This window comes from Escherichia sp. HH26CH (genome assembly GCF_009820205.1).
Classification (GTDB): Bacteria; Pseudomonadota; Gammaproteobacteria; order Enterobacterales; family Enterobacteriaceae; genus Escherichia; species Escherichia coli_F.
In genome coordinates this window covers 57,672-173,014 of the sequence record NZ_VNXM01000025.1, presented here as the reverse complement: position 1 = coordinate 173,014, position 115,343 = coordinate 57,672, and the positions used below count along the sequence as shown (strand labels likewise).

Genomic DNA, 115,343 nt, shown 5'->3' with positions numbered 1-115,343 from the left:
GGACCTTCTAGTTTTGCCGCAGCAACCGCCGCCGCCAGCGCCAGTGAAATCGGTTCAGTACATCCCAGCGCCGGTTTTACTTCCTCCTGAACGGCGAGGATGTAACGCTGCCATAACGGATTTAAAGTCGAATCAAACATAATAAAAACCTTAAAATTTCAGGTAAATCAAGAAAATGCCAGGAACGGAGATACACAAAGCAACAAACCAGTGACGATAATCAGGTACAGAGACATCCCTTTGTATTTGTGCAATGCCGGTACTTTGTAAACCAGCCACGCCGGGATCAGGCACCCTACCATGCCGAAAATCGGGCTACAGATAGAGGTGAAGCTCAACACCGGTGCGTTCAGTACGATGGCGCTCCAGGCCAGCAAAATGGCGAAAATCATGATGCCGCGCTGAACGAGATTTTCGTTAATCTTCTCGGCAGGCATCTTGCGACGCAGGATGTTCATTACGATCCCTTGCGTTGCTTCGCGAAAGCCTAAATAGACGCCAAAAAACGCGGTCATTACTGCAAAGATATTGAGAATGACGCTGACCACTTTCACCCACGCTGCGCCGTCACCGCTAATAAACTGCGCCGCAATTGCCAGCGCGGAAATATTCTGCTCGTAGGCTTTTACCGCTTCGTCATGTCCCATCGCCAGCGTGAACGACACGGCGTAGAAAAAGACGGTGACAAACAAAATGCCAAACGCGATATTCATTGCCCGCAATGCTTTATGCCGCGCCACTTCAATTGATTTTTCCCGCGAGCGATAAGAGATCACCATCGGGCTTAACGTCTGGATAAACAGAATCGACGTCAGGGTAAACGGCAGAGTAATAATGGCGTTTTTCACCAGTAGCCCCAGAGGCGGTAGCGAACCGACGTTATACAGATGCCACATTCCCACCATCGACACGCCCAGCGCCGCGACCACCAGCAGCTTGGTCAGCACCATCCCCGTCGAAATTTTGAATAACAATTTCTCGCCGCGTGAGGAGATCGCCACCAGAATGCAAATCAGTACCAGACCATAAAAGGGACTGTCTGACAGCAACCCTTCCGTCACGCCGAAGGTATGCAGGTAGGAAGCACTATCGTTGGTGATGGCGGTGGAATAGACGAACATCCAGATCACCAGCATCACGAAATAGAGCGCACCTAACAGGATGCCCCAGTTTTTACCTAAATAACCGCTGATGACGCTGGGGTAATCTTTACACTCTGGTGATTCTGCCAGCGTATTAATAAACAACCGCTGAAACAGATACATTGCCGGGTAACCAATCACCGATGAGAGCAAAAATACCCACAATCCCATCAAACCGACCTGCACCGGGAGAAAAACAATCCCTGCGCCAATCGCCATCCCGATACTCATAATCACCCAGCCGGTGTCAGTACTGTCGAATTTGATCGCTTCTCGCCACTCGCTCTCACTCATTCCAGCACGACCTGCCGGGGTCGAAGCGTCTGCAATGACGCCTTTATTCGATGCAATTTCCATAATTTCTCGCTCAATATTTTGTAGGGCTTATTATTTTTTTCCGAGCCGCATCAAGGCGATATGCGGTCTACATTTTTGCAGGCGAGTTATTAGAATAAGGAAATGATACGCGCGAGGTCAGAGAAAATCTTCACAATCAAGACTTTGAAATAACGGAGATGGATAAGAATTTTCTACTAAATTAACCGCAAGAGAATATTCATTCTCTATTTGCGGCAGATCACAAAAAAAAGGTGCACATTTGTGCACCCAAGGATGAAAGCTGACAGCAATGTCAGCCGCAGACCACTTTAATGGCCAGTCCTCCGCGTGATGTTTCGCGGTATTTATCGTTCATATCTTTGCCGGTTTCATACATCGTCTCGATAACTTTATCGAGTGAAACACGCGGTGCCGAGGTGCGGCGCATCGCCATCCGCGCAGCGTTTACTGCTTTCACGGCATTAATGGCATTACGTTCAATACATGGGATTTGCACCTGTCCGGCAACCGGATCGCAGGTCAGACCAAGGTTATGCTCCATCGCAATTTCCGCCGCATTGCATACCTGCGCCGGACTGCCGCCCAGTAGTTCAGTTAACCCTGCCGCCGCCATTGAACAGGCCACGCCAATTTCCCCCTGACAGCCGACTTCCGCGCCAGAAATGGAAGCGTTCATTTTATACAGCGCGCCAATAGCCCCCGCTGCCAGTAGATAGCGGGCAATTGACCGCTCATTTACTGGGCGACGGAACTTATCATAATAAGCCAGCACAGCCGGAATAATGCCGCACGCCCCATTGGTCGGCGCTGTTACTACGCGCCCACCGGCTGCGTTTTCTTCACTCACTGCCAGCGCGTACATGTTGATCCAGTCGATGACGTTCATCGGATCGTTAGAGATGTTATCGCTGGAAACCAGCTGGCGACGCAACGCAACGGCACGACGAGGCACATTAAGCGGTCCTGGCAGCACGCCTTCGGTATTCATCCCGCGTTCAATGCCGTCGTGCATCACTTGCCAGATACGGGCAAACCCGGCATCAATTTCCGCTTTGCTGCGCAGCGCCAGCTCGTTGTGCATCATTAGGCCAGAAATAGACAGGCCGTTGTAATCACACATTTTCAGCAGTTCACCTGCTGAGTGAAAATCGTAAGGTACGAGGGTTTCGACATCGTGCGACAGACCGAAGTGTTCTTCTTCAACGATAAATCCGCCACCGACTGAGTAGTAAGTTTTGCTTAATAGCTCTTTCTGCCCATTCCAGGCAGTAATCCGCATCCCGTTCTCATGACGAGGCAACATTTCAGGATGGAAAACAATGTTCTTTGCTACAGGAAAATCAACAACATGTGCCCCAGAAGCCACCGGCAACCGCCCGCTGCGCGTCACTAACTCAATAAATGCAGGGATCTCATCAATAACAACATCCTGCGGACTGTTTCCTGCTAGTCCCATGATGATGGCGACATCCGTGGCATGGCCTTTGCCCGTCAGTGACAACGACCCGTACAGATCGACCACAATATGGCTCGTCGCGGTTAATAAGCCGCTACTTTCCAGCCGATCAATAAAACTTTTTCCGGCATTCATTGGCCCCACGGTATGCGAACTGGAGGGACCAATCCCAATTTTGAAAATATCGAATGCACTAATCATATCCACACCCTCGGATTGCCGTTCAGTGAAGTGGAGCGGAACGACCTTACGACCGTCCCGCTCACGAGGCTTTACGCACTACGTACTGCGATGGCTTCAATTTCCAGCTTCACATCTTTCGGCAAACGCGCGACCTGCACACAGCTCCGGGTCGGATAGGTCGCCTGATGCTCATCGAAGAACTGCTTATAGACTTCGTTGATGGTGGCAAAATCATTCAGATCGGTGATAAACACGGTCATCTTGATGATATCGCCCACGCTCAGCCCGGCAGCAACCACGATCGCTTTGACGTTTTCGAGGCTTAAACGCGCCTGATCTTGCACATCAGCCGGGATCTCACCGGTCTGTGGGCAAACCGGTATTTGCCCGGAGGTGAAGACCATGCTGCCTAAATCAACGCCCTGAACATAAGGGCCGATTGCGCCTGGGGCACGTTGCGTTTCGATAATCTTTTTCATACATCCTCCGGCGTCAGAGCGCCTGGGTAAAGGTACGTGAAATAACATCCTGTTGCTGTTCACGGGTCAGTGCGTTGAAGCGCACGGCGTAGCCAGAGACACGGATTGTCAGGTTAGGATATTTTTCCGGGTGCTCGATGGCATCCAGCAGCATTTCCCGATTCATTACGTTGACGTTGAGGTGTTGACCGCCTTCGACATCCGCTTCGTGGTGGAAATACCCATCCAGCAGGCCGACAAGGTTGGTTTTACGTACTGGATCTTCTTTGCCCAGCGCCGCAGGAACGATTGAGAAGGTGTACGAGATCCCATCTTTGGCGTAGGTGAACGGCAGTTTCGCCACCGACGTCAATGAGGCCACGGCACCTTTGCGGTCACGACCATGCATCGGGTTAGCGCCCGGCGCGAACGGTGTTCCGGCGCGACGACCGTCCGGCGTATTACCGGTTTTCTGGCCGTACACCACGTTAGAAGTGATAGTCAGAATCGACTGGGTAGGGACGGCGTTGCGATAGGTTGGCAGCGCTTTAATTTTCTTCATAAAGCGTTCAACCAGGTCGCAGGCAATGCTGTCTACGCGCTCGTCGTTGTTGCCGTACTGCGGATATTCACCGTCGATTTCAAAGTCCACCGCCAGGCCGTTTTCGTCACGGATTGGTTTCACGCGGGCATATTTGATGGCAGACAGGGAGTCCGTCGCCACCGACAGGCCCGCGATGCCGCATGCCATAGTGCGATAGACATCACGATCGTGCAGCGCCATCAGCGAAGCTTCGTAGCTGTACTTGTCGTGCATGTAGTGAATGATATTCAGCGCGCTGATGTACTGCACCGCCAGCCAGTCCATGAAGTGATCGAGGCTGTCCATCACTTTGTCGTAATCCAGCACGTCGTCCATCAGCGGTGCTGTTTTCGGCCCGACCTGAATCTTCAGCTTCTCGTCCACCCCGCCGTTAATTGCGTAGAGCAGCGTTTTCGCCAGGTTAGCGCGTGCACCAAAGAACTGCATTTGCTTACCAATCACCATTGGGCTGACGCAGCAGGCAATCGCGTAATCGTCGCTGTTGAAGTCAGTACGCATCAGATCGTCATTTTCATACTGCAAGGAAGAGGTGACGATCGACACCTGCGCGGCATATTTTTTGAAGGCAATCGGTAATTCTTCCGACCAAAGAATGGTCAGGTTAGGCTCCGGTGCCGGCCCCATAGTGTGCAGGGTGTGCAAATAGCGGAAGGAGTTTTTAGTCACCAGCGTACGACCGTCCAGCCCCATCCCGCCGATCACTTCCGTCGCCCAGATTGGGTCGCCGGAGAACAGCGAATCAAATTCCGGCGTACGCAAGAAGCGCACCATACGGATCTTCATAATGAAGTGATCGATCAGTTCCTGTGCCTGCTGCTCATTGAGTACGCCTGCTTTAAAGTCGCGTTCAATGTAGATATCGAGGAACGATGCCGTGCGCCCCAGCGACATCGCGCCGCCGTTCTGTGATTTCACTGCCGCCAGATAAGCGAAGTAGAGCCACTGCACCGCTTCCTGCGCATTCTGCGCCGGGCGAGAGATATCAAAGCCATATTTCGCCGCCATTTCCTGAATCTGCAACAGCGCATGACGATGCTCTGCCAGCTCCTCACGCAGACGGATGGTGGCTTCCAGATCCTCGCCTTTTTCCAGACGAGACTGGAGATCGGCAAATTGCAGTTCGCGTTCACGCACCAGATAACGAATGCCATACAGCGCTACGCGGCGATAGTCACCGATAATGCGCCCACGTCCATAACCATCTGGTAAACCGGTCAGTACGCCAGATTTACGGCAGCGCAGCATATCCGGTGAGTAAACATCAAATACGCCCTGGTTATGGGTTTTACGCAGATCGGTAAACAGATATTCAAATTCACTGTCCATTTCTCGGCCATAGGCGTGGAATGAACTTTTAATCATATTAATGCCACCGAACGGGTGTAGCGCACGTTTCAACGGCGCATCCGTTTGCAGGCCAACAATTTTTTCCAGCGGCTGGTTAATATATCCCGCATCATGAGCGGTAATTGTGGTGGCAATATTGGTATCGAAATCAACCGGCGCGTGGGTTGCATTTTCGATACGGATGCCTTCCATTACTTTTTCCCACAATTCCGTGGTGGCAGGCGTCGCTTCGGCGAGGAAAGATTCATCGCCTTCATACGGTGTATAGTTATGTTGAATAAAATCGCGGACATTAATTTCGTTTTTCCAGTCCGTACCTTTAAAGCCAAGCCATGCGTCGGCGTACAGCTTATCGCTGGTATCAATATCTACCTTCATGAAAAATAATCTCTCTACAATACTTCAACTAAATTATGCAAATTCTGCGGGCGCGTTAACTTTGCCTAAATGAATGGCATCCAAAGCAATCATTTTTTCTTCGTTAGTCGGAATAACGGCACAAATGACACGCGCATTTTCACTGGAAACAATTCGCTCTCCAAAAGAGTTAGATCGATTATTCATTTCTGTATCAATCACTACGCCTAATACAGCCAAATGTTCCATGACCAGACGACGAATTAAACTTGAATTCTCTCCTATTCCGCCGGTGAATATAATTCCATCCAGGCGACGTAATGAAGCTGCGTGTCCGGCAATATGACGGGCAATTCGGTGAACAAAGGTTTTAATTGCCAGTTGCGCGCGTTCGTGACCTTCATGCCAGGCTTTTTCCAGAACACGTAAATCCGAAGAAAGACCGGAAATACCTAATAATCCCGACTCTTTATTCACTACGCGTTCCAGGTCACCCAGGCTCTGGTTGGTTTGGCTGGCGACCCAGGACATCGCACCAAAGTCGACATCGCCACTGCGGGTACCCATCATCAAGCCTTCCAGCGGCGTCATTCCCATTGAAGTATCAACACTCTGACCGTTGCAAACCGCGCAGATTGACGCGCCATTGCCAAGATGCGCCACAACCAGGCCGGAGTCATCTTCCGCCAGATTCAGCAGCGAATGTGCGCGCTGGGAAACATAGCGGTGCGACGTGCCGTGGAAACCATAACGGCGTACACCTAACTCTTCATAATATTTCCACGGCAGGCCGTATAAATAAGCTTCCGGAGCCATCGTCTGGTGGAAACTGGTATCAAATACCGCCACCTGAGTTACGCCCGGAAATAATTGCTGCGCCGATTCAATACCACTTAAATTGGCGTAATTATGCAGGGGTGCCAGTGGAGAAACGCGACGGATATTATCAATGACTTCATCGGTAATAATGGCGGACTCGGTAAAAATACTGCCGCCGTGAGCGATGCGGTGGCCAATTAAGGCCACGCTGTCATTTAAATTCCGTTTTTCCAGTTCAAATGCAATTGCCTTCAATGCACCTTCGTAGCTGTGGTGAGCCAGCGGTGCTGGCTCTCCCCCATTTACGGATAAGAATGCATTTTCCGAGTTAATACCGTCGGCAATACCTGACATTAATACTTCACAGTCGCTGGCATCGAGTACGGAAAACTTAATCGAAGACGAACCACAGTTAATAACCAAAACAACCGGAAATTCATTCATCTCTTTTCTCATCCTGAGTTACGGATTAAAACAGTTTGTATACGATGTTCAGGATGGTCAGCAGACCAATCACGGTAACAAACACGTTATCCAGACGACCACGGTATTTCGCCAGAGACGGCGCTTTACGGATGGCATACATCGGCAACAGGCACAGCAGGGATGCGATAATCGGTGCGCCCATGGCTTCAATCAGGTCGAGGATGTTCGGGTTGGCGTAGGCAACAACCCAGGTGGAGCCCATGATGAAGATCATGCTAAGAGTATTCAGTTTACCCAGCGACACTTTGGTTTTGTCACCTTTATAACCGAACTTCAGAATCAGACCATTCAAGCCTTCCAGCGTCCCCAGATAGTGACCGAAGAAAGATTTGAAGATAGCCACGAGTGCGATGATGGAAGCCGCATATTCCAGTGTAATCGCGAACGTTGTTTTGGTACCGGTCATGGACGCAAAGTGGTTAGCCAGATAAGAAAGCACTGGAATATTCTGCGCTTTGGCTTCCGCCATGTTGGCCGGAGACAGAGTAAACAGGCAGCTAAAGGCAAAGAACATCACCACTGCAACCATCAGCATGCTGGCACGAGAAATGATTTGGGAACATTTACGTTCGGTGAAGTCGCGACCGAAGTCTTTCTCATACTCTTCACGTTTAGAAACCACGAAGGAAGAGACGATTGGCGAGAAGTTAAAGGAGAAAACCATGATGGAAATCCCCAGCCAGACAGTGATCAGGATACCGTCATGACCGGTTAACGACAGCGAACCGAGGTCAACCTGGTCGATAACTGCAGAGTTCCAGTAAGGGATCAGCGACAAAGAAATCAGCACCAGGCTGGCGATAAACGGCCATACCAGGTAGCTCATCACTTTAACCATCAGATCCTTACCAAACCAGATGACGAAAGCCATCAGCAGCAACAGGAACAGCGCCACAAAGCCGCGATTCAGCGGTGCAAAGCCGAGCTGGTTTTCCCAGAACGTCATAAAGGTATTGGTAATAGTAACGCCATAAATCCACAGCAGTGGGCAAATCGCGAAGAAGTACAGGAACGTGATAACCACGCCGCCAGTTTTACCAAAATGCTCTTCCACCGTTTCCGTAATGTTGCCGGAAGGGTTAGAGCCAGAAAGACACAGACGCGCCAGCGCCCGGTGGCAATAAAACGCGATGGGGTATGCCAATACCAACATCAGAAGAATCGGGATCAGTCCGCCAAAACCTGCGCGGATAGGGAAGAACAGCACCCCGGCGCCGATTGCCGTACCAAACAAGCCTAACGTCCATGTGGTATCTGATTTACGCCAGGACGATTGTTTTGTCTGGCTGGATACAATGCTATCTGAAGTACTCATATCCTATCCTCAACGAATTAATTAAGCGTCAACGAAACCGGTGATTTGAGAGACGCGAGAAAGATCGATATTGCCGCCGGAAATAATACTGACGGTTTTTCTGTTTTGAATATATTGGTCTAATTTACCGCTTAATAATGCAGCACATGCCAGAGCGCCTGCGCCTTCGGTGACGACTTTATTGCGCTGAATTAAGGCAATCATACTGTTTCTGATTTCGTCTTCGCTGACCAGCACGATGTCATCGACTAATTCACGAACGATTTCGTAAGTTAAATTACCCGGGCGGGAGACATCACAACCATCCGCCAGGGTGCCGGTAGTTCGGTGCGTGGTTATTTCTCCGGAGTGGAAAGAAGCCGCCATGCCGTGAACGTTTTCAGACTGTACGCCAATAACACGAATGGTCGGGTTAATAGATTTAATTGCCACCGCAATACCAGCAATTAAACCGCCACCACCAATTGGCACAATCACGTTATCGACATCATAGAGATCTTCCATAATTTCCAGACCAATCGTTCCCTGGCCAGCAATCACTTTCGGATCATCGTAAGGTGGGATAAAAATACGGCCTTCCATTTCGACAATTTCGCTCACTTTAGCGATAGTGTCGTTGAAGTTATCACCATGCAGAACGACTTCTGCGGAGTAGTCGCACGTTGCCGCTACTTTGGATTTTGGCGCACCTTTTGGCATCACCACTTTACCGTCGATACCCAGCATCGCGCAGGAGAGGGAAACCCCTTGCGCATGGTTGCCCGCAGAACAGGCCACCACGCCTTTGCGTTTTTCCACATCGGTCAGTGAACTTAATTTATTAAATGCGCCACGAATTTTAAATGAACCCGTACGCTGCATATTTTCAAACTTCAGGAATATTTCACCTTTGCAACGTTCACTAAAATAGTTGGAGCGAGGCATGCCTGTTTTATAAATTCGCCCAGCCAGTCGTTGTTTCGCTTCAATAATGTCATCAATAGCAACCGGCAGATCGTATGTAATATGCATTATAAAACCTCTTCGCCTGAATTAAATATGTAGGTAACCGTAACCGACACCTGCAAGACAGACAGGTGGATTATTTATGTTTAAATAAAAACAAATAACTAACCAACTTCTATTAATTGCCTTCGTCTACACCCATTATAAGATGAATACTCTTTGGCTAATTCCACCAAAACCGATGCTGCTTTTTTAATACGATAATTTTTCGACCATACCGCGGCATATTGTGCCACAGGTAATGTTTCTTCAACCGGAATAGTAATAAATTGATTAGAACCAAAAGGTGACGTCATATCACAAGGAATTACAGTTAAGAAATCAGCATTGAGAACAAGATTATAAATTGTCACGACTGAGTCGGTTTTAACGATGTTTTCAATACTGATGCCATTTCTTTGTAACGTAGTAAGCAGTTCGCTGTAGTACCCCATATTAGTTTGTGGCAACACCCACTGTTCGTTCTTCAACGACTCCAGCGTGGTGGTGCCGGTGCATGTTCGGGACTTACTGGCTACCAGCACAAACTCGGACTCGAACAGCGGCTCAACATGTAAATCCTGAAGCTTCATTTCTGCACTTAACGTACCAATCGCAAAATCCAGTCGACCGTCGCGGATTGCCGGTAAGAACGAAGACAGTTGCGCTTCATACATAGAAACCTGCGCTTTCGGGAACACCTCTTTGAACTTGTTGATCATCCCTGACATAAAAGTAAAACCAATCAATGAAGGAAAACCAAATGAGACTTCCACCACCGCCTCAGAAGACATACCGCTTATCTCATTAACCATATTTTTCATTTCACGGGTAATGGATTCGGAACGGGAGAGTAACAATTGACCGGCAGGTGTTAATGTTACACCGGTATTTTTCCGCACCACTAATTCCACACCAAAATAATCTTCAATATCGTTAATGATTTTACTGACGGCCGGTTGAGTTAACCCTAATTCTTTTGCAGCCGAGCCGATAGAGCCACTTCTAATGACTTCCTGAAAGACTACCAGATGCTGCGTTTTCGGAAGAAGAATAGTGCTCATAACTACCTACGTTAATAACCTCATTGACGGCATGAAGTGTATCAAAATGAAATGAACAGGATATGTGCGACCACTCACAAATTAACTTTCAATACTTTTCTGGATATCACTGTATCAATTAAATGCTTTTATATATCAATAAGTTAAAGTATATAAATCAGCATAAACCCTGATTTTTGTCAAAAAAAATGACAGGGATAACCATATTTTATGGCGATAACATCATTCGTTATGTGGTTAATAAAAAAAAGCAGCTGCGACCATATTTCAAGCAATTAGCGGATAATTACCAGGCAAATTTTGAGTTAAATTTTATGAGCAAGTTATCAAATTTTATTATAAATAAATCATTTTCAGCGATAAATAATGCGGCACGTCACATTTTTTCTCGCTATTTGTTGGAGGGAAAACATTTATTTTATCAATGTTTTAAAATTTCGAATACAGATATTGATCATCTCGAACAATTGATTAACATCAACTTTCACCCTTCTTACAGGACGTCATTTTGTGAATGCAATCGTTTCCCCTCGTTTCTACTGTCACCATAGTTACTAAATAGCATTTTGTGTTGATGATCACAAAACGAATAATTGATGTTCATCGCTATACGATCAGAATAAGAGAACAAGGAGGATTTTCGTTGTGCTTTACATCGTTGTAGACCACAGAATTTTGCTTCGTTGACTGTAATGCCGGGTAATTGAGCGTTTTTTGATAGTTGTGAGCGAACCGTGCAAGGAAAATAAGCATTGATTATTGTTTGTCATGATGACAAGGCAGGCATCAATGAAAGGTTATTCGGTTTCACATTTTTTACCCCCTTCGATACCACCAATGTACGAAACTGTTAACACTTATAATAGAAACATTGATTATTGGAAGGTAAAAATAAAATTTGCCGAGATTATATCGACAAATGACGTTAATGAAATTTACAGCATAAGCAATGAATTGCGGAGAATATTATCTGCAATTACTGCATTGAATGTCTATAAAGGTGATGTTTCTTCTGTAATGATCCGAATCCAACCGGAAAATAGAAGTCCATTCATCATAGATATTTCTACAGGAGTAAATGATGATTATATAATACAAACTTTAGATGTAGGCACATTTTCACCTTTTGGCGAAAAATGTACTTGTTCAGCCATCAATAGAAAAGATCTGGAGTGTATCAAGGAGACAATTTTTAAGTTTTGCGCAAAGTTCACGCAAAAAGAAGTTATCTTAACGGAATTTAATCATTTTAATAAAACTGACAATGTTTCAGATTGTTGGCAAATTCTCTTTTTTTCACCAGATCATTTTAATCATGATTCTCATTGATTATTTAAAAAGGATAAAATAATGTTCCCGGTTTCATCAATAGGTAATGACTTAGGTAATAATTTAGTATGTATAAAAATGAATGACCTTCCTGAAAACCCCATAATAAATGACCTCAAAGCACTAGCACCAGGTGTAGTAAAACTAATACAGACTTCTAAACAAATGGTCACGTTAATCAGCGCGTTGCAACCTGGTGGGACATGTATTATCGATGGTGATTTCCAACAAGAATTAGCATACTTAAAAAATGTAATACTTTATAATGACTCGTCTCTTCGCATAGACTTTTTAGGTTATAATGCCCAAATAACGCAACGATCAGACAATACTTGCGAACTTATAATTTGTGAACCGTTAAATAACAAAAAAATTTCAACAGACATCATGAACATAAATTGTTCATTAAAGGAAATTTATAATGAAATCAGAAGACTAAATGTAATCTTTAGCTCTGGAGCAGGCGACGTAATAGATTTATCCTATCTGGACTTGCATAACGTCGATTTAACTGGTTATGATTTTTCAAATAAACATATGGCTTACGCGACTTTAGATCCCTTTACATTGTTTGCAACAAAGTTTACTAAAACCAATATGTACAATATAAATTTTATGCGTTCGACACACAATGGTACTATCTCATGGAATTCTTTATTAAAAATCACCCCAGCGTTAACAAGTATCAGCGATGATTATTCCAGAGAAAAAATCAACTTTGTCGAAAGTTGTTTAAATGAGCTTGGAGATTTAACCGAAGATCAATTAAAAATCATGAGATATGCGATTATAAAATCCATACCAACAGCAAATATAACAGACAAATTAGAAAAAGAATTAACAAAAAGCATATATAAAAATTCCTCAAAAATTAATAATTATTTGAGCAAAGTTAAATTACCAGAGATGAAAAACTTCTCATTAGAAAAAGCATATGATTATATCGACAAAATTATTGAAGAATATGATTGCGTCAAAAAAAATGATTACCAAACCGATCCAGAAATTAATTATACTGTCGATTACAACCTAGATTACACTAACTCAAACGACTTGCTTTCAGATAATAGCCTGGAGGAAGAGAGATATTCTGTTGACAATTCCTTTTCAGACGATGAATTTAGCTTCAACGAGTGTCGTTTTATTAGCAAAGAATATACGTATGATTACGATCTTTTAAATGAAATATAAATGTAATGATTTCTTGCAAAGTCTATTATTAATAGCTTAGATATTCGTTCATCTTTCCGTCTGCACCAAAAGTAAAAGCTTGCCGAAGCAGGTTCGAGACTGATGATAAACACAAAATTGCCTGAGGCGCTACGCTTATCAGGCCTACATTGCCTCTGTGCAATATATTGAATTTTCGTTGTTTTGTAGGCCAGATAAGACGTTCATCTTTCCGACCACCCTCCTCAAAAGCAAAAACCCGCCAGTTTACGCTGGCGGGTTTTCGTTAAAATAGGTGAAACTGACCGATAAGCCGGGTTCTGTCGTGGACAGTCATTCATCTAGGCCAGCAATCGCTCACTGGCTCAAGCAGCCTACCCGGGTTCAGTACGGGCCGTACCTTATGAACCCCTATTTGGCCTTGCTCCGGGTGGAGTTTACCGTGCCACGGACTGTTACCAGCCGCGCGGTGCGCTCTTACCGCACCCTTTCACCCTTACCTGATCCCGCTTGCACGGGCCATCGGCGGTTTGCTCTCTGTTGCACTGGTCGTGGGTTTCCCCCCCAGGCGTTACCTGGCACCCTGCCCTATGGAGCCCGGACTTTCCTCCCCTCCGCCCGTCTCCCCCGAAGAGGACGACGACGAAGCGGCGACTGTCTGGTCAGCTTCGGCGCGCAGTATAGAGGGTTTGCGCGCCCTTGTCACCCCGCGTTGCGCATTCCAATCGCCAGTGTCGCGGCGATATTACGTGAAGCACGGTAAATATTGTCATAAGCCCCGCGGAATGCTTCGTCCAACGTACCAATACTGGTCAATACGCTGAAGACCGCATCAATGCCATGCTGATGTACAACGCCAACATCATTGGTCAGGCTACCCGCAATGCCAATCACCGGTTTATGGTACTTTTTCGCCACGTTTGCGACGCCAATCGGAACCTTGCCGTGTATACTCTGGCTGTCAATACGCCCTTCACCGGTGATCACCAGCGTACAATCGTGAATATGTTCCTCCAGATTCAGCGCCGTCGTGACGATTTCAATACCACTTTTCAGTTCCGCACCAAGAAACGCCATCAGCGCCGCGCCCATACCGCCCGCAGCTCCTGCGCCGGGGACATCTTTCACATCAACATGCAGCGCTTTTTTAATGACATCGGCATAGTGAGAGAGGTTATTGTCCAGCTCGACAATCATCGCTTCACTGGCTCCCTTTTGTGGGCCAAAGATGCGCGATGCGCCGTTATCGCCCACCAGCGGATTGGTGACATCGCAGGCAACGCGAATCGTACAATTCTTTAAGCGTGGATCGAGGCCCGATATATCAATGGTATTCAGGGTATTAAGACTACCGCCGCCAAAACCAATTTCATTGCCGTTGGCATCGCATAATTTCGCCCCCAGCGCCTGCACCATGCCTGCGCCGCCGTCGTTGGTGGCGCTGCCGCCAATGCCGATAATAATGTTTGTCGCGCCGCTCTCCAGCGCCTGCAGGATTAACTCGCCAGTACCGCGTGAAGTGGTCACAAGTGGATCGCGTTTTTCCGCAGGTACCAGTTCCAGCCCACTGGCCGCCGCCATTTCGATAAACGCGGTTTTGCCATCGCCGGAGATCCCCCAACTGGCATTCACTTTCTCGCCCAGCGGCCCTGTAACCCAGGCGTGACGTTCAGCCCCCTGGGTGGCTGCAATCATGGCTTCCACCGTTCCTTCACCACCGTCGGCAACCGGAACGGAAACATACTGTGCATCAGGAAAAATTTCCCGAAATCCTTTTTCTATCGCCTGCGCAACCTCGCTGGCAGATAAACTTTCTTTATAAGAGTCTGGGGCGATTACGATTTTCATACCTATGCCTGTTACCACATGACGCCGGAGGGCGTTTCTCTTATTCGGCCTGGATTCCAGGCCCGGATTGCAATACGCCATCCGGGCACGACGTCATTAGCGAGTAACTTCGACTTTCGCCAGTTTTTCGTAGTAGCACGCCAGGGCGCTATGATCCGCCGTTCCTAAACCATCGGCACGCAGTGCCTGCATCATCTCCATAACCGCAGCTGTGAGCGGCAGTTGCGCGCCGACGCCGTGGGAAGTATCCAGCGCATTTGCCAGATCCTTAATATGCAGATCAATACGGAAGCCCGGCTTGAAGTTGCGGTCCATCACCATCGGCGCTTTGGCATCCAGCACGGTACTGCCCGCCAGTCCACCGCGAATTGCCTGATACACCAGATCCGGGTTAACGCCCGCTTTGGTTGCCAGCGTTAACGCTTCTGACATCGCGGCAATATTCAGCGCCACAATGACCTGATTTGCCAGTTTGGTGACGTTACCTGCACCGATTTCCCCGGTATGCACCACGGAACCCGCCATCGCTTTCATCAAATCATAGTATTTGTCGAAAATAGCCTTGTCGCCGCCCACCATCACTGACAGCGTACCGTCGATGGCTTTCGGTTCACCGCCGCTCACCGGGGCGTCCAGCATATCAATGCCTTTCGCTTTCAGCGCTTCGCTTATTTCACGGCTTGCCAGCGGTGCAATAGAACTCATATCGATCAATACCGTACCTGGCTTCGCGCCTTCAATAATGCCATTCTCACCCAGCGCCACCTCTTTCACATGAGGGGAGTTTGGCAGCATGGTTATGATGACGTCGCACTGTTCAGCGATCGCTTTAGCCGTAGAAGCTGTTTCTGCACCTGCAGCAATCACGTCAGCAATAGCTTCTGGGTTACGGTCAGCAACCACCAGCGAGTAACCTGCTTTCAGAAGGTTTTTACTCATTGGTTTACCCATAATCCCCAGGCCAATAAAACCAACTTTCATAGTCATATCAATCATCTCTCTTGTTGCGGTGGTGGTTATTTTTTAAAGGTATCAGCCAGTTTCTGAGTGGCAGAGCGGAAGACGCCGAGATCGCTGCCGACAGCCACAAACGTCGCGCCCCATTCCAGATAACGACGCGCATCGGCTTCGACCGGCGCGAGGATACCGCTGGGTTTGCCGTGCGCACTGGCACGGTTAAAAATATGCTGGATTGCTTTTTGTACATCCGGGTGCGAGGCATTGCCGAGATGGCCTAATGCCGCAGCCAGATCGCTGGGGCCGACGAAGATACCGTCTACACCTTCGGTAGCGGCAATGGCATCGACGTTATCTACGCCCTGCTGACTTTCTATCTGGACCAGAATGGTGATGTTCTTGTTCGACTGAGCGAAATAATCCGCCACGGTGCCAAACATATTGGCGCGGTGAGAAACGGAGACGCCGCGAATGCCTTCCGGTGGGTAACGGGTTGATGCCACCGCCTGCTCTGCTTCCTCTTTTGTTTCTACAAAAGGAATCAGGAAGTTATAGAAACCGATATCCAGAAGACGCTTTATAATTACCGGCTCGTTGGTCGGCACTCGCACTACTGGCGCGCTGGCGCTGCCTTTCAGGGCCATTAACTGCGGAATAAACGTGGAGATATCGTTTGGCGCATGTTCGCCATCCAGCACCAGCCAGTCAAACCCAGCCAAACCAAGAACTTCAGTGCTAATCGGGTTAGAGAGTGCTGACCAGCAACCAATTTGTACCTGTTTCGCAGCCAGTGCGGCTTTGAATTTATTCGGGAAAACATCGTTATTCATCGCTTATACCTTTGCTTATTTCTGCAATTCCATACGTTTAATGTCGCCAACTACGAAGAGGTAGCAGACCATCGCCATCAGCGCTGAACATCCCACAAAAACCAGTGCTGCATTGAAGGAGTGCAGTTCACTTACCAGGTAGCCAATCACCAGTGGAGTGACAATGGAGGCAACATTTCCAAAGACGTTAAAGACGCCGCCGCAGAGGCCAACAATCTCTTTCGGCGCGGTGTCAGAAATCACCGGCCAGCCCAGAGCACCAAATCCTTTGCCAAAAAAAGCCAGCGCCATCAGCGTGACCACCAGCGTGGTGTTGTTGGTGTAGTTACATAAGATGATGGTGGAAGCCAGCAACATTCCCAGCACAATCGGTAGCTTACGTGCCAGGGTCAGGGATAAACCGCGTTTGATCAGATAATCCGAGAAGACACCTCCCAGCACGCCGCCCGCAAAACCACACAGTGCCGGAATCGAGGCGACCAGACCCACTTTCAGAATCGACATGCCTTTTTCCTGCACCAGATAAATCGGGAACCAGGTGAGGAAGAACCAGGTGATGGTGTTGATAAAATATTGTCCGAAAAATACGCCCAACATCATGCGGTTAGAGAGCAATTGCTTGATGTAATGCAGTTTGGGACCGCTTGCTGCCGCGCTGCCCGGCTTTTTGTGGTCCATATCGACCACCGCGCCATTTTCAGATATAAACTTCAGCTCTTCCGCAGACATACGTGGGTGATCTGTCGGGTTATGAATCAACTTGATCCACAGCGCCGTCAGCACAAAACCAATCACCCCCATAACGGTAAAGACGTGCTCCCATCCCCAGGCGAAAGTCAGCCAGCCAAGCAGAGGCGAAAAGAGCGCCAGCGAGAAATATTGCGCCGAGTTAAAGATGGCGGAGGCAGTACCACGTTCTTTCGTCGGGAACCAGGCGGCGACAATACGGGCGTTCGCCGGGAATGATGGCGCTTCCGAGAAGCCGAGCATAAAGCGCATAAAGAACATGGAGATCCCTGCCCAGGCCAGCGGGAACATATCAACAAAGCCTTGCAGGAAGGTGAATAGCGACCAGAAAAAGAGGCTGTAGGTGTAAACTTTTTTCGAGCCAAACTTATCAAGCAGCCAGCCGCCGGGGATTTGCATCAGCAAGTAGGCCCAGCCAAAAGCAGAAAAGATGTAACCCATCGAAACCGCACTTAACTGCAACTCTTTTGCCACTTCGGTACCAGCAATAGACAGCGTTGCACGATCGGCGTAGTTAACGGCGGTAACAATAAAAATAATCAGTAATATTAAATAGCGGGTATGCACGCCTTTCTTTTTTACGTCAACGGTGTCCAGAATCATTTTATTTACCTCGGGTACTTATGCTGATTTTTATTATTATGGGGAAGGTGTTATTTATGAGTTTTATTTATGCCGTTACGACAATGAACTCAGGAATTAGTATAAGCAGCGAGAGAATAATAATCATTGTGCAAATGCTAATTTAATTATTACTATTTAAATATTATTTTGAGCATATGCACATAAGGTTGCGCGCTAAAGCACAGATTTGCGCTTTACCCTGCCGGGCGGCACTGCAATCCCTGAAATGATTGACATTGATCACATTTCTGCGTTTAAACTCCTGACATTCTTATTTCACCCAATGAAGTCATTTATTTTTAAATGAGACCAGGTCCTCATTTTAATAACCCCTGGCTGGAGAATATTGCACAATGGCCAACATCGAAATCAGACAAGAAACGCCAACTGCGTTTTATATAAAAGTTCACGACACAGATAATGTGGCAATTATTGTTAATGATAATGGCCTGAAAGCAGGAACGCGTTTTCCGGATGGGCTGGAATTAATTGAACATATTCCCCAGGGGCATAAAGTCGCATTGCTGGACATTCCGGCTAATGGTGAAATTATTCGTTATGGTGAAGTGATTGGTTACGCCGTGCGCGCAATCCCACGCGGAAGCTGGATCGACGAATCAATGGTTGTACTACCGGAAGCGCCGCCGTTACACACGCTGCCACTGGCAACCAAAGTCCCGGAACCCTTACCGCCGCTGGAAGGATACACCTTTGAGGGCTATCGTAATGCCGATGGCAGCGTGGGCACCAAAAACCTGCTCGGCATCACCACCAGCGTCCACTGTGTGGCAGGCGTGGTGGACTATGTAGTAAAAATCATTGAACGCGATCTGCTACCGAAATACCCGAACGTCGATGGCGTGGTGGGGCTGAATCATTTGTACGGTTGTGGCGTGGCGATTAACGCACCGGCGGCAGTTGTGCCTATTCGTACCATTCACAATATTTCGCTGAACCCTAACTTTGGCGGCGAAGTAATGGTGATTGGTCTGGGTTGTGAAAAGTTGCAACCTGAACGCCTGCTGACTGGAACGGATGATGTGCAAGCTATTCCAGTAGAAAGCGCCAGCATTGTCAGTTTGCAGGATGAAAAGCATGTCGGTTTTCAGTCCATGGTCGAGGATATTTTGCAGGTCGCCGAACGCCATCTACAAAAACTGAATCAACGTCAGCGAGAAACCTGTCCGGCTTCAGAACTGGTTGTCGGCATGCAGTGCGGCGGCAGCGATGCGTTTTCTGGCGTAACGGCAAACCCGGCGGTTGGGTATGCGTCTGATCTACTGGTGCGCTGCGGCGCAACGGTGATGTTTTCAGAAGTCACAGAAGTGCGTGACGCGATCCATCTGCTGACGCCGCGCGCAGTGAACGAAGAGGTCGGCAAACGGCTGCTGGAGGAGATGGAGTGGTACGATAACTATCTCAATATGGGAAAAACCGACCGCAGCGCCAACCCTTCTCCGGGCAACAAGAAAGGCGGTCTGGCAAACGTGGTGGAGAAAGCGCTCGGCTCCATTGCTAAATCGGGTAAAAGCGCAATTGTTGAAGTGCTATCGCCCGGTCAACGCCCGACTAAACGCGGATTAATTTACGCCGCGACGCCAGCCAGCGATTTTGTCTGTGGCACGCAACAGGTGGCTTCGGGTATCACCGTGCAAGTGTTTACGACCGGCCGTGGTACGCCGTACGGCCTGATGGCGGTACCCGTCATTAAAATGGCAACCCGCACCGAACTGGCAAACCGTTGGTTTGACTTAATGGATATTAATGCGGGCACCATCGCTACCGGCGAAGAAACTATTGAAGAGGTGAGCTGGAAATTGTTCCATTTTATTCTCGACGTCGCCAGCGGGAAGAAGAAAACCTTCTCAGATCAATGGGGACTGCATAACCAGCTGGCGGTGTTTAACCCGGCACCGGTGACCTGATTTCTTTTGGAACGTCCCTCGCAAAACATGGCCTTAGTGCCATGTTTTTATTGTTTAAAGTCCACACATCCATTAATAATGCATTTGCATTACCTTAGTTCAAGCTTATAATTTGAGCAGAAAACAGGCTGTAAAAGGACAGTAAATAATGCCCGCTAATGCTCGCTCTAACGCTGTACTGACCACTGAATCAAAGGTCACGATACGCGGACAAACAACTATCCCCGCGCCAGTGCGTGAGGCCTTAAAACTGAAGCCAGGCCTGGACAGCATTCATTACGAAATTCTGCCTGGTGGGCAAGTATTTATGTGCCGACTGGGAGATGAACAGGAGGATCATACTATGAATGCATTTTTGCGTTTTCTGGATGCAGATATCCAGAACAACCCGCAAAAAACTCGTCCATTCGACATTCAACAAGGAAAGAAACTTGTCGCTGGCATGGACGTCAACATTGACGATGAGATTGGCGACGACGAATAATGGATTTTCCACAAAGGGTTAATGGTTGGGCGCTATATGCTCATCCCTGTTTTCAGGAAACCTACGATGCTTTAGTTGCCGAAGTCGAGGCATTAAAGGGAAAAGATCCTGAAAATTATCAGAGAAAAGCTGCCACAAAGTTATTGGCGGTGGTCCATAAAGTGATTGAGGAGCATATCACGGTCAATCCATCATCACCGGCATTCCGTCATGGCAAGTCGTTAGGCTCTGGGAAAAATAAAGACTGGTCACGGGTAAAATTTGGTGCTGGTCGCTATCGTCTCTTCTTTCGTTACAGTGAAAAAGAGAAAGTCATCATTCTGGGATGGATGAACGATGAAAACACGCTGCGCACCTACGGTAAAAAAACAGATGCCTATACCGTATTCAGTAAAATGTTAAAAAGAGGACATCCTCCTGCCGACTGGGAAAGCCTCACCCAAGAGACAGAAGAAAACCATTGATGGTGTTCACAATGCCCGCCGAACACATTGGTGTTGACCAGCGGGCACCCTTTCTCACTCCCCGACCAGAATCACTTCAACCCCAGCCTTTCGCAGTCCTTCCAGACTATCCGCAGGAATGCCTTCATCAACAATGATCATGTCGATACGTTGAGTATCAATGATCTTATGTAAACTGGAACGATTGAACTTACTGGAATCGGTGACCACGATGATCCGTTCCGCAACTTCGCACATCCGACGGTTTAAACGGGCTTCATCTTCATTATGCGTGCTGACGCCGCGCTCCAGATCAATAGCATCTACGCCAAGAAACAGCATATCGAAGTGGTAATTTTGTAGCGATTGTTCAGCCTGATCGCCGTAAAATGATTGCGACTGACGCCGCAGATGCCCGCCGGTCATAAGAAGTTCAACGCCTTCTGCTTCCAGCAGTGCATTGGCTACGTTCATACCATTGGTCATCGCAATTACGTCGGTGTGCTTGCGCATCAGACGAGCAATCTCAAACGTGGTGGTCCCGGAATCGAGGATCACCCGATGACCTGGCTGAATCAACTCAACGGCAGCTTTCGCAACGCTGCGTTTCATCGCAGTGTTCAGCGCGCTTTTATCTTCCACTGATGGCTCGACTGACGGCGTAGTGCTATCGCAGATCAACGCGCCGCCATAGGCCCGCACAGCGATCCCCTGCTTTTCCAGAAACGCCAGATCGTTGCGAATCGTCACAGTAGATACGCCATACAATGCCGACAGATCGTTAACCTGCACACTCCCTTGCTGTCGCAGGCGCTGAATGATTTGTTCTCGTCGCTCGCTGGTGCCTGTCACTCGCTTCTCGCCTGAAGCGTCGGTATTACTCATAGTAAGTCCTTTCGTAAAACTTTCGTTTCATTTCGTTTTGTCTATTAACGCCTTTCTATTGAGCAAATGCAAGCCCACCTTGCCCATTGACGCAAGCTACTCTCGTTTCAGTGGCTTTCATTATGTTTCTTTTGTGAATCAGATCAGAAAACTATTATCTTTCGTTTTATTTTTATCTCACCATGACGCAGTATCAACTGAAACAAAACGAAAGATTAATATCGCAGCAATCTGAACTGGAGAGGAAAGTGAAACATCTGACAGAAATGGTGAGGCAGCACAAAGAGGGCAAAACAAATGGGATTTATGCCGTTTGTTCCGCACACCCGCTGGTGCTGGAAGCTGCAATCCGCTACGCCAGTGCAAACCAAACGCCGTTACTGATTGAAGCAACCTCCAATCAGGTGGACCAGTTCGGTGGTTATACCGGAATGACACCCGCCGATTTTCGCGGCTTTGTTTGTCAGCTCGCCGACTCATTGAATTTCCCACAAGACGCGTTGATTCTGGGTGGCGATCATCTGGGGCCAAACCGCTGGCAAAACCTGCCTGCAGCTCAGGCGATGGCAAATGCCGATGATTTGATTAAAAGCTACGTGGCGGCAGGATTCAAAAAAATTCACCTTGATTGCAGCATGTCCTGTCAGGACGATCCGGTTCCCTTAACCGATGACATCGTGGCTGAACGCGCCGCCCGACTGGCTAAAGTCGCGGAAGAAACCTGCCGTGAACACTTTGGCGAAGCCGATCTGGTGTATGTCATTGGTACCGAAGTGCCGGTACCTGGCGGCGCGCATGAAACCTTAAGCGAGCTGGCGGTCACTACGCCGGATGCCGCCCGCGCCACGCTGGAAGCCCATCGTCACGCCTTTGAAAAGCAAGGTCTGAATGCCATCTGGCCACGCATCATTGCTCTGGTGGTACAACCCGGCGTCGAATTCGATCACACCAACGTTATTGATTATCAGCCAGCTAAAGCGACCGCCTTAAGCCAGATGGTCGAAAACTACGAAACGCTGATTTTCGAAGCGCACTCTACCGATTACCAAACGCCGCAATCGCTGCGCCAGCTGGTGATTGACCACTTTGCCATTCTGAAAGTTGGCCCAGCGCTGACCTTCGCCCTGCGTGAAGCACTGTTTTCACTGGCAGCGATTGAAGAAGAACTGGTGCCAGCGAAAGCCTGTTCCGGTCTGCGTCAGGTACTGGAAAACGTGATGCTCGACCGCCCGGAATACTGGCAAAGCCACTACCACGGTGACGGCAACGCACGTCGCCTGGCGCGTGGTTATAGCTACTCGGATCGCGTGCGCTACTACTGGCCGGACAGCCAGATTGATGACGCTTTCGCCCATCTGGTTCGTAACCTGGCGGATGCACCGATTCCGCTACCGCTCATCAGTCAGTACCTGCCGCTGCAATACGTGAAAGTTCGCTCCGGCGAGCTGCAGCCAACGCCACGGGAACTCATTATCAACCATATTCAGGACATCCTGGCGCAGTACCACACAGCCTGTGAAGGCCAATAAGCAAAACAAAGAGGAACACGCTATGCCAAATATTGTTTTAAGCCGGATTGATGAACGCTTGATTCACGGTCAGGTCGGCGTTCAGTGGGTCGGATTTGCGGGGGCAAATCTGGTGCTGGTAGCCAATGATGAGGTTGCCGAAGATCCGGTACAACAAAACCTGATGGAAATGGTACTGGCAGAAGGGATCGCAGTACGTTTCTGGACGCTGCAAAAAGTGATCGACAACATCCACCGCGCCGCCGATCGGCAGAAAATTCTGCTGGTTTGTAAAACACCTGCCGATTTCCTGACGCTGGTTAAAGGTGGGGTCCCGGTGAGTCGCATTAACGTTGGCAACATGCACTATGCCAATGGCAAGCAGCAAATTGCCAAAACGGTTTCTGTGGATGCGAGCGATATCGCGGCATTTAACGACCTGAAAGCCGCTGGGGTGGAATGCTTCGTTCAGGGCGTTCCGACAGAACCTGCTGTGGACCTCTTTAAATTACTTTGAGGGATTCATTATGGAAATCAGTCTGTTGCAGGCATTTGCGTTGGGCATTATCGCCTTTATCGCTGGCCTGGATATGTTTAACGGCTTGACCCATATGCACCGCCCGGTGGTCCTCGGCCCGTTAGTTGGGTTGGTGCTTGGCGATCTGCATACCGGTATTTTAACCGGCGGTACGCTGGAACTGGTGTGGATGGGGCTGGCACCGCTGGCGGGCGCACAGCCGCCTAACGTGATTATCGGAACTATCGTCGGCACGGCGTTTGCCATTACTACTGGCGTGAAACCGGATGTCGCGGTCGGTGTCGCCGTACCTTTCGCTGTCGCAGTACAGATGGGGATTACCTTCCTGTTCTCGGTGATGTCTGGCGTGATGTCCCGCTGCGACCGGATGGCGGAGAACGCCGATACTCGCGGCATTGAACGCGTGAACTATCTGGCATTGCTGGCACTCGGCACGTTCTATTTTCTCTGCGCTTTCCTGCCTATCTACTTCGGCGCGGAACATGCAAAAACCATCATTGATGTCCTGCCGCAACGGTTAATCGACGGCCTTGGCGTCGCGGGTGGCATCATGCCAGCAATCGGTTTTGCCGTACTGCTGAAAATCATGATGAAAAACGTCTACATCCCCTACTTCATCCTGGGCTTTGTTGCCGCAGCCTGGCTCAAGTTACCGGTGCTGGCTATTGCTGCCGCCGCGCTGGCGATGGCGCTGATCGACTTGCTGCGTAAATCTCCTGAACCGACTCAACCTGCGGCACAGAAAGAGGAATTTGAAGATGGCATCTAATCAAACTACCCTGCCGAACGTCAGTGAAAACGAAGAAACACTGCTGACAGGCGTCAATGAAAACGTGTATGAAGATCAGAGCATTGGCGCGGAGCTAACAAAAAAAGATATCAACCGCGTCGCCTGGCGTTCCATGCTGTTACAAGCTTCTTTTAACTACGAGCGTATGCAGGCTTCCGGCTGGTTGTACGGTCTGCTGCCTGCTCTGAAAAAGATCCACACTAATAAACGCGACCTGGCGCGCGCCATGAAGGGACATATGGGTTTCTTCAATACCCATCCATTTCTGGTGACGTTTGTTATTGGCATTATCCTCGCGATGGAGCGTTCTAAGCAGGACGTTAACAGTATTCAGAGCACCAAAATTGCCGTCGGTGCGCCGCTCGGCGGGATTGGCGATGCCATGTTCTGGCTAACGTTACTGCCGATTTGTGGCGGGATTGGTGCCAGTCTGGCATTGCAAGGCTCTATTCTTGGCGCAGTCGTGTTTATTGTGCTGTTCAACGTGGTACACCTGGGGCTGCGTTTTGGTCTGGCGCATTATGCTTACCGCATGGGCGTGGCGGCGATCCCACTCATTAAAGCGAATACCAAAAAAGTCGGCCATGCAGCGTCTATCGTTGGGATGACGGTGATCGGCGCGCTGGTGGCAACCTATGTTCGTTTAAGCACCACGCTGGAAATCACGGCGGGCGACGCAGTGGTTAAGCTGCAGGCTGACGTTATCGACAAACTGATGCCTGCCTTCTTACCGCTGGTCTACACCCTGACCATGTTCTGGCTGGTACGCCGCGGCTGGAGTCCGCTGCGCCTGATTGCGGTTACCGTGGTTCTTGGCATCGTCGGTAAATTCTGTCATTTCCTTTAAATACAATGAGGTATTATATGTTAAGTATTATTTTGACAGGGCATGGCGGATTTGCCAGCGGCATGGAAAAAGCAATGAAGCAAATCCTCGGCGAGCAATCGCAGTTTATCGCCATCGATTTTCCGGAAACCTCAAGCACCGCGCTGCTTACATCGCAGCTTGAAGAGGCCATCGCCCAACTGGATTGTGAAGACGGCATTGTTTTTCTGACAGATTTGCTGGGCGGCACACCGTTTCGCGTGGCTTCAACGCTGGCGATACAAAAACCGGGCTATGAAGTGATCACCGGCACCAATTTGCAACTGTTACTGGAAATGGTGCTGGAGCGAGAAGGGTTAAGCGGTGAAGAGTTCCGTGTGCAGGCGCTGGAGTGTGGACACCGTGGGCTGACCAGTCTGGTGGATGAATTAGGCCGCTGCCATGAAGAATGTCCGGTCGAGGAAGGAATATGACACACGTTCTGCGCGCCAGAAGACTGCTGACTGAGGAGGGCTGGCTTGATGATCATCAGTTGCATATTGCTGACGGTGTAATCGCAGCAATCGAACCGATTCCAGTGGGCGTGGCTGAACGCGATGCGGAACTGCTCTGCCCCGCTTATATCGATACCCATGTACACGGTGGTGCGGGCGTTGATGTTATGGATGACGCGCCGGATGTGCTCGACAAGCTGGCAATGCACAAGGCACGGGAAGGTGTCGGCAGTTGGTTGCCGACTACCGTAACCGCGCCGCTTAATACCATTCATGCGGCGCTGGAACGTATTGCTCTACGCTGCCAGCGCGGTGGACCTGGTGCGCAAGTGCTGGGGAGTTATCTCGAAGGACCGTACTTCACGCCGCAGAATAAAGGCGCACATCCGCCGGAGCTGTTTCGCGAGCTGGAAATTGCCGAGCTGGATCAATTGATTGCTGTTTCACGGCATACCTTGCGCGTGGTGGCGCTGGCACCGGAAAAAACGGGCGCGTTACAAGCCATTCGTCATCTTAAACAGCAGAACGTGCGGGTAATGCTGGGACATAGCGCAGCAACCTGGCAACAAACCCGCGCCGCATTTGATGCTGGCGCAGACGGCCTGGTGCATTGCTATAACGGGATGACAGGATTACATCACCGCGAACCGGGAATGGTTGGCGCGGGTTTAACGGACAAGCGCGCCTGGCTGGAATTGATAGCCGATGGGCATCATGTTCATCCGGCGGCGATGTCGCTGTGTTGTTGCTGCGCGAAAGAGAGGATAGTTCTGATCACCGACGCGATGCAGGCAGCCGGGATGCCGGATGGTCACTATACGTTATGTGGTGAAGAAGTGCAGATGCGCGGTGGCGTTGTCCGTACCGCGTCCGGTGGGCTGGCGGGCAGTACGCTGTCTGTCGATGCGGCAGTGCGCAACATGGTCGAGTTGACGGGCGTAACGCCTGCGGAAGCCATCCATATGGCATCGCTGCATCCGGCGCGAATGCTGGGTGTTGATGGTGTTCTGGGATCACTTAAACCGGGCAAACGCGCCAGCGTCGTTGCGCTGAATAGCGGACTGCATGTGCAACAAATCTGGATTCAGGGTCAATTAGCTTCGTTTTGATGGTTTGCTCCTTTATTGGGCCTTCACTTCCCCGTAAGGCCTTTCTTTTTCTTTCGTTTTAATCTGTGCAGTGGTGTCGAATGCGACGCTGGCGCGTCTTATCCGCTCTACGGTACGCCGCTTCCAGCAATCGGTACACATAGCGACGTCATCACGCAATCCTTTAATCTTCCCTTGTCTTTTCTTTCAACGATCACAAATTTCGTTTTATTTCTTTTTTCTCCATTGAACTTTCGATTTCTTTTCTATAGATTTTAATCAACGAAACGAATCACCAAGTGAAATGAAACGAAAGGCAAGCGAAACCTGCAATGCCGGAAGTCAAGTTCATCAGACTAAGGATTGAGTTATGCCAGAAAATTACACCCCAGCGGCCGCCACCACCGGCACATGGACTGAAGAAGAGATCCGCCATCAGCCTCGCGCATGGATCCGTTCACTCACCAACATCGACGCGTTACGTACAGCTCTCAATAACTTCCTTGAACCGTTACTGCGCAAAGAGAATCTGCGGATCATTCTGACCGGAGCCGGAACCTCGGCATTTATCGGTGACATCATCGCGCCGTGGCTTGCCAGCCATACCGGCAAAAACGTCAGCGCCGTACCGACCACCGATCTGGTCACCAATCCAATGGAATACCTGAACCCAGCGCATCCACTGCTGTTGATCTCCTTCGGTCGATCTGGCAACAGCCCGGAAAGCGTCGCCGCCGTGGAACTGGCGAATCAGTTTGTACCGGAATGCTATCACCTGCCGATCACCTGCAACGAAGCGGGCGCTCTTTACCAAAACGCGATCAACAGCGACAACGCGTTTGCCCTGCTGATGCCCGCAGAAACGCACGATCGCGGCTTTGCGATGACAAGCAGCATTACCACTATGATGGCCAGCTGCCTCGCGGTTTTCGCACCTGAGACAATCAATAGCCAGACCTTCCGCGACGTAGCGGATCGTTGCCAGGCGATCCTGACCTCACTGGGCGATTTCAGCGAAGGTGTGTTTGGTTACGCACCGTGGAAACGGATCGTTTATCTCGGCAGCGGTGGCTTACAGGGCGCAGCACGCGAGTCGGCGCTGAAAGTACTGGAACTGACGGCGGGTAAACTGGCGGCCTTTTATGATTCCCCGACCGGATTCCGTCATGGGCCTAAATCACTGGTCGATGACGAAACGCTGGTGGTGGTGTTTGTCTCCAGCCACCCCTATACGCGTCAGTATGATCTTGATCTGCTGGCAGAACTCCGCCGTGACAACCAGGCAATGCGCGTAATCGCCATCGCCGCGGAAGGCAACGACGTTATTACCGCCGGTCCACATATCATCCTGCCGCCGTCACGTCACTTTATCGACGTTGAGCAGGCATTTTGCTTCCTGATGTACGCCCAGACGTTTGCACTGATGCAGTCGCTGCACATGGGCAATACGCCGGATACCCCATCAGCCAGCGGCACCGTTAACCGTGTGGTGCAAGGCGTAATCATTCATCCGTGGCAGGCATAAGAGGATCGCATTATGAGCATTATCTCCACCAAATATCTGTTACAGGACGCCCAGGCCAATGGCTACGCGGTGCCTGCTTTTAACATTCATAACGCCGAGACGATCCAGGCGATCCTCGAAGTGTGCAGTGAAATGCGATCGCCGGTGATCCTCGCCGGGACGCCGGGGACCTTTAAACATATCGCGCTGGAAGAGATCTACGCCCTGTGTAGTGCCTATTCCACAACCTACAACATGCCACTGGCGCTGCATCTCGACCACCACGAATCGCTGGATGATATTCGCCGTAAAGTCCACGCAGGCGTGCGCAGTGCGATGATCGACGGCAGCCACTTCCCGTTTGACGAGAACGTGAAGCTGGTGAAATCGGTTGTCGACTTCTGCCACTCACAGGATTGCAGCGTGGAAGCAGAACTGGGCCGCCTGGGCGGTGTTGAAGATGACATGAGCGTTGACGCCGAAAGTGCATTCCTGACCGATCCACAAGAAGCTAAACGCTTTGTCGAACTGACTGGCGTCGACAGCCTGGCGGTAGCGATTGGTACGGCGCACGGCTTATACAGCAAAACGCCGAAGATTGATTTCCAGCGGCTGGCGGAAATTCGTGAAGTGGTGGATGTTCCTCTGGTGCTGCATGGTGCCAGCGATGTCCCGGATGAATTTGTCCGTCGCACTATTGAACTTGGCGTCACAAAAGTGAACGTTGCCACAGAATTAAAAATAGCCTTCGCTGGCGCGGTTAAAGCCTGGTTTGCGGAAAATCCGCAGGGTAATGATCCTCGTTATTATATGCGCGTCGGTATGGATGCGATGAAAGAAGTTGTCAGAAATAAAATTAATGTCTGTGGTTCAGCAAATCGAATTTCAGCATAATCATTAGTTTTTTATGATTTATCCCAATGTACTTCCCGATTAATATCGGGGAGTGCCTTAATGGTAAAGGAGATAACTAAACCTTAATAAATACATCAGTAAAATATCGCAACAATAATATATTTAAAAAAATTATATTATTCAACTTTATGGTGAGGATTACACAATGAGCAGTCCAAATATTCTCTTAACCCGTATTGATAACCGTCTGGTTCACGGTCAGGTTGGTGTGACCTGGACATCTACCATCGGTGCAAATCTGCTGGTAGTCGTGGATGATGTTGTCGCTAACGATGATATTCAACAAAAATTAATGGGTATTACCGCGGAAACCTACGGCTTTGGCATTCGTTTCTTTACTATCGAAAAAACCATTAACGTCATCGGCAAAGCTGCACCGCATCAGAAAATCTTCTTGATTTGCCGTACGCCGCAAACGGTACGTAAATTGATAGAAGGTGGCATTGACCTGAAAGATGTCAACGTCGGCAATATGCATTTCTCGGAAGGTAAAAAGCAAATCAGCAGTAAAGTTTATATCGACGATCAAGATCTCGCGGACTTACGCTTTATTAAACAACGCGGTGTGAATATTTTTATTCAGGACGTCCCCGGCGATCAAAAAGAACAAATCCCTGACTAAATTCAAAAATCGCCTTAATACTGGTTTGAGGTAATAAAAATGCATGAAATAACCCTAATTCAGGGATTATCCCTGGCGGCGTTAGTTTTCGTTCTGGGGATTGATTTTTGGCTGGAAGCCTTATTTTTATTCCGCCCGATAATCGTTTGTACCCTTACAGGTGCTATTCTCGGTGATATTCAGACTGGCTTAATTACCGGTGGCCTAACAGAACTGGCTTTCGCCGGATTAACCCCCGCAGGTGGTGTACAGCCGCCCAACCCAATTATGGCGGGTCTGATGACTACCGTCATTGCGTGGTCTACTGGCGTCGATGCCAAAACGGCAATTGGCCTTGGTCTGCCGTTTAGTTTGTTAATGCAGTACGTCATTCTGTTCTTCTATTCCGCTTTCTCATTATTCATGACCAAAGCTGATAATTGTGCGAAAGAGGCGGATACAGCAGCGTTTTCCCGACTTAACTGGACAACGATGCTCATCGTCGCTTCAGCGTATGCGGTGATTGCTTTCCTTTGTACTTACCTGGCACAGGGGGCGATGCAGGCGCTGGTGAAAGCGATGCCCGCCTGGCTGACCCACGGCTTTGAAGTGGCTGGCGGTATTCTGCCTGCCGTTGGTTTTGGCTTGCTGCTGCGCGTAATGTTCAAAGCGCAATATATCCCTTACCTGATCGCCGGTTTCCTGTTTGTTTGCTACATCCAGGTCAGCAACCTGTTGCCGGTTGCCGTACTGGGCGCAGGCTTTGCGGTGTATGAGTTTTTCAATGCGAAATCCCGGCAGCAAGCGCAACCGCAGCCCGTTGCCAGTAAAAATGAAGAAGAGGACTACAGCAATGGGATCTGAAATCAGTAAAAAAGATATCACCCGTCTGGGCTTTCGTTCGTCACTCCTGCAAGCGAGCTTTAACTACGAAAGGATGCAGGCGGGCGGTTTTACCTGGGCGATGTTGCCGCTCCTGAAAAAGATTTATAAGGACGACAAACCGGGCCTAAGCGCGGCGATGAAAGATAACCTCGAATTTATTAATACTCACCCGAATCTGGTCGGATTCCTGATGGGGTTATTAATTTCGATGGAAGAAAAAGGAGAAAACCGCGACACCATTAAAGGCCTTAAAGTGGCGCTTTTTGGCCCAATCGCCGGGATTGGCGATGCGATTTTCTGGTTTACCTTATTGCCGATTATGGCGGGGATTTGCTCATCGTTTGCCAGTCAGGGAAACCTGCTGGGGCCGATTCTATTTTTCGCCGTTTACCTGCTTATCTTTTTCCTGCGCGTCGGCTGGACCCACGTCGGTTATTCAGTCGGCGTGAAGGCGATCGATAAAGTGCGAGAGAACTCGCAGATGATTGCTCGTTCGGCAACCATACTCGGGATCACGGTAATCGGCGGGCTGATCGCTTCGTATGTGCATATTAACGTGGTGACATCGTTTGCCATCGACAGTACCCACAGCGTCGCGCTGCAGCAGGATTTCTTCGATAAAGTCTTCCCGAACATTTTACCGATGGCCTACACCCTGTTGATGTATTACTTCCTGCGGGTGAAAAAAGCGCATCCGGTGCTGTTAATCGGCGTGACTTTTGTGCTCTCTATTGTTTGTTCCGCATTCGGCATTTTGTAAATGGAACGAGGCACTGCGTCTGGTGGTGCCTCTTTACTAAAGGAATTTCATCCTGTGCAAACCCTTCAACAAGTTGAAAACTATACGGCGTTAAGTGAACGTGCCAGCGAATATTTATTGGCCGTGATCCGTAGCAAACCGGATGCTGTGATTTGCCTGGCGACCGGAGCCACGCCATTACTGACGTATCATTATCTGGTAGAAAAAATCCACCAGCAGCAGGTTGATGTCAGCCAGCTCACCTTCGTGAAGCTCGACGAATGGGTGGATCTGCCATTAACGATGCCTGGCACCTGCGAAACTTTCCTTCAACAGCATATCGTGCAGCCGCTGGGGCTACGTGAAGACCAGCTCATCAGCTTTCGCTCCGAAGAGATAAATGAGACAGAGTGCGAACGGGTAACGAACCTGATTGCGCGCAAAGGCGGTCTGGATTTATGCGTTCTCGGATTGGGGAAAAACGGTCATCTTGGGCTGAACGAACCGGGAGAAAGCCTGCAACCGGCCTGCCATATCAGTCAACTTGATGCCAGAACACAGCAACATGAGATGTTAAAAACCGCGGGTCGCCCCGTGACTCGTGGGATCACCTTAGGCCTGAAGGATATTCTCAATACCCGCGAAGTTTTGCTACTGATAACTGGCGAAGGAAAGCAGGATGCGACAGAACGTTTTCTCACGGCTAAAGTCTCTACCGCTATCCCGGCTTCGTTTTTATGGCTGCATAACTATTTCACATGCATGATTGATGAGATGTGTCGTCGTTAAATCGCCCGGTGTAGGCGTTGCAGCTCTATTCTTGCTGCGACGCCTGTAATCACTCCCCCTGCTGTTCCAGCGCATACTTATACAGCGCGTTTTTTTTCACGCCGTGAATCTCTGCCGCCAGCGCCGCCGCTTTCTTCAGCGGAAGCTCAGCCTGTAACAACGCCAGCGTGCGCAGGGCATCGGCGGGTAAGTCTTCTTCCTGCGCTTTATGGCCTTCAACAATCAGCACCATTTCGCCTTTGCGACGGTTTTCATCTTCTTTTACCCACGCCAGCAGCTCGCCAACGGGCGCGCCGTGAATGGTTTCCCAGGTTTTGGTGAGCTCACGCGCCAGCACCACGTAACGGGACTCACCCAGCACAGCAACGATATCTTCCAGGCTATCTAACAGACGGTGGGTGGATTCATAAAAAATCAGCGTACGCGGCTCCGCTTCAATGGCTTTTAGCGCATCACGACGGCCTTTTGATTTGGCAGGCAGGAAACCTTCATAACAAAAACGATCGGATGGTAAACCCGCAGCACTTAATGCAGTGATAGCAGCACACGGCCCCGGTAGTGGCACCACGCGAATCCCCGCTTCTCGGCAGGTACGCACCAGATGATAGCCGGGATCGTTAATCAGTGGCGTTCCAGCATCGGACACCAGCGCAATGTTTTGCCCTTCCTGCAGCTTCGCCAGTAACGTTTCGGCTTTCTGTTGTTCGTTATGGTCGTGCAGCGCAAACAACCGGGCATTAATCCCAAAATGTTGCAGCAATAAACCGGTGTGACGAGTATCCTCGGCGGCAATCAGATCAACGGCCTGTAATACCTCTAACGCACGCTGGGTGATATCCGCCAGATTGCCGATTGGCGTCGGTACAATGTAAAGCTGGCCCTGAGAATTATCCGCCGATTGGTGTTGTTTCATTGTGTCGTCCGTATTGCCGATTTAATATTGAGCATTGCGTAAAAAAAATATCACTGGATACATTATGGTACCCTCAACATTTTCTCGTTTGAAAGCCGCGCGTTGTCTGCCTGTTGTTCTGGCAGCCCTGATTTTCGCCGGTTGTGGCACCCATACTCCCGATCAGTCCACTGCCTATATGCAGGGCACGGCGCAGGCTGATTCTGCCTTTTATCTTCAGCAGATGCAGCAAAGCGCTGATGATACCAGGATCAACTGGCAATTACTCGCCATTCGTGCACTGGTGAAAGAAGGTAAAACCGGGCAGGCGGTGGAGCTGTTTAACCAACTGCCGCAGGAACTGGACGATTACCAGCGTCGCGAGAAAACTCTTCTGGCAGTAGAAATTAAGCTGGCGCAGAAAGATTTTGCTGGCGCACAAACCCTGCTGGCGAAAATCACACCTGCCGATTTAGATCAAAACCAGCAGGCGCGTTACTGGCAGGCAAAAATCGATGCCAGTCAGGGGCGTCCTTCCATTGATTTACTGCGCGCCTTAATTGCTCAGGAACCCCTGCTCGGCGCGAAAGAAAAGCAACAGAATATTGATGCTACATGGCAGGCACTCTCCTCCATGACTCAGGACCAGGCGAATACGCTGGTGATCAACGCCGACGAAAATATTCTGCAAGGCTGGCTTGATCTGCAGCGCGTCTGGTTTGATAACCGTAACGATCCCGACATGATGAAAGCTGGGATCGCCGACTGGCAGAAACGTTATCCGAACAACCCGGGCGCGAAAATGCTGCCTACGCAGTTGGTAAACGTAAAAGCATTTAAACCAGCGTCAACCAACAAAATAGCCCTGTTATTGCCGTTGAATGGTCAGGCCGCAGTATTTGGCCGCACTATTCAGCAAGGCTTTGAAGCGGCGAAAAATATCGGCACTCAGCCAGTGGCGGCACAGGCAACTGCCGCACCAATCGCAGACGTTGCAGAACAACCCCAGCAGCAAACTGTTGACGGCGTTGCCAGCCCGGCACAAGCCTCGGTTAGCGATCTGACAGGCGAAGAAACCGCGGCTCAACCAGTGCCTGTAAGCGCCCCGGCGGCAAGCACTGCGGCGGTAAGCGCCCCCGCGAATCCATCCGCAGAGCTGAAAATTTATGATACCTCATCACAACCGCTTAGCCAGATCCTCAACCAGGTTCAGCAGGATGGCGCGAGTATTGTGGTCGGTCCGTTGCTGAAAAATAACGTTGAAGAGTTACTGAAAAGCAACACCCCGCTGAACGTGCTGGCACTGAACCAGCCGGAAAATATCGAAAACCGCGTCAATATTTGTTACTTCGCACTTTCACCGGAAGACGAAGCGCGCGATGCAGCGCGTCATATTCGTGACCAGGGTAAACAAGCGCCACTGGTGCTGATCCCTCGCAGTTCGCTGGGCGATCGCGTAGCCAATGCGTTTGCGCAAGAGTGGCAGAAGCTGGGCGGCGGCACCGTTCTGCAACAAAAATTTGGTTCCACCAGCGAATTACGCGCGGGAGTTAACGGTGGTTCTGGTATCGCTTTAACCGGTAGCCCGATTACTCCCAGAGCGACAACCGACTCAGGCATAACGACCAACAATCCAACGCTGCAAACCACGCCAACCGATGACCAGTTCACCAATAATGGCGGCCGTGTCGATGCGGTGTACATTGTGGCAACGCCGGGCGAAATCGCTTTTATCAAACCGATGATCGCCATGCGTAACGGTAGCCAGAGCGGTGCAACGCTGTACGCCAGTTCCCGCAGCGCACAAGGCACCGCGGGTCCGGATTTCCGTCTGGAAATGGAAGGTTTGCAATATAGCGAAATCCCGATGCTGGCAGGCGGTAATCTGCCATTAATGCAGCAGGCGCTCAGTGCGGTGAATAACGATTATTCGCTGGCTCGCATGTATGCGATGGGCGTTGATGCCTGGTCGTTGGCAAATCATTTCTCACAGATGCGCCAGGTTCAGGGTTTCGAAATCAACGGTAATACCGGAAGTCTGACGGCTAACCCGGATTGCGTAATTAACAGGAAGTTATCATGGCTACAGTACCAACAAGGTCAGGTAGTCCCCGCCAGTTAACCACTAAACAGACCGGCGATGCGTGGGAAGCACAAGCGCGTCGCTGGCTGGAGAGCAAAGGACTGCGGTTTGTCGCCGCTAACGTGAACGAGCGTGGCGGCGAGATCGATCTGATAATGCGTGAAGGCAGGACCACCGTTTTTGTCGAGGTGCGTTACCGCCGCTCAGCCCTTTACGGTGGTGCGACAGCCAGTGTGACCCGAAGCAAACAACACAAATTATTACAGACTGCCCGCTTGTGGCTCGCGCGTCATAATGGGAGTTTTGATACTGTGGATTGCCGGTTCGATGTGGTAGCCTTCACCGGGAATGAAGTTGAGTGGATTAAGGATGCCTTTAATGACCACTCATAATTAAGGTTTAAGGATTAGCGTGCAAGAACGAATTAAAGCTTGCTTCACTGAAAGCATTCAAACTCAAATTGCGGCAGCAGAGGCGCTTCCGGATGCCATCTCCCGTGCAGCCATGACGCTGGTTCAGTCTCTGCTCAATGGCAACAAAATCCTCTGTTGTGGTAATGGAACTTCCGCTGCCAACGCACAGCATTTTGCTGCCAGCATGATCAACCGATTCGAAACGGAGCGGCCCAGCTTACCTGCCATTGCACTAAATACTGATAATGTTGTCTTAACGGCGATTGCCAACGATCGCTTACATGATGAAGTGTATGCAAAACAGGTGCGGGCGCTGGGGCATGCGGGAGATGTGTTGTTAGCCATTTCCACCCGTGGCAACAGCCGCGATATCGTAAAAGCAGTAGAAGCTGCTGTTACGCGTGATATGACCATTGTGGCATTGACTGGCTATGACGGCGGTGAACTTGCAGGGTTGTTAGGGCCACAGGATGTGGAGATCCGCATTCCTTCGCATCGTAGTGCTCGCATTCAGGAAATGCATATGCTGACGGTAAATTGCTTGTGCGATCTGATCGATAACACGCTTTTCCCTCACCAGGATGTTTAAGGAGAATACATGAAGGCATTATCGCCAATCGCAGTCCTTATTTCCGCACTGCTGTTGCAAGGTTGCGTTGCTGCCGCCGTAGTGGGCACCGCGGCTGTGGGTACAAAAGCCGCAACTGACCCACGCAGTGTCGGCACCCAGGTGGATGATGGAACCCTGGAAGTGCGCGTGAACAGCGCATTGTCGAAAGACGAACAAATCAAGAAAGAAGCACGCATTAATGTCACGGCCTATCAGGGCAAAGTGCTGCTGGTTGGGCAGTCACCAAATGCTGAACTTTCGGCTCGCGCCAAACAGATTGCTATGGGCGTAGACGGTGCCAACGAAGTGTATAACGAGATTCGTCAGGGCCAGCCGATTGGTCTGGGCGAAGCGTCTAACGATACGTGGATCACCACCAAAGTGCGTTCGCAGCTCTTAACCAGCGACCTGGTGAAATCGTCCAACGTGAAAGTGACCACCGAAAACGGTGAAGTGTTCCTGATGGGGCTGGTGACTGAACGTGAAGCGAAAGCGGCGGCAGATATTGCCAGTCGGGTGAGCGGCGTAAAACGTGTAACCACAGCGTTTACGTTTATTAAATAGCAGCACCTTGTAATGCCTGATGCGACGCTTGCCGCGTCTTATCAGGCCTACACGACACAAACCGTAGGTCGAATAAGGCGCCTGCGCCGCATCCGACTGCCGTTGCCTGATGCGACGCTTGCCGCGTCTTATCAGGCCTACAACGATGCAAACCGTAGGTCGGATAAGGCGTTTACGCCGCATCCGACATGTTTTCCCTCAAATCAGAACAACAGCGCCAGCCCGCCGACAATCACACCAGACACCGCCACCATCGCACCCGTCAGCCATAAGGCTTTCGCCGGGAACGCTTTACGCAACATTATCAGCGACGGCAAACTTACAGCAGGAAGCGTCATCAACAATGCCAGCGCCGGAGCGGTTCCCATACCTGCCAGCATCATCGTTTGTACAATCGGAATTTCTGCTGCCGTGGGAATGACAAACAAGCATCCCGCTACCGCCATCGCAATCACCCACATCAGGCTGTTATCGACAGCACCATCGGCATGGGGGAATAACCAGACGCGAGCGGCACCCAACGCCAGTACGGCAAGGATATATACCGGGATCGTACTCCAGAAAAGCGTCCATAGCGCCCTGCCCCAGCGGCTAAAAAATCCGCCCTGCACTTCCGGCATGTCAATTTCGACCGGAGCCTGCGTTTGCGGTGTTTCACGCACCCATTTTTGCACCAGCGTCGCAATCAGCAACACCATCACCAGCCCCGCCACCAGACGAATCGCCGCAAAGCCCCAGCCGAGGACAAAACCCATAAACACCAGCGTCGCCGGATTTAACAGCGGATTGCCCATCCAGAATGCCAGCGCCCCGCCCATCGACACCTGTTGACGACGCATCCCCGCCGCGACCGGTGCCGCACAGCAAGTACACATCATGCCCGGCAGCGAAAACAGCGTTCCCAGCAGCGTGCCGCGAAAGCGCGATTGCCCAAGCGTGCGTAGCAGCCAGTCACGAGGGATCAGCACCTGAATCAACGACCCGAGGATCACTCCCAGCACCGCCGCTTTCCATACCGCGAGGAAATAGACCATCGCGTAATCCAACGCCGCCTGCCACGGATTAGCATCCGCCTGTGAGAGTATTGATTTACCGATGTTGTGAGTTTCGGCGGCGGTAAACGCTTTGCCGTAGTAAGGTTGCCATTTCACATACCAGAGACCAGCAATGACAACGAGAAAGAAAAGCGCGGGTTTCCACCACTGAATGGGCGTTGCCGCCTGAGATGAAGACTGACCAGTCATAGCATTCCCCAGGAATAAATTATGATAATTAAGCGCGTGAATATTACGCTCACTATCAATTCTTGGGAATAATTATTCAGCTCTTTTGCGTAATTCTGAAGAGCTTAAAATAGTCACACCTTCATGCTCAGGCCGCATCGCCTCTGCCAGCATGACCCGCGCCACGTCTCGCGCATCAATGGATTTCCAGTTACCCGGTAGCAGACGAAACAACGGTGCAAAAAGCGTTTCGTTCATCCGCTGCTTGCTGCGATCGCCCAGCAACATCGACGGACGGGCAATGGTCAGTTTCGGCCAGTTCTGGGCGATTAACGCTTCTTCCATCTCCCCTTTGACGCGGTTATAGAAAAACGGCGAGTGGGGATTGGCCCCCATAGCACTGACTACCAGCATATGCTGAGCACCCAGTCGCCGTCCGGTTAATGCGGTATCCACAACCAGCGTGTAATCGGCATGAATAAACGCTTCTTTGCTCCCCGCTTCCCGCCGCGTGGTGCCGAGACAACAAAACACAATGTCGATGGGATCGGTGACCTGTGCCAGCGCGTCGGTCAGTTGCGGATCATGGGGATTAAACACCCCCGGCATATCTCCCAACGGACGTCGCGTCGGTGCAGCAATAGCGTTAACTTTCGGTTCGTTAATCAACATCCGCAGCAGGTGACCGCCCACCAGCCCCGTTGCGCCTGTAATCAGTACCTGACTCATCTTCGCTCCTTTACAGAATTGTCTGCCTTGCGCTCCCCGGCTCATGCACCAGGCTTAATAGACCATGAGGTAATTATCCCCGATTGTGAGAAATTCGCCTCATCCAATGCAACAACGCGGAGGAAGCATGAGTAAGAAAATTGCCGTTTTAATCACTGATGAATTTGAGGATTCAGAATTTACTTCACCCGCAGACGAGTTCCGTAAAGCCGGACACGAAGTGATTACCATTGAAAAACAAGCGGGTAAAACGGTGAAAGGGAAAAAAGGAGAAGCCAGCGTGACCATCGATAAATCCATCGATGAAGTGACGCCAGCCGAGTTTGATGCCCTGCTGCTACCGGGCGGCCATTCACCGGATTATCTGCGTGGCGACAACCGTTTTGTCACCTTTACCCGTGATTTTGTGAATAGCGGCAAACCGGTGTTTGCCATTTGCCACGGTCCGCAGCTGCTGATCAGCGCCGATGTGATTCGGGGACGCAAACTGACCGCGGTTAAACCGATTGTGATTGATGTTAAAAACGCGGGCGCGGAATTTTACGATCAGGAAGTCGTGGTCGATAAAGATCAGCTGGTTACCAGTCGGACACCGGACGATTTGCCCGCGTTTAACCGCGAGGCGTTACGCCTGCTCGGTGCCTGAGCTACGTAGCCAAATCATTTTTTTACCAAAGCCCAGCGTGTTGTCAGTGAATTTGATTTCATCAAGCCGGATTTCCCACACCGGCGCCGACAGCATTCTGGCAACCGGAAAGCGACGATTATACGCCTTACGCGCAAGGTCGCTTTCCTCACCTTCCAGTCTGCGGATCTCACCTTTAAACTGCACGCCGCGAATTAACGCTACCGTTTTCGGCTGACCGTTTACCGTTCCAGCAACTGCCGCCTGCGGCCCACTCATCTGCGCGTGACGCGTTTTTTCCTCCGTCAAAATGTAGAAGGCAACTTTCTGTGCATCAAAAAGATAAAAGGCATTGGCGCACCACAATTCCCCTTCCTGCTGCACACACCAGGTGACAACATGTTGTTTTGCCAGCCAACGGCTGATGGCGGTGAGTGTTTCCATAGCTGTTCTCTTTTATACTGTGGGCCTGACCTTAACATGTGACGCAGACGATGACACCCTGGTTTCTTTACTTGATCCGTACCGCCGACAATAAGCTTTATACCGGGATCACCACGGATGTCGAACGCCGCTATCAGCAACATCAAAGCGGCAAAGGCGCAAAAGCACTGCGTGGGAAAGGTGAACTGACGCTGGCATTTTCCGCGCCAGTGGGCGACCGTTCGCTGGCACTACGGGCGGAATATCGCGTTAAACAACTGACCAAACGGCAAAAAGAACGTCTGGTAGCGGAAGGCGCAGGGTTTGCAGAACTGTTGAGCAGCCTGCAAACCCCAAAGATTAAAAGCGATTGAAGTGCTCGTGATACTCAACCAGACCGGTTACGCCGTTCAGCGCGTCATCCGCTAAACGATGTACCTGGAAGGCGCTTTCAGTGCCCGGCCAGCGACAACGCAGATCGTGATGCGCCGCCAGCTCAAAGCCGAAACGACTGTACAGCGCCGGATCGCCCAGCGTCACCACTGCGGCATAGCCGAACTCATTAAGCGAATCGAGTCCTTCATAGACCAGTTGGCGTGCCAGCCCCTGTCCACGGTATTTTTCATCTACCGCCAGCGGTGCCATGCCGACCCATTGCAGGTCTTCGCCCTGCACATCAACCGGACTAAATGCCACATAGCCAATGACCTGACCTTCGTCATCTGTCGCCACCAGCCCCAGCGTCAGAAAGCCATCTTCACGCAGATCGTGAACCAGCTTCGCTTCCGCATCGCTTTCGAATGAACGACGCAGCAGGGCATCAATACCCGGCGCATCAATGGGAATTTCTACTCGAATTAGCATGGTTCACCTACCGATGTCTGTTTGGTTTCAGGCGCGGTTTTCATTCCCGCCTCAACAAAATCCGCCAGTTGCAGCAGCATCATGCGTAAGGCTTTCGGCATTTGCTCCAGTTCAATGGCGTCCATCAGGTTTTTCACATATAACCCCAGCTCCGTATCGCCTTCAATCACCAGCCGACGCTGGAAGAAGAGCGTGTCCGGATCCTGTTTACGCGCCGCAATCATCAGCAGATCGCTGGCGTCGGCACTAAAACTCACATCAGCTTGCGCGTTCTGGCTAACGACCAGTTTGCCATTCACCACCGAGGTAAACCATTGCAGGTCAATATCACGCACATGAATACTTAACCAGCGCCCTTCAAGAAACTCCAGCTCGCCATCATCCAGCGCCTGGCGGAATTGCCAGCTTAAGACCTGCTCAAGAACCTGGCGTTTTAGCGCAAATGGCGTCAGTTTTACCGGTACACTCAACAGAGATGGCCCCAAATGCACAATACGGGAACGCAGTTTATCCAACACGAGTTTTACTCCCTGTTTCAACAATCATCCTATTTTGCCATATCAGAAAAATAACATAGCGGTATAAATCAACAATTCCATATGAAATTGCTGCTACCACCAATACAACTTTAACTGCCTTAAATCAAAAATTGTCGCTGCAAGGTTAACTAAAATCCCAGTTCGTTAACATTTTTGCGTTTTGATAGCGCACCCTTCAGGAAAAATTATGGAGCTGCTCTGCCCTGCCGGAAATCTCCCGGCGCTTAAGGCGGCCATCGAAAACGGCGCAGATGCTGTTTATATCGGGCTAAAAGATGATACCAATGCCCGTCACTTCGCCGGCCTTAACTTTACCGAGAAAAAATTGCAGGAAGCGGTGAGTTTTGTCCATCAACATCGCCGCAAACTTCACATCGCGATTAACACTTTTGCGCATCCGGACGGTTACGCCCGCTGGCAGCGCGCCGTGGATATGGCGGCGCAGTTGGGTGCCGATGCGCTGATCCTCGCCGACCTCGCCATGCTGGAGTACGCCGCCCAGCGATACCCGCATATTGAACGTCATGTGTCAGTGCAGGCTTCAGCAACCAATGAAGAGGCGATTCACTTTTATCATCGCCATTTTGACGTTGCCCGCGTGGTGCTGCCGCGCGTGTTGTCGATTCATCAGGTGAAACAACTGGCGCGGGTCACGCCTGTACCGCTGGAAGTGTTCGCTTTCGGCAGTCTGTGCATTATGTCGGAAGGTCGTTGCTATCTGTCGTCGTATCTGACGGGTGAGTCGCCCAACACCGTGGGGGCATGTTCTCCGGCCCGTTTCGTGCGCTGGCAGCAAACGCCACAGGGGCTGGAATCCCGCCTGAACGAAGTGCTGATCGACCGTTATCAGGACGGCGAAAACGCAGGTTATCCGACGCTGTGTAAAGGGCGTTATCTGGTGGACGGCGAGCGCTATCATGCGCTGGAAGAACCAACCAGTCTCAATACCCTTGAGCTACTGCCAGAGTTAATGGCGGCGAATATCGCTTCGGTGAAAATTGAAGGCCGCCAGCGTAGCCCTGCGTATGTCAGCCAGGTAGCGAAAGTCTGGCGTCAGGCTATCGACCGTTGTAAGGCCGATCCGCAAAACTTCGTGCCGCAAAGCGCGTGGATGGAGACGCTCGGGTCGATGTCCGAAGGCACACAAACCACTCTTGGCGCGTATCACCGTAAATGGCAGTGAGAAAAGTAATGAAATATTCCTTAGGGCCGGTGCTGTGGTACTGGCCAAAAGAGACGCTGGAAGATTTTTATCAGCAGGCCGCCGCCAGCAGCGCCGACGTGATTTATCTCGGTGAAGCGGTCTGTAGCAAACGCCGGGCAACCAAAGTTGGCGACTGGCTGGAGATGGCAAAATCGCTCGCCGGAAGTGGCAAGCAGATTGTGCTCTCCACGCTGGCGCTGGTGCAGGCATCCTCCGAACTGGGCGAACTGAAACGCTATGTTGAGAACGGTGAGTTTCTGATTGAAGCCAGCGATCTCGGCGTGGTGAATATGTGCGCTGAGCGCAAACTGCCGTTCGTCGCCGGACACGCGCTGAACTGCTACAACGCGGTGACGCTGAAAATATTGCTCAAACAGGGCATGATGCGCTGGTGTATGCCGGTGGAACTTTCCCGCGACTGGCTGGTGAATCTGCTTAATCAGTGCGATGAGCTGGGCATTCGCAACCAGTTTGAAGTGGAAGTCTTGAGCTACGGTCATCTGCCGCTGGCCTACTCCGCCCGCTGCTTTACCGCGCGTTCGGAAGACCGCCCGAAAGATGAGTGTGAAACCTGCTGCATTAAGTATCCGAACGGGCGCAACGTGCTGTCGCAGGAAAACCAACAAGTGTTTGTGCTCAATGGCATTCAGACCATGAGCGGCTACGTGTACAACCTCGGTAACGAGCTGGCATCCATGCAGGGGCTGGTTGATGTGGTCCGCCTGTCACCGCAGGGTACTGACACTTTCGCTATGCTCGACGCCTTCCGCGCTAATGAAAATGGTGCTGCACCACTCCCGTTGACGGCAAACAGCGACTGTAACGGCTACTGGAGACGGCTGGCTGGGCTGGAACTGCAAGCCTAAGCAAATAGCTCACTTTGTTAACAACTTTAACTACTCTTTAATGCAGTATTAAAGATTAATCGGTAACAAAGTGAGCTGTTATGACTGATAAAACCATTGCGTTTTCGCTACTCGATCTGGCCCCCATCCCCGAAGGTTCTTCAGCGCGAGAAGCGTTCTCCCACTCTCTCGACCTCGCCCGTCTGGCTGAAAAGCGCGGCTATCATCGCTACTGGCTGGCGGAACACCACAATATGACTGGCATTGCCAGTGCTGCAACATCAGTATTGATTGGCTATCTGGCGGCAAATACCACCACGCTGCATCTGGGGTCTGGCGGCGTGATGTTACCAAACCACTCACCGTTGGTGATTGCCGAACAGTTCGGTACGCTCAATACGCTCTATCCGGGGCGAATCGATTTGGGGCTGGGTCGTGCGCCAGGTAGTGACCAACGGACAATGATGGCACTACGTCGCCATATGAGCGGCGATATTGATAATTTCCCCCGCGATGTCGCGGAGCTGGTGGACTGGTTTGACGCCCGTGATCCCAATCCGCATGTGCGCCCTGTACCGGGCTATGGCGAGAAAATCCCCGTGTGGTTATTAGGCTCCAGCCTTTACAGTGCACAACTGGCGGCGCAGCTTGGTCTGCCGTTCGCGTTTGCCTCACACTTCGCACCGGATATGCTATTCCAGGCGCTGCATCTTTATCGCAGCAACTTCAAACCGTCGGCACGACCGGAAAAACCGTATGCGATGGTGTGCATCAATATTATCGCCGCCGACAGCAACCGCGACGCTGAATTTCTGTTTACCTCAATGCAGCAAGCCTTTGTGAAGCTGCGCCGCGGTCATACCGGGCAACTGCCGCCACCGATTCAAAATATGGATCAGTTCTGGTCACCGTCTGAGCAGTATGGCGTGCAGCAGGCACTGAGTATGTCGCTGGTGGGTGATAAAGCGAAAGTGCGTCATGGTTTGCAGTCGATCCTGCGCGAAACCGACGCGGATGAGATTATGGTTAACGGGCAGATTTTCGATCACCAGGCGCGCCTGCATTCGTTTGAGCTGGCGATGGATGTTAAGGAAGAGTTACTGGGATAGTGTGTTTTAACGTGGGAAGCCTTATCCGAGCTGGCAACGCTGTCCTACGTAGACCTGATAAGCGAAGCACATCAGGCATTGTGTAGGCAGCAGAAATGTCGGATAAGGCACCGCTAATTACTGATACACCGGCAGCAAATTAAAGCTCGATAAAATATGCACCAGTGCGTTGCCAACACCAAACACCAGAATCAGTGTAATCATCGGCTTGCCGCCCCAGACACGGAATTTCGGGCTGCCAAAGCGTTTACGCGATGCGCGGGCCAGCAGCGCCGGAACGATTGCCGCCCAGATGGTAGCCGCTAAGCCAGCATAACCAATGGCGTACAGGAATCCGTTCGGGAACAGCAGGCCACCCACGACAGGCGGTGCAAAGGTCAGCAATGCCGTTTTGAAGCGGCCCAGGGCAGAGTCGTCAAAACCAAACAGATCTGCCAGATAGTCAAACAAACCCAGCGTTACGCCGAGGAACGAACTCGCTACCGCAAAGTTTGAGAACACGACCAGCAGAAGGTCCAGGCTACGGCTGTTCAATACACCGCTTAATGCCTGTACCAGCACATCAATATTACCGCCCTTCTCGGCGATGCCGATAAACTCCGGACGAGGGATGTTGCCCATCGTCGCCAGCAACCAGATGGTATACAGCGCCAGCGCCATCAGCGTACCGTAGACCAGGCATTTCACGATAGTTTTCGGATCTTTGCCGTAATACTTCATCAGGCTCGGCACGTTACCGTGATATCCAAATGAGGCCAGACAGAACGGCAGGGTCATCAACAGATACGGTGCATAAGACGCATTGCTTTCCGCGACGTTAAACAATGTCGCAGGCTGCACATGCCCCAGCAAACTGCCGAAAGTGAGGAAGAAGGTAATAACTTTCGCCCCCAGCACAATCGCCGTCATCCGGCTGACGGCTTTGGTGCTCAACCACACCACAAACGCCACCAGTAGCGCAAAACCAAAACCTGCAGCTCGTGCCGGAACATTCAGCGACATCTCCGCGAAGGTGTGATGCAGAATCGAACCGCTGGCAGAAATATAGGCATAGGTCAGGATATAGAGCACAAAGGCAATGGAAATGCCGTTGACCACGTTCCAGCCTTTGCCCAGCAAGTCTTTGGTGATGGTGTCAAAACTCGAACCGATTCGATAATTCAGGTTAGCTTCCAGAATCATCAAGCCGGAATGCAGCATACAGAACCAAGTAAAGATCAGCGCCGCCATTGACCAGAAGAACCACGCCCCGGACATGACCACAGGCAGAGAAAACATCCCTGCGCCAATAATGGTGCCGCCGATAATCACCACGCCGCCAAGCAGCGACGGTGACGTTTGGGTGGTGGTTAGTGTTGCCATGAGGGCTTCTCTCCAGTGAAAAATAGTGCGACTGCGTTGTTATGCATTGCACTGTACCAGTACACGAGTACAAAAGACAGAAAAAAAGCCCCGATGGTTAAAATCGGGGCTGTATATATTATTTTACAGATTGTGTTCGCTGTTCAGCGTTGATTACGCATCACCACCGAAACGACGACGACCAGTAGAGTCATCACGACGCGGTGCGCGACCTTCACGACGTTCGCCGCTAAAACGACGACCATCACCACGACCACCTTCACGGCGCTCACCGCTGAAGTTACGACCGCCTTCACGACGTTCGCCACCGAAACCACGACCACCACCACGACGCTCACCACCAGTATGCGGCTGTGCATCGCCCAGCAACTGCATGTTCATCGGCTTGTTGAGAATGCGAGTACGCGTAAAGTGTTGCAGCACTTCACCCGGCATACCTTTCGGCAGTTCGATGGTGGAGTGAGAAGCAAACAGCTTGATGTTACCGATGTAACGGCTGCTGATGTCACCTTCGTTAGCAATCGCGCCAACGATATGACGAACTTCAACACCATCATCGCGGCCCACTTCAATACGGTACAGCTGCATATCGCCAACATCACGACGTTCACGACGCGGACGATCTTCACGGTCGCCACGTGGGCCACGGTCGTTACGATCGCGCGGACCACGGTCATCACGGTCACGGAATTCACGTTTCGGACGCATCGGCGCATCTGGCGGAACAATCAGAGTACGTTCACCCTGTGCCATTTTCAGCAGTGCGGCTGCCAGAGTTTCGAGATCCAGCTCTTCACCTTCTGCAGTCGGCTGAATTTTGCTCAGCAGTGCACGGTATTGATCCAGATCGCTGCTTTCCAGCTGCTGCTGTACTTTAGCGGCGAATTTTTCCAGACGGCGTTTGCCCAGCAGCTCTGCGTTCGGCAGTTCTACTTCCGGAATGGTCAGCTTCATAGTGCGTTCAATGTTGCGCAGCAGACGACGCTCGCGGTTCTCAACGAACAGCAGCGCACGACCAGCACGCCCCGCACGGCCGGTACGACCAATACGGTGAACGTAAGACTCAGAATCCATCGGGATATCGTAGTTAACTACCAGGCTGATACGCTCAACGTCCAGGCCACGGGCCGCAACGTCGGTCGCAATCAGGATATCCAGACGACCATCTTTCAGGCGTTCCAGCGTCTGCTCACGCAGCGCCTGGTTCATGTCACCGTTCAGTGCAGCGCTGTTGTAGCCGTTACGCTCAAGAGCTTCTGCCACTTCCAAAGTCGCGTTTTTGGTACGAACGAAGATAATCGCCGCATCAAAATCTTCCGCTTCCAGGAAACGTACCAGTGCTTCGTTTTTACGCATCCCCCACACAGTCCAGTAGCTCTGGCTGATGTCAGGACGGGTAGTCACGCTGGACTGAATGCGCACTTCCTGCGGCTCTTTCATAAAGCGGCGGGTAATACGACGAATCGCTTCCGGCATAGTTGCAGAGAACAGAGCGGTCTGATGACCTTCCGGGATCTGCGCCATAATGGTTTCAACGTCTTCGATGAAGCCCATGCGCAGCATTTCGTCAGCTTCATCCAGAACCAGACCGCTCAGTTTAGAGAGGTCCAGAGTGCCACGTTTCAGGTGGTCCAGCAGACGGCCAGGAGTACCGACAACGATCTGCGGCCCCTGACGCAGGGCGCGTAATTGCACGTCATAACGCTGGCCGCCGTACAGGGCAACCACGTTTACGCCGCGCATGTGTTTAGAGAAATCCGTCATTGCCTCAGCAACCTGTACCGCCAGTTCGCGGGTCGGTGCCAGCACCAGAATCTGTGGTGCTTTCAGCTCAGGATCAAGATTTTGCAGCAGAGGTAAAGAGAATGCTGCCGTTTTTCCGCTCCCCGTCTGGGCCATACCCAGAACGTCGCGGCCATTCAGCAGATGTGGAATACACTCTGCCTGAATTGGAGATGGTTTTTCGTAACCCAGATCGTTAAGGGCTTCAAGGATAGGAGCCTTCAGGCCCAGATCTGCAAAAGTGGTTTCGAATTCAGCCATGTAGTACGTGTGCCTCAAAATTAATGGCGGCCAGTCTACATAACTCATCATGAAATTGATCAGCAATTTTCATTGAAAAGTGTGAACCGGCTCAAAGTAGGTGTATTAACGAACAACAACGCCCTCACCCGTTAAGGTGATGGCAATCAAAAAAGATTACGGGCTGATGTGTACGTCAGCTATTGCTGGTCCGATTCTGCCAGGTCATCTTGGTCCTGGCCCAGGAGCGATAATTCCAACAATGCGTATCGGTGCTCAACAAAGTTATGAACGTTGTTGGCAACCGCCAGTTTGAACAGTGCCGTGGCGCTGTCCAAATCCCCCAGACTTAGGTAGTACTTACCTAAATAGAAGTTGGTTTCACTGAGATGCTCAGCGAGCGAGGTGTTATCCGTTGCGTCCGCCTTGAGCCTTTCCATTAACGTTTGTTCGCTAATGTTGCCCAGGTAGAACTCGACAATGTTCCATCCCCACTGCTCCTTATCCGATTTTTCGAAGTGCTGTTTTAACACTTCTTTAGCCTGCTTCTCATCGAGCTTCTGCTCGGCGAGATAAAGCCACAAACTACGGAAAGGATCATTGGGATCGTCTTGATAAAACGCCAGCAGATCATCTTGCGCTAACTTGTCACGACCGCCGTAATATAATGCGATCCCGCGATTCAAGTGCGCGTAGTTGTAAGTTGGATCAAGCTCAAGTACAGAATCAAACGCTTCATAGGCAGCATCAAAATTGCCTGCCTGCGTTAAATATATGCCTAAGTAATTGAATACTTCAGGCATATCCGGTCGGATTGCCAGCGCTTGCGAAAAATCGTTACGCGCTAATGCCCTCAGACCGAGACTATCATACAACACTCCGCGCTCATATAAAAGCTGTGCGCGTTCGTCATCGGTTAAAGCCCGACTGGCAAGGATTTGTTCCATACGTGCCAGAATCACTTCCTGCTGCAAAGTCGGTTGCAATGGTACCGCGAGGACTTCACTTTTACGCCAGGAAGTATTACTGCATCCTGCAAGCGTAAGTGCTGTCGCAACGAAACACCAGCGCAAAAAAGGCTTCATTTCCCACTCCCGAAGACCACGGTTGAATGAACGTCCTGTTCCCGGTTGCTAACAAGGCGTCCTGCCCGGTTAAAAGCCCCCCGCCGCAGCGGAGGGCAAATGGCAACCTTACTCGCCCTGTTCAGCAGCCGGAGCTTCCGGTGCTGCAGCAGGTTGAGACTGCTCAGTCGCTTCTTTAATGCTCAGACGGATACGGCCCTGGCGATCAACTTCCAGAACTTTCACCGGTACTTCCTGACCCATCTGCAGGTAGTCGGTCACTTTCTCAACACGCTTGTCGGCGATTTGAGAGATGTGGACCAGACCTTCTTTACCGCCGCCGATGGCAACAAATGCGCCAAAGTCAACGATACGAGTCACTTTACCATTGTAGACGCGGCCTACTTCGATTTCTGCAGTGATCTCTTCGATACGACGAATAGCATTTTTCGCCTTCTCGCCGTCGGTCGCTGCGATCTTCACAGTACCGTCATCTTCAATTTCGATGGTAGTGCCAGTTTCTTCGGTCAGGGCACGGATAACAGAACCGCCTTTACCGATAACGTCTTTGATCTTGTCCGGATTGATCTTGATGGTATGGATACGCGGTGCAAACTCAGAGATATCGCCACGCGGCGCGTTGATCGCCTGCTCCATGACGCCCAGGATGTGCAGACGCGCACCTTTAGCTTGATTCAGCGCAACCTGCATGATCTCTTTGGTGATACCTTCAATTTTGATATCCATCTGCAATGCAGAGATACCGTCGCGGGAACCCGCAACTTTGAAGTCCATATCGCCCAGGTGATCTTCGTCGCCCAAAATGTCAGACAGTACAACGTAGTTGTCGCCTTCTTTCACCAGCCCCATTGCGATACCCGCAACAGCAGCTTTGATTGGCACACCTGCGTCCATCAGCGCCAGAGACGCACCGCACACGGAAGCCATAGAAGAAGAACCGTTGGATTCGGTGATTTCAGACACTACACGTACGGTGTACGGGAATTTGTCCATATCCGGCATTACTGCCAGCACGCCGCGCTTCGCCAGACGACCGTGACCAATTTCACGACGCTTCGGAGAACCGACCATGCCGGTTTCACCTACGGAATACGGAGGGAAGTTGTAGTGGAACAGGAAGGTGTCAGTACGTTCGCCCATCAGTTCATCAAGAACCTGCGCGTCACGTGCAGTACCCAGCGTTGCGGTAACCAGCGCCTGCGTTTCACCACGGGTGAACAACGCAGAACCGTGAGTACGCGGCAGCACGCCAGTACGCACATCCAGACCACGGATCATATCTTTTTCACGACCGTCGATACGCGGTTCGCCTGCCAGTACGCGGCTACGAACAACATTTTTCTCGATAGCGTGCAGAATTTCACCCAGTTCGTTTTCGTCCAGGGTTTCGTCTTCAGCAAGCAGCGTCGCGATGGTTTCAGATTTGATGACATCAACCTGCGCATAACGCTCTTGTTTGTCGGTGATGCGATAAGCATCGCTCAGACGAGCTTCAGCCAGCGCAGCAACGCGCGCGTTCAGCGCTTCGTTTACCGGCTCCGGCTGCCAATCCCAACGCGGTTTACCGGCTTCTTTCACCAATTCATTGATGTTCTGAATAACAACCTGCTGTTGTTCATGACCGAACACCACTGCGCCCAGCATCTGGTCTTCGCTCAGCAGTTCAGCTTCAGATTCAACCATCAGCACGGCAGCTTCTGTACCGGCAACAACCAGGTCCAGTTTGCTCTCTTTCAGCTCGTCCTGAGTCGGGTTCAGTACGTACTGGTCATTGATGTAACCTACGCGGGCAGCACCAATCGGACCATTGAACGGAATACCAGACAGAGACAGCGCCGCAGAAGCACCAATCATCGCGACGATATCCGGGTTAACCTGCGGGTTAACAGAAACCACGGTGGCGATAACCTGAACTTCGTTGACGAAACCTTCCGGAAACAGAGGGCGAATCGGGCGGTCAATCAGACGCGCGATCAGCGTTTCGCCTTCGCTTGGGCGGCCTTCACGACGGAAGAAGCTACCCGGGATACGACCAGCAGCGTAGGTACGCTCCTGATAGTTAACGGTCAGCGGGAAGAAGTCCTGACCTGGTTTGGCTTTTTTCTGACCGACAACGGTAACGAATACCGCGGTGTCATCCATGCTAACCATAACAGCGGCAGTGGCTTGACGCGCCATCATGCCGGTTTCCAGAGTCACGGTGTGTTGGCCGTACTGGAATTTACGAACGATCGGATTAAGCAATGTAATATCCTTTCTCTTTCTTAGACAGCACCTTACGGCACTGGTGTTAATACCCGATCTTCTGCGCATCCTCGCGACTAATGACAACCCTAACCCAGCCCAATGTGGGTAAAGCCTCTCATTAGCCGCGCGAACCTCTGCAACGGAAGATCATTCATAGCAACAATACATTAGTTTCCAGTGAATTGCTGCCGTCAGTTTGAAAAAAGGGGCCACTCAGGCCCCTTTTCTGAAACTCGCAAGAATTAGCGACGCAGACCCAGGCGCTCGATGAGCTGGGTGTAACGTGCTACGTCTTTACGTTTCAGGTAGTCGAGCAGTTTACGACGCTGAGAAACCATGCGCAGCAGACCACGACGGCTGTGGTGATCTTTTTTGTGCTCTGCAAAGTGGCCCTGCAGGTGGTTGATCTGTGCAGTCAGCAGTGCTACCTGAACTTCGGTAGAACCGGTGTCGTTTGCGTCACGACCAAACTCAGAAACGATTTTAGCTGTTGCTTCAGTACTTAGAGACATTTTAAAACTCCAAAGTATATAGAATGAAAGGACGCCGATCTCTAATTCAGCGATCCCAGTGTACGTTACGCAAAGTGTTAAACAATTTACGCGACGTTAAGCGGCAGTATTCTACTCGTAGCGACTTGTTATCGCAAGACGGTTAACATTACGCCGGGTATTCAACCACCAGGCGACGAGGCGCAACGCGGCCTTCATCGTCAATTTCGCCCATACCGATAAACTTGCCGTTCTCACCTTCTGTAACGCGAACCAGTCCTTCCAGCGGCGCACCGGATGTACGAACCGGGTTACCATTTTTGAAGTAAACAGAAGACGTTAACGGAAGATTCACCACCGGATAGTCCGAAGCTGGACTGTCCATTGGCATCAGTAATGGATCAAGTAACTCCGCTGCCGGAATATCCTGCTGCTCGGCTTGCTCAACCAGTTCACGCAGATGTTCCAGAGTCACCATCCGTTCAACCGGATATTTACTTACAGCCAGGCGACGCAGGTAAATAACATGCGCGCCACAGCCGAGTTTTTCGCCGAGATCGTCAATGATAGTGCGGATATAGGTGCCTTTTGAGCAGTGAATTTCCAGCTCCAGTTCATTGCCTTCGTGGCGAATAAACAGCAATTCATAAACGGTAATCGGGCGTGCTTCACGAGGGACTTCAATTCCCTGACGCGCATATTCGTACAGTTTTTTGCCCTGGTATTTCAGTGCTGAATACATCGAAGGGATCTGTTCGATATCACCACGGAAAGTATCCAGTGCCGCCGCCAGTTGCTCTGCACTAAAGGTTACCGGACGTTCTTCAACGATTTGTCCGTCAGCGTCAGAAGTATCAGTACGCTGTCCAAGACGCGCAATCACCCGATAGCGTTTGTCGGAGTCCAGCAGATACTGGGAAAACTTCGTCGCTTCTCCGAGGCAAATCGGCAACATGCCGGTCGCCAGCGGGTCCAGCGCACCGGTATGCCCGGCACGATTAGCGTTATAAATCCGTTTCACTTTTTGCAGTGCATCGTTGCTGGACATACCCTGCGGTTTATCCAGCAACAAAACGCCGTTAATGTCGCGACCGCGACGACGAGGACGACTCATTAGTCCTCCTTGCTGTCGTCCGGATTAACACGACGTTCTTCGTCATGTTTGACCACGCTGGTCACCAGGTTTGACATACGCATCCCTTCAACCAGCGAGTTGTCGTAGAAGAAGGTCAGTTCCGGCACGATACGCAGGCGCATCGCTTTCCCCAGCAGGCTGCGGATGAAACCAGAGGCTTCTTGTAATGCTTTGATGCCCGCTTTAACCGCGTCTTCATCTTTGTCGTTAAGGAACGTCACATATACTTTTGCATACGCCAGGTCACGAGACATTTCGACACCGGAAACGGTGGTCATCATGCCCAGACGAGGATCTTTAATTTCGCGTTGCAGGATGAGAGCGATCTCTTTTTGCATTTCCTGCGCTACGCGCTGCGGGCGACCAAATTCTTTCGCCATAATAAATTCTCCTGACAAAAAAGGGGCTGTTAGCCCCTTTTTAAAATTAATTTCAGGTGGAAGGGCTGTTCACGTAGCCTGATAAGACGCGCCAGCGTCGCATCAGGCAATCCATGCCGGATGCGGCGTAAACGCCTTATCCCGCATAGAACCCTAAAACCTTAAGCGATGGTACGTTGGATCTCGATGATTTCGAATACTTCGATCACATCGCCAGTGCGGACGTCGTTGTAGTTCTTAACGCCGATACCACATTCCATACCGTTACGGACTTCGTTAACGTCATCTTTGAAGCGGCGCAGGGACTCCAGCTCGCCTTCGTAGATAACCACGTTGTCGCGCAGAACGCGGATCGGGTTGTGACGTTTAACCACACCTTCAGTAACCATACAACCTGCGATGGCACCAAATTTCGGTGATTTAAACACATCACGAACTTCCGCCAGACCGATAATCTGCTGTTTCAGTTCCGGAGACAGCATACCGCTCATCGCCGCTTTCACTTCGTCGATCAGGTTATAGATGACGGAGTAGTAACGCAGATCCAGGCTTTCCGCTTCAATCACTTTACGTGCAGAGGCATCAGCACGTACGTTGAAGCCAACCAGGATGGCGTTGGACGCCGCAGCCAGGGTAGCGTCGGTTTCGGTGATACCACCTACGCCAGAACCGATGATCTTCACTTTAACTTCGTCAGTAGACAGTTTCAGCAAGGAGTCGGAGATCGCTTCCACGGAACCCTGAACGTCTGCCTTCAGAACGATGTTCACTTCGTGAACTTCGCCTTCGGTCATGTTGGCGAACATGTTCTCGAGTTTCGATTTCTGCTGACGTGCCAGTTTAACTTCACGGAATTTGCCCTGACGATACAGTGCAACTTCACGTGCTTTCTTCTCGTCACGCACTACGGTAACTTCGTCACCCGCTGCCGGAACACCGGACAAGCCAAGGATTTCAACTGGAATGGACGGACCTGCTTCCAGCACTTCCTGACCCATTTCGTTACGCATTGCGCGAACACGACCGTATTCGAAACCACACAGAACGATGTCGCCCTTGTGCAGAGTACCTTCACGTACCAGAACAGTAGCAACCGGACCACGACCTTTATCGAGGAAGGATTCGATAACCGCACCGCTCGCCATACCTTTACGTACCGCTTTCAGTTCCAGAACTTCTGCCTGCAACAGGATGGCGTCCAGCAGTTCATCGATACCGGTACCTGCTTTCGCAGACACGTGTACGAACTGGCTTTCACCGCCCCACTCTTCCGGCAGGATGCCGTACTGAGAGAGTTCGTTCTTAACGCGATCTGGATCGGCTTCTGGTTTGTCGATCTTGTTCACTGCAACCACAACCGGCACGCCTGCCGCTTTCGCGTGCTGAATTGCTTCGATGGTCTGCGGCATTACGCCGTCGTCGGCAGCAACAACCAGGACTACGATGTCCGTTGCCTGCGCACCACGTGCACGCATTGAAGTAAACGCGGCGTGCCCCGGGGTGTCCAGGAAGGTGATCATGCCGTTTTCAGTTTCAACGTGGTATGCACCAATGTGCTGGGTAATGCCGCCCGCTTCGCCAGAGGCCACTTTCGTTGAACGAATGTAGTCCAGCAAAGAGGTTTTACCGTGATCAACGTGACCCATGATGGTCACAACCGGCGCGCGCGGTTCAGCCGCAGCACCTGTGTCACGGTCGCTCATTACCGCTTCTTCCAGCTCGTTTTCACGACGCAGGATAACCTTGTGGCCCATCTCTTCAGCAACCAGCTGTGCGGTTTCCTGATCGATAACCTGGTTGATGGTTGCCATTGCGCCCAGTTTCATCATCGCTTTGATGACCTGAGAACCTTTAACCGCCATCTTGTTCGCCAGTTCGCCAACGGTGATGGTTTCGCCAATCACAACGTCACGGTTAACGGCCTGAGCTGGCTTCTGGAAGCCTTGCTGCAGCGAAGAACCTTTACGTTTCCCGCCTTTACCGCCACGTACTGCTGCGCGTGCTTCTTCACGATCAGCTTTTGATTCAGAGTGTTTGTTGCCTTTCTTCGGACGCGCTGCTTTCGCGTTACGACCACGGCCACGGCCGCCTTCGACTTCACGATCGCTTTCGTCTTCTGCCTGGCGAGCATGTTGAGAAGTAGTAACGTGATAATCGCTGGAATCTTCAGTCGGCTCCGCGTTATCAGTCCATTTGTTTTCTTCCGCCATACGACGTGCTTCTTCAGCAACGCGACGTGCTTCTTCTTCGAGTTTACGACGCGCTTCTTCTTCAGCTTTACGCTTGAGCTCTGCAGCTTCCTGCTCACGGCGGGCTTTTTCAGCCTGGGCGTTTTTAGTCATATCGTCTTGTTGATTGCTCACTTTGTCTTTTTCCGCAGCTTCACGTTTCGCTTGTTCAGCGGCTTCACGCTTAGCTTGTTCTGCGGCCTCACGTTCAGCTTTTTGTTGCGCCTCGCGTTTGGCCGATTCTTCTGCCTCACGACGGGCTTGCTCTTCCGCTTCACGCTGCGCCTGCTCTTCCGCAGCAAGGCGTTCAGCCTCTTGCGGATCGCGTTTCACAAAGGTGCGTTTCTTGCGGACTTCGATTTGTACCGATTTGCTTTTTCCACCGGTACCAGGAATGTTAAGGGTGCTGCGGGTTTTACGTTGCAGCGTTAATTTGTCCGGGCCTGAATTTTTCTGATTCAGGTGGTCAATTAAAGTCTGTTTCTCTTGTGCGGACACAGAGTCGTCAGCAGACTTCCGGATACCTGCATCAGCAAATTGCTGTACCAGGCGTTCCACGGAGGTCTGTCGCTCTGCGGCCAGCGTTTTAATCGTTACATCTGTCATGCTGTTCCTTCCTGCTACAGTTTATTACGCTTCGTCACCGAACCAGCAAATATTACGGGCAGCCATAATCAGTGCTCCGGCTTTTTCGTCGGTCAACCCTTCGATATCAGCCAGATCATCAATGCCCTGTTCGGCGAGATCTTCCAGCGTACAAACGCCACGGGCGGCCAGTTTGAATGCCAAATCACGATCTATCCCTTCAAGGTTCAGCAGATCGTCAGCCGGTTTGTTATCACCGAGGCTTTCTTCCTGGGCCTGTGCAATGGTGGCCAGTGCATTTTTAGCACGCTCGCGCAGTGCTTCAACGGTCGGCTCATCAAGGCCTTCGATTTCCAACAGCTCTTTCATCGGCACATAGGCCAGTTCTTCCAGCGTCGAGAAGCCTTCTTCTACCAGGACAGTCGCAAAGTCTTCGTCGATGTCGAGATATTTGGTGAAGGTGTCGATCGCTGCGTGCGCTTCTGCCTGATGCTTAGCCTGCAGGTCGTCAACGGTCATCACGTTGAGTTCCCAACCGCTCAGCTGCGAAGCCAGACGCACGTTCTGACCGTTACGGCCAATCGCCTGCGCCAGATTACCGGCTTCAACGGCGATATCCATGGTGTGTTTATCTTCATCCACCACGATAGAAGCAACGTCTGCCGGTGCCATTGCGTTAATCACGAACTGCGCCGGGTTATCATCCCACAGGACGATATCGATACGTTCGCCGCCCAGTTCAGTAGAAACCGCCTGAACACGCGCGCCACGCATACCTACGCAAGCACCTACCGGATCGATACGTTTATCGTTGGTTTTCACCGCGATTTTCGCACGAGAACCCGGGTCGCGAGCCGCTGCTTTAATTTCAATCACTTCTTCGCCGATTTCCGGCACTTCAATGCGGAACAGTTCGATCAGCATTTCCGGCTTGGAACGGGTGACGAACAGTTGTGCGCCACGCGCTTCCGGGCGAACAGAATAGAGCACGCCACGAACGCGGTCGCCAGGGCGGAAGTTTTCACGCGGCAGCATATCTTCACGCAGGATCACGGCTTCAGCGTTGTTGCCCAGATCCAGAGAGATGTTGTCGCGGTTTACTTTTTTCACCACGCCGGTGATGATTTCACCTTCATGTTCACGGAACTGATCAACCACCATCGCACGTTCGGCTTCACGCACTTTCTGCACAATAACCTGTTTTGCCGTCTGGGTGGTGATACGGTCAAAGGTAACAGACTCAATCTGATCTTCAACGTAATCGCCCAGATTCAGGCTTTCATCTTCAAAGCGCGCAGCTTCAAGAGTGATTTCTTTCGTTGGCTGGGTGACTTCATCAACTACCAGCCAGCGACGGAAGGTGTCAAAATCACCGCTTTTGCGATCGATTTGTACGCGAACGTCGATCTCTTGTTCGTATTTTTTCTTGGTTGCTGTAGCCAGCGCGCTTTCCAACGCTTCGAAAATTTTCTCGCGAGGCAGCGCCTTTTCATTGGAGACGGCTTCAACTACAGCCAAAATTTCTTTGTTCATCGCGGGCTTTTCACCTCATCCAGACTATTAAAAGTGGGGAACCAGGTTCGCCTTCTGGATATTACTCAGCGCGAACACTTCATCTTTACCTTCGACGGTAACTGTGATCATTTCACCGTCTACCGCTTTGATAACGCCCTGCCATTTACGACGGTTTTGTACCGCCATACGGAGAACCAGAGTCACCTCTTCTCCGACGAAACGGGCGTAGTGTTCAGCCGTGAACAGTGGGCGATCGAGACCCGGTGAGGAGACTTCCAGGTTATAAGCAACGGTGATGGGATCTTCGACATCCAGCACAGCACTTACCTGGTGGCTCACATCAGCACAATCATCAACATTGATGCCATCTTCACTATCAATATAGATGCGCAGTGTGGATGTGCGACCGCGAATAAACTCGATGCCAACCAGTTCAAAACCCAGGGCCTCAACTGGCGCAGTAATCATCTCTGTTAATTTTTGCTCTAATGTGGACAAGCCCACCCCCAAGACATAAAAAAAGGGCCTAAAGCCCAGTTATTCTGTAGTCAGATAACAAAAAACCCCGATAAATCGGGGCTTTATATAACTGAACCCTATAACCGCAACTGCGGTCTGGAGCACTTTCCAGAAGGATTTTTTCAAATCCCACTACGAAGGCCAAAGTCTTCACAGTATATTTGAAAAAGGACTCTAAGGGAAAGTGGTTGCGGGGGCCGGATTTGAACCGACGACCTTCGGGTTATGAGCCCGACGAGCTACCAGGCTGCTCCACCCCGCGCCTGAAACGTGGCAAATTCTACTCGTTTTGGGTAAAAAATGCAAATACTGCTGGGATTTGGTGTACCGAGACGGGACGTAAAATCTGCAGGCATTATAGTGATCCACGCCACATTTTGTCAACATTTATTGCTAATCGCGTGAATGAATATCCAGTTCACTTTCGTTTGTCGAATACTTTTGCCCTCTACTGCTCCTCCTTAAGCGCATTATTTTACAAAAAACACACTAAACTCTTCCTGTCACCGATAAAAGATGATTAAATGAAAACTCATTTATTTTGCATAAAAATTCAGTGAGAGCGGAAATCCAGGCTCATCATCAGTTAATTAAGCAGGGTGTTATTTTATGACGACGATTCTCAAGCATCTCCCGGTAGGTCAACGTATTGGTATCGCTTTTTCCGGCGGTCTGGACACCAGTGCCGCACTGCTGTGGATGCGACAAAAGGGAGCGGTTCCTTATGCATATACTGCAAACCTGGGCCAGCCAGACGAAGAGGATTATGATGCGATCCCTCGTCGTGCCATGGAATACGGCGCGGAGAACGCACGTCTGATCGACTGCCGCAAACAACTGGTTGCCGAAGGTATTGCCGCTATTCAGTGTGGCGCATTTCATAACACCACCGGCGGCCTGACCTATTTCAATACGACGCCGCTGGGCCGCGCCGTGACCGGCACCATGCTGGTTGCTGCCATGAAAGAAGATGGCGTGAATATCTGGGGTGACGGCAGCACCTATAAAGGAAACGATATCGAACGTTTCTATCGTTACGGTCTGCTGACCAATGCTGAACTGCAGATTTACAAACCGTGGCTTGATACTGACTTTATTGATGAACTGGGCGGTCGTCATGAAATGTCTGAATTTATGATTGCCTGCGGTTTCGACTACAAAATGTCTGTCGAAAAAGCCTACTCTACGGACTCCAACATGCTTGGTGCAACGCATGAAGCGAAGGATCTGGAATACCTCAACTCCAGCGTCAAAATCGTCAACCCGATTATGGGCGTGAAGTTCTGGGATGAGAGCGTGAAGATCCCGGCAGAAGAAGTCACAGTACGCTTTGAGCAAGGTCATCCAGTGGCGCTGAACGGTAAAACCTTTAGCGACGACGTAGAAATGATGCTGGAAGCTAACCGCATCGGCGGTCGTCACGGCCTGGGCATGAGCGACCAGATTGAAAACCGTATCATCGAAGCGAAAAGCCGTGGTATTTACGAGGCTCCGGGGATGGCGCTGCTGCACATTGCGTATGAACGTCTGCTTACTGGTATTCACAACGAAGACACCATTGAGCAGTATCATGCACATGGTCGTCAGTTGGGCCGTCTGCTGTACCAGGGACGTTGGTTTGACTCCCAGGCGCTGATGCTGCGTGACTCCCTGCAACGCTGGGTTGCCAGCCAGATCACTGGTGAAGTTACCCTGGAACTGCGCCGCGGGAACGATTACTCCATCCTTAATACCGTCTCTGACAATCTGACCTACAAGCCAGAGCGTCTGACGATGGAAAAAGGCGACTCGGTGTTCTCGCCAGATGATCGTATCGGTCAACTGACCATGCGCAACCTGGATATCACCGATACCCGCGAGAAACTTTTCGGTTATGCCAAAACTGGCCTGCTTTCCTCCTCTGCCGCTTCGGGCGTGCCGCAGGTGGAGAATCTGGAAAATAAAGGCCAGTAATTCGACATCAACCCTGCCCTTCAGGGGTGGGGTTACCTTGCTTATCCTCAGTAAACTCCTTTCTTAGCATCACAAAATCGAAAACATCATGGTTTGCATCTACAACCCGTGAGTCTCCTTTATAGTGTGCAATCACTTCCTCCAGCGTTTGCGGCTGTTCCGGCTTTGTTACCCCCATCCACGCATTAATAAGGTAATTATTGTAAGCAGTGGAAAAGATATCGTTTTCCGTTGTGCGATCCACGCCATCCCCAAGAACGGGGCTATACCAGATAAACATCGGAACATGATATGCCTGCTGGCTGGCCTCCCTGCCTCCATGAAAATAAATGTTCTTCTTCGTCGGGTCGCGTTCCAGGCCATGGTCGGCAAAATACATGACCGAGGCTCGGCGATCTTTTAATAATTCAAAAACCTGACCTAGCAAACTATCTGTGTAATGAATGGAGTTGTCATAGCAGGCATCCTGATCGTCCTGTGGTTGAAACACGGCGCTGGATTGCGGATAGGCGCTACAAGCCGGTTCATGGCTTCCATTTAAATGAAGAACAATCAGTTTCTTTTGCTGCGTCTTTTGCTGTAACGCTTGCGATAAATGCGGCAACAACAATTCATCAAATCCTCTGACATAGACTGTTTCCATGGCGCGCATGGCGATACTGGTAACTGCTGTACCATTCTGCCGAAAAGCGGATTGCGAGCTTAGCCAGAAAGTCTGAAATCCTGCTTGATTAGCCATATTAATAATGTTGTCCGGGTAATTATGAATGTCATGACTCAAAACAGAATCAGCAGTTAAAGAAAGGGGAACCGACAGCGCAGTGTAAGGTGCGCCGCTTATTGCTTGATTAAACAGTTTGATCTGTTTTCTTTGTGCTTCGACTTGCGGTGTCGTAGAGCGTGTATATCCATACAAAGACATATTGTCGACACGTACAGACTCCCCCACAATCAACACGTAGGTATCAATACCTGTATCCCTGACTGATAATTGAAAATACGGCACCGTGTTTGCAATTGAGAGTAATCTTTGATGCTCTTTCGCTGCTAAAGCAAAATAATTGAGATTGAAAAACGGTGTATAGGTAGCAAATCGCGACGCTAGTATATATGGACTGAACGCTTTTTTATTTTTTGCATCTTTATAAGCAAATTGACTAGCGGAAAATAAACTGCCCGAAATGACAATCAGCAATAATATTCCTGTCACTTTTTTCGTCGGCAAGGAAACATCATATTTTATTATTACTGCCAAAAAAAGAAGGGATAAAAAGGCAAAAGCACATAGATAAGGGATATACATCCCCAGCATTTTGACAACTTCATCCGGATCACTCTGCAGCACACTAATCGCAAATCCATCATTGAAAGTTGTACCAAAGGTACACCATGAATAGAGGCTAATACTCATGTCTGCCGCTGTCAGTAACACAAATGGTGCGGCAACAAGCAGGCGAAGCGGAAGGGATGATATACGTTTAACAACCAGGATGGTCAGAACGAAGAACAGCAATCGCTGAACCATATGCGCTCCGGAAGAGGCGACTAAGTTCGTAATACCAAAAACAATAACACAAAGATACAACAACCAATGAGATTTAGAACTTCTAACAAATTTGTTGAATACTGTCATCCAGAAATCCAAGTTCACAACCAATATAAACAATTATCAACAATGTTCAATTTTATATCAGACATGTTCTTCAACGCTGATCCATATCAGACCGAAACACTGTTAGTTTTTTCTTTTTAAATGATGCGGCCATTGTTCTCAGTAATTAAATAACATTATCAATGCGTCTCTAAACATTACGCAGAACGTAGCCATCAGTAGTTATACTGACAGGAGCAGGATGGTTTATCGAGAAGTAAACATATCCGTATTCGTACCGGAACTGGAGTTGACACAATAAAGTGCCAATTATGTCAGCAGTAGGGAAAAGTTTATAACTAAGGCGTACCGGCACCATCGTTTCAAAGTACCAGCTACGAGTAAAGCAACTGGACGAGATACAGATACCTGACAACCATTCCTCAGACCAGGACCAAAACGAAAAAAGACGCTTTTCAGCGTCTCTTTTCTGGAATTTGGTACCGAGGACGGGACTTGAACCCGTAAGCCCTATTGGGCACTACCACCTCAAGGTAGCGTGTCTACCAATTCCACCACCTCGGCACGGATACTACTTTTTAGTTCGGGATATCGCTGGTCGGCTTAGCCGGAGCAGCTGGCTGAGTTTGTTCGGTTTTGGCCGGTGCACTCAGGTTTTCCCATTCACTACCTTTATTGGTTTTGTTGCTATTGATGTTACCCAGCACCAGACTGATGATGAAGAATAACGTTGCCAGCAGCGCCGTCATGCGGGTCATGAAGTTACCAGAACCACTTGAACCAAACAGCGTAGCGGAAGCGCCTGCTCCGAAGGAGGCTCCCATATCAGCGCCTTTACCTTGCTGCAGCATGATCAGACCAACAAGGCCAATTGCCACAATAAGGAAAACTACTAAAAGAGCTTCGTACATAATCAACCTGTTCCTTGCGGAGTTGCCGCGTACCAATGCTTCAACCAATAAAGCGGGAGTTTCTAATCTTTCCCACTGAAGCGGGTGTGAATACTAACCAAAGCGAATGACCTTCGCAAGGGCAATTTTATCGCATTGTATCAACTGCGGAAAAAAACAGCAAAACCGATGTGTTCGCTGAGAAAAAAGGCGACAATCGCCGCCTTTTTAGCCAGTTATCTAACGCGTTAAACGGCTTTTACTGCATCGGCGATGCGGTGTGCAAATTCAGTCACCTGCGCTTCGTCTTCGCCTTCTACCATCACGCGAATTAACGGTTCGGTGCCGGATTTACGCAACAGCACACGTCCACGGCTACCCAGCGCCGCTTCAACTTCTGCGGTTACAGCTTTGACTGATTCATGCTCCAGCGGATCGCCGCTACCTGCGGTGTAACGCACGTTAACCAGAATCTGCGGGAACATTTTCATACCACTGCAAAGGTCGTGCAGGCTCATATGGTTACGCGCCATCGCCGCCAGCACCTGCAAACCAGCAACGATGCCGTCACCGGTTGTGGTTTTATCCAGCAGGATCACATGACCAGAGTTCTCTGCACCGATACGCCAGCCTTTCTCCTGCATTTTTTCCAGTACGTAGCGATCGCCCACTTTCGCACGAGCAAACGGAATTCCTAGCTGTTTCAGGGCGAGTTCCAGTCCCATGTTGCTCATCAATGTACCCACCGCGCCACCACGCAGTTGGCCCTGACGCAGACCTTCGCGCGCGATGATATACATAATCTGGTCGCCATCGACTTTATTGCCTTCATGGTCAACCATAATCACACGGTCGCCGTCACCGTCAAAGGCGATACCAAGATCTGCTTTTTCAGCCAGTACGCGCGCCTGTAACGCACGAACATCAGTTGCCCCCACTTCGGCATTGATGTTTACGCCGTTCGGCTCACAACCGATAGCGATAACGTTCGCCCCCAGTTCACGCAGCACGTTCGGCGCGATGTGATAAGTCGCGCCATTTGCGCAATCCACCACAATCTTCAGTTCACTGAGGCTAAGTTCGTTCGGGAACGTGGCTTTGCAAAACTCGATATAGCGACCCGCAGCATCAACGATACGGCTGGCTTTACCCAGTTCTGCCGAATCAACACAGCTGATCTCCTTTTCCATTTCCGCTTCGATGGCTTCTTCAACTGCATCCGGCAGCTTAGTACCGTCAATAGAAAAGAATTTAATGCCGTTATCGTAGAATGGGTTATGCGATGCAGAAATTACAATCCCGGCCTCTGCGCGGAAGGTACGCGTCAGATAAGCCACGGCAGGTGTAGGCATCGGGCCTGTAAAGAGTGCGGAAAGGCCCGCAGCCGCCAGACCCGCTTCCAGTGCTGACTCCAGCATATAGCCAGAAATACGCGTGTCTTTACCAATAATGATCTTACGGGAGCCGTGGCGCGCCAGCACTTTACCGGCGGCCCAACCCAACTTAAGTACAAAATCAGGGGTGATCGGCGCATCCCCTACACGACCACGAATCCCATCGGTACCGAAATATTTACGATTACTCATAGCGTTTGTTTTCCTTTGCAGACAGAGTGGCTTCCACCACCCGCATCGCTTCTACGGTTTCTTTGACGTCATGAACACGAATGATGTGCGCACCTTGCATTGCGGCAATGACCGCACAGGCCAAACTACCGCTCAGGCGCTCGGACGGCCCCACGTTCAGCAATTGCCCAATCATCGATTTTCGTGACATACCCACCAACAGCGGCAGGTTGAAATGGTGAAATTCAGCCAGGCGCGCCAGTAATGAATAGTTATGGGAGAGATTTTTACCGAAACCGAATCCGGGGTCGAGCAACAATTTCTCTTTTGCGATACCCGCCTGCTCACAACGAGCTATCTGCTCAATAAAGTAGCGATTCACTTCCGCAAAGACATCGTCATACTTCGGGGCTTCCTGCATGGTTTTTGGATTTCCCTGCATATGCATCAGGCAAACTGGCAAACCGGTTTCTGCAGCAGCTTCCAGAGCGCCAGGTTCGGAAAGGGAGCGAATATCGTTAATAATGTGAGCACCAACTTTTGCTGACTCACGGATGACTTCTGGTTTGGAAGTATCTACCGAGATCCAGACTTCGAAGCGTTGAGCAATTGCCTCAACCACAGGAATAACACGCTGCAACTCTTCTTCAACGCTAACTTCCGCCGCCCCTGGGCGCGTGGACTCGCCACCAACGTCAATGATCGTCGCGCCAGCGTTAATCATCAGATTCGCATGTTTCACCGCATCTATCAGCGAGTTATGCGTGCCGCCATCCGAAAAGGAATCAGGCGTAACGTTGAGGATCCCCATTACGTGAGGATGGCTAAGGTCCAGTGAAGTGCCCTGGGCAAAGAGTTTCATGATGTTATCCCTGGTATGAATTGATAAGAAAAAACCCCGGAGCACGCCCCGGGGTTTTCAGTACAAATACAGTCATCTAATGCGGGAACTTACTTGTCGCCTAACTGCTCTGACATGGTGTTACCCGGGTTCGGCGTACGCGGTTCATCAACCGGACGCGGAGCCTTTGGACTACCATTGTCGCCAGAATTGTTAGAAGCGCCTGGTTCTTCCCAGCCCGCTGGCGGACGTACATCGCGACGTGCCATCAGGTCATCAATCTGCGGTGCGTCGATAGTCTCATATTTCATGAGAGCATCTTTCATCGCATGCAGAATATCCATGTTGTCGGTCAGAAGCTGACGCGCACGATTATAGTTACGCTCGATCAGTGCTTTCACTTCCTGGTCGATGATGCGTGCCGTTTCATCGGACATATGTTTCGCTTTCGCTACGCTACGACCGAGGAACACTTCACCTTCTTCTTCCGCATACAGCAGCGGACCGAGTTTCTCAGAGAAGCCCCACTGGGTAACCATGTTACGCGCCAGGTTGGTCGCAACTTTAATATCGTTGGACGCCCCGGTAGAAACATGTTCCGGCCCGTAGATGATCTCTTCTGCCAGACGACCGCCGTACAGCGTAGAAATCTGGCTTTCCAGTTTCTGACGGCTGGCGCTGATTGCGTCGCCCTCAGGCAAGAAGAAGGTCACACCCAGCGCACGACCGCGCGGGATAATCGTTACTTTGTGCACCGGATCGTGTTCCGGCACCAGGCGACCGATAATCGCGTGACCTGCTTCGTGGTAAGCAGTCGATTCTTTTTGCGCTTCCGTCATCACCATGGAGCGACGTTCCGCACCCATCATGATTTTGTCTTTCGCTTTCTCGAACTCAACCATCGACACAACACGTTTGTTGCCACGAGCAGCGAACAGTGCCGCTTCGTTCACCAGGTTCGCCAGGTCAGCACCGGAGAAACCAGGAGTACCACGGGCAATGATTGCCGCGTCGATATCGGGTGCCAATGGTACGCGACGCATGTGAACTTTCAGAATCTGCTCACGACCGCGAACATCTGGCAAGCCAACCACAACCTGACGGTCGAAACGGCCAGGACGCAGCAGCGCCGGGTCGAGAACGTCCGGACGGTTAGTCGCAGCGATAACAATGATACCTTCGTTACCTTCGAAGCCATCCATCTCAACCAGCATCTGGTTCAGAGTCTGTTCACGTTCATCGTGACCACCGCCCAGACCTGCGCCACGCTGGCGGCCTACGGCGTCGATTTCATCGATAAAGATGATGCACGGAGCCGCTTTCTTCGCCTGTTCGAACATGTCACGAACACGGGATGCACCCACACCGACGAACATTTCTACGAAGTCAGAACCGGAGATAGTAAAGAACGGAACTTTCGCTTCGCCTGCAATCGCTTTCGCCAGCAGCGTTTTACCGGTACCCGGAGGACCGACCATCAGGACGCCTTTCGGGATCTTACCGCCGAGTTTCTGGAAGCGGCTCGGCTCGCGCAGATACTCAACCAGTTCAGCAACTTCTTCTTTTGCTTCGTCGCAGCCCGCAACGTCAGCAAAGGTCGTTTTGATCTGATCTTCCGTCAGCATGCGCGCTTTGCTCTTACCGAACGACATGGCACCTTTGCCACCGCCGCCCTGCATTTGACGCATGAAGAAGATCCAGACACCAATCAGCAACAGCATCGGGAACCAGGAGATGAAGATAGAAGCCAGCAGGCTTGGTTCTTCAGGCGGTTCACCGACAACCTTGACGTTCTTGGTCAACAGGTTATCCAGTAATTTCGGATCCTGAACCGGAATGTAAGTGGTATAACGGTTACTATCTTTCTTGGTAACGTTGATTTCACGTCCGTTGATACGCGCTTCACGAACCTGGTCGTTATTGACCTCTTGTAGGAAGGTAGAGTAATCCACCTTACGGCCATTAGACTCGCTGGGCCCAAAGCTCTGGAATACTGACATCAGCACAACGGCAATGACCAGCCAGAGTATTAGGTTTTTCGCCATGTCACTCAAGGGATTAACCTCTTATTACAACTGTGTTAAAAACAGCGTCAGGATACTCTATATCCAGCATCTTTCAAACTTTCGTCTGAAATCTCCCGGTTAGGGTTTACGCCCGGTCGCTACAATATACACTTCCCGCGAACGTGCACGAGAAGAGTCCGGCTTACGAACTTTGACCTTCGTAAACAGGGAGCGAATTTCCCTTAGATACTCATCGAAACCTTCGCCCTGGAACACCTTCACTACAAAACTGCCACCTGGCGCTAATACATCACGACACATTTCTAACGCCAGTTCCACCAGATACATGGCACGGGGGATATCCACCGCCGGTGTTCCGCTCATGTTTGGTGCCATATCGGACATGACAACCTGGACTTTGCTGTCGCCAACGCGCTCCAGCAGTGCTTTCATCACCAGTTCATCACGAAAATCGCCCTGAAGAAAGTCCACACCAACGATAGGATCCATAGGTAAAAGATCGCAAGCGATGATGCGGCCTTTGCCGCCAATTTGGGTGACCACATATTGTGACCAACCACCCGGAGCAGCACCAAGGTCGACAACCGTCATTCCCGGTTTAAAGAGTTTGTCACTTTGCTGTATTTCATCAAGTTTAAACCAGGCACGGGAACGTAACCCCTTTTTCTGTGCCTGTTGAACATATTTATCGCTAAAGTGTTCCTGAAGCCAGCGGCTGGAGCTGGCAGAACGCTTCTTACCTGTCATTTAACTTTCCCATGGGGATAACTCATCGTAACCAATTGCGTAAATTTTTACGCGCCTATTTGGTGATATATGGGAGATGGCGGTAGAATGACCCGTTTTCAATCCCAACGTAAGCAAAAAATACGATGAATCTGAGTACTAAACAAAAACAGCACCTGAAAGGTCTGGCACATCCGCTCAAGCCAGTTGTTCTGCTTGGCAGTAATGGTTTGACCGAAGGGGTGCTGGCCGAGATTGAACAAGCGTTAGAGCACCATGAACTCATCAAGGTGAAAATCGCCACCGAAGATCGCGAAACTAAAACCTTGATCGTGGAAGCTATCGTGCGCGAAACCGGCGCCTGTAATGTACAGGTCATCGGTAAAACGCTGGTGCTTTATCGCCCAACTAAAGAACGTAAAATCTCGTTGCCACGCTAAGATTATCCTAAAGTTACACACATTTGCTGTGTAAAACGAGGGGTTTTCCGCAGGCAGGAGAGCAAAATGCCACGCTCTGTTCGTTGATAAAAGGCCGCATAGCGGCCTTTTTCCTTTCTTTACAATACATCAACATCTTGAGTATTGGGTAATTCTTACAGGTATTCCACCTTAATTACTTCAAATTCAACTTCGCCGCCCGGCGTTTTGATGACCACAACATCATCTTCTTCTTTGCCGATCAGGCCACGAGCAATAGGCGAGTTTACAGAAATCAGGTTCTGTTTAAAGTCAGCCTCATCATCGCCAACGATGCGATAAGTCTGCTCTTCGTCAGAATCCAGATTCAACACCGTTACGGTAGCACCAAAAATAACGCGCCCATTGTTAGGCATTTTGGTGACATCAATCACCTGCGCGTTCGACAGTTTGGCTTCAATATCTTTGATACGACCTTCGCAGAAACCCTGCTGTTCACGAGCTGCGTGGTATTCGGCGTTTTCTTTCAGGTCGCCATGCTCACGCGCTTCCGCGATAGCAGCAATGATTTCAGGACGGCGCACAGATTTCAGAAAATCCAGCTCTTCGCGTAATTTTTCAGCGCCGCGTAAGGTCATCGGAATAGCTTGCATTTGTTATACCTCTTGAATATTCCTGATGGGGCAAGTCTTCACCCACCCCGGCTGTTCGGCCTGCCCGGCAAAACTCCTCACCGGGACCAGAAGCAAAAAAATACCGACCCGGGTACAAGTCCCAGGTCAGCTACAATTCACATTTTGATAGTCATTTTACCCTGAAGTTCCCGAAGGGTCATCGTTTACTTTATAGGGCGTTGCGCCGTAGTATGACGGCTCGATTCCAGGTTGTTAGCGCGAGATTATGCGATTTTCCAGATTTATCATCGGATTGACCAGCTGTATAGCGTTCAGTGTTCAGGCCGCGAATGTTGATGAGTACATTACTCAACTCCCCGCTGGTGCCAACCTTGCCCTGATGGTGCAAAAAGTCGGCGCATCGGCCCCCGCTATTGATTACCACAGTCAGCAGATGGCGCTGCCCGCCAGTACGCAGAAAGTGATTACTGCGCTGGCGGCGTTGATTCAACTCGGCCCCGATTTTCGTTTTACTACTACGCTTGAAACCAAAGGCAATGTGGAAAACGGCGTACTCAAGGGTGACTTAGTGGCGCGATTTGGTGCCGATCCGACGTTAAAACGTCAGGATATTCGCAATATGGTCACGACTTTGAAAAAATCTGGCGTCAACCAAATTGATGGTAATGTGTTGATAGACACCTCCATTTTTGCCAGCCACGATAAAGCCCCCGGCTGGCCGTGGAATGACATGACACAATGCTTTAGCGCTCCGCCTGCCGCCGCCATAGTTGACCGCAACTGTTTCTCCGTCTCGCTCTACAGTGCCCAAAAACCCGGTGATATGGCCTTTATACGCGTGGCATCTTATTACCCTGTTACGATGTTCAGCCAGGTACGCACCCTCCCCCGTGGTTCTGCCGAAGCGCAATATTGCGAGCTGGATGTGGTGCCAGGCGACCTGAACCGCTTTACGCTGACCGGATGCCTGCCACAACGTTCTGAGCCGCTCCCGTTGGCTTTTGCCATACAGGATGGAGCCAGCTATGCCGGTGCAATTCTGAAAGATGAGTTAAAACAGGCAGGTATCACCTGGAGCGGAACACTGCTGCGCCAGACTCAGGTTAATGAACCCGGAACGGTAGTTGCCAGTAAACAGTCGGCCCCGTTGCACGATCTGCTTAAGATTATGCTGAAAAAGTCAGACAACATGATTGCCGATACGGTTTTCCGCATGATAGGCCATGCGCGCTTCAATGTGCCCGGAACATGGCGGGCCGGGTCGGACGCCGTACGTCAGATCCTGCGCCAGCAAGCCGGTGTCGATATCGGAAACACCATTATTGCCGATGGTTCAGGGCTTTCGCGGCATAACCTGATTGCACCTGCCACCATGATGCAGGTGCTGCAATACATTGCCCAACATGACAATGAACTTAACTTTATCTCTATGCTGCCGCTGGCAGGCTATGACGGCTCTTTGCAGTACCGTGCGGGCCTGCATCAGGCTGGCGTGGACGGAAAAGTCTCAGCAAAAACCGGCTCTTTGCAGGGGGTATATAACCTGGCGGGATTCATTACCACAGCGAGCGGGCAACGAATGGCGTTTGTACAATATCTTTCTGGCTATGCGGTAGAACCCGCGGATCAGCGTAATCGCCGCATTCCGTTAGTGCGTTTTGAAAGCCGTTTGTATAAAGATATTTATCAGAATAATTAGTCTAAAGAGAAACCCCGGCACATGGCCGGGGTTTAGCTGATTATCGCTTGTAAATGAACTCAACGCCTTCTTCGTCGTCTTCGTCCCAGTCGTCATCCCAGTCTTCATCATCCTCTTCAGCAATCTCTTCAAGCTGCTGACGGTGATAATCATCCCACATGAATTCGACTTTCTCTGGCTGTTTCGCTTCTTCGGCCTGCACAACTGGGTTTTCAATGATAAAAGTCATCACATCCCAGCAGAGATCTTTCACGCCCAGTCCGCTCGCCGCAGAGATCAGATAATATTTATCTTCCCAGCCCAGCGCCTCAGCGATCGCTTTCGCTTTCTCTTCGGCTTCTGCCTTATCCAGCAGGTCGATCTTGTTGAAGACTAACCAACGCGGTTTCGCCGCCAGATCCTGGCTGTATTTTTCCAGCTCGCTGATAATAATACGCGCGTTTTCAACCGGATCGGTACCGTCAATCGGATCGATATCGATGAGGTGCAACAAGACGCGGCAACGTTCCAGGTGCTTCAGGAAGCGAATCCCCAGTCCTGCACCTTCCGCAGCGCCTTCAATTAGCCCTGGAATATCGGCAACAACGAAGCTCTTTTCGTTGTCCATTCGTACCACACCCAGGCTCGGTACCAGAGTGGTAAACGGATAATCCGCCACTTTCGGTTTAGCCGCCGAAACAGCGCGGATAAAGGTCGATTTACCCGCATTCGGCATTCCCAACATACCGACGTCAGCCAGCAACATCAGCTCCAGCAGCAGCTCGCGCTTATCGCCCGGCGTACCGTTAGTTTTCTGCCGTGGCGTACGGTTAACGGACGATTTGAAGCGGGTATTGCCCAGACCGTGCCAGCCCCCCTTGGCAACCAGCAGACGCTGACCGTGTTTGGTCATATCGCCCATGGTTTCACCGGTACCCTGATCGATAACACGCGTACCTACCGGCACTTTAATCGTGACGTCTTTACCGCGCTTACCGGTACAATCGCGGCTTGCACCGTTCTGACCGCGTTCTGCACGGAAAGATTTTTCAAAACGATAATCGATAAGTGTGTTCAGGTTCTCGTCGGCTTCCATCCATACGTCACCACCGTCACCGCCGTCGCCGCCATCCGGGCCGCCTTTCGGAATATATTTTTCGCGGCGGAAACTCACGCAACCATTACCGCCATCACCTGCAACGACCAGAATCGATGCTTCATCAACAAACTTCATTTTATTCTCCGTAAATCATTCGCCTGCGCGGGGTTGCGATACCACCGTTGTATGCTTACGTAATCCGCCCCAAATACGATGACCAATGGCGGAATACATCGCGCCCGCAACCACGACAAACGCACCGAGATAACCTAAAAGGTTTAACATCGGTCTGGCGAAGAAATCGGGCCAGGCCAGTGATAAAAGATCTGAAAAAAACAGCGTAAACAGTGGGGTGAGCGTGATGATCGCGCTCACCTGCGCTGCCTGCCAGCGAGCCATCGCTTCCGCCAGGGCGCCATATCCTACCAATGTATTCAGTCCGCAAAAAATTAAACATGCGAGCTGCCAGTGGCTAAGCTGCGCTATCACTCCAGGATTTGCCAGAGGGAAGAGCGCAATCGTACATAAAGTGTACAGCAAAAACAGGATCTGCGGTGAGGCCAGCCGACGCAATAAAACCTTCTGCGCTACGCCATAACTCACCCAAACCGTCGCCGCACCGACCCCAAAGATAACTCCCCAGGTGTAATCGGTGAGCTTTGTAAATATCTCAACCAGACTGGTGTTAAAAAACATCACCAGGCCGCTCAGGAGCATCAATGCCCCCACTACCTGGGTACTGCGCATTTTCTCTTTCAGGATAAATACGCTGGCAACCATCATGCCAACTGGCGAGAGTTGCCCAATCACCTGCGAAGCGGTCGGACTCAGGTATTGCAAGGATGAGCTAAACAGGATGAAGTTCCCAAACAGCCCGGCGGTCGCCACTGCCAACAAAATCAACCAGCGTGGCTTACGAAACACGCGTAATGGCGGCAACCTCTTCTTCACCGCAAGAATGGCACCAAGGCCAATACTCGCCATCAAGAAACGGTAAAACACGATTGTCGGAGGTTCCATCACCTCCAGCACCTGCTTCATTGCAATTGGCAACGCCCCCCAGCAAATTGCTGTGGTGAGCGCCAAAAGAATGCCAATGCCTGCCTGCTGCTTCATACCGTATTCCCTACAAAACGCATTTGCGAGTTAACGCCGCACGATGCGAATTTTTACCGGTTATCGAATGTAAAAAGCCCCGCAACGTGTTGCGGGGCTTTCATCCGTTACCGGGACGCGAAAAACTTATTCAGCTTCGATGCTGATAAATTTACGGTTTTTCGGGCCTTTAACTTCGAATTTCACTTTACCGTCTGCTTTAGCAAACAGAGTGTGGTCACGACCGCAACCTACGTTAGCGCCTGCGTGGAATTTGGTACCACGTTGACGAACGATGATGCTACCCGCCAGAACGGATTCGCCACCGAAACGCTTAACGCCCAGGCGTTTAGCTTCTGAATCGCGACCGTTACGTGTGGAGCCGCCAGCCTTTTTATGTGCCATTTGAAATCTCTCCTCAGGTCTTAGGCGCTGATGCCAGTAATTTTCACATCAGTGAACCACTGACGATGGCCCTGCTGCTTACGATAGTGTTTACGACGACGAAACTTAACGATTTTAACTTTCTCGCCACGACCGTGAGCAACAACTTCAGCTTTGATTACGCCGCCATCAACGAAAGGAACGCCGATTTTGACTTCTTCACCGTTTGCGATCATCAGCACTTCAGCGAACTCAACAGTTTCGCCAGTTGCGATGTCCAGCTTTTCCAGGCGAACGGTCTGACCTTCGCTTACTCGGTGTTGTTTACCACCACTTTGGAAAACCGCGTACATATAAAACTCCGCTTCCGCGCACACCTTTTCAATGATTCAGAGTGCGCTATAAATATTCACAATAGGGCGCGAATATTACGCAAAACGCACGCCTTTGACAAGTGCTACAGTCAATACACGAAGAAAAAAAACACAACTTGTACGGTAACGTTTATCTGTGCCATTTTTTCAGTACAATCACCCTATATTCCTAACCATAAACCCTAAGTTGCCTTTGTTCACAGTAAGGTAATCGGGGCGAAAAGCCCGGCTTTTGCGATGAATTTAGAAAAAATCAATGAGTTAACCGCGCAAGATATGGCGGGTGTTAATGCGGCAATCCTTGAGCAGCTTAATTCCGACGTCCAACTGATCAATCAGTTAGGCTATTACATCGTCAGCGGCGGCGGTAAACGTATTCGTCCGATGATTGCTGTACTGGCTGCACGAGCTGTTGGCTATGAGGGAAATGCGCATGTCACCATTGCTGCCCTGATCGAGTTTATCCACACGGCGACTCTGCTGCACGACGACGTTGTGGATGAATCAGATATGCGCAGGGGTAAAGCTACCGCCAACGCCGCATTTGGCAATGCTGCCAGTGTGCTGGTAGGCGATTTTATTTATACCCGCGCGTTCCAGATGATGACCAGCCTCGGTTCGCTCAAAGTGCTGGAAGTCATGTCAGAAGCCGTAAACGTCATCGCAGAAGGTGAAGTTCTGCAACTGATGAACGTTAACGATCCGGACATCACTGAAGAAAACTACATGCGCGTTATCTATAGCAAAACCGCGCGTCTGTTTGAGGCTGCCGCGCAGTGTTCCGGGATTCTGGCTGGCTGTACGCCGGAGGAGGAGAAAGGCCTGCAGGATTATGGGCGTTATCTCGGCACCGCTTTCCAGTTGATCGACGATTTACTCGATTACAATGCCGATGGCGAACAGTTAGGTAAAAACGTCGGCGACGATCTGAACGAAGGTAAACCGACGCTGCCGCTGCTGCATGCAATGCATCATGGCACACCAGAACAGGCACAGATGATTCGTACCGCCATCGAACAGGGTAACGGTCGTCATCTTCTGGAACCGGTTCTGGAAGCAATGAACGCTTGTGGCTCTCTTGAATGGACGCGTCAGCGTGCCGAGGAAGAAGCAGACAAAGCCATCGCAGCGTTACAGGTGCTCCCGGACACCCCGTGGCGAGAAGCACTCATCGGCCTCGCGCACATCGCTGTTCAACGCGATCGTTAATCCCCTCCCCCTCATCCCGCGCAGTGCGCGGGATGATTCCAATAAGTTCCATAAAAACACTTATTCAGCGTAATAACGCCTGAAAAACCAGTGTATGTATCTTTATATATTCTGAATATTCACACTCTTTACAGGAACTTTTTAGAGCAATAGGCCATCAGGAGTATAGTGATGCTCGACAGAAGAAGTGTTCTGAATGAAAGCGACTAACTTAAGGAGTGAGGAAAGATGGAAAGTAATTTCATTGACTGGCATCCCGCTGACATCATTGCGGGTTTACGCAAGAAAGGAACGTCAATGGCGGCGGAATCTCGTAGAAATGGTTTGAGTTCCTCAACGCTGGCGAACGCATTATCGCGCCCATGGCCGAAAGGAGAGATGATTATTGCGAAAGCCCTGGGAACTGACCCCTGGGTTATCTGGCCATCACGCTACCATGATCCGCAGACCCATGAGTTTATCGACAGAACGCAGTTGATGCGTAGCTACACTAAACCGAAAAAATGAGTGGTCTGGCGGTAGCCCCGCGAACGGGGCTGCCAGCTCTCGGACGATTACTCGTCTTTCACACGCTCAATATTTGCACCTAAAGCGCGCAGTTTGTCTTCAATACGTTCGTAGCCACGATCGATGTGATAAATACGATCAACCACCGTTGTCCCTTCCGCAATACAACCAGCCAGCACCAGGCTTGCTGAAGCACGTAGATCGGTTGCCATAACCTGTGCGCCAGAAAGTTTTTCAACACCGTGACAAATAACGGTATTACTTTCAATTTCGGCATGCGCGCCCATACGACTCAGCTCTGGTACGTGCATAAAGCGGTTTTCAAAGACCGTTTCGGTGATGAATCCGGTGCCTTCTGCCACCAGGTTCAGCAGTGTGAACTGGGCCTGCATATCGGTCGGGAATGCCGGATGCGGCGCGGTACGTACGTTAACAGCTTTCGGCCGTTTGCCATGCATATCCAGGCTAATCCAGTCTTCGCCGACTTCAATGTCCGCTCCAGCGTCACGCAATTTCGCCAGCACAGCGTCAAGAGTATCTGGCTGTGCGTTACGGCAGATAATTTTGCCGCGAGAGATCGCCGCAGCCACAAGGAAAGTACCGGTTTCGATACGATCCGGCAGCACGCGATAGACACCGCCGCCTAAACGTTCCACACCTTCGATGATGATACGATCGGTGCCCTGACCGCTAATTTTCGCACCCAGCGTAATCAGGAAGTTCGCGGTATCGACGATTTCCGGTTCACGCGCTGCGTTTTCAATAATCGTGGTGCCTTCCGCCAGGGTTGCAGCACACATGATGGTCACCGTTGCGCCAACGCTGACTTTATCCATCACGATATGTGCGCCTTTCAGACGACCGTCGACGGAAGCTTTAACGTAACCTTCTTCCAGTTTGATGGTCGCGCCTAATTGTTCGAGGCCAGAAATGTGTAGATCAACCGGACGCGCACCGATCGTACAACCGCCAGGCAGTGAAACTTGCCCCTGCCCAAAGCGCGCTACCAGCGGCCCCAGTGCCCAGATAGAGGCACGCATGGTTTTAACCAGATCGTAAGGTGCGCAGAATACATTAACCTCGCGGGCATCAATATGCACAGAACCATTACGCTCTACTTTCGCACCCAGCTGGCTTAGCAGCTTCATTGATGTATCAACGTCTTTCAGTTTCGGGACGTTCTGGATCTCTACCGGTTCTTCCGCCAGTAGTGCGGCAAAAAGAATAGGCAGAGCAGCATTTTTAGCGCCGGAAATTGTGACTTCGCCCTGGAGCTTCGTTGGCCCCTGAACACGAAATTTATCCATTTAGTTTGTTCTCAGTTAACAATTCATATCCGCTACCGGCGAATCGCCCATAGCTCAAAAGCCGTTCAGTTTGCGATCGCGCGCCCACTCCGCAGGGGTATACGCTTTGATCGACACAGCATGAATGCGGTTATCCGCAATATATTCCATCAGCGGGCCATAGACCGTCTGCTGTTTTTTAACCCGACTCATGCCGTCAAACAACTCACCCACGGCAATAACCTGAAAGTGGCTGCCATCGCCGGAAACGTGGACTTCCTGGAGGGAGAGAGCGTTCATCAACACGCTCTGAATTTCATTATTTTCCATGGGATCTTCAATCATCAGTTAATAAACCAGCGAAACATCTTAGAGCAAAGTTGCGCTGGCATAAATAAGCAAAAAGCCTCGCTGATAAATCAGACAAGGCTCAACTTGCAGGCAGGTTTGCCGGACAGGCGGTTAACGCCTTATCCGGCCTGAAAAAATTTAACGAGGCAGAACATCAGCAGGCAAATTATACAATTTCGCCAGGGTATACACTTTGTCGTTTACCCCCTGAAGCGTCACATTGTTGCCCTGCTTTTTCGCCAGATCGATAAGATGGAGCAGCAGCGCCAGTCCACCTGTATCAACGCGGGATACACGGCTAAGATCGATGCAGGTAATCCCCTTCACCGCCTCCTCACGCATTTCCCAAAGCGGTAGCAGAACGTCCTGATCCAGCTCTCCGGATAACGCCAGCGTGTCACCCGTCTGCATCCAGCTCAGTGACTCGCTCATTACTTTTTCTCTTCCAGAGTGATTTTCTGTTGAGAAATCGATTTCAGTTGCGCAGTCAGGCCGTCGATACCTTTGGTACGCAGCAGCGTCCCCCACTCATTTTGTTTGGTGGTGATCATGCTGACACCCTCTGCAATCATGTCGTAAGCCTGCCAGTTGCCCGTCTGGGAGTTTTTACGCCATTGGAAGTCCAGACGCACCGGCGGGCGGCCATTCGGGTCAATAATGGTCACGCGAATAGGCACAATGGTTTTATCACCCAGAGGCTGTTCTGGCGCGATCTGATAAGTCTGACCATGATACATCGCCAATGCCTGACCGTAAGCCTGCTTCAGATACTCACGGAAAGCGGCAAAGTAAGCATCACGTTGAGCTGGGGTCGCACTCTTGTAATACTGACCCAGCACCAGCGCACCGGCGTATTTCACCTGTACGTATGGCAGCAGTTCCTGATCAACAATGGTACGCAGATAATCCGGGTTGGCCCGAATTTGCGGTTGCTCATTCTTCAGGCGATCGAACGTTTTCTGCGCCGCCTCGTCCATCAGCTTATACGGATTGGTCTGGTCTGCCGCGGTTGCCGCACTCAGCGGTGCAATCACCAGCAAAGCGACCATCATTAAACGTTTAAACATGCGTCGGTTCTCCTGAAATTATTTCGTTGTACCCACAGGTTCAGTGGTTTCATTATTACCTGGCGCAGCAGCTGGCGCATCGCCACTATTCTTATTGTCATCGCCTTTACTACCGTAAAGGAACTGACCAATGAGATCTTCCAGCACCATCGCAGACTTAGTGTCCTGGATTGTATCGCCATCCTTCAGGATAGCAGTCCCCAGTTCCGGGTCTTCAAAACCGACGTTTAATGCCAGATATTGTTCCCCCAGCAGGCCGGAAGTACGGATGCTCAGCGAACTGGTATCAGGAATGTGGTTATAACGTTGTTCAATTTCCAGCGTTACGCGTGGCAGATAAGTTTTCGGGTCCAGCGTAATATCCGCCACCCGGCCCACAACAACGCCACCAATGCTGACGGGAGAGCGCGCTTTCAGGCCGCCAATGTTATCGAACGTCGCATAAAGCGTGTAGGTTGGTTCAGTACGCATGGACGTCACGTTCGCCGCCTTCAGGCAAACAAACAGCGCCGCCAGCAGTGCTGCTAATAAAAAGATACCCACCCAAATTTCATTTTTTTTCGTTTGCATGAACTCAATTCCCAAACATCAATGCGGTCAGCACAAAATCCAGCCCCAGAACAGCCAGAGACGAGTGGACAACGGTGCGAGTGGTTGCCCGGCTAATCCCGGCAGACGTCGGGATGGCGTCGTAGCCGTTAAACAACGAAATCCACGTCACCGTAATGGCGAACACCACGCTCTTAATCAGACAGTTGACCAGATCCATACGCCAGTCGACGGCATTTTGCATTGCCGACCAGAAGAACCCGCTATCAATGCCTTTCCAACTGACGCCGACCAGTGATCCGCCCCAGATCCCCACGGCGACGAAGATGACCGTCAGCAGTGGCAATGAAATAACCCCAGCCCAGAAACGGGGAGAAATAACCCGACGCAACGGATCCACCGCCATCATCTCCATACTGGAGAGTTGCTCTGTGGCGCGCATCAGGCCAATTTCTGCGGTTAACGCCGAACCGGCACGTCCGGCAAACAACAACGCGGCAACCACCGGCCCCAGTTCACGCAGTAGTGATAACGCCACCAGCATACCCAGACTGGTTTCCGCACTATAAGTGGTCAGAACCAGATAACCTTGCAGCCCCAGCACCATTCCGATGAACACGCCAGAAACCACAATAATCAGCATCGACAGGACGCCAACATTATAGAGCTGACGTACCAGCAGCGGCGCATGTTTGCGAAATTCCGGTTTGCCGACCAGCGCATTGAATAACATTAACCCGGCCCGCCCGAACGTTCTCAGGGTTTTAATCCCTTTATGTCCGAGCGACGCCAGCGCATTTAACAGCATGAGTGGCTTAACTCCCTGGTAAAAGATCAGCGTGATAATCGCCGGCAGGATAGCGGAACGGAACAGGCCCGTCAGCTATCCCGTCCAGAAACTGACGTACGCGCGGATCAGGATTCGCCTGCAACGCCTGGGCGCTGCCATGAGCGACAATTTTTTTGTCCGCCAGGATCCAGGCGTGATCCGCAATACTTAACACTTCCGGCACATCGTGAGAAACCACCACACAAGTCACGCCCAGCGCGCTGTTCAGCTCAGAAATCAGCTTCACCAGTACGCCCATGGTGATGGGATCTTGCCCAACAAAGGGTTCATCAAACATGATGAGATCCGGCTCCAGCGCAATTGCTCGCGCCAGCGCTGCACGCCGCGCCATCCCTCCGGAAAGTTCAGAAGGCATCAGTTTAGCCGCTCCGCGCAGCCCCACGGCCTCCAGCTTCATCATCACTGTGCTATGCAATAAAGGTGCGGGAAGTTGGGTATGTTCGCGTAGTGGATAGGCAACGTTGTCAAATACGTTCATATCTGTGAACAACGCCCCGGACTGAAACAACATGCTCATCCGTTTGCGCACTGTATACAGGCGCGAACGAGACATCGCCGGAATATTCTCACCATCGAAAAGGATCTCACCATGATCTGGTGCGATTTGCCCGCCAATCAGACGGAGTAGCGTCGTTTTACCGATGCCCGATGGTCCCATGATCGCCGTGATCTTCCCTCGCGGCACGGTCAGGGAAATATTATCGAAGATGCAGCGATTGCCACGCGTAAAACTGACATCGCGCATATCGACTAAATTCGCCACAGACTGCTCCATAATTCACCCTTCGTCTTGCGTTGATTTTCTAAGCATGGCGCTCAATTTAACCTTGAACCCAACATATTTACAGAATATTACCCGCCGTGGTTAGCGAAAGCTGGCATTTGTTTTACTTTTTAGCCGCATAAAGTCAAAATTAAGAATCCGTTACGGCTTTCTGAAAATCTTCAGCGGACCGGCGAGTATACCTGAAGAAAGGACGTTAGATGCTTTTAGCTACGGCACTGTTAATTGTTGGTTTACTTTTGGTCGTTTACAGTGCCGACCGCCTGGTATTTGCCGCGTCCATTCTTTGCCGATCCTTTGGCATACCGCCACTGATCATCGGCATGACGGTGGTCAGTATTGGCACATCGTTACCAGAAATCATCGTTTCGCTTGCCGCATCACTGCACGAACAACGCGATTTAGCCGTTGGTGTAGCCCTCGGATCAAACATTATCAATATTTTGCTGATCCTCGGTCTGGCTGCGCTGGTACGTCCTTTTACCGTCCATTCCGATGTTCTGCGCCGCGAGTTACCCTTAATGTTGTTGGTCAGTGTGGTGGCCGGTTCCGTACTCTATGACGGACAACTTAGTCGCAGCGATGGTATCTTTCTCCTCTTTCTGGCTGTGCTATGGCTGCTGTTCATTGTTAAACTTGCACGTCTGGCTGAACGTCAGGGGACTGACAGCCTGACCAGAGAGCAGCTTGCAGAGCTGCCGCGTGAAGGCGGATTGCCCGTCGCGTTTTTATGGCTCGGCATTGCGCTGATCATCATGCCAGTGGCCACGCGGATGGTGGTTGATAACGCCACGGTGCTGGCGAATTACTTTGCCATCAGCGAGTTGACGATGGGTCTGACGGCAATCGCTATCGGAACCAGTCTGCCAGAACTGGCAACCGCAATCGCGGGGGTTCGCAAAGGTGAAAACGACATTGCTGTCGGGAATATCATTGGCGCAAACATTTTTAATATTGTCATCGTGTTGGGTTTACCCGCGCTGATAACGCCAGGAGAGATTGATCCACTGGCGTACAGCCGTGACTACAGCGTGATGTTGTTGGTGAGCATTATTTTTGCGTTGCTGTGCTGGCGGCGCTCCCCACAACCGGGCCGTGGTGTAGGGGTATTATTAACTGGCGGATTTATCGTATGGCTGGCGATGTTGTACTGGTTATCGCCAATACTCGTTGAATAACTGGAAACGCATTATGTCGCACGTAGAGTTACAACCGGGTTTTGACTTTCAGCAAGCAGGTAAAGAAGTCCTGGCGATTGAACGTGACTGCCTGGCGGAGCTTGATCAATACATCAATCAGAATTTCACGCTTGCCTGTGAAAAGATGTTCTGGTGTAAAGGGAAAGTTGTCGTCATGGGGATGGGGAAATCGGGGCATATTGGGCGCAAAATGGCGGCAACGTTTGCCAGCACTGGTACACCTTCATTTTTCGTCCATCCAGGTGAAGCTGCTCATGGTGATTTGGGTATGGTCACCCCGCAGGACGTGGTGATTGCTATCTCTAACTCCGGTGAATCCAGCGAAATCACGGCCTTAATTCCAGTGCTTAAGCGTCTTCACGTGCCGTTAATCTGCATCACCGGTCGCCCGGAGAGCAGCATGGCGCGCGCCGCAGATGTGCATCTGTGTGTTAAAGTAGCGAAAGAAGCCTGTCCGTTAGGGCTGGCACCGACCAGCAGCACGACCGCCACGCTGGTTATGGGCGATGCCCTCGCTGTCGCGCTGTTAAAAGCACGCGGCTTTACTGCTGAAGATTTTGCGCTCTCACACCCCGGCGGCGCACTGGGTCGTAAACTTCTGCTGCGCGTAAACGATATTATGCATACGGGCGATGAGATCCCGCATGTTAAGAAAACGGCCAGCCTGCGCGACGCGTTGCTGGAAGTTACCCGCAAAAATCTTGGTATGACGGTCATTTGCGATGACAATATGATGATTGAAGGCATCTTTACCGACGGTGATTTACGCCGTGTCTTCGATATGGGTGTGGATGTTCGTCAGTTAAGTATTGCCGATGTGATGACGCCGGGGGGAATACGTGTACGCCCTGGCATTCTGGCCGTTGAGGCACTGAACTTAATGCAGTCCCGCCATATCACCTCCGTGATGGTTGCCGATGGCGACCATTTACTCGGTGTGTTACATATGCATGATTTACTGCGTGCAGGCGTAGTGTAAAGATTCAAGGATAAACAACAATGAGCAAAGCAGGTGCGTCGCTTGCGACCTGTTACGGCCCTGTCAGCGCCGACGTTATGGCAAAAGCAGAGAACATTCGTCTGCTGATCCTCGACGTTGATGGCGTACTGTCAGATGGCCTGATTTATATGGGTAATAACGGCGAAGAGCTGAAAGCGTTCAACGTTCGTGACGGTTATGGCATTCGTTGTGCGCTCACCTCTGATATTGAAGTCGCTATCATTACCGGGCGAAAGGCTAAACTGGTAGAAGATCGTTGTGCCACATTGGGGATCACTCACTTGTATCAGGGGCAGTCAAACAAACTGATCGCCTTTAGCGATCTGCTGGAAAAACTGGCAATTGCCCCGGAAAATGTGGCTTATGTCGGCGATGATCTCATTGACTGGCCGGTAATGGAAAAAGTGGGTTTAAGCATCGCCGTGGCCGATGCGCATCCACTGTTGCTCCCGCGCGCCGATTACGTGACGCGCATTGCTGGCGGTCGTGGCGCAGTGCGAGAAGTTTGCGACTTATTACTCCTGGCGCAGGGCAAACTGGATGAAGCCAAAGGGCAATCGATATGAGTAAAGCCAGACGTTGGGTTATCATTGTGCTATCACTGGCGGTTCTGGTGATGATCGGCATTAATATGGCCGAAAAAGACGATACCGCCCAGGTGGTCGTCAACAATAATGATCCCACCTATAAAAGCGAGCATACGGACACGCTCGTCTATAACCCAGAAGGGGCACTAAGCTATCGATTGATTGCTCAACACGTTGAATATTATTCCGATCAGGCCGTTTCGTGGTTTACGCAGCCGGTACTTACCACGTTTGATAAGGATAAAATCCCGACATGGTCCGTAAAAGCAGATAAAGCCAAGCTGACCAATGACCGGATGCTCTATTTATATGGACACGTTGAAGTCAACGCACTCGTGCCGGACTCTCAACTTCGCAGAATCACGACGGATAACGCGCAGATCAATCTGGTGACGCAGGATGTTACCTCTGAAGACCTCGTCACGTTATACGGAACAACATTTAACTCCAGCGGTCTGAAAATGCGCGGCAACTTACGCAGCAAGAACGCCGAGCTGATTGAAAAGGTTAGAACATCCTATGAAATTCAAAACAAACAAACTCAGCCTTAATCTTGTGCTTGCCAGCTCACTTCTGGCCGCCAGCATTCCGGCATTTGCCGTAACCGGAGACACTGATCAGCCGATCCACATTGAATCGGACCAGCAATCTCTTGATATGCAAGGCAACGTGGTTACCTTTACCGGTAATGTCATTGTCACCCAGGGCACCATCAAAATTAATGCCGACAAAGTGGTCGTTACCCGTCCGGGCGGTGAACAAGGTAAAGAAGTGATTGACGGCTACGGTAAACCGGCAACGTTCTACCAGATGCAGGACAACGGTAAACCCGTTGAAGGTCACGCTTCCCAGATGCACTACGAACTGGCAAAAGATTTTGTCGTTCTGACGGGTAATGCTTATCTGCAGCAGGTCGATAGCAACATTAAGGGTGATAAGATCACTTACCTGGTGAAAGAGCAGAAAATGCAGGCGTTCAGCGACAAAGGCAAGCGCGTAACCACCGTTCTGGTGCCGTCGCAGCTGCAGGACAAAAACAACAAAGGCCAGACCCCGGCACAGAAGAAGGGTAATTAATTCGTTATGGCAACATTAACTGCAAAGAACCTTGCAAAAGCCTATAAAGGCCGCCGCGTGGTAGAAGACGTCAGCCTGACCGTCAACTCCGGGGAAATTGTCGGTCTGCTGGGGCCAAACGGTGCCGGTAAGACCACCACTTTCTACATGGTTGTTGGCATTGTGCCGCGCGATGCGGGCAATATCATTATTGATGATGACGATATCAGTCTGCTGCCTCTGCATGCGCGCGCGCGCCGCGGTATCGGCTATCTGCCGCAGGAAGCCTCCATTTTTCGTCGCCTCAGCGTTTACGATAACCTGATGGCGGTACTGCAAATTCGTGACGACTTGTCTGCTGAACAACGTGAAGACCGCGCGAACGAGCTGATGGAAGAGTTTCACATCGAACACCTGCGTGACAGCATGGGGCAGTCACTCTCCGGGGGTGAACGTCGCCGTGTAGAAATTGCCCGTGCACTGGCTGCGAATCCGAAATTTATTCTGCTTGATGAACCGTTTGCCGGGGTTGACCCGATCTCGGTTATCGACATCAAACGCATCATTGAGCACTTGCGCGACAGCGGCCTGGGCGTGCTGATCACCGACCATAACGTGCGTGAAACGCTGGCGGTTTGTGAACGCGCTTATATCGTCAGTCAGGGGCATTTGATCGCCCACGGCACGCCTACAGAAATCTTACAAGACGAACATGTTAAGCGTGTATACCTTGGGGAAGACTTCAGACTCTGATAGGGTAGAAGTTTGCGACGTTTTATCAGGAGAGTACGATTCTGAACATGAAGCAAGGTTTGCAACTCAGGCTTAGCCAACAACTGGCGATGACGCCACAGCTCCAACAGGCTATTCGTCTGTTGCAGTTGTCGACGCTGGAACTTCAGCAGGAGCTACAGCAGGCGCTGGAGAGTAATCCGCTGCTTGAGCAAATCGACACTCATGAAGAAATCGACACCCGCGAAACGCAAGACAGTGAAACACTGGACACCGCCGACGCGCTCGAACAAAAAGAGATGCCGGAAGAGCTGCCGCTCGATGCCAGTTGGGACACCATTTACACCGCTGGTACACCCTCCGGCACCAGCGGTGACTACATTGACGACGAGCTGCCGGTCTATCAGGGCGAAACAACGCAGACCTTGCAAGATTACCTGATGTGGCAAGTCGAGCTGACACCGTTTTCCGACACTGACCGCGCTATTGCTACCTCTATCGTCGATGCCGTTGATGACACCGGTTATCTGACTGTTCCGCTGGAAGATATTCTCGAAAGTATGGGCGATGAAGAAATCGACATCGATGAAGTTGAAGCCGTCCTGAAGCGGATCCAACGGTTTGATCCGGTCGGCGTAGCGGCGAAAGATCTGCGTGACTGCCTGCTGATCCAACTCTCCCAATTCGACAAAACTACGCCGTGGCTGGAAGAGGCGAGACTGATCATTAGCGATCATCTCGATCTGTTAGCCAATCACGACTTCCGTACCTTAATGCGCGTCACGCGACTGAAAGAAGATGTGCTGAAAGAAGCCGTCAATCTGATCCAGTCGCTCGATCCACGCCCCGGACAGTCGATCCAGACTGGTGAACCGGAGTATGTTATTCCAGATGTACTGGTGCGTAAGCATAACGGTCACTGGACAGTAGAACTCAACAGCGACAGCATTCCGCGTCTGCAAATCAACCAACACTACGCCTCGATGTGCAATAACGCGCGCAACGACGGTGACAGCCAGTTTATCCGCAGCAATCTGCAGGATGCCAAATGGTTGATCAAGAGTCTGGAAAGCCGTAACGATACGCTACTACGCGTGAGTCGCTGTATCGTTGAACAGCAGCAAGCCTTCTTTGAGCAAGGCGAAGAATATATGAAACCGATGGTACTGGCCGATATCGCCCAGGCTGTCGAAATGCATGAATCGACGATATCTCGCGTGACCACGCAAAAATACCTGCATAGTCCACGAGGCATTTTTGAACTGAAGTATTTCTTTTCCAGTCACGTCAATACCGAGGGCGGCGGCGAAGCTTCCTCAACGGCAATTCGTGCGCTGGTGAAGAAATTAATCGCGGCGGAAAACCCAGCGAAACCGCTAAGCGACAGCAAGTTAACCTCTTTGCTGTCAGAACAAGGTATCATGGTGGCACGCCGCACTGTTGCGAAGTACCGAGAGTCTTTATCCATTCCGCCGTCAAACCAGCGTAAACAGCTCGTTTGACCCAACCGATAAGGAAGACACTATGCAGCTCAACATTACCGGAAATAACGTCGAGATCACCGAGGCACTGCGCGAATTTGTTACTGCTAAATTTGCCAAACTTGAGCAATATTTTGACCGAATCAACCAGGTCTATGTTGTTCTGAAAGTGGAGAAAGTCACCCATACCTCAGATGCAACACTGCATGTAAACGGTGGTGAAATTCATGCCAGCGCGGAAGGTCAGGACATGTACGCTGCCATTGATGGCTTAATTGATAAGCTGGCACGCCAGTTGACCAAACATAAAGATAAACTGAAACAACACTAATTGTCCGGGCAATTAGCATGTGCATGGCGGCCTGTTGTGCGGCACAACGGGCCATTTGTACAGTTAATGCTCCGAACCTGTTCCACCGTTTGAGTGAGCAGGTTCTTAGGTGAAATTATGACAAATAATGATACAACTCTACAGCTTAGCACTGTTCTTAACAGGGAATGTACGCGAAGCCGCGTCCACTGTCAGAGCAAAAAACGCGCCCTGGAAATCATCAGCGAGCTGGCGGCGAAACAACTTAGCCTGCCGCCTCAGGTGGTTTTTGAAGCTATCCTGACGCGGGAAAAAATGGGCAGTACCGGTATCGGCAATGGTATAGCCATTCCGCATGGCAAACTGGAAGAAGATACTCTGCGCGCCGTTGGCGTTTTCGTTCAGCTCGAAACGCCCATAGCTTTCGATGCCATTGACAACCAACCGGTAGATTTACTGTTTGCGTTGCTGGTTCCGGCTGACCAAACCAAAACGCACCTGCATACTCTGTCGCTGGTGGCGAAACGTCTGGCGGATAAAACCATCTGCCGCCGTTTACGCGCAGCCCAGAGCGATGAAGAGCTGTATCAAATCATTACGGATACCGAAGGTACTCCGGATGAAGCGTAGTTATTCGGTAATGTCTCTTTTAGACGTTGTGAGGAGAAACAGTACATGGTACTGATGATCGTCAGCGGACGTTCAGGTTCAGGTAAATCTGTCGCCCTTCGTGCGCTGGAAGATATGGGTTTTTACTGCGTGGATAACCTCCCCGTAGTGTTGTTACCCGATCTGGCTCGAACTCTGGCCGATCGCGAGATTTCTGCCGCCGTCAGCATTGATGTTCGTAATATGCCGGAGTCACCAGAAATATTCGAACAGGCGATGAGTAACCTACCTGACGCTTTCTCACCGCAACTCCTGTTCCTGGATGCCGACCGTAATACCTTAATTCGTCGTTACAGTGACACGCGCCGCCTGCATCCGCTTTCCAGCAAAAACCTGTCGCTGGAAAGTGCTATCGACAAAGAAAGCGATCTACTGGAACCACTGCGTTCGCGAGCGGATCTGATTGTCGATACCTCAGAAATGTCCGTTCACGAGCTGGCAGAAATGTTGCGTACCCGTTTACTGGGTAAACGTGAACGCGAACTGACCATGGTCTTTGAGTCTTTCGGCTTCAAACACGGTATCCCTATCGATGCAGATTACGTCTTTGACGTGCGCTTCTTGCCGAACCCGCACTGGGATCCAAAACTGCGTCCGATGACAGGTCTTGATAAGCCTGTCGCCGCGTTCCTCGACCGCCACACAGAAGTACACAATTTTATTTACCAGACGCGAAGCTATCTTGAGCTATGGTTACCTATGCTGGAAACCAACAACCGTAGCTACCTGACGGTCGCCATTGGTTGTACTGGCGGGAAGCACCGTTCGGTGTATATTGCAGAGCAGTTGGCAGACTACTTCCGTTCACGCGGTAAAAACGTCCAGTCACGCCATCGTACGCTGGAAAAACGTAAACCATGACCGTCAAGCAAACTGTTGAAATCACAAACAAGCTGGGCATGCATGCCCGGCCTGCAATGAAGCTGTTTGAATTAATGCAGGGTTTTGACGCTGAAGTGCTGTTACGTAACGATGAAGGCACTGAAGCTGAAGCCAACAGCGTTATTGCGCTGCTGATGCTGGATTCTGCCAAAGGACGGCAGATTGAAGTCGAAGCGACCGGTCCACAGGAAGAGGAAGCACTGGCCGCCGTTATCGCCCTCTTTAACTCTGGTTTTGATGAAGATTAATTTTCATCACTTTGACATACAAATCCCTTCAAGCTCCCCCCGACAATAAAAAAAGCGCGTACTGAAATCGTTATTAATGACGGAAATTGTACATTTTGTGCGCTTTTCACTTTCAGAAGAACCTTAAGAAAACCTTAAGAGGCATTGTTTAGGTTTTGTTTAAGTTATTCGACCATACTGGAGATCGTCAGAAAATATTTCCAGGAGATGGCATGATTCGCTTATCTGAACAAAGTCCCCTGGGCACCGGAAGACATCGGAAATGTTATGCGCATCCGGAAGATGCCCAACGCTGTATTAAGATTGTCTACCATCGTGGCGATGGTGGCGATAAAGAGATCCGCCGTGAGTTAAAGTACTACGCGCATCTTGGTCGCCGGTTAAAAGACTGGAGTGGAATACCGCGCTATCACGGTACCGTTGAGACGGATTGCGGAACCGGTTATGTCTACGATGTGATTGCAGATTTTGACGGCAAGCCATCCATTACACTGACCGAATTTGCTGAACAATGCCGTTACGAAGAAGACGTTGCACAGCTGCGCCAGTTACTGAAACAGCTGAAACGTTATTTGCAGGATAACCATATCGTGACGATGTCGTTGAAGCCGCAGAATATCCTTTGTCATCGCATCAGTGAGTCAGAGGTTATCCCCGTCGTCTGCGACAACATTGGTGAAAGCACGTTGATTCCACTGGCGACCTGGTCAAAGTGGTGTTGTCAGCGAAAGCAAGAGCGGTTATGGAAACGGTTTATCGCCCAGCCGGCACTGGCTATTGCCCTACAGAAAGATCTGCAACCACGTGAGAGCAAAACGCTGGCCCTCACTTCGCGCGAAGCTTAATTCAGCTGGTGTTGTTGCATAAACGACTCACCGCCTAACTGATACATCTGCCGTAAAATCCACGCCTGACGGCTGCGCACGTAGCCCGATGGCGCGGAGACTTTGAAACGAAGTGGATTAGGTAATACAGCTGCCAGTAAGGCAGCTTCCGATCGGGTAAGTTTGCTCGCGGGTTTGTGGAAATAACGTTGTGCCGCAGCTTCGACGCCAAACACACCGTCGCCAAATTCGGCGATATTCAGGTAAACCGTCAGGATACGCTTTTTGCTCCAGACTGTTTCTATCCCCAGCGTTAATCCGGCTTCCAGCCCTTTTCGTACCCAGCTACGTCCATCCCATAAAAAGAGATTTTTGGCTGTTTGCTGAGAAATCGTTGATGCGCCGCGAATACGATTTTCATTGCGCTCATTGTGTGCCAGGGCTTGCTCAATGGAAGCAACATCAAAGCCCCAGTGCTCAGGAAATTTCTGATCTTCTGCGGCAATCACCGCCAGTCCCATCCACGGCGAGATTTGATCCATACTGACCCAGTCAGAATGTGCCACGTAACGAAAATTGCCATGCAGCCAGGCGCTGACTTGTCGCTCGGCCATTACCGCTGAGAAAGGAACAGGCGCAACGCTAAACAACGCGATGCCCCCGCCCCAGAAAACGGCGAGGACAACCATTAACCGTAGAAGAAAACGGCGAACGAAACTAAACACCGTTAAGCGGCTTTTACTCATTCAGTCAGAACCAGCACGCGGGAAACCAGCTTATCAATGCCGCTCGCCGCTTCTGCAATGTTCTGCGCCAGCATATATGCCGGGGTGGTGACAATCTTATTGTCTTCATCAACCACGATATCATCGACAGGACACGGCACATGCTCCGCGCCCATCTCCTCCAGCACTTCTGCGGTATCGATATCAGTACCGATGGTCAAACGCAGCGGGAAATCGAAAATTTTCGGCAGCATCGCCGGGGCAATACACATAAAACCAAGCGGTTTTCCGGCCTGATGCATCGCTTGTGCCAGCGCCTTTAATTCACGGTCAACGGTGCATTCGCTACCAAGACTGGCAAAATTGCTTAAATTCTTCGCCGCGCCAAACCCCCCCGGCACAATCAACGCATCCAGTTCAGCGGCATCGGCCTGAGCCAGAGGACGGATCTCACCGCGCGTTATTCGTGCCGCTTCAATCAGCACATTGCGCGTTTCCGTCATCGCTTCGCCAGTTAAATGGTTGATAACATCAACCTGCTGCTTACCCGGTGCAAAGCAGACCGCCTGCGCACCGCTTCGTGAAATAGCTAACAACGTCAACACCGCTTCATGAATTTCAGAACCGTCATAGACGCCGCATCCGCTCAGAATTACGCCAATTTTCTTCATTGTGATCATCCTTTCGCAATTGACTGAAACACATTAATTTTTTTAATAAAAATGCTACGCATCACACATTTAACTGATTCATGTAACAAATCATTTAAGTTTTGCTATCTTAACTGCGTGCGGCCTGAAAAAAAGTGCTGTGCCCTTGTAACTCATCATAAAAATTTACGGCGCAGCCAAGATTTCCCTGGTGTTGGCGCAGTATTCGCGCACCCCGGTCTAGCCGGGGTCATTTTTTTGTGGCTTTTGCCACCCACGCTTTCAACACGTCTACGTCGTGACGCCACTCTTCTTTCATCTCTTCAATCCATTCACCGACGTTATCTTCCCACGCAGGAAGGTCAGGAGACTGAATTTGCTGACCCAGCTGTTGCAGATGGCGTAACCCCACTGAACCCGCCGCGCCTTTAATTTTATGCCCTTCCTCGACGATGCCTTTTTTATCCTGCGCCGTCAGGTTCGACTCCAGTACACTCACATAGCCCGGCATCATCTTCTCAAACACCGCTAACCCGTCGGTAATCAGCTTCGGTCCTACAAGTTCGAGATACTGTTCCAGCATGGGAATATCGAGTAATGCTTCAGATTTGCTGTTCTCTTCTGTCGTCACCGTGCTCTCCTCATCATCCTGGGTATCCCAGAATTTCTTGATCATCGCGGTTAGCGCCGGAACAGAAAGCGGCTTACTCAGCACATCATCCATTCCAGCATTTAGGTACTCTTGTTTGTCTTTCAGCACGTTAGCGGTTAAGGCTACCAGCGGTGGTAAATCCTCGCGCGGATATCGCTTCGTCAGTTCACGAGAGATATCCAGCCCGGTCATATCTGGCAACTGAATATCCAGCAACACCAGGTCGTATTCACCCGGTTTAAACATCTCCAGCGCCGCCTTGCCGGTCATTGCGACATCAACGCTGTTTCCTAATTTTTCCAGCACAGAACGCGCGACAATCACGTTCAGTTCAATGTCCTCTACTAGCAGCACATTCAGCGCCGGTAAAGGCATATCGTCTTCGTCAAACGCATCATCGACCTCTTCAGCCACCGATGGTGCGTGGATCGTCAACGTAAAGGTGGAACCTTTGCCCTGTTCGCTGGTAACCGTAATATCGCCGCCCATATTTTTCGCCAGACGACGAGAAACGGCCAGACCAATACCGGTGCCAGTGGCAGGTTTACCGCCATGACTGTCTTTCACCTGGTAATACATGGCGAAGATTTTATCCAGCTCATCCTGCGGAATGCCGATACCAGAGTCTTCCACTTCAAAATGCAGCATATCGCCTTCATCGTAGCGCACGCGCACGGTAACCTGGCCTTGCTGGGTGAATTTGACGGCGTTACTGATGAGGTTCCACAGGATCTGCCGTAAACGCGTCCCGTCGGTAATGACCTGATGCGGTAATGGCAGCGTCGGCTCCAGATTAAAGCGCAATCCTTTCTGTTGCGCCTGCAATGCGGAGAGATTTTCCAGGTCGGCAAGGAAGCTGGTGAAATCAACCGGCTGATTATCAAGCTGGACCTTGCGCCGTTCCATCTTATCCATGTCGATAATATCGTTGAAGATATTCCCCAGCGTGACGGCAGAAACATGGATGGTTTTGAGATATTTTTCCTGCTCAGCGGTAAGTTCAGTATCCAGCAGAATGCGGCTCAGGCCGACGATACCGTTCAGCGGTGTACGCAATTCGTGACTGATGGTGGAGATAAACGTTGTTTTGTCGCGGCTGGCGCGTTCAAGTGCATCCTGATACCGCTTACGCTCGGTAATGTCGCGACCAAAACCCATTAAACCGTGACGTTTACCCACGCGGTCGTAGTACGGCACTTTACGGATTTCAAAGCAGGCTTTGCGTCCGTCGGGATAATCCAGCCACTGCTCATAGGTCAGTGACACATTATGACGGAACACTTTTTCATCGGTTTCAATGACTTTCGCAGCGGCTTCCGGTGAGTAAACATCAGCAGGTTTCAGGTGAACCAGTTGTTTTTCGCTTTTTCCGGTCAGCAGCTCCATCGCGCGGTTACAGCCGGAAAACTCTTTATCTTCGTTACGATAAAAAACCAGGTCGGGTGAAGCATCAAGGAAGGAACGTAAGAATGAGGATTGCTGCTCGAGCTGAATTTGTGTCTCTTCGCGCTCTTTAATTTCAATTTTCAGTTGGCCGAAGGTTTCCTGCAGTTCTGCTTCCGCTTTTTCACGAACGGCAATTTCCTGATTTAGCTGGGCAATATTATCTTTTAACTGAACGTTGAGGCTCAAATCGCGCTCGCGCATCTCCTCCAGTTTTTGCACCAGCCGTGACAGACGTTGTCGTGACTCCTCCAGTTGCTCGACGACCACCGATAGAAAGTAGACCGCCCACGGCGTAATCAGCAAACCAAAGAAGATAGAACGAATAACATCAATGCTTTCGACCTGACCATGCAGCACCATGGTCACTGCCATTTGTACCACAATGGCAAGAACGACGAGGGCCAGCGCCAGCAACATTGAGAAGCGCACCAGACCTAACTTCATCATCAGGTCAACATAATACTGCGCCAGCAGACGAATTTGCTTCATTAGGGAATTCCTTCACGACAACCTGCCCCAATAATACCCAATTCTGACAGTTACGTTATAAATTGTGTGAGAAATGCGGAATTCCCCTCAATGGCCTACGCCGTTGGAGGTAGCCACGGACGTCCCAGCGCCGATCCCTGTACGCCATGTTCATTCAGATAGCGATCCAGCTCGACCATTCCCGTCCATCGATTTTCGCACCACAGCGGAGCAAGCAGCGTCGGGCGACGGGCGCTGGCGGAAATGCGGTGGTAGATCACTTCCGGTGGCGTATGGCGAATCATTTCTCCGGCAGTGAGCGTGTAATCGTCCAGTTCAATACCGTTCAAACGCCCCGCTTCCCAGGCTTTCGCCATAATGCTGCCTTTCACAATATGCAGCGGATGCAGCTTTATACCGTCCACGCCGGTTTCAACCACTCGCTCCAGCGTTTGCAAACATTCAGCCTGCCCTTCGCCAGGCAGGCCGACAATTAAGTGAGAACACACCTTCAGCCCGCGCTCACGCGCCAGCTGGGTCGTGCGCTGATAGCAGGCAAAATCATGACCGCGATTGATGCGATGCAGCGTTTTGTCGTGGGCGGTTTGTAGCCCCAGCTCCAGCCACACTTCGTAGCCCTGGTCCTTATATTCGCAAAGCAGATCCAGCACCGCATCCGGCACGCAGTCCGGGCGGGTACCAACACACAAACCGACAATATTGGCCTGGCTCACCGCCTGCTGATACATAGAACGCAGCACCTGAACTTCCGCAAAGGTGCTGGTATACGCCTGAAAGTAGGCCAGATAGCGTTTAGCGCGGTTAACTAAATTCGCCTGGTGCGCCAGTTGCTCGGCAATGGAATGATGCTGCTGCGCTTCATCGGCAAACGAGGCAACATTACAGAATGTGCAGCCACCACGCCCGATGGTACCGTCACGGTTAGGGCAGCTAAAACCGCCGTGCAGCGTCAGCTTATGCACCTTTTGCCCATAACGACGGGTGAGATCACCACCAAACATATTGACTAATTTCTGTAACTGCATAATCTGATAGACCGCGCCTTGAAAAGAGGCCAAAGCCTGCCATTTTTAGCTCAATTCGGCGATGACCTGGATCAATCGTCCCGGCCTGCCTTTATCAAATGCATAATCAATCAAAATTACCGAAATTTCATTCATAATCACATAAATCACTTTTGCTTATCTTGTGTCAGATTTTTTTATCTCCTTATGGATTTTAGGCAAAAACAGTAGCATGAAACGTCATTACCAATTAAGGCAGTATAAAATGCTGGTTTTCTCATCAGTTCAAGGCAGGATAAGGGTTAACACGCCTTTATGACAGTCAGGAATTGGCAGTTTCTCTAACGACTCCCCTTTTAGCCGTAAAGAGAAAATCTATTTTAATTTCAGACAATTAATAAAGAATTTTGCGCTAAAGCACATTTCTGTACCAATAAGCTTGCCATTTGACCTGTATCAGCTTTCCCGATAAGTTGGAAATCCGCTGGAAGCTTTCTGGATGAGCAGCCTGCTCATCATATTTATGCAGTAATTGAGATCCCCTCTTCACCGTATTAATCGATGCGAAAAGGACAACAAGGGGGCGAATGCGAGGCGCGCGTATGAAACGCAAACCCCGTCGCCACGCTCTTTCTGTGCCCGTGCGCAGCGGTTCGGAAGTGGGGTTCCCGCAGAGCCTGGGGGAGGTTCACGATATGTTGTACGATAAATCCCTTGAGAGGGATAACTGTGGTTTCGGCCTGATCGCCCACATAGAAGGCGAACCTAGCCACAAGGTAGTGCGTACTGCAATACACGCACTGGCCCGTATGCAGCACCGTGGCGCGATTCTCGCCGATGGTAAAACCGGTGACGGTTGCGGCTTGCTGTTACAAAAACCGGATCGCTTTTTTCGCATTGTTGCGCATGAGCGCGGCTGGCGTTTAGCGAAAAACTACGCCGTCGGGATGCTTTTCCTGAATAAAGATCCTGAACTCGCCGCGACCGCACGCCGCATCGTTGAAGAAGAGCTGCAACGCGAAACGTTGTCGATTGTCGGCTGGCGTGATGTCCCCACTAACGAAGGCGTGCTGGGTGAAATCGCCCTCTCCTCTCTGCCACGCATTGAGCAAATTTTTGTGAACGCCCCGGCAGGTTGGCGTCCGCGCGATATGGAGCGCCGTCTGTTTATCGCCCGCCGCCGCATTGAAAAGCGTCTCGAAGCTGACAAAGACTTCTACGTCTGTAGCCTGTCGAATCTGGTGAACATCTATAAAGGTCTGTGTATGCCGGCGGATCTGCCGCGCTTCTACCTGGACCTCGCGGACCTGCGTCTGGAATCGGCCATCTGCCTGTTCCACCAGCGCTTCTCCACTAACACCGTACCGCGCTGGCCGCTGGCGCAGCCGTTCCGCTACCTGGCGCATAACGGTGAAATCAACACCATCACCGGTAACCGCCAATGGGCGCGCGCGCGTACCTATAAATTCCAGACACCGCTGATCCCTGACCTGCACGACGCCGCGCCGTTCGTCAACGAAACCGGTTCTGACTCCAGTTCCATGGATAACATGCTGGAACTGCTGCTGGCGGGCGGGATGGATATCATCCGCGCCATGCGTCTGTTAGTGCCACCCGCCTGGCAGAACAACCCGGATATGGACCCGGAGCTGCGCGCTTTCTTCGACTTTAACTCCATGCATATGGAGCCGTGGGATGGTCCGGCGGGCATTGTGATGTCCGATGGTCGTTTTGCCGCCTGTAACCTCGACCGTAACGGTCTGCGTCCGGCGCGCTACGTCATCACCAAAGATAAGCTCATCACCTGCGCCTCTGAAGTGGGCATCTGGGATTATCAGCCTGACGAAGTGGTCGAAAAAGGCCGCGTAGGGCCGGGTGAACTGATGGTTATCGACACCCGCAGTGGGCGTATTCTGCACTCGGCAGAAACCGATGACGATCTGAAAAGCCGCCACCCTTATAAAGAGTGGATGGAGAAAAACGTCCGCCGCCTGGTGCCGTTTGAAGATCTGCCTGATGAAGAAGTGGGTAGCCGCGAACTGGACGACGACACGCTTGCCAGCTACCAGAAGCAGTTTAATTACAGCGCGGAAGAGCTGGACTCTGTGATCCGCGTGCTGGGCGAAAACGGCCAGGAAGCGGTCGGTTCGATGGGTGATGATACCCCATTCGCCGTGCTCTCCAGCCAGCCGCGCATTATTTACGACTACTTCCGCCAGCAGTTTGCGCAGGTCACTAACCCGCCAATCGACCCGCTACGTGAAGCGCATGTTATGTCGCTCGCCACCAGCATCGGGCGTGAAATGAACGTCTTCTGTGAAGCAGAAGGCCAGGCGCACCGTTTAAGCTTTAAATCGCCGATTCTGCTCTACTCCGATTTCAAACAGCTCACGACGATGAAAGAGGAGCACTACCGCGCAAATACGCTGGATATCACCTTTGACGTCACTAAAACCACGCTCGAAGCGACGGTCAAAGAGCTGTGCGACAAAGCAGAACAGATGGTGCGTAGCGGCACCGTGCTGCTGGTGCTTTCTGACCGGAATATCGCTAAAGATCGCCTGCCGGTTCCGGCTCCGATGGCGGTTGGCGCGATCCAGACCCGTCTGGTCGATCAAAGCCTGCGTTGCGATGCCAATATCATCGTCGAAACCGCCAGCGCCCGCGACCCGCACCACTTCGCCGTGTTGCTGGGCTTCGGCGCGACGGCTATTTATCCGTACCTGGCCTATGAAACGCTGGGCCGCCTGGTAGACACCCACGCGATTGCCAAAGATTATCGTACCGTGATGCTCAACTACCGTAACGGCATCAACAAAGGCTTGTACAAAATCATGTCCAAAATGGGCATCTCCACCATCGCGTCTTACCGCTGCTCGAAACTGTTCGAAGCGGTCGGTCTGCACGATGATGTAGTGGGCCTGTGCTTCCAGGGGGCGGTCAGCCGCATTGGTGGGGCAAGCTTTGAAGACTTCCAGCAGGATCTGCTGAATCTGTCGAAACGTGCCTGGCTGGCGCGTAAGCCCATCAGCCAGGGCGGCTTGCTGAAATACGTGCACGGTGGCGAATACCACGCCTACAACCCGGACGTTGTGCGCACACTGCAACAGGCGGTACAAAGCGGCGAGTACAGCGACTATCAGGAATACGCGAAGCTGGTTAATGAGCGTCCGGCAACCACGCTACGCGATCTGCTGGCAATTACGCCGGGTGAAAACGCAGTCAACATTGCCGATGTTGAACCGGCAAGCGAACTGTTTAAACGCTTCGATACCGCTGCGATGTCTATCGGCGCGTTAAGCCCGGAAGCCCACGAGGCGCTGGCGGAAGCGATGAATAGCATCGGCGGTAACTCGAACTCCGGTGAAGGTGGTGAAGATCCGGCGCGCTACGGCACTAACAAAGTGTCGCGCATCAAGCAGGTGGCTTCTGGTCGCTTCGGTGTTACTCCGGCATACCTGGTCAATGCTGACGTCATTCAGATTAAAGTCGCCCAGGGCGCGAAGCCGGGCGAAGGCGGTCAGTTGCCGGGCGACAAAGTCACTCCTTACATCGCCAAACTGCGCTATTCGGTGCCCGGAGTGACGCTGATCTCCCCGCCGCCGCACCACGATATCTACTCTATCGAGGACTTAGCGCAGCTCATTTTCGACCTCAAGCAGGTTAACCCGAAAGCGATGATCTCCGTGAAGCTGGTTTCTGAACCGGGCGTTGGCACCATCGCGACTGGCGTGGCGAAAGCTTATGCGGACTTGATCACCATCGCAGGCTATGACGGCGGCACCGGCGCAAGTCCGCTTTCATCGGTGAAATACGCAGGCTGCCCGTGGGAACTGGGGCTTGTTGAAACACAACAGGCGCTGGTTGCCAACGGCTTGCGTCATAAGATCCGTTTGCAGGTCGATGGCGGCCTGAAAACAGGTGTCGATATCATCAAAGCGGCGATTCTCGGCGCAGAAAGCTTCGGCTTCGGCACTGGCCCGATGGTGGCGCTCGGCTGTAAATACCTGCGAATCTGCCATCTGAACAACTGCGCCACCGGTGTAGCAACTCAGGATGACAAGCTGCGTAAGAATCACTATCACGGCCTGCCGTTCAAAGTGACCAATTACTTTGAGTTTATCGCCCGTGAAACCCGCGAGCTGATGGCGCAACTGGGCGTAACGCGCCTGGTGGATCTGATTGGCCGTACCGACCTGCTCAAAGAGCTGGACGGTTTCACCGCCAAACAGCAGAAACTGGCGCTGTCGAAGCTGCTGGAGACTGCCGAGCCGCATCCAGGTAAGGCGCTCTACTGTACCGAAAACAACCCGCCGTTTGATAATGGCCTGCTGAACGCGCAGTTGCTGCAACAGGCAAAACCGTTTGTCGATGAGCGTCAGAGCAAAACCTTCTGGTTCGATATTCGCAACACCGACCGTTCTGTCGGCGCGTCGCTTTCAGGCTATATCGCTCAGACGCACGGCGATCAGGGTCTGGCAGCCGATCCGATCAAAGCGTACTTCAACGGCACCGCAGGCCAGAGCTTCGGTGTGTGGAACGCGGGCGGCGTGGAACTGTACCTGACCGGTGATGCCAACGACTATGTCGGTAAAGGCATGGCGGGCGGCTTAATCGCCATTCGTCCTCCGGTTGGTTCCGCCTTCCGCAGCCATGAAGCAAGCATTATCGGCAACACCTGCCTGTATGGCGCGACCGGTGGTCGTCTGTATGCCGCAGGCCGCGCGGGTGAACGTTTCGGCGTGCGGAACTCCGGTGCTATCACCGTGGTAGAAGGCATTGGCGACAACGGCTGTGAATATATGACGGGCGGTATTGTCTGTATTCTGGGTAAAACCGGCGTTAACTTCGGCGCGGGCATGACCGGCGGCTTCGCTTACGTTCTCGATGAAAGCGGCGATTTCCGCAAACGCGTTAACCCGGAACTGGTCGAGGTCTTAAGCGTTGACGATTTGGCGATCCATGAAGAGCATCTGCGTGGTCTTATCACCGAGCATGTGCAGCATACCGGTTCCCAGCGCGGTGAAGAGATTCTGGCGAACTGGTCAACCTTCGCCACGAAATTCGCGCTGGTTAAACCGAAGTCCAGTGATGTAAAAGCACTGCTGGGTCACCGTAGTCGTAGCGCAGCAGAGTTGCGCGTGCAGGCGCAGTAAGGGGTAGCAACAATGAGTCAGAATGTTTATCAATTTATCGACCTGCAGCGCGTTGATCCGCCAAAGAAACCGCTGAAGATCCGCAAAATTGAGTTTGTTGAAATTTACGAGCCGTTTTCCGAAGGCCAGGCCAAAGCGCAGGCTGACCGCTGCCTATCGTGCGGCAACCCATACTGCGAGTGGAAATGCCCGGTACACAACTACATCCCGAACTGGCTGAAGCTCGCCAACGAGGGGCGTATTTTTGAAGCGGCAGAACTGTCGCATCAGACCAATACCCTGCCGGAAGTTTGCGGACGTGTCTGCCCGCAAGACCGTCTGTGCGAAGGTTCCTGCACCCTGAACGATGAGTTTGGTGCGGTGACCATCGGCAACATTGAGCGTTATATCAATGATAAAGCGTTCGAAATGGGCTGGCGTCCGGATATGTCTGGCGTGAAACAGACCGGTAAAAAAGTGGCGATTATCGGTGCAGGCCCGGCGGGTCTGGCGTGTGCGGATGTCCTGACGCGCAACGGCGTAAAAGCGGTCGTCTTCGACCGTCACCCGGAAATTGGCGGCCTGCTAACCTTCGGTATTCCGGCTTTCAAGCTGGAAAAAGAGGTAATGACGCGCCGCCGTGAAATCTTCACCGGCATGGGTATTGAATTCAAACTCAATACCGAAGTGGGCCGCGACGTGCAGCTGGACGATCTGCTGAGTGATTACGATGCGGTGTTCCTTGGCGTCGGGACTTACCAGTCAATGCGCGGCGGACTGGAAAACGAAGACGCCGATGGCGTGTACGCAGCGCTGCCGTTCCTTATCGCCAACACCAAACAGTTAATGGGCTTTGGTGAAACTCGCGAAGAACCGTTCGTCAGCATGGAAGGCAAACGCGTGGTGGTACTTGGCGGTGGCGATACCGCGATGGACTGCGTGCGTACTTCCGTGCGCCAGGGGGCGAAACACGTCACCTGTGCCTATCGTCGTGATGAAGAGAACATGCCGGGTTCCCGCCGCGAAGTGAAAAACGCGCGGGAAGAAGGTGTTGAGTTCAAATTCAACGTCCAGCCACTGGGTATTGAAGTGAACGGCAACGGCAAAGTCAGCGGCGTGAAAATGGTGCGCACCGAAATGGGTGAACCGGACGCCAAAGGCCGTCGCCGCGCAGAGATCGTGGCAGGATCCGAACATATCGTTCCGGCAGATGCGGTGATCATGGCGTTTGGTTTCCGTCCACACAGCATGGAATGGCTGGCAAAACACAGCGTCGAGCTGGATTCGCAAGGCCGAATTATCGCACCGGAAGGCAACGAAAATGCCTTCCAGACCAGCAACCCGAAAATCTTTGCTGGCGGCGATATCGTCCGTGGTTCTGATCTGGTGGTAACCGCTATTGCCGAAGGTCGTAAGGCGGCAGATGGGATCATGAACTGGCTGGAAGTTTAAATTGCAACCTCCCGTGTAGCCCGCTTAAAACGGGTTACACGGGATAAAGTTATCTTTTTCCGAAAAACTACACTTTCCGCTATCCGCCATTGTTTCCTGAATTTACCGCCCGCTATACTCACTACAAATTTGCGATGGACGCGCAATACGCTGTTACGGAAAACAGTCTCCTCCTGCTTTGCTTAACGCCTCCTTGACCCCATCGATTTCCCCACGCCAATAGAGAATTGTAATGGAACTGACCGTTGAATCAGTGCAAGCCCTGGCGCCCGATGACGCCTCGGTTAAAGCGGCTCGTGGCCTGGTTGCCCCCGCAAAATGGCCGACGCTGGGATATAGCGAGACCGCGTTCTGGGGAGAATGTAAAGGCAGCGGCTCCCGCCCTTATCAGGTACGGGTCGACAGGCAGAATCTGGCCTGTAAATGTTCCTGCCCCAGCCGTAAATTCCCCTGTAAACATAGCCTTGCGTTGCTTTTGCTCCAGGTGCAACACACCGCAAGTTTCACCGCTGGCGAGCCGCCGGAATGGGTAAGCGAGTGGCTAACCTCGCGCCAGCAGCGAGCGGTTCGCAAAGAAGAGAAGAAAGAGCAGGCTGAGGCAAAAGCTGCCGACCCGCAGGCTGCCGCCAAACGGGAAGCGGCACGCAACCAAAAAATGACGGCGGGGCTGGATTTCCTCGAACAGTGGATGCACGACCTGATCCGCCACGGTCTGGCGCAGATCTCTGCACAACAGTTGCCTTTTGCCGGGATCGCCGCCCGCATGGTCGACGCTCAACTACCGGGAATTGCCGCTCGCCTGAACAATCTGACCACTCTTTTTACTACCGCCGAGGTATGGCCATCGAGCCTGTGCAAAGAACTGGGGCAGCTACAGCTGATTATTGACGCCTGGCGCCAGCAACAAATGTTATCCCCGGCACAACTTAGCGATCTCCATGCAGCATTGGGAATAACCCCGGATAAACATGACATCGCTGACGGACTAACCTGCCTTGATAACTGGCAGGTCTTAGGCCAAAGCGCGCAAGAAGAGAATAATCTGTGGCGACGCCGGGTCTGGCTGTACGGAGAAAAGAGCCACCGCACCGCGCTACTGCTGGACTATTCACACGGTGGTAAAAACTTTCCCCAGCACTTTATCACCGGGCAAGTCTGCCAGGGCGCGCTTGCCTTTTTCCCTGGCGCATCACCGCTACGGGCGCGGATTGTGGAGCCGTTTACCCGCGGTGAAAGATTCCCGCTTGCAGAATTACCCCTCCCGGACGCGCTGCATGACATGGCGCAGCGGCTTAGCGCGAATCCCTGGCAATGGCCTCTGCCGCTGCGAGTAAGCGAAATATTGATTTACCCACACGAGAGCGGCTGGCGATTCGTCTCGACACAGGGCCAGCACTTACCGACGCACCTGTCGTCGGACGAGGGCTGGCGGTTACTGGCGGCCAGCGGCGGCGCGCCGTTTATGCTAATGGGGGAATGGGATGGTCAGCAGCTGACGCCCTGTAGCGCCTGGCTTGCCGGTAGCGTGATTTGGGCAACCGGAGGCGCACAATGAACGAATGGCAAAATTTAACCCGCACAGCGCTACTCGGCACAGACAAAAAAGCGTTCACACCGTCGGCGTCGCAAAGTGAGATTGGGCTGTTACTGTCTGAACTGGCGAATAACACATCCGCAGAGCAACAGCTACTGCGCTCGGCGGGCGTTCTGGCGCTCTGCCATCTGGCTGGCTGGGTGCCGCAGGCGATTGACCCCGCACCGCTGCCGGAAATCGATAAAGAAAATGCCGAGCCAATAAACAACCCGGCTTTTGCGGGACTGCTGCATCTGTTGCTGGCAGAAGGGCCGCCGCGTTTACTGTGGTCAGCGCTTGATCACCTGGTCCAGCGTCAGCTTCTTTCTCCGCCCCTGCTGTTACCGGCACTACTGAATTACGGCGTACAAAATCCATCAATACGCGGCATTCTGCCCAATGTCCTCGGCGCTCGCGGGCGCTGGCTGGCGCAAATTAACGCCGACTGGCGCTATTTTCTTGCCTCCGTTGACGCTCCGCTGGATGAAGAAATGTGGCTGCACGGCACGTCCGAACAGCGTCTGCAATATCTGACGCAAATGCGCATTCGCGCCCCGGAACAGGGTCGCGATCGGCTGGCGCAGGAGATGAGTTCGCTGGATGCCCGCGAACGCGCACAGCTGCTGGCTGTGCTGGAAGTGGAGATCTCCCAACACGACGAAGCCTTTCTGGAACAGACATTATCCGATCGCAGCAAAGAGGTGCGGCAAACTGCGGCACGGTTACTGTGTTGTCTGCCGGAAAGCGCCTGGATCTCGCGCATGAAGTCTCGGTTAGCGCCGTTGCTCAGTTCATCCCCCGCTCCTGAGACCTTACTTGAAAGGCTAAAAGGCTTATCCGGCAAAGAAAAAATTCTGCACGTCGCCCTTGATGCCCCGGAGGCGTTCTTACCAGAGTGGAAGGCCGATGCGCTGGAAGAAACTAAGCCCAAAGGCGAAAAGTTGGGCCAGCGCGCATGGTGGCTGTATCAGATAGTTGCAGCGGTTCCGCTCGACTGGTGGCAAACGCAACTGCAGGCTACCCCCGTTGAACTGCTGCGCTGGGCCGGGAAAACCGACTGGCAGGAGGCGCTACTGCGCGCCTGGTATCACGCCGTACTGCGCGAAAAAAATCCGCAGTGGGCGCAGGCGTTTCTCGCCATGCTGCCCGTCGGAATGAGCATTCATCATCCTGCAGGCGTGAAGATTAACGCCTTTGAGCTTTTGCAATGTCTGCCTGTAGAAGAACACGAGCCGATGTTACGGTCATTGTTCTCAGTGGTGGGCGGCGAACATTTACATCGCTACATCAGCCTGTTACCGCTGGATGCGTCGCTCTTTAGCCTGCGCCTGAGCCAGCAAATGGTCACGGAGCTACACCGTTGGGTGAAACATGATTCCGCGCGCTTTGACTACGCCCTGCGCCATGTGATGAGTGATTTCGCCTGCCTGCTGGCCCCCGAAGTCCTCAATGATGTCATTGACAAGTGGCCGCACGACGCACAACAAACGCCTTATTGCGAGGCAGCCTTTACTGCCCTGAGCGCCGCGCTGGCGCACCGAATTCAACTTAATTCGCTTTTTGTCGGAGAAACCACTTTATGAATGCTACCGCTACTGCCGCCGTTTTACGCCGACATGCCGAACAACAATTTGCTGAAGAACTGGATGAGCTGCAAAAAAACGATACTCATCCGCGCCCGGAAAACTGGGCCATTTCTCCATGGTCCGTCGCCACCTATCTGTTGGGCGGGCAGCTGGAAAATGGCTTTGAGGTCACGCCGAAATATATCGGCAACCGGCGGATTATCGAAACCGCCGTTGCCACGCTGGCAACCGATCGCGCACTGCTGTTGTATGGCGTACCCGGCACTGCGAAATCCTGGGTATCTGAACATCTGGCGGCTGCCATCAGCGGCGACTCAACGTTAATTATTCAGGGCACCGCAGGCACCGGTGAAGAACAAATGCGTTATGGCTGGAACTACGCGGAGTTGCTCTCTAAAGGTCCGTCACGTTTGGCGCTGGTAGAAAGTCCGTTGATGCGGGCGATGGCGCGCGGGCAGATTGCACGCGTAGAAGAGCTGACGCGTATTCCTGCTGATGTTCAGGACACGCTGATCACGATCCTGTCGGAAAAAACGCTGCCTATCCCCGAACTGAATGAAGAGGTCCAGGCGACGCGCGGCTTTAACGTTATCGCCACCGCCAACAACCGGGATAAAGGCGTTAACGAGCTTTCTTCCGCGCTTAAACGTCGTTTCAACACGGTCATTTTGCCCGTACCCGCCAGCGAAGAAGAAGAGATTAACATTGTCACTCGCCGCGTTGCCGAACTGGGTCAGGCGCTGGCACTTCCTGCCGAACCGCCAGCGCTTAAAGAGATCCAGCGAGTCGTGCAAATCTTCCGCGAACTGCGAAACGGCCTGACGGTTGACGGCAAAACGAAAATTAAGTCGCCAACCAGTACTCTCAGCACCGCGGAGGCGATCTCCGTTATCAACAACGGTATGGCGCTGGCGGGCCATTTTGGCGACGGCGTGCTGCATCCGCGGGATATCGCCGCAAGCCTTATCGGCGCGGTGGTAAAAGATCCCGTGCAGGACGACGTGGTATGGCGTGAATATCTGGAAACTATCGTCAAAGAGCGCAGCGACTGGAACGATCTCTATCGCGCCTGCCGCGAAATTGTGTAATCAGCAAGGCAACCACTATGACTGAACAAACCGTTCATTTGTTTGGCATCCGTCACCATGGCCCTGGCTGCGCGCGCAGCCTGCGAAAGGCGCTGGAGACGCTACAGCCCGACTGCCTGCTGGTGGAAGGGCCGCCCGACGGCGAATCCATCCTGCCTTTCATGCAGCATGAACAGATGCAACCGCCGGTCGCGCTACTGATTTATGCCCCGGACGACTCACATCACGCCGCGTTTTACCCCTTTGCGGCGTTCTCCCCGGAATGGCAGGCGCTGCGCTATGGTTTTGAGCAAAATATCGCCGTGCGCTTTATGGACTTGCCCATCAGTCATCAGTTCGCGCTTGATGACGAAAAAGAGAGCGATGACGATGATGCCGTTGAAGCCAGTCCCGACGGCGATCCGCTGGACTGGCTGGGCCGCGCCGCCGGTTACACCGATGGGGAAAGCTGGTGGAGCCACAGAGTAGAGGAACGCGAAGATGATTTGTCTCTGTTCGAGGCGATTCGCGAGGCGATGATTGCCCTACGCCAGGCAACTCCCGAAGCCCGAAACTCAGCCAGAGATCAACTGCGTGAAGCGTATATGCGCAAGACGCTACGTCAGGCGAAAAAAGAGGGCTTCTCGCGCATCGCGGTAGTCTGCGGTGCGTGGCACGTTTCGGCGCTGGAAAACCTGCCGCCCGCAAAGAATGATAACGAACTGCTGAAAAATTTGCCGAAGTGCAAGGTCGCGGCAGCCTGGACGCCCTGGAGCTACGAGGCGTTAAGCCGCGCCAGCGGTTATGGCGCAGGGGTGGTGTCACCGGAATGGTACGATCATCTGTGGCGTTATCAGGGCGCTTCTCACCGCGATATCGGCTGGCTGTCACGCGCGGCAAGGCTGTTTCGCGAAGCCGATCTCGACTGTTCCAGCGCCCACATTATCGAAGCGGCGCGGCTGGCGCAGACGCTGGCGATTATGCGCCATCACCCGCAGCCGGGGCTTGACGAACTTTGCGAAGCGCTGCAAACCGTAGTGTGTATGGGCGAAAGCGCGCCAATGCAGATGATTCGCCAGAAGTTAATTGTCGGCGACGCGCTGGGAAGCGTACCGGATGATACGCCCGTCGTGCCGCTCCAACGCGACATTACGCAACAGCAAAAAACGCTGCGCCTGAAGGCAGAAGCCAGCGAAAAAGTGCTGGATCTTGATCTGCGCAAACCCGGCGATCTGGCGCGTAGCCATTTACTGCATCGCCTGACCTTACTCGACATTTCCTGGGGCCGTCTGGCTGGACAAGGAAATAACAGCAAAGGGACGTTCCACGAAATCTGGTCGCTGCGCTGGGAACCGGCACTGGCAATGAACATCATTACCGCCAGCCGTTGGGGTAACAGCATTGAGCAGGCCAGCTCCCGCTATGCCATTGTGAGGGCGCAATACGCCAGCACGCTGCCGGAACTGGCAAAGCTTATCCAACAAGTGCTACTGGCCGATTTACAGGCCGCGATTGCCCCCATCGCCAATACACTGGAATCACTGGCTGCCACTCAGGGCAATATCGAACAGTTGCTGGAAGCCCTGGCACCGCTGGTGGCGATTGTCCGCTACGGCAACGTGCGCCAGACCGACTCTGGTATGGTAATGCAGGTACTGATGAGCCTCGCCCCGCGCGCCGCCATCGCCCTACCCGGTGCCTGTTCGGCGCTCAACGACGACAGCGCCGCCAGTATGAGAGAAAAAGTTATCGACGCTCACGCCGCGCTGCGGTTGCTGGATAACGAAGATCTGTTGGCGAGCTGGTTGCAGGCGTTGATGGTGCTGGCAGAGGGCAGTACCGCACACGCGCTGCTTCGCGGAACGGCGACGCGCCTGTTGTTTGATCTGCAAACGTTAACGACAGAACGGATCACCACGCTGATGAACCTGGCGCTATCGCCAGCCAATCCCCCGGCGGAAAGTGCCGCATGGGCGGAAGGTTTCCTCAACGACAGCGCGATGGTGCTACTGCACAATAGCGAATTATGGCAGTTGATCGATGCCTGGCTAAGCGGCCTGAACGACAATCACTTCACCCGGATCCTGCCGATGCTGCGGCGGACATTCGGCCGTTTTTCCAGCCCGGAACGCCGCCAGTTAGGCGAACGCGCCGCGCAGGGCGAGCGTGTCGCGCAGCAAGAAGAGACCAGCGGTATATGGGATGAACAGCGTGCCGCGTTAATGCTGCCGCTACTGCGCCGCATTCTGGCTTTGCCACCACACGAAAGGGAAAATCATGTCGAGTAACGAGATGGAACGGCTGCGCCGCTGGCGTCTGATCCTTGGAGAAGATGCCGACAATGCCTGTAACGTGGCGCTGGATGCCAGAGAATCCGCGATTGATGCCGCGCTGGCGGCGCTCTATCAGCCAGACGGTAAACATGGATTACGCGGCGGCACGGGTGGATCGTCACCCAAAGTCGCTCGCTGGCTGGGTGATATTCGCCAGTATTTCCCCTCTTCTGTGGTTCAGGTGATGCAAAAAGACGCCTTTGAACGTCTTAATTTGCACAGTATGTTGCTGGAGCCAGAGATGCTGGCAAACGTCCAGCCTGATGTTCATCTGGTCTCCACGCTGATGTCGCTGAATGGCGTAATTCCGGCCAAAACCAAAGAAACCGCCAGGATTGTGGTGCGTAAAGTTGTCGAGCAATTGATGAAACAGCTTGAAGAGCCAATGCGTAGCGCGGTAAGCGGCGCTCTTAATCGTGCGGTACGTAATCGTCGCCCGCGCCACGCGGAAATTGACTGGCAGCGCACCATTCGCGCCAACCTGCGCCACTGGCAGGAAGAGTACAAAAGTATTGTTCCTGAAACGTTAATCGGCTACGGGCGCAAGTCTCAACGCACGCAAAAGGAGATCATTTTATGTATCGACCAGAGTGGGTCGATGGCCTCCTCGGTGGTCTATTCCAGTATTTTTGGCGCAGTAATGGCATCGCTCCCGGCGGTAAAAACGCATCTGGTGGTTTTCGACACCGCAGTGGTTGATATGACAGAGAAGCTCGACGATCCGGTAGAGCTGCTGTTTGGCGTGCAGCTGGGCGGCGGCACCGACATCAACCGCGCGGTAGGTTACTGCCAGTCTTTGATTCGCGATCCGCGTAATACCATTCTGGTGCTGATTTCCGACCTCTACGAAGGTGGTGTGGAACGCAATCTGTTGCAACGCGCCAGTGAGTTGATTCAGTCCGGCGTACAGGTGGTTACCCTGCTGGCCTTAAGCGACGAAGGCGCACCGTTTTACGACCGGTCACTGGCAGGAAAACTCGCCGCCATGGGTATTCCCTCCTTTGCCTGTACCCCTGATTTATTCCCCGGCATGATGGCCGCCGCCATTCGTAAGGAAGATGTGAATCTGTGGGCTGCGCAAAATGGCGTAGTGACAGCAAGAGAAACTTCCTGAAAATTCTGGTCGGATGCGCCCGCTCCGGCCTTTTTATTTGCTTCATCTTCAGCACAACGTTACAGCACAATTGCTGGAAAACGCCTCGCATAACGTGAAGAAAACCCATGTAACAAGCCCACCTGGATTGTTACCGGCAGATGCCCGGCGTATAGCTGATCCCATTATTCAACGCAGCGCCATATAAAGGGACAGATAATGGAATCGCTCTCAGAAGGAACCACAGCAGGCTACCAGCAAATCCACGACGGTATTATTCACCTGGTCGATAGCGCCCGCACGGAAACGGTACGTAGCGTTAACGCGTTAATGACCGCGACATACTGGGAAATTGGTCGACGGATTGTCGAATTTGAACAAGGCGGCGAGGCCAGAGCGGCTTATGGTGCACAGCTTATCAAACGGCTCTCAAAGGATTTAAGTCTAAGGTATAAGCGTGGGTTTTCCACCAGAAATTTATGGCAGTTTAAGAATTTTTATATTTGTTTTCAACGAATTGAAATTGTGCAGACACTGTCTGCACAATTCACCCCCACAATTCGCCAGACACTGTCTGGCGAATCTTGCCATTTAGCGCAACTTGCCAAATCCTTCCCCCTGCCATGGTCCACTTACGTCCGTTTGCTTTCTGTTAAAAACGCTGACGCTCGTAGCTTTTATGAGAAAGAGACACTCCGCTGTGGCTGGTCTGCTCGTCAGCTCGAACGGCAAATTGCGACCCAATTTTATGAGCGAACACTACTGTCACATGACAAATCAGCCATGCTGCAACAACACGCCCCTGCCGAGACGCATATTCTTCCGCAACAGGCGATACGCGATCCCTTTGTGCTCGAATTTCTGGAATTGAAAGATGAATACTCAGAATCCGATTTTGAGGAGGCGCTGATCAACCACCTGATGGATTTCATGCTGGAACTTGGGGATGATTTTGCCTTTGTTGGTCGACAGCGAAGGTTACGCATTGATGACAACTGGTTTCGTGTCGATCTGCTGTTTTTCCACCGCCGTTTACGCTGCCTGCTAATCGTCGATCTAAAAGTGGGCAAATTCAGCTATAGCGATGCCGGACAGATGAATATGTATCTCAACTACGCCAAAGAGCACTGGACGCTACCGGATGAAAATCCGCCCATCGGTCTGGTTCTCTGTGCAGAGAAAGGAGCCGGAGAAGCGCATTATGCGCTGGCAGGTTTGCCTAACACCGTTCTGGCAAGTGAATATAAGATGCAGCTACCTGATGAAAAACGACTCGCGGATGAACTCGTTCGAACACAGGCGGTGCTAGAGGAAGGCTATAGACGCCGTTAATTTCAGCGGTTTCGAATTCTGCAGACAGTGTCTGCAGAATCTTTAAAACGAACTAAGTTTTAAGCCATTAACTCAGCCTTAACCTTCACGACCACCTTTTTAATCTCACCCGGCTCGCCAACAACGCATCCCGGCTTATGCGGTTCTCCAGGCATAAACACGGCGAACATTCCCGGTTTCAGGATGATGCTTTGCTCATTCTCAATGGCGCTGCAAAGCTGGTAATCATCTTCATGGTGGAACTCTTCACACTGACGCGCAGTGCCTGCCATGCCAAACAGGATCCGTTCCTCACCGTTTAATAACAGTTGGATATCAATGTATTGCTCGTGCAATTCCGCTTTTTTCTCGACGGGCGATTGAGTGTTAAACGTCATGACATTCATAAAGATATTATCGCCCTGTAATTCGTAACGACCCGGCGCTTTTTCTTGCGGTCTGGCAGCTAATGCCAGCGTTAACGCGTCCTGTAACGCAGGATGTAACCCAGCAGACGGTAATGACTGAACTTCACCCATCATCATAATTTTTCTCCCTGGGCCAACAGCGCAGCCCCAAGTAAACCTGCATCATGGCGGTAGTGCGCCGCCAGTAAATCAACATGAAATGCCGCTGGCTCCTGCGCCAGATACGTTTCCACCAACGCCAGATACCCTTCTGCCAGACCAACGCTGCCACCGACCACTACGCACTGACAATCAGTTGTGGCTTTAATATCAGCGATCAGCCTTGCCAGCACATGTGCGGAGCGGTGAATCAGTTGCTGCGCCTGCTCATCGCCCTGCCCGGCGTGCGTGAAAATAGTTTTCGCATTCGCACCAGCCAACTCCCCTTGCGCTGCCGCCGCAATGCCGCGCCCAGAAGCAATCGCCTCCACGCAACCTGTGCGTCCACAGCCGCAGACTGGACCATGCGGATCGGCAAGCGTATGCCCGATGTGCCCCGCCAGACCTCCAGGGCCGGTAAGCAGTTTGCCGCCGCTCACTACACCGCCGCCGACGCCAGTGGAAACAGTGATAAACACCATCTCGGTTATATCGCCTTCCAGCGCCTGATACTCCGCCCACGCTGCGGCCTGCGCGTCGTTAATGGCAATGGTCGGCAAATCGGTAAGTTGTTCCAAAGTTTTGACTAACGGAAAGTGTAGCAATCCACCGAGATTATGCGGATTCAGCGCCAGCAGGCTGCCGTCGCGAATAATTCCGGTAGAAGCGATGGCAACCTGCTGCGCATGCGCTTGTAACGGAGAGACTAATTCGGCTAAGGCTTCACGCAAGGCTTCTGGTGTCTGGCTAGCAGGCGTAGGAAGTTCACGGCGATCGCGGATCTGCCCATCAGCGCCAATCAGCGCGGCGGCAAGTTTAGTACCGCCGATATCAATCGCCAGTGTAGTCATAGCACCGCCTTTTTCATCGCTGTGTTGTACCACTGACAAATGTGTTCAAGACGTGTGATAGCAGAACCGACCGTCACCGCCCATGCGCCGTGGCGCATCGCATCCGCCGCCTGAGCAGGCGTGTTGTAACGCCCTTCGGCAATCACCCGACATCCGGCGTCGCTTAATGTTTTTACCAGTGCCAGATCCGGCTCTTCTGGCGTTTCAGGCGTGGTATAGCCAGAAAGCGTAGTACCAATAATTTCGGCTCCCAGCTTTTGGCAAGCCAGGCCGTCTTCCGGCGTTGAACAGTCGGTCATCGCCAGTAAACCGTGATGGTGAATACGCGCCAGTAGTGTTTCAACTGGAACCGGGCGCGGTCGGTCAGTGCCGTCAATCGCGATAATATCCGCACCCGCCTGCGCCAGTGCATCAACATCTTCAATATAGGCCGTGATGCGTACCGGAGAATCCTCCAGATCGCGCTTCACAATCCCGATAATCGGCACGCTCACCACCGCACGCGTGGCTTGTAGATTTGCCACACCTTCAATGCGAATGGCAACCGCGCCCGCCTGCTCTGCCGCTAATGCCATAGCAGCGACGATTTCCGGTTTATCGAGCGGGCTGTCCGGAACCGGCTGGCAGGAGACAATCAGGCCACCGTTAGCAGCGATTTTTTGATCCAGTTGTGCAAGTAACGACATACATCTTCCCTTAGCAAAAGGCCCGGTCCAGGACCGGGCAACAGGATTAACTTTTGGTTTTGACTAAATCGTTTTTAGCGCTGCCAAACGGTACGGCACCGCTAAATGGTTTGCCGTCGATAGCGTCATGAGTACGCAACGCTTCCGGGCGCAGCCAACGCTGAACGCGGGAAGGCATATCCAGACCAATCAGCAGGATCACCACAAATGTAAGACTGAACGAAAGCGATCCCAGAGCAGTGCCCAGATCCAGACGTTGAGCGATCAACGCGCCGAGGATTGGGGCCAGTGCACCACCCAATGCGCCAACGTTGTAGGTAAAGCCCAGCCCCGCCGCACGCTGGTCGGTATCGAAATAACCGCCGATCAGTTTCGGTAAAATCCCGGAGATGCCCTGACCAAGCATTTGCTGGAAGAACAGTAACAGACCGAGCACCCAGACGTTTGCGCCACCAATCGCAAATACCGGAATAATCAGCAGCTGTGAGGCCAGCAGACTGCAAACGTACGCTTTGCGGGTTCCCAGCCAGTCACCGAGGAAGCCACCGACGCAGCACCCCACCGCCGCACCAAAGCCACTAAAGAACAGCACATTGGCAACCGTATGCGGGTTATAAGCAAGTTCAGTTTTAAGATACGTTGGCAGCAGCGCCTGAATCGGCCATGAGTAGAGGAAAGCAAACAACACGACCACCATCAGCATTACGCCCGTTGGCCAGCGTTTGCCCGTACTCTGTACCATAAAGCTGATAAAGATTGCGGCGCATAACAGCCCGAGTACAGCGACGATTGCGGCATTTTGCAGGTTACCGGCGAAGCAGAACCACAGCGCAGTGGCCGCCGCCAGTGTCATCACGATATTGGCGATACGATGTTCACCACGGTAGAGAATATCTACCATTGTGCGTACTGGTGCTTTACCTGCGTGTTTCTCTTTCCAGTCTTCCGCTTCCGGGATGTTTTTACGCAGCCAGAGAGCAAAGATGATTGGTAAGATGCCGATAAAAAACAATGCACGCCAGCCCCAGACCGGAACCACCAGGCTGTAGACCTGAGCGGCAACGACGGCACCCACCGAGAAGCCTGAAATCAGAAAACCACTGGCTTTGTTACGCAGATGCTTTGGCCAGCTTTCAATGACATAGGTGGCGCTGGAACCGTATTCACCCGCCATCCCCATGCCGATGACCAGACGAGCGATAAACATGGTGATGTAGCCTGGCGCAAAACCGCAGGCCAGCGTCCCGACCGAGAAGAGAACGATGCTGGTGACCATTGCCAGACGACGTCCGTAGCGGTCACCCATAGCGCCGAGCATCAGGCCGCCGAACCAGCGAGAGATAAAGGCTGCGGAGATCAGACTTGCCGCCTGTACCGTCGTCAGCCCGAATTCACCTTGTACTTCGGTGAGTACCAGGGCGATTAAAACGAAATCAAAACCGTCAAGCAGATATCCCAACCAGGCAGCGGAAAATGCGCGCCATTGTGCGCGGTTGAGATGGCGATACCACGGGATATTCTGGGTTGTAGTACTCATTGTGAGTCTCCCGCGGTGGGCGATGCCCACACGCTTTGGTATAAAAATTGTAGGGTACAGATGCGTTTATTTCCCCTCACCCGGTAGGGGCGAGCGAGGGGAAAAAACTCACCCGCGCTCTTGCATCAACTGCTGGGCTAGCGCCTTCAGTTCTGGCAGATATTTTTCATCGACCGGACCAAACGGTTTGCGGCACAGCGGCACAGAAACGACATCCATATAGTGCAGGACCGTTTTCAGGCCGCGGAATACGCCCGTTTTGATCAGTAAATCAATGACTTTATTACATTCGGTTTGCAGCTTCTGCGCGGTCTGGATATCGCCTTCTTTCAGCGCCTTCACGATACCCTGATAACGCCAGCCCATAATGTTGTAAGTACTGCCGATACCACCATCAGCGCCCGCCAACAAACCAGAAGCAAAGATTTCGTCGTAACCGTTATAGAGCACCAGATCCGGATGTTCACGACGGATCTGCTCCATCTGATAGAGATCGCCAGAGGTCTGTTTCAGCGCGCCGACACCAGGCAACGTAACCAGAGTGTTAATCTGATCCAGGGTCAGTTTAACGCCGCTTAACGCCGGAATGTTGTACACCACCATCGGCAACCCATCCGCCGAATCAATAATTGCCCGATAGTGATCGCAGTGTTCTTCAAAGCTGAAAGGGTAGTAGAACGGCGTGACGGCGGAGACGGCATCGAAGCCATAACGTTTGGCTGAAGATGCAAGCTGTTGGCTTTCAGCAGTGCTGACGCAACCTACATGAGCGATGAGTTTAATCTTGCCTTTCGCCTCTTCGGCGACGATTTCCAGTACCTGTTCACGCTCGGAAAGGCTTTGTACAAAGGCTTCGCCGGTTGAACCACCCACGTATAAACCGTCGATGCCCTGCTGAATATTGAACTGAACCAGGCGACGCAGACTCGCTTTATCCAGTGCTTGTTGTTGATCAAAAGGAGTCAGGAGTGCGGCCATTACGCCACGTAAATTCGTTGCCATAAATACCTCTGAAGTGATGCTTGTCTGATAAACGATATACCTTTATACCTGTTATACCAGATCAATTAAGCAACACCCCATACAGAAAGCTTATAATGCGATCTGCTTCACTAAAGTGGCATTATTTCTTTTTGTGGGTGGTCTGACCGAAGGCGTGCCAGGTAGCAGAGACGCTGTTGAGATGCGATTGCAACGCGCGATCGGCTTCATCGGGATCGTGGCGGCGGATCGCATCAACGATCGCAATATGCTGTTGATAGCTAACGTTGTTATGCTCGTGCAGAGCCTGATCAGCCACGGTTGGACGTGCGGCGATCAGCCAGTCGAGCAGGGCAACGTGGATCGCCATGAAGATTGGGTTACCGGGGATCTCCGCCAGCACGCGGTGGAAATCAACGTCTGAACGAATGAATGCCGCGTTGTTATCCAGCGACTGACTGTTGATTTCCAGTGCTTTTGCCAGCAAATCGATTTGCTCATCGGTGGCGTGTTCAGCCGCATAGCGCACCAGGCTGGATTCAAAGAACAGACGTAATTGTTCGAAATGGGCAATCCCGCCAGGATGAGAAAGGAAATCTTTCGCCATGCCGGAAAGCTCGCCGATGATGGTGTCCGCCGAAGGACGCGAGACGCGGGCGCGTTCTCCATTGTTTATTTGCACCAGACCTTTTCGTTTTAATGCTGCCAGCGCTTCACGCACCGAAGGTCGCCCGACGTTAAAGAACGCCATCAGTTCGCGTTCAGACGGTAATTGTTCACCTTCGCCAAATTCACGGCGGCGGATCATCTGCTCCAGCTCTTCTTCCACCATTTCGGAGAGTTTTTTACGCGCCAGCGGGCGGCTGCGCAAGTTGCGACCAATTGCAGGTGAAGAATCTTCGGTTTGCGAATCAAATGCGTTCATAAGGCCCATTCTGTAAGGTCAGTGTGATTAACATCATCAGTGACATCCTATCACAGGATTGAAAGTAGGGGGAAATGGCGGTTTTTTCTCTTTGTGTCTCATTATTATCATAATTAACGTAATAATTAACTATTGCGAAAATTAGTGTAACGCCGATAAAAACATCCTGAATGAATTATTCATAAGACTATTCACAAGCATTATGAATATTACGAATATGTTCTTAC

Annotated in this window: 111 protein-coding genes, 2 tRNA genes and 1 other RNA gene (1 of these 114 only partly in view); 52 read left to right on the top strand and 62 right to left on the bottom strand. The window is 51.6% G+C overall.

Annotation, left to right across the window (positions count from 1 at the left end; all coding sequences use genetic code 11):
- The 9 genes from cyuA to tdcA all read right to left on the bottom strand — a co-directional run.
- Positions 1-140, bottom strand: partial view of a cysteine desulfidase gene (cyuA, locus tag FQ015_RS09375; protein ID WP_160523978.1) — the beginning only. It extends 1,171 nt beyond the left edge of the window; the window shows 140 of its 1,311 coding nt (coding positions 1-140); its start codon is at positions 138-140; its stop codon lies off the left edge, out of view.
- Between the two features lie 27 nt (positions 141-167).
- Positions 168-1,499: an amino acid permease gene (locus tag FQ015_RS09370; protein ID WP_000401598.1), complete on the bottom strand. Its 1,332-nt coding sequence runs from the start codon at positions 1,497-1,499 to the stop codon at positions 168-170.
- Between the two features lie 274 nt (positions 1,500-1,773).
- Positions 1,774-3,138: an L-serine ammonia-lyase gene (tdcG, locus tag FQ015_RS09365; protein ID WP_105278363.1), complete on the bottom strand. Its 1,365-nt coding sequence runs from the start codon at positions 3,136-3,138 to the stop codon at positions 1,774-1,776.
- Between the two features lie 71 nt (positions 3,139-3,209).
- The gene (locus FQ015_RS09360; RefSeq protein WP_000719990.1) at positions 3,210-3,599 is read right to left on the bottom strand and encodes an enamine/imine deaminase; all 390 of its coding nucleotides are present in this window, start codon (positions 3,597-3,599) and stop codon (positions 3,210-3,212) included.
- Between the two features lie 13 nt (positions 3,600-3,612).
- Positions 3,613-5,907, bottom strand: coding sequence for a 2-ketobutyrate formate-lyase/pyruvate formate-lyase (gene tdcE, locus FQ015_RS09355; RefSeq protein WP_000861720.1), 2,295 nt, complete (start codon positions 5,905-5,907; stop codon positions 3,613-3,615).
- 33 nt (positions 5,908-5,940) lie between these two features.
- The gene (gene tdcD, locus FQ015_RS09350; RefSeq protein ID WP_001300401.1) at positions 5,941-7,149 is read right to left on the bottom strand and encodes a propionate kinase; all 1,209 of its coding nucleotides are present in this window, start codon (positions 7,147-7,149) and stop codon (positions 5,941-5,943) included.
- Between the two features lie 25 nt (positions 7,150-7,174).
- Complete coding sequence (gene tdcC, locus FQ015_RS09345; protein ID WP_000107721.1) at positions 7,175-8,506, bottom strand: threonine/serine transporter TdcC; 1,332 nt, start codon at positions 8,504-8,506, stop codon at positions 7,175-7,177.
- Positions 8,507-8,527: 21 nt separating this feature from the next.
- Complete coding sequence (tdcB, locus tag FQ015_RS09340; RefSeq protein WP_105278365.1) at positions 8,528-9,517, bottom strand: bifunctional threonine ammonia-lyase/L-serine ammonia-lyase TdcB; 990 nt, start codon at positions 9,515-9,517, stop codon at positions 8,528-8,530.
- Positions 9,518-9,615: 98 nt separating this feature from the next.
- On the bottom strand, positions 9,616-10,554 hold the full coding sequence (gene tdcA / locus FQ015_RS09335) for a transcriptional regulator TdcA (protein ID WP_000104211.1): 939 nt from the start codon (positions 10,552-10,554) through the stop codon (positions 9,616-9,618).
- 314 nt (positions 10,555-10,868) lie between these two features.
- On the opposite strand from tdcA, the gene tdcR reads away from it, so the two are divergent.
- The 3 genes from tdcR to FQ015_RS09320 all read left to right on the top strand — a co-directional run bounded on the left by tdcR (position 10,869) and on the right by FQ015_RS09320 (position 13,074).
- Positions 10,869-11,105 carry a transcriptional activator TdcR gene (tdcR, locus tag FQ015_RS09330; RefSeq protein ID WP_050009867.1) on the top strand — a complete coding sequence of 79 codons (237 nt, stop codon included), beginning with the start codon at positions 10,869-10,871 and terminating at the stop codon, positions 11,103-11,105.
- 238 nt (positions 11,106-11,343) lie between these two features.
- Positions 11,344-11,883, top strand: coding sequence for a hypothetical protein (locus FQ015_RS09325; RefSeq protein ID WP_001352916.1), 540 nt, complete (start codon positions 11,344-11,346; stop codon positions 11,881-11,883).
- 21 nt (positions 11,884-11,904) lie between these two features.
- Complete coding sequence (locus FQ015_RS09320) at positions 11,905-13,074, top strand: hypothetical protein (protein ID WP_105278366.1); 1,170 nt, start codon at positions 11,905-11,907, stop codon at positions 13,072-13,074.
- Between the two features lie 272 nt (positions 13,075-13,346).
- Here FQ015_RS09320 and rnpB read toward each other — a convergent pair.
- From rnpB to garP, 5 genes are all read right to left on the bottom strand, one after another.
- Positions 13,347-13,723: RNase P RNA component class A (gene rnpB, locus FQ015_RS09315), an RNA gene on the bottom strand.
- A 32-nt stretch (positions 13,724-13,755) separates the two neighbouring features.
- Positions 13,756-14,901, bottom strand: a complete 1,146-nt coding sequence (gene garK / locus FQ015_RS09310) for a glycerate 2-kinase (RefSeq protein WP_105278367.1) — start codon at positions 14,899-14,901, stop codon at positions 13,756-13,758.
- Between the two features lie 96 nt (positions 14,902-14,997).
- Positions 14,998-15,888 carry a 2-hydroxy-3-oxopropionate reductase gene (gene garR / locus FQ015_RS09305; protein ID WP_001303675.1) on the bottom strand — a complete coding sequence of 297 codons (891 nt, stop codon included), beginning with the start codon at positions 15,886-15,888 and terminating at the stop codon, positions 14,998-15,000.
- Positions 15,889-15,917: 29 nt separating this feature from the next.
- Positions 15,918-16,688: a 2-dehydro-3-deoxyglucarate aldolase gene (gene garL / locus FQ015_RS09300; protein ID WP_001058227.1), complete on the bottom strand. Its 771-nt coding sequence runs from the start codon at positions 16,686-16,688 to the stop codon at positions 15,918-15,920.
- Positions 16,689-16,703: 15 nt separating this feature from the next.
- Positions 16,704-18,038 (bottom strand): galactarate/glucarate/glycerate transporter GarP, encoded by a 1,335-nt coding sequence (garP, locus tag FQ015_RS09295; RefSeq protein WP_032185178.1) that lies wholly within the window; start codon positions 18,036-18,038, stop codon positions 16,704-16,706.
- Between the two features lie 374 nt (positions 18,039-18,412).
- Here garP and garD point away from each other — a divergent pair, with 374 nt between their 5' ends.
- The 3 genes from garD to yhaV all read left to right on the top strand — a co-directional run bounded on the left by garD (position 18,413) and on the right by yhaV (position 20,932).
- Positions 18,413-19,984 (top strand): galactarate dehydratase, encoded by a 1,572-nt coding sequence (garD, locus tag FQ015_RS09290; RefSeq protein ID WP_160523977.1) that lies wholly within the window; start codon positions 18,413-18,415, stop codon positions 19,982-19,984.
- Between the two features lie 148 nt (positions 19,985-20,132).
- A complete protein-coding gene (gene prlF / locus FQ015_RS09285) occupies positions 20,133-20,468 on the top strand; it encodes a type II toxin-antitoxin system antitoxin PrlF (RefSeq protein WP_001296435.1) in 336 nt (111 codons plus the stop codon).
- Positions 20,468-20,932, top strand: a complete 465-nt coding sequence (gene yhaV, locus FQ015_RS09280; RefSeq protein ID WP_000347251.1) for a type II toxin-antitoxin system ribonuclease toxin YhaV — start codon at positions 20,468-20,470, stop codon at positions 20,930-20,932. The genes prlF and yhaV overlap by 1 nt, the downstream gene beginning before the upstream one ends.
- Positions 20,933-20,986: 54 nt before the next feature.
- On the opposite strand, the gene agaR is transcribed toward yhaV, so the two are convergent.
- Positions 20,987-21,796 (bottom strand): aga operon transcriptional regulator AgaR, encoded by an 810-nt coding sequence (agaR, locus tag FQ015_RS09275; protein WP_000072187.1) that lies wholly within the window; start codon positions 21,794-21,796, stop codon positions 20,987-20,989.
- Positions 21,797-22,044: 248 nt separating this feature from the next.
- Between agaR and kbaZ the strand changes: the two genes are divergently transcribed.
- The 12 genes from kbaZ (at position 22,045) to FQ015_RS09215 (ending at position 32,473) form a co-directional block, all read left to right on the top strand.
- Positions 22,045-23,325 carry a tagatose-bisphosphate aldolase subunit KbaZ gene (gene kbaZ, locus FQ015_RS09270; RefSeq protein WP_104917761.1) on the top strand — a complete coding sequence of 427 codons (1,281 nt, stop codon included), beginning with the start codon at positions 22,045-22,047 and terminating at the stop codon, positions 23,323-23,325.
- Positions 23,326-23,347: 22 nt separating this feature from the next.
- Positions 23,348-23,821, top strand: coding sequence for a PTS N-acetylgalactosamine transporter subunit IIB (gene agaV, locus FQ015_RS09265; RefSeq protein WP_032303829.1), 474 nt, complete (start codon positions 23,348-23,350; stop codon positions 23,819-23,821).
- Between the two features lie 10 nt (positions 23,822-23,831).
- Complete coding sequence (gene agaW / locus FQ015_RS09260; RefSeq protein WP_000406214.1) at positions 23,832-24,611, top strand: PTS N-acetylgalactosamine transporter subunit IIC; 780 nt, start codon at positions 23,832-23,834, stop codon at positions 24,609-24,611.
- Positions 24,601-25,479 carry a PTS N-acetylgalactosamine transporter subunit IID gene (agaE, locus tag FQ015_RS09255; RefSeq protein ID WP_001295548.1) on the top strand — a complete coding sequence of 293 codons (879 nt, stop codon included), beginning with the start codon at positions 24,601-24,603 and terminating at the stop codon, positions 25,477-25,479. The genes agaW and agaE overlap by 11 nt, the downstream gene beginning before the upstream one ends.
- Before the next feature lie 17 nt (positions 25,480-25,496).
- Positions 25,497-25,931 carry a PTS galactosamine/N-acetylgalactosamine transporter subunit IIA gene (gene agaF, locus FQ015_RS09250; RefSeq protein WP_160523976.1) on the top strand — a complete coding sequence of 145 codons (435 nt, stop codon included), beginning with the start codon at positions 25,497-25,499 and terminating at the stop codon, positions 25,929-25,931.
- A complete protein-coding gene (gene nagA, locus FQ015_RS09245) occupies positions 25,928-27,061 on the top strand; it encodes an N-acetylglucosamine-6-phosphate deacetylase (protein WP_160523975.1) in 1,134 nt (377 codons plus the stop codon). The genes agaF and nagA overlap by 4 nt, the downstream gene beginning before the upstream one ends.
- Positions 27,062-27,410: 349 nt before the next feature.
- A complete protein-coding gene (locus FQ015_RS09240; protein ID WP_001114898.1) occupies positions 27,411-28,565 on the top strand; it encodes an AgaS family sugar isomerase in 1,155 nt (384 codons plus the stop codon).
- Between the two features lie 12 nt (positions 28,566-28,577).
- Positions 28,578-29,438, top strand: coding sequence for a tagatose-bisphosphate aldolase subunit KbaY (gene kbaY / locus FQ015_RS09235; protein ID WP_000022773.1), 861 nt, complete (start codon positions 28,578-28,580; stop codon positions 29,436-29,438).
- 166 nt (positions 29,439-29,604) lie between these two features.
- Positions 29,605-30,081 carry a PTS galactosamine transporter subunit IIB gene (gene agaB, locus FQ015_RS09230; RefSeq protein ID WP_000098011.1) on the top strand — a complete coding sequence of 159 codons (477 nt, stop codon included), beginning with the start codon at positions 29,605-29,607 and terminating at the stop codon, positions 30,079-30,081.
- A 39-nt stretch (positions 30,082-30,120) separates the two neighbouring features.
- Positions 30,121-30,924, top strand: coding sequence for a PTS galactosamine transporter subunit IIC (gene agaC / locus FQ015_RS09225; protein WP_000544466.1), 804 nt, complete (start codon positions 30,121-30,123; stop codon positions 30,922-30,924).
- Positions 30,914-31,705, top strand: a complete 792-nt coding sequence (gene agaD / locus FQ015_RS09220) for a PTS galactosamine transporter subunit IID (protein WP_000534360.1) — start codon at positions 30,914-30,916, stop codon at positions 31,703-31,705. The genes agaC and agaD overlap by 11 nt, the downstream gene beginning before the upstream one ends.
- Complete coding sequence (locus tag FQ015_RS09215) at positions 31,706-32,473, top strand: galactosamine-6-phosphate isomerase (protein ID WP_160523974.1); 768 nt, start codon at positions 31,706-31,708, stop codon at positions 32,471-32,473.
- 49 nt (positions 32,474-32,522) lie between these two features.
- Here the strand turns inward: FQ015_RS09215 and rsmI are convergent, their stop codons facing one another.
- A complete protein-coding gene (gene rsmI, locus FQ015_RS09210; protein WP_000809263.1) occupies positions 32,523-33,386 on the bottom strand; it encodes a 16S rRNA (cytidine(1402)-2'-O)-methyltransferase in 864 nt (287 codons plus the stop codon).
- Between the two features lie 64 nt (positions 33,387-33,450).
- On the opposite strand from rsmI, the gene lpoA reads away from it, so the two are divergent.
- From lpoA to dolP, 4 genes are read left to right on the top strand one after another with little or no spacing between them, the layout of a single operon-like run.
- Positions 33,451-35,487, top strand: coding sequence for a penicillin-binding protein activator LpoA (gene lpoA, locus FQ015_RS09205; RefSeq protein WP_160523973.1), 2,037 nt, complete (start codon positions 33,451-33,453; stop codon positions 35,485-35,487).
- Positions 35,445-35,840, top strand: a complete 396-nt coding sequence (locus FQ015_RS09200) for a YraN family protein (protein ID WP_105276798.1) — start codon at positions 35,445-35,447, stop codon at positions 35,838-35,840. Before lpoA ends, FQ015_RS09200 begins: the two co-directional genes overlap by 43 nt.
- Positions 35,841-35,859: 19 nt before the next feature.
- Entirely contained in the window at positions 35,860-36,450 is a 591-nt protein-coding gene (gene diaA, locus FQ015_RS09195; RefSeq protein ID WP_001158035.1) for a DnaA initiator-associating protein DiaA, read from the top strand.
- A 9-nt stretch (positions 36,451-36,459) separates the two neighbouring features.
- Positions 36,460-37,035 (top strand): division/outer membrane stress-associated lipid-binding lipoprotein, encoded by a 576-nt coding sequence (gene dolP, locus FQ015_RS09190; RefSeq protein WP_000646033.1) that lies wholly within the window; start codon positions 36,460-36,462, stop codon positions 37,033-37,035.
- Between the two features lie 203 nt (positions 37,036-37,238).
- Here the strand turns inward: dolP and FQ015_RS09185 are convergent, their stop codons facing one another.
- Together FQ015_RS09185 and FQ015_RS09180 are read right to left on the bottom strand one after the other, a co-directional pair.
- Positions 37,239-38,279, bottom strand: a complete 1,041-nt coding sequence (locus FQ015_RS09185) for a permease (protein WP_032185189.1) — start codon at positions 38,277-38,279, stop codon at positions 37,239-37,241.
- Positions 38,280-38,351: 72 nt separating this feature from the next.
- A complete protein-coding gene (locus tag FQ015_RS09180; RefSeq protein WP_001352912.1) occupies positions 38,352-38,987 on the bottom strand; it encodes an NAD(P)H-binding protein in 636 nt (211 codons plus the stop codon).
- 127 nt (positions 38,988-39,114) lie between these two features.
- On the opposite strand from FQ015_RS09180, the gene yhbO reads away from it, so the two are divergent.
- Positions 39,115-39,633, top strand: coding sequence for a protein/nucleic acid deglycase (yhbO, locus tag FQ015_RS09175; RefSeq protein ID WP_000037614.1), 519 nt, complete (start codon positions 39,115-39,117; stop codon positions 39,631-39,633).
- Here yhbO and FQ015_RS09170 read toward each other — a convergent pair.
- Positions 39,613-40,056, bottom strand: a complete 444-nt coding sequence (locus FQ015_RS09170) for a YhbP family protein (protein ID WP_000449454.1) — start codon at positions 40,054-40,056, stop codon at positions 39,613-39,615. The genes yhbO and FQ015_RS09170 overlap by 21 nt on opposite strands.
- Before the next feature lie 50 nt (positions 40,057-40,106).
- Between FQ015_RS09170 and yhbQ the strand changes: the two genes are divergently transcribed.
- A complete protein-coding gene (yhbQ, locus tag FQ015_RS09165; protein WP_000189315.1) occupies positions 40,107-40,409 on the top strand; it encodes a DNA damage response exodeoxyribonuclease YhbQ in 303 nt (100 codons plus the stop codon).
- On the opposite strand, the gene FQ015_RS09160 is transcribed toward yhbQ, so the two are convergent.
- On the bottom strand, positions 40,396-40,899 hold the full coding sequence (locus FQ015_RS09160; RefSeq protein ID WP_000908554.1) for a GNAT family N-acetyltransferase: 504 nt from the start codon (positions 40,897-40,899) through the stop codon (positions 40,396-40,398). The two genes, yhbQ and FQ015_RS09160, sit on opposite strands and share 14 nt — an antisense overlap.
- Positions 40,893-41,417 (bottom strand): ubiquinone anaerobic biosynthesis accessory factor UbiT, encoded by a 525-nt coding sequence (ubiT, locus tag FQ015_RS09155; RefSeq protein ID WP_001295552.1) that lies wholly within the window; start codon positions 41,415-41,417, stop codon positions 40,893-40,895. Before ubiT ends, FQ015_RS09160 begins: the two co-directional genes overlap by 7 nt.
- Positions 41,418-41,625: 208 nt before the next feature.
- On the opposite strand from ubiT, the gene ubiU reads away from it, so the two are divergent.
- The 3 genes from ubiU (at position 41,626) to FQ015_RS09140 (ending at position 44,596) form a co-directional block, all read left to right on the top strand.
- Complete coding sequence (ubiU, locus tag FQ015_RS09150) at positions 41,626-42,621, top strand: ubiquinone anaerobic biosynthesis protein UbiU (RefSeq protein ID WP_001354986.1); 996 nt, start codon at positions 41,626-41,628, stop codon at positions 42,619-42,621.
- A gap of 8 nt (positions 42,622-42,629) precedes the next feature.
- Positions 42,630-43,508 carry a U32 family peptidase gene (locus FQ015_RS09145; protein WP_001296442.1) on the top strand — a complete coding sequence of 293 codons (879 nt, stop codon included), beginning with the start codon at positions 42,630-42,632 and terminating at the stop codon, positions 43,506-43,508.
- 80 nt (positions 43,509-43,588) lie between these two features.
- Entirely contained in the window at positions 43,589-44,596 is a 1,008-nt protein-coding gene (locus FQ015_RS09140) for a luciferase-like monooxygenase (RefSeq protein WP_160523972.1), read from the top strand.
- Between the two features lie 117 nt (positions 44,597-44,713).
- Here the strand turns inward: FQ015_RS09140 and mtr are convergent, their stop codons facing one another.
- The 12 genes from mtr to FQ015_RS09080 form a co-directional block, all read right to left on the bottom strand.
- Positions 44,714-45,958, bottom strand: a complete 1,245-nt coding sequence (gene mtr / locus FQ015_RS09135; RefSeq protein WP_160523971.1) for a tryptophan permease — start codon at positions 45,956-45,958, stop codon at positions 44,714-44,716.
- Between the two features lie 153 nt (positions 45,959-46,111).
- Positions 46,112-48,001: an ATP-dependent RNA helicase DeaD gene (deaD, locus tag FQ015_RS09130; RefSeq protein ID WP_001295553.1), complete on the bottom strand. Its 1,890-nt coding sequence runs from the start codon at positions 47,999-48,001 to the stop codon at positions 46,112-46,114.
- Complete coding sequence (yrbN, locus tag FQ015_RS09125; RefSeq protein ID WP_010723222.1) at positions 47,994-48,074, bottom strand: protein YrbN; 81 nt, start codon at positions 48,072-48,074, stop codon at positions 47,994-47,996. Before yrbN ends, deaD begins: the two co-directional genes overlap by 8 nt.
- A gap of 106 nt (positions 48,075-48,180) precedes the next feature.
- Complete coding sequence (gene nlpI, locus FQ015_RS09120; RefSeq protein WP_000802080.1) at positions 48,181-49,065, bottom strand: lipoprotein NlpI; 885 nt, start codon at positions 49,063-49,065, stop codon at positions 48,181-48,183.
- A gap of 108 nt (positions 49,066-49,173) precedes the next feature.
- Positions 49,174-51,309 (bottom strand): polyribonucleotide nucleotidyltransferase, encoded by a 2,136-nt coding sequence (pnp, locus tag FQ015_RS09115; RefSeq protein ID WP_001296445.1) that lies wholly within the window; start codon positions 51,307-51,309, stop codon positions 49,174-49,176.
- 245 nt (positions 51,310-51,554) lie between these two features.
- The gene (gene rpsO / locus FQ015_RS09110) at positions 51,555-51,824 is read right to left on the bottom strand and encodes a 30S ribosomal protein S15 (protein ID WP_000059466.1); all 270 of its coding nucleotides are present in this window, start codon (positions 51,822-51,824) and stop codon (positions 51,555-51,557) included.
- A 148-nt stretch (positions 51,825-51,972) separates the two neighbouring features.
- Positions 51,973-52,917, bottom strand: coding sequence for a tRNA pseudouridine(55) synthase TruB (gene truB / locus FQ015_RS09105; RefSeq protein WP_000089698.1), 945 nt, complete (start codon positions 52,915-52,917; stop codon positions 51,973-51,975).
- Positions 52,917-53,318, bottom strand: coding sequence for a 30S ribosome-binding factor RbfA (gene rbfA, locus FQ015_RS09100; RefSeq protein WP_001040205.1), 402 nt, complete (start codon positions 53,316-53,318; stop codon positions 52,917-52,919). Before rbfA ends, truB begins: the two co-directional genes overlap by 1 nt.
- Positions 53,319-53,479: 161 nt before the next feature.
- Positions 53,480-56,152, bottom strand: coding sequence for a translation initiation factor IF-2 (infB, locus tag FQ015_RS09095; protein ID WP_000133052.1), 2,673 nt, complete (start codon positions 56,150-56,152; stop codon positions 53,480-53,482).
- Between the two features lie 24 nt (positions 56,153-56,176).
- Positions 56,177-57,664, bottom strand: a complete 1,488-nt coding sequence (gene nusA, locus FQ015_RS09090) for a transcription termination factor NusA (RefSeq protein WP_001031046.1) — start codon at positions 57,662-57,664, stop codon at positions 56,177-56,179.
- 27 nt (positions 57,665-57,691) lie between these two features.
- Positions 57,692-58,144, bottom strand: a complete 453-nt coding sequence (gene rimP / locus FQ015_RS09085) for a ribosome maturation factor RimP (RefSeq protein WP_001300397.1) — start codon at positions 58,142-58,144, stop codon at positions 57,692-57,694.
- A gap of 206 nt (positions 58,145-58,350) precedes the next feature.
- Positions 58,351-58,427, bottom strand: a tRNA-Met gene (locus FQ015_RS09080).
- Between the two features lie 347 nt (positions 58,428-58,774).
- Between FQ015_RS09080 and argG the strand changes: the two genes are divergently transcribed.
- On the top strand, positions 58,775-60,118 hold the full coding sequence (argG, locus tag FQ015_RS09075) for an argininosuccinate synthase (RefSeq protein WP_000207675.1): 1,344 nt from the start codon (positions 58,775-58,777) through the stop codon (positions 60,116-60,118).
- Between the two features lie 7 nt (positions 60,119-60,125).
- Here the strand turns inward: argG and FQ015_RS09070 are convergent, their stop codons facing one another.
- The 7 genes from FQ015_RS09070 to rlmE form a co-directional block, all read right to left on the bottom strand.
- On the bottom strand, positions 60,126-61,751 hold the full coding sequence (locus FQ015_RS09070; protein WP_077782411.1) for a phosphoethanolamine transferase: 1,626 nt from the start codon (positions 61,749-61,751) through the stop codon (positions 60,126-60,128).
- A 456-nt stretch (positions 61,752-62,207) separates the two neighbouring features.
- A tRNA-Leu gene (locus tag FQ015_RS09065) sits at positions 62,208-62,294 on the bottom strand.
- A 14-nt stretch (positions 62,295-62,308) separates the two neighbouring features.
- A complete protein-coding gene (secG, locus tag FQ015_RS09060; RefSeq protein ID WP_001295556.1) occupies positions 62,309-62,641 on the bottom strand; it encodes a preprotein translocase subunit SecG in 333 nt (110 codons plus the stop codon).
- 227 nt (positions 62,642-62,868) lie between these two features.
- Positions 62,869-64,206, bottom strand: a complete 1,338-nt coding sequence (gene glmM / locus FQ015_RS09055) for a phosphoglucosamine mutase (protein ID WP_000071137.1) — start codon at positions 64,204-64,206, stop codon at positions 62,869-62,871.
- Positions 64,199-65,047, bottom strand: coding sequence for a dihydropteroate synthase (gene folP / locus FQ015_RS09050; protein WP_000764731.1), 849 nt, complete (start codon positions 65,045-65,047; stop codon positions 64,199-64,201). The genes glmM and folP overlap by 8 nt, the downstream gene beginning before the upstream one ends.
- 89 nt (positions 65,048-65,136) lie before the next feature.
- Positions 65,137-67,071, bottom strand: a complete 1,935-nt coding sequence (ftsH, locus tag FQ015_RS09045) for an ATP-dependent zinc metalloprotease FtsH (protein WP_001107467.1) — start codon at positions 67,069-67,071, stop codon at positions 65,137-65,139.
- A gap of 99 nt (positions 67,072-67,170) precedes the next feature.
- Positions 67,171-67,800 (bottom strand): 23S rRNA (uridine(2552)-2'-O)-methyltransferase RlmE, encoded by a 630-nt coding sequence (rlmE, locus tag FQ015_RS09040; RefSeq protein WP_000145975.1) that lies wholly within the window; start codon positions 67,798-67,800, stop codon positions 67,171-67,173.
- Between the two features lie 125 nt (positions 67,801-67,925).
- Here rlmE and yhbY point away from each other — a divergent pair, with 125 nt between their 5' ends.
- Positions 67,926-68,219: a ribosome assembly RNA-binding protein YhbY gene (gene yhbY / locus FQ015_RS09035; protein ID WP_001054420.1), complete on the top strand. Its 294-nt coding sequence runs from the start codon at positions 67,926-67,928 to the stop codon at positions 68,217-68,219.
- Between the two features lie 155 nt (positions 68,220-68,374).
- On the opposite strand, the gene greA is transcribed toward yhbY, so the two are convergent.
- Entirely contained in the window at positions 68,375-68,851 is a 477-nt protein-coding gene (gene greA, locus FQ015_RS09030; protein ID WP_001148001.1) for a transcription elongation factor GreA, read from the bottom strand.
- A gap of 247 nt (positions 68,852-69,098) precedes the next feature.
- Here greA and dacB point away from each other — a divergent pair, with 247 nt between their 5' ends.
- A complete protein-coding gene (gene dacB, locus FQ015_RS09025) occupies positions 69,099-70,532 on the top strand; it encodes a serine-type D-Ala-D-Ala carboxypeptidase (RefSeq protein WP_046081276.1) in 1,434 nt (477 codons plus the stop codon).
- A gap of 40 nt (positions 70,533-70,572) precedes the next feature.
- On the opposite strand, the gene cgtA is transcribed toward dacB, so the two are convergent.
- The 4 genes from cgtA to rplU all read right to left on the bottom strand — a co-directional run bounded on the left by cgtA (position 70,573) and on the right by rplU (position 73,442).
- Complete coding sequence (gene cgtA, locus FQ015_RS09020) at positions 70,573-71,745, bottom strand: Obg family GTPase CgtA (protein ID WP_000673561.1); 1,173 nt, start codon at positions 71,743-71,745, stop codon at positions 70,573-70,575.
- A 15-nt stretch (positions 71,746-71,760) separates the two neighbouring features.
- Positions 71,761-72,726 carry a DMT family transporter gene (locus tag FQ015_RS09015; protein ID WP_000813040.1) on the bottom strand — a complete coding sequence of 322 codons (966 nt, stop codon included), beginning with the start codon at positions 72,724-72,726 and terminating at the stop codon, positions 71,761-71,763.
- 126 nt (positions 72,727-72,852) lie between these two features.
- Positions 72,853-73,110, bottom strand: coding sequence for a 50S ribosomal protein L27 (gene rpmA / locus FQ015_RS09010; RefSeq protein WP_000940595.1), 258 nt, complete (start codon positions 73,108-73,110; stop codon positions 72,853-72,855).
- Positions 73,111-73,130: 20 nt separating this feature from the next.
- Positions 73,131-73,442, bottom strand: a complete 312-nt coding sequence (gene rplU / locus FQ015_RS09005) for a 50S ribosomal protein L21 (RefSeq protein WP_000271401.1) — start codon at positions 73,440-73,442, stop codon at positions 73,131-73,133.
- Between the two features lie 258 nt (positions 73,443-73,700).
- Between rplU and ispB the strand changes: the two genes are divergently transcribed.
- Both ispB and sfsB read left to right on the top strand, forming a co-directional pair.
- On the top strand, positions 73,701-74,672 hold the full coding sequence (ispB, locus tag FQ015_RS09000; RefSeq protein WP_001047336.1) for an octaprenyl diphosphate synthase: 972 nt from the start codon (positions 73,701-73,703) through the stop codon (positions 74,670-74,672).
- A gap of 228 nt (positions 74,673-74,900) precedes the next feature.
- Positions 74,901-75,179: a DNA-binding transcriptional regulator SfsB gene (gene sfsB / locus FQ015_RS08995; RefSeq protein WP_000445413.1), complete on the top strand. Its 279-nt coding sequence runs from the start codon at positions 74,901-74,903 to the stop codon at positions 75,177-75,179.
- A gap of 47 nt (positions 75,180-75,226) precedes the next feature.
- Here sfsB and murA read toward each other — a convergent pair whose 3' ends face one another.
- The 7 genes from murA to mlaF all read right to left on the bottom strand — a co-directional run bounded on the left by murA (position 75,227) and on the right by mlaF (position 80,057).
- Positions 75,227-76,486 (bottom strand): UDP-N-acetylglucosamine 1-carboxyvinyltransferase, encoded by a 1,260-nt coding sequence (gene murA / locus FQ015_RS08990; protein WP_039021339.1) that lies wholly within the window; start codon positions 76,484-76,486, stop codon positions 75,227-75,229.
- Positions 76,487-76,540: 54 nt separating this feature from the next.
- Positions 76,541-76,795, bottom strand: coding sequence for a BolA family iron metabolism protein IbaG (gene ibaG / locus FQ015_RS08985; protein ID WP_000429656.1), 255 nt, complete (start codon positions 76,793-76,795; stop codon positions 76,541-76,543).
- A gap of 159 nt (positions 76,796-76,954) precedes the next feature.
- Positions 76,955-77,248 carry a lipid asymmetry maintenance protein MlaB gene (gene mlaB, locus FQ015_RS08980; RefSeq protein WP_000004488.1) on the bottom strand — a complete coding sequence of 98 codons (294 nt, stop codon included), beginning with the start codon at positions 77,246-77,248 and terminating at the stop codon, positions 76,955-76,957.
- Positions 77,248-77,883 (bottom strand): phospholipid-binding protein MlaC, encoded by a 636-nt coding sequence (gene mlaC, locus FQ015_RS08975; protein ID WP_000476484.1) that lies wholly within the window; start codon positions 77,881-77,883, stop codon positions 77,248-77,250. Before mlaC ends, mlaB begins: the two co-directional genes overlap by 1 nt.
- Positions 77,884-77,901: 18 nt before the next feature.
- Entirely contained in the window at positions 77,902-78,453 is a 552-nt protein-coding gene (mlaD, locus tag FQ015_RS08970) for an outer membrane lipid asymmetry maintenance protein MlaD (protein ID WP_032185236.1), read from the bottom strand.
- Positions 78,454-78,457: 4 nt separating this feature from the next.
- A complete protein-coding gene (gene mlaE, locus FQ015_RS08965; RefSeq protein ID WP_000925795.1) occupies positions 78,458-79,240 on the bottom strand; it encodes a lipid asymmetry maintenance ABC transporter permease subunit MlaE in 783 nt (260 codons plus the stop codon).
- Between the two features lie 7 nt (positions 79,241-79,247).
- On the bottom strand, positions 79,248-80,057 hold the full coding sequence (mlaF, locus tag FQ015_RS08960; protein ID WP_000438245.1) for a phospholipid ABC transporter ATP-binding protein MlaF: 810 nt from the start codon (positions 80,055-80,057) through the stop codon (positions 79,248-79,250).
- A 209-nt stretch (positions 80,058-80,266) separates the two neighbouring features.
- Here mlaF and FQ015_RS08955 point away from each other — a divergent pair, with 209 nt between their 5' ends.
- From FQ015_RS08955 to yrbL, 12 genes are all read left to right on the top strand, one after another.
- Positions 80,267-81,244: a calcium/sodium antiporter gene (locus tag FQ015_RS08955; protein ID WP_032185194.1), complete on the top strand. Its 978-nt coding sequence runs from the start codon at positions 80,267-80,269 to the stop codon at positions 81,242-81,244.
- Positions 81,245-81,257: 13 nt separating this feature from the next.
- Entirely contained in the window at positions 81,258-82,244 is a 987-nt protein-coding gene (gene kdsD, locus FQ015_RS08950) for an arabinose-5-phosphate isomerase KdsD (protein ID WP_001352909.1), read from the top strand.
- 20 nt (positions 82,245-82,264) lie between these two features.
- Complete coding sequence (gene kdsC / locus FQ015_RS08945) at positions 82,265-82,831, top strand: 3-deoxy-manno-octulosonate-8-phosphatase KdsC (RefSeq protein WP_000030014.1); 567 nt, start codon at positions 82,265-82,267, stop codon at positions 82,829-82,831.
- Positions 82,828-83,403, top strand: coding sequence for an LPS export ABC transporter periplasmic protein LptC (gene lptC, locus FQ015_RS08940; RefSeq protein WP_000030537.1), 576 nt, complete (start codon positions 82,828-82,830; stop codon positions 83,401-83,403). Before kdsC ends, lptC begins: the two co-directional genes overlap by 4 nt.
- Positions 83,372-83,929 carry a lipopolysaccharide ABC transporter substrate-binding protein LptA gene (lptA, locus tag FQ015_RS08935; protein ID WP_000669785.1) on the top strand — a complete coding sequence of 186 codons (558 nt, stop codon included), beginning with the start codon at positions 83,372-83,374 and terminating at the stop codon, positions 83,927-83,929. Before lptC ends, lptA begins: the two co-directional genes overlap by 32 nt.
- 6 nt (positions 83,930-83,935) lie before the next feature.
- A complete protein-coding gene (lptB, locus tag FQ015_RS08930) occupies positions 83,936-84,661 on the top strand; it encodes an LPS export ABC transporter ATP-binding protein (RefSeq protein ID WP_000224099.1) in 726 nt (241 codons plus the stop codon).
- A gap of 47 nt (positions 84,662-84,708) precedes the next feature.
- Positions 84,709-86,142, top strand: a complete 1,434-nt coding sequence (gene rpoN / locus FQ015_RS08925; protein WP_000809051.1) for an RNA polymerase factor sigma-54 — start codon at positions 84,709-84,711, stop codon at positions 86,140-86,142.
- Between the two features lie 22 nt (positions 86,143-86,164).
- A complete protein-coding gene (gene hpf, locus FQ015_RS08920) occupies positions 86,165-86,452 on the top strand; it encodes a ribosome hibernation promoting factor (protein ID WP_001176599.1) in 288 nt (95 codons plus the stop codon).
- Between the two features lie 117 nt (positions 86,453-86,569).
- Positions 86,570-87,061 (top strand): PTS IIA-like nitrogen regulatory protein PtsN, encoded by a 492-nt coding sequence (gene ptsN / locus FQ015_RS08915; protein WP_000183679.1) that lies wholly within the window; start codon positions 86,570-86,572, stop codon positions 87,059-87,061.
- A 45-nt stretch (positions 87,062-87,106) separates the two neighbouring features.
- A complete protein-coding gene (gene rapZ, locus FQ015_RS08910) occupies positions 87,107-87,961 on the top strand; it encodes an RNase adapter RapZ (RefSeq protein WP_000243741.1) in 855 nt (284 codons plus the stop codon).
- Positions 87,958-88,230 carry a PTS phosphocarrier protein NPr gene (gene npr / locus FQ015_RS08905; RefSeq protein ID WP_000216791.1) on the top strand — a complete coding sequence of 91 codons (273 nt, stop codon included), beginning with the start codon at positions 87,958-87,960 and terminating at the stop codon, positions 88,228-88,230. Before rapZ ends, npr begins: the two co-directional genes overlap by 4 nt.
- 212 nt (positions 88,231-88,442) lie before the next feature.
- Positions 88,443-89,075 carry a PhoP regulatory network protein YrbL gene (gene yrbL, locus FQ015_RS08900; protein ID WP_039021337.1) on the top strand — a complete coding sequence of 211 codons (633 nt, stop codon included), beginning with the start codon at positions 88,443-88,445 and terminating at the stop codon, positions 89,073-89,075.
- Here the strand turns inward: yrbL and mtgA are convergent.
- The 4 genes from mtgA to FQ015_RS08880 all read right to left on the bottom strand — a co-directional run bounded on the left by mtgA (position 89,072) and on the right by FQ015_RS08880 (position 94,041).
- Entirely contained in the window at positions 89,072-89,800 is a 729-nt protein-coding gene (gene mtgA, locus FQ015_RS08895) for a monofunctional biosynthetic peptidoglycan transglycosylase (RefSeq protein ID WP_000047076.1), read from the bottom strand. The genes yrbL and mtgA overlap by 4 nt on opposite strands.
- Positions 89,797-90,450 (bottom strand): isoprenoid biosynthesis glyoxalase ElbB, encoded by a 654-nt coding sequence (elbB, locus tag FQ015_RS08890; RefSeq protein ID WP_160523970.1) that lies wholly within the window; start codon positions 90,448-90,450, stop codon positions 89,797-89,799. The genes mtgA and elbB overlap by 4 nt, the downstream gene beginning before the upstream one ends.
- Before the next feature lie 229 nt (positions 90,451-90,679).
- The gene (arcB, locus tag FQ015_RS08885; RefSeq protein ID WP_000809772.1) at positions 90,680-93,016 is read right to left on the bottom strand and encodes an aerobic respiration two-component sensor histidine kinase ArcB; all 2,337 of its coding nucleotides are present in this window, start codon (positions 93,014-93,016) and stop codon (positions 90,680-90,682) included.
- A gap of 95 nt (positions 93,017-93,111) precedes the next feature.
- Complete coding sequence (locus FQ015_RS08880) at positions 93,112-94,041, bottom strand: TIGR01212 family radical SAM protein (RefSeq protein WP_032303877.1); 930 nt, start codon at positions 94,039-94,041, stop codon at positions 93,112-93,114.
- 674 nt (positions 94,042-94,715) lie between these two features.
- Here FQ015_RS08880 and gltB point away from each other — a divergent pair.
- The 8 genes from gltB (at position 94,716) to FQ015_RS08840 (ending at position 109,591) form a co-directional block, all read left to right on the top strand.
- Entirely contained in the window at positions 94,716-99,176 is a 4,461-nt protein-coding gene (gene gltB / locus FQ015_RS08875; protein WP_160524003.1) for a glutamate synthase large subunit, read from the top strand.
- 12 nt (positions 99,177-99,188) lie between these two features.
- Positions 99,189-100,607, top strand: coding sequence for a glutamate synthase subunit GltD (gltD, locus tag FQ015_RS08870; RefSeq protein ID WP_000081681.1), 1,419 nt, complete (start codon positions 99,189-99,191; stop codon positions 100,605-100,607).
- Positions 100,608-100,839: 232 nt separating this feature from the next.
- Positions 100,840-102,162: an SWIM zinc finger family protein gene (locus FQ015_RS08865; protein WP_160523969.1), complete on the top strand. Its 1,323-nt coding sequence runs from the start codon at positions 100,840-100,842 to the stop codon at positions 102,160-102,162.
- Positions 102,159-103,763, top strand: a complete 1,605-nt coding sequence (locus FQ015_RS08860; RefSeq protein WP_160523968.1) for a DUF5691 domain-containing protein — start codon at positions 102,159-102,161, stop codon at positions 103,761-103,763. The genes FQ015_RS08865 and FQ015_RS08860 overlap by 4 nt, the downstream gene beginning before the upstream one ends.
- Positions 103,760-104,854 carry an ATP-binding protein gene (locus FQ015_RS08855; RefSeq protein WP_000994482.1) on the top strand — a complete coding sequence of 365 codons (1,095 nt, stop codon included), beginning with the start codon at positions 103,760-103,762 and terminating at the stop codon, positions 104,852-104,854. The genes FQ015_RS08860 and FQ015_RS08855 overlap by 4 nt, the downstream gene beginning before the upstream one ends.
- A 17-nt stretch (positions 104,855-104,871) precedes the next feature.
- Positions 104,872-107,121 carry a DUF5682 family protein gene (locus tag FQ015_RS08850; protein ID WP_160523967.1) on the top strand — a complete coding sequence of 750 codons (2,250 nt, stop codon included), beginning with the start codon at positions 104,872-104,874 and terminating at the stop codon, positions 107,119-107,121.
- Positions 107,111-108,280: a VWA domain-containing protein gene (locus FQ015_RS08845; RefSeq protein WP_000097505.1), complete on the top strand. Its 1,170-nt coding sequence runs from the start codon at positions 107,111-107,113 to the stop codon at positions 108,278-108,280. The genes FQ015_RS08850 and FQ015_RS08845 overlap by 11 nt, the downstream gene beginning before the upstream one ends.
- Positions 108,281-108,478: 198 nt before the next feature.
- Entirely contained in the window at positions 108,479-109,591 is a 1,113-nt protein-coding gene (locus FQ015_RS08840) for a PDDEXK nuclease domain-containing protein (protein WP_039021331.1), read from the top strand.
- Between the two features lie 59 nt (positions 109,592-109,650).
- Here the strand turns inward: FQ015_RS08840 and nanQ are convergent, their stop codons facing one another.
- The 6 genes from nanQ to nanR all read right to left on the bottom strand — a co-directional run bounded on the left by nanQ (position 109,651) and on the right by nanR (position 115,125).
- The gene (gene nanQ / locus FQ015_RS08835) at positions 109,651-110,115 is read right to left on the bottom strand and encodes an N-acetylneuraminate anomerase (RefSeq protein ID WP_039021330.1); all 465 of its coding nucleotides are present in this window, start codon (positions 110,113-110,115) and stop codon (positions 109,651-109,653) included.
- Positions 110,112-110,987 (bottom strand): N-acetylmannosamine kinase, encoded by an 876-nt coding sequence (nanK, locus tag FQ015_RS08830; RefSeq protein ID WP_039021329.1) that lies wholly within the window; start codon positions 110,985-110,987, stop codon positions 110,112-110,114. The genes nanQ and nanK overlap by 4 nt, the downstream gene beginning before the upstream one ends.
- Positions 110,984-111,673, bottom strand: a complete 690-nt coding sequence (locus FQ015_RS08825; RefSeq protein WP_000054239.1) for an N-acetylmannosamine-6-phosphate 2-epimerase — start codon at positions 111,671-111,673, stop codon at positions 110,984-110,986. Before FQ015_RS08825 ends, nanK begins: the two co-directional genes overlap by 4 nt.
- Before the next feature lie 46 nt (positions 111,674-111,719).
- Positions 111,720-113,210 (bottom strand): sialic acid transporter NanT, encoded by a 1,491-nt coding sequence (gene nanT / locus FQ015_RS08820; RefSeq protein ID WP_000108486.1) that lies wholly within the window; start codon positions 113,208-113,210, stop codon positions 111,720-111,722.
- A 108-nt stretch (positions 113,211-113,318) separates the two neighbouring features.
- Positions 113,319-114,212, bottom strand: a complete 894-nt coding sequence (nanA, locus tag FQ015_RS08815; RefSeq protein WP_000224719.1) for an N-acetylneuraminate lyase — start codon at positions 114,210-114,212, stop codon at positions 113,319-113,321.
- A 121-nt stretch (positions 114,213-114,333) separates the two neighbouring features.
- Complete coding sequence (nanR, locus tag FQ015_RS08810; protein ID WP_039021328.1) at positions 114,334-115,125, bottom strand: transcriptional regulator NanR; 792 nt, start codon at positions 115,123-115,125, stop codon at positions 114,334-114,336.
- Positions 115,126-115,343: the final 218 nt, after the last annotated feature.

Bases quoted from the DNA above. Each gene is read 5' to 3' on its own strand.
- FQ015_RS08845 (WP_000097505.1), top strand. From the start codon at position 107,111: ATGTCGAGTAACGAGATGGAACGGCTGCGCCGCTGGCGTCTGATCCTT.
- FQ015_RS09185 (WP_032185189.1), bottom strand. From the start codon at position 38,279: ATGACTGGTCAGTCTTCATCTCAGGCGGCAACGCCCATTCAGTGGTGG.
- ubiU (WP_001354986.1), top strand. From the start codon at position 41,626: ATGGAGCTGCTCTGCCCTGCCGGAAATCTCCCGGCGCTTAAGGCGGCC.
- rsmI (WP_000809263.1), bottom strand. From the start codon at position 33,386: ATGAAACAACACCAATCGGCGGATAATTCTCAGGGCCAGCTTTACATT.
- murA (WP_039021339.1), bottom strand. From the start codon at position 76,486: ATGGATAAATTTCGTGTTCAGGGGCCAACGAAGCTCCAGGGCGAAGTC.
- FQ015_RS08955 (WP_032185194.1), top strand. From the start codon at position 80,267: ATGCTTTTAGCTACGGCACTGTTAATTGTTGGTTTACTTTTGGTCGTT.
- FQ015_RS09370 (WP_000401598.1), bottom strand. From the start codon at position 1,499: ATGGAAATTGCATCGAATAAAGGCGTCATTGCAGACGCTTCGACCCCG.
- ftsH (WP_001107467.1), bottom strand. From the start codon at position 67,071: ATGGCGAAAAACCTAATACTCTGGCTGGTCATTGCCGTTGTGCTGATG.
- FQ015_RS09325 (WP_001352916.1), top strand. From the start codon at position 11,344: ATGAAAGGTTATTCGGTTTCACATTTTTTACCCCCTTCGATACCACCA.
- mtr (WP_160523971.1), bottom strand. From the start codon at position 45,958: ATGGCAACACTAACCACCACCCAAACGTCACCGTCGCTGCTTGGCGGC.
- deaD (WP_001295553.1), bottom strand. From the start codon at position 48,001: ATGGCTGAATTCGAAACCACTTTTGCAGATCTGGGCCTGAAGGCTCCT.
- tdcE (WP_000861720.1), bottom strand. From the start codon at position 5,907: ATGAAGGTAGATATTGATACCAGCGATAAGCTGTACGCCGACGCATGG.
- agaD (WP_000534360.1), top strand. From the start codon at position 30,914: ATGGGATCTGAAATCAGTAAAAAAGATATCACCCGTCTGGGCTTTCGT.
- lptC (WP_000030537.1), top strand. From the start codon at position 82,828: ATGAGTAAAGCCAGACGTTGGGTTATCATTGTGCTATCACTGGCGGTT.
- nanT (WP_000108486.1), bottom strand. From the start codon at position 113,210: ATGAGTACTACAACCCAGAATATCCCGTGGTATCGCCATCTCAACCGC.
- mlaD (WP_032185236.1), bottom strand. From the start codon at position 78,453: ATGCAAACGAAAAAAAATGAAATTTGGGTGGGTATCTTTTTATTAGCA.
- FQ015_RS08850 (WP_160523967.1), top strand. From the start codon at position 104,872: ATGACTGAACAAACCGTTCATTTGTTTGGCATCCGTCACCATGGCCCT.
- rbfA (WP_001040205.1), bottom strand. From the start codon at position 53,318: ATGGCGAAAGAATTTGGTCGCCCGCAGCGCGTAGCGCAGGAAATGCAA.
- ibaG (WP_000429656.1), bottom strand. From the start codon at position 76,795: ATGGAAAATAATGAAATTCAGAGCGTGTTGATGAACGCTCTCTCCCTC.
- garD (WP_160523977.1), top strand. From the start codon at position 18,413: ATGGCCAACATCGAAATCAGACAAGAAACGCCAACTGCGTTTTATATA.
- FQ015_RS08860 (WP_160523968.1), top strand. From the start codon at position 102,159: ATGAACGAATGGCAAAATTTAACCCGCACAGCGCTACTCGGCACAGAC.
- infB (WP_000133052.1), bottom strand. From the start codon at position 56,152: ATGACAGATGTAACGATTAAAACGCTGGCCGCAGAGCGACAGACCTCC.
- FQ015_RS09215 (WP_160523974.1), top strand. From the start codon at position 31,706: ATGGAACGAGGCACTGCGTCTGGTGGTGCCTCTTTACTAAAGGAATTT.
- FQ015_RS09200 (WP_105276798.1), top strand. From the start codon at position 35,445: ATGGCTACAGTACCAACAAGGTCAGGTAGTCCCCGCCAGTTAACCACT.
- hpf (WP_001176599.1), top strand. From the start codon at position 86,165: ATGCAGCTCAACATTACCGGAAATAACGTCGAGATCACCGAGGCACTG.
- agaF (WP_160523976.1), top strand. From the start codon at position 25,497: ATGTTAAGTATTATTTTGACAGGGCATGGCGGATTTGCCAGCGGCATG.
- FQ015_RS08825 (WP_000054239.1), bottom strand. From the start codon at position 111,673: ATGTCGTTACTTGCACAACTGGATCAAAAAATCGCTGCTAACGGTGGC.
- yrbL (WP_039021337.1), top strand. From the start codon at position 88,443: ATGATTCGCTTATCTGAACAAAGTCCCCTGGGCACCGGAAGACATCGG.
- yhbY (WP_001054420.1), top strand. From the start codon at position 67,926: ATGAATCTGAGTACTAAACAAAAACAGCACCTGAAAGGTCTGGCACAT.
- npr (WP_000216791.1), top strand. From the start codon at position 87,958: ATGACCGTCAAGCAAACTGTTGAAATCACAAACAAGCTGGGCATGCAT.
- secG (WP_001295556.1), bottom strand. From the start codon at position 62,641: ATGTACGAAGCTCTTTTAGTAGTTTTCCTTATTGTGGCAATTGGCCTT.
- mlaF (WP_000438245.1), bottom strand. From the start codon at position 80,057: ATGGAGCAGTCTGTGGCGAATTTAGTCGATATGCGCGATGTCAGTTTT.
- mlaC (WP_000476484.1), bottom strand. From the start codon at position 77,883: ATGTTTAAACGTTTAATGATGGTCGCTTTGCTGGTGATTGCACCGCTG.
- agaW (WP_000406214.1), top strand. From the start codon at position 23,832: ATGGAAATCAGTCTGTTGCAGGCATTTGCGTTGGGCATTATCGCCTTT.
- glmM (WP_000071137.1), bottom strand. From the start codon at position 64,206: ATGAGTAATCGTAAATATTTCGGTACCGATGGGATTCGTGGTCGTGTA.
- ptsN (WP_000183679.1), top strand. From the start codon at position 86,570: ATGACAAATAATGATACAACTCTACAGCTTAGCACTGTTCTTAACAGG.
- tdcC (WP_000107721.1), bottom strand. From the start codon at position 8,506: ATGAGTACTTCAGATAGCATTGTATCCAGCCAGACAAAACAATCGTCC.
- agaR (WP_000072187.1), bottom strand. From the start codon at position 21,796: ATGAGTAATACCGACGCTTCAGGCGAGAAGCGAGTGACAGGCACCAGC.
- tdcA (WP_000104211.1), bottom strand. From the start codon at position 10,554: ATGAGCACTATTCTTCTTCCGAAAACGCAGCATCTGGTAGTCTTTCAG.
- lptA (WP_000669785.1), top strand. From the start codon at position 83,372: ATGAAATTCAAAACAAACAAACTCAGCCTTAATCTTGTGCTTGCCAGC.
- FQ015_RS09320 (WP_105278366.1), top strand. From the start codon at position 11,905: ATGTTCCCGGTTTCATCAATAGGTAATGACTTAGGTAATAATTTAGTA.
- FQ015_RS09170 (WP_000449454.1), bottom strand. From the start codon at position 40,056: ATGGAAACACTCACCGCCATCAGCCGTTGGCTGGCAAAACAACATGTT.
- dolP (WP_000646033.1), top strand. From the start codon at position 36,460: ATGAAGGCATTATCGCCAATCGCAGTCCTTATTTCCGCACTGCTGTTG.
- mtgA (WP_000047076.1), bottom strand. From the start codon at position 89,800: ATGAGTAAAAGCCGCTTAACGGTGTTTAGTTTCGTTCGCCGTTTTCTT.
- FQ015_RS09140 (WP_160523972.1), top strand. From the start codon at position 43,589: ATGACTGATAAAACCATTGCGTTTTCGCTACTCGATCTGGCCCCCATC.
- lpoA (WP_160523973.1), top strand. From the start codon at position 33,451: ATGGTACCCTCAACATTTTCTCGTTTGAAAGCCGCGCGTTGTCTGCCT.
- garK (WP_105278367.1), bottom strand. From the start codon at position 14,901: ATGAAAATCGTAATCGCCCCAGACTCTTATAAAGAAAGTTTATCTGCC.
- nanK (WP_039021329.1), bottom strand. From the start codon at position 110,987: ATGACTACACTGGCGATTGATATCGGCGGTACTAAACTTGCCGCCGCG.
- FQ015_RS08840 (WP_039021331.1), top strand. From the start codon at position 108,479: ATGGAATCGCTCTCAGAAGGAACCACAGCAGGCTACCAGCAAATCCAC.
- FQ015_RS09180 (WP_001352912.1), bottom strand. From the start codon at position 38,987: ATGAGTCAGGTACTGATTACAGGCGCAACGGGGCTGGTGGGCGGTCAC.
- nlpI (WP_000802080.1), bottom strand. From the start codon at position 49,065: ATGAAGCCTTTTTTGCGCTGGTGTTTCGTTGCGACAGCACTTACGCTT.
- FQ015_RS09240 (WP_001114898.1), top strand. From the start codon at position 27,411: ATGCCAGAAAATTACACCCCAGCGGCCGCCACCACCGGCACATGGACT.
- prlF (WP_001296435.1), top strand. From the start codon at position 20,133: ATGCCCGCTAATGCTCGCTCTAACGCTGTACTGACCACTGAATCAAAG.
- rlmE (WP_000145975.1), bottom strand. From the start codon at position 67,800: ATGACAGGTAAGAAGCGTTCTGCCAGCTCCAGCCGCTGGCTTCAGGAA.
- rpmA (WP_000940595.1), bottom strand. From the start codon at position 73,110: ATGGCACATAAAAAGGCTGGCGGCTCCACACGTAACGGTCGCGATTCA.
- garL (WP_001058227.1), bottom strand. From the start codon at position 16,688: ATGAATAACGATGTTTTCCCGAATAAATTCAAAGCCGCACTGGCTGCG.
- lptB (WP_000224099.1), top strand. From the start codon at position 83,936: ATGGCAACATTAACTGCAAAGAACCTTGCAAAAGCCTATAAAGGCCGC.
- mlaE (WP_000925795.1), bottom strand. From the start codon at position 79,240: ATGCTGTTAAATGCGCTGGCGTCGCTCGGACATAAAGGGATTAAAACC.
- gltB (WP_160524003.1), top strand. From the start codon at position 94,716: ATGTTGTACGATAAATCCCTTGAGAGGGATAACTGTGGTTTCGGCCTG.
- rpsO (WP_000059466.1), bottom strand. From the start codon at position 51,824: ATGTCTCTAAGTACTGAAGCAACAGCTAAAATCGTTTCTGAGTTTGGT.
- argG (WP_000207675.1), top strand. From the start codon at position 58,775: ATGACGACGATTCTCAAGCATCTCCCGGTAGGTCAACGTATTGGTATC.
- kbaY (WP_000022773.1), top strand. From the start codon at position 28,578: ATGAGCATTATCTCCACCAAATATCTGTTACAGGACGCCCAGGCCAAT.
- tdcB (WP_105278365.1), bottom strand. From the start codon at position 9,517: ATGCATATTACATACGATCTGCCGGTTGCTATTGATGACATTATTGAA.
- garP (WP_032185178.1), bottom strand. From the start codon at position 18,038: ATGATTCTGGACACCGTTGACGTAAAAAAGAAAGGCGTGCATACCCGC.
- FQ015_RS09160 (WP_000908554.1), bottom strand. From the start codon at position 40,899: ATGCTAATTCGAGTAGAAATTCCCATTGATGCGCCGGGTATTGATGCC.
- cgtA (WP_000673561.1), bottom strand. From the start codon at position 71,745: ATGAAGTTTGTTGATGAAGCATCGATTCTGGTCGTTGCAGGTGATGGC.
- rapZ (WP_000243741.1), top strand. From the start codon at position 87,107: ATGGTACTGATGATCGTCAGCGGACGTTCAGGTTCAGGTAAATCTGTC.
- elbB (WP_160523970.1), bottom strand. From the start codon at position 90,450: ATGAAGAAAATTGGCGTAATTCTGAGCGGATGCGGCGTCTATGACGGT.
- FQ015_RS08855 (WP_000994482.1), top strand. From the start codon at position 103,760: ATGAATGCTACCGCTACTGCCGCCGTTTTACGCCGACATGCCGAACAA.
- sfsB (WP_000445413.1), top strand. From the start codon at position 74,901: ATGGAAAGTAATTTCATTGACTGGCATCCCGCTGACATCATTGCGGGT.
- folP (WP_000764731.1), bottom strand. From the start codon at position 65,047: ATGAAACTCTTTGCCCAGGGCACTTCACTGGACCTTAGCCATCCTCAC.
- rpoN (WP_000809051.1), top strand. From the start codon at position 84,709: ATGAAGCAAGGTTTGCAACTCAGGCTTAGCCAACAACTGGCGATGACG.
- FQ015_RS09145 (WP_001296442.1), top strand. From the start codon at position 42,630: ATGAAATATTCCTTAGGGCCGGTGCTGTGGTACTGGCCAAAAGAGACG.
- FQ015_RS09070 (WP_077782411.1), bottom strand. From the start codon at position 61,751: ATGACAGTATTCAACAAATTTGTTAGAAGTTCTAAATCTCATTGGTTG.
- yhbO (WP_000037614.1), top strand. From the start codon at position 39,115: ATGAGTAAGAAAATTGCCGTTTTAATCACTGATGAATTTGAGGATTCA.
- FQ015_RS09360 (WP_000719990.1), bottom strand. From the start codon at position 3,599: ATGAAAAAGATTATCGAAACGCAACGTGCCCCAGGCGCAATCGGCCCT.
- ispB (WP_001047336.1), top strand. From the start codon at position 73,701: ATGAATTTAGAAAAAATCAATGAGTTAACCGCGCAAGATATGGCGGGT.
- agaB (WP_000098011.1), top strand. From the start codon at position 29,605: ATGAGCAGTCCAAATATTCTCTTAACCCGTATTGATAACCGTCTGGTT.
- dacB (WP_046081276.1), top strand. From the start codon at position 69,099: ATGCGATTTTCCAGATTTATCATCGGATTGACCAGCTGTATAGCGTTC.
- FQ015_RS08865 (WP_160523969.1), top strand. From the start codon at position 100,840: ATGGAACTGACCGTTGAATCAGTGCAAGCCCTGGCGCCCGATGACGCC.
- kdsC (WP_000030014.1), top strand. From the start codon at position 82,265: ATGAGCAAAGCAGGTGCGTCGCTTGCGACCTGTTACGGCCCTGTCAGC.
- mlaB (WP_000004488.1), bottom strand. From the start codon at position 77,248: ATGAGCGAGTCACTGAGCTGGATGCAGACGGGTGACACGCTGGCGTTA.
- arcB (WP_000809772.1), bottom strand. From the start codon at position 93,016: ATGAAGCAAATTCGTCTGCTGGCGCAGTATTATGTTGACCTGATGATG.
- nanA (WP_000224719.1), bottom strand. From the start codon at position 114,212: ATGGCAACGAATTTACGTGGCGTAATGGCCGCACTCCTGACTCCTTTT.
- nagA (WP_160523975.1), top strand. From the start codon at position 25,928: ATGACACACGTTCTGCGCGCCAGAAGACTGCTGACTGAGGAGGGCTGG.
- nanR (WP_039021328.1), bottom strand. From the start codon at position 115,125: ATGGGCCTTATGAACGCATTTGATTCGCAAACCGAAGATTCTTCACCT.
- yhbQ (WP_000189315.1), top strand. From the start codon at position 40,107: ATGACACCCTGGTTTCTTTACTTGATCCGTACCGCCGACAATAAGCTT.
- agaC (WP_000544466.1), top strand. From the start codon at position 30,121: ATGCATGAAATAACCCTAATTCAGGGATTATCCCTGGCGGCGTTAGTT.
- FQ015_RS08880 (WP_032303877.1), bottom strand. From the start codon at position 94,041: ATGCAGTTACAGAAATTAGTCAATATGTTTGGTGGTGATCTCACCCGT.
- nusA (WP_001031046.1), bottom strand. From the start codon at position 57,664: ATGAACAAAGAAATTTTGGCTGTAGTTGAAGCCGTCTCCAATGAAAAG.
- FQ015_RS09015 (WP_000813040.1), bottom strand. From the start codon at position 72,726: ATGAAGCAGCAGGCAGGCATTGGCATTCTTTTGGCGCTCACCACAGCA.
- kdsD (WP_001352909.1), top strand. From the start codon at position 81,258: ATGTCGCACGTAGAGTTACAACCGGGTTTTGACTTTCAGCAAGCAGGT.
- yrbN (WP_010723222.1), bottom strand. From the start codon at position 48,074: ATGAAAATTGCTGATCAATTTCATGATGAGTTATGTAGACTGGCCGCC.
- tdcR (WP_050009867.1), top strand. From the start codon at position 10,869: ATGAGCAAGTTATCAAATTTTATTATAAATAAATCATTTTCAGCGATA.
- garR (WP_001303675.1), bottom strand. From the start codon at position 15,888: ATGACTATGAAAGTTGGTTTTATTGGCCTGGGGATTATGGGTAAACCA.
- truB (WP_000089698.1), bottom strand. From the start codon at position 52,917: ATGAGTCGTCCTCGTCGTCGCGGTCGCGACATTAACGGCGTTTTGTTG.
- nanQ (WP_039021330.1), bottom strand. From the start codon at position 110,115: ATGATGATGGGTGAAGTTCAGTCATTACCGTCTGCTGGGTTACATCCT.
- agaE (WP_001295548.1), top strand. From the start codon at position 24,601: ATGGCATCTAATCAAACTACCCTGCCGAACGTCAGTGAAAACGAAGAA.
- tdcD (WP_001300401.1), bottom strand. From the start codon at position 7,149: ATGAATGAATTTCCGGTTGTTTTGGTTATTAACTGTGGTTCGTCTTCG.
- rplU (WP_000271401.1), bottom strand. From the start codon at position 73,442: ATGTACGCGGTTTTCCAAAGTGGTGGTAAACAACACCGAGTAAGCGAA.
- tdcG (WP_105278363.1), bottom strand. From the start codon at position 3,138: ATGATTAGTGCATTCGATATTTTCAAAATTGGGATTGGTCCCTCCAGT.
- greA (WP_001148001.1), bottom strand. From the start codon at position 68,851: ATGCAAGCTATTCCGATGACCTTACGCGGCGCTGAAAAATTACGCGAA.
- agaV (WP_032303829.1), top strand. From the start codon at position 23,348: ATGCCAAATATTGTTTTAAGCCGGATTGATGAACGCTTGATTCACGGT.
- yhaV (WP_000347251.1), top strand. From the start codon at position 20,468: ATGGATTTTCCACAAAGGGTTAATGGTTGGGCGCTATATGCTCATCCC.
- gltD (WP_000081681.1), top strand. From the start codon at position 99,189: ATGAGTCAGAATGTTTATCAATTTATCGACCTGCAGCGCGTTGATCCG.